At 60.3% G+C, this 93,825-nt stretch carries 89 protein-coding genes and 5 pseudogenes (1 of these 94 only partly in view); 46 read left to right on the forward strand and 48 right to left on the reverse strand.

Annotated features, from left to right (window positions below):
• The 14 genes and pseudogenes from miaB to mutS all read right to left on the reverse strand — a co-directional run.
• A protein-coding gene (gene miaB / locus QD357_RS13865) for a tRNA (N6-isopentenyl adenosine(37)-C2)-methylthiotransferase MiaB (RefSeq protein ID WP_107106822.1) crosses the window boundary here: on the reverse strand, positions 1-202 show its 5' end (the start). 1,211 nt of this gene lie to the left of the window's left edge; only the first 202 of its 1,413 coding nucleotides appear in the window; its start codon is at positions 200-202; the stop codon falls past the left edge of the window.
• 60 nt (positions 203-262) lie between these two features.
• On the reverse strand, positions 263-1,060 hold the full coding sequence (locus QD357_RS13870) for a lysophospholipid acyltransferase family protein (RefSeq protein ID WP_107106821.1): 798 nt from the start codon (positions 1,058-1,060) through the stop codon (positions 263-265).
• A 30-nt stretch (positions 1,061-1,090) separates the two neighbouring features.
• A complete protein-coding gene (locus QD357_RS13875) occupies positions 1,091-1,519 on the reverse strand; it encodes a Fur family transcriptional regulator (protein ID WP_107106820.1) in 429 nt (142 codons plus the stop codon).
• Between the two features lie 38 nt (positions 1,520-1,557).
• Positions 1,558-2,052, reverse strand: coding sequence for a GNAT family N-acetyltransferase (locus QD357_RS13880; protein ID WP_107107040.1), 495 nt, complete (start codon positions 2,050-2,052; stop codon positions 1,558-1,560).
• Positions 2,053-2,054: 2 nt separating this feature from the next.
• Positions 2,055-2,711, reverse strand: a complete 657-nt coding sequence (tsaB, locus tag QD357_RS13885) for a tRNA (adenosine(37)-N6)-threonylcarbamoyltransferase complex dimerization subunit type 1 TsaB (protein WP_107106819.1) — start codon at positions 2,709-2,711, stop codon at positions 2,055-2,057.
• A 118-nt stretch (positions 2,712-2,829) separates the two neighbouring features.
• Positions 2,830-3,402 (reverse strand): NifU family protein, encoded by a 573-nt coding sequence (locus QD357_RS13890; RefSeq protein WP_107107039.1) that lies wholly within the window; start codon positions 3,400-3,402, stop codon positions 2,830-2,832.
• Positions 3,403-3,535: 133 nt separating this feature from the next.
• The gene (locus QD357_RS13895) at positions 3,536-4,027 is read right to left on the reverse strand and encodes a universal stress protein (protein WP_107106818.1); all 492 of its coding nucleotides are present in this window, start codon (positions 4,025-4,027) and stop codon (positions 3,536-3,538) included.
• 76 nt (positions 4,028-4,103) lie between these two features.
• A pseudogene (locus tag QD357_RS13900) lies at positions 4,104-4,936 on the reverse strand (PhzF family phenazine biosynthesis protein).
• Positions 4,937-5,007: 71 nt separating this feature from the next.
• On the reverse strand, positions 5,008-6,072 hold the full coding sequence (gene trpS / locus QD357_RS13905; protein ID WP_414124440.1) for a tryptophan--tRNA ligase: 1,065 nt from the start codon (positions 6,070-6,072) through the stop codon (positions 5,008-5,010).
• A gap of 112 nt (positions 6,073-6,184) precedes the next feature.
• Positions 6,185-6,577 carry a VOC family protein gene (locus tag QD357_RS13910; protein ID WP_107106816.1) on the reverse strand — a complete coding sequence of 131 codons (393 nt, stop codon included), beginning with the start codon at positions 6,575-6,577 and terminating at the stop codon, positions 6,185-6,187.
• Between the two features lie 248 nt (positions 6,578-6,825).
• Positions 6,826-8,427 (reverse strand): murein biosynthesis integral membrane protein MurJ, encoded by a 1,602-nt coding sequence (gene murJ / locus QD357_RS13915; RefSeq protein ID WP_107106815.1) that lies wholly within the window; start codon positions 8,425-8,427, stop codon positions 6,826-6,828.
• Positions 8,424-11,345 (reverse strand): annotated as a pseudogene (locus tag QD357_RS13920) ([protein-PII] uridylyltransferase). Before QD357_RS13920 ends, murJ begins: the two are co-directional and overlap by 4 nt.
• A 156-nt stretch (positions 11,346-11,501) precedes the next feature.
• Positions 11,502-11,795, reverse strand: a complete 294-nt coding sequence (locus tag QD357_RS13925; protein ID WP_107106813.1) for a hypothetical protein — start codon at positions 11,793-11,795, stop codon at positions 11,502-11,504.
• A gap of 27 nt (positions 11,796-11,822) precedes the next feature.
• Positions 11,823-14,480, reverse strand: coding sequence for a DNA mismatch repair protein MutS (mutS, locus tag QD357_RS13930; protein ID WP_414124467.1), 2,658 nt, complete (start codon positions 14,478-14,480; stop codon positions 11,823-11,825).
• Between the two features lie 197 nt (positions 14,481-14,677).
• Between mutS and QD357_RS13935 the strand changes: the two genes are divergently transcribed.
• Both QD357_RS13935 and QD357_RS13940 read left to right on the forward strand, forming a co-directional pair.
• The gene (locus QD357_RS13935; protein ID WP_107106811.1) at positions 14,678-16,963 is read left to right on the forward strand and encodes an NADP-dependent malic enzyme; all 2,286 of its coding nucleotides are present in this window, start codon (positions 14,678-14,680) and stop codon (positions 16,961-16,963) included.
• 246 nt (positions 16,964-17,209) lie between these two features.
• Positions 17,210-18,616: an adenylate/guanylate cyclase domain-containing protein gene (locus tag QD357_RS13940; RefSeq protein ID WP_107106810.1), complete on the forward strand. Its 1,407-nt coding sequence runs from the start codon at positions 17,210-17,212 to the stop codon at positions 18,614-18,616.
• 137 nt (positions 18,617-18,753) lie between these two features.
• On the opposite strand, the gene QD357_RS13945 is transcribed toward QD357_RS13940, so the two are convergent.
• The 5 genes from QD357_RS13945 to QD357_RS13965 form a co-directional block, all read right to left on the reverse strand.
• Positions 18,754-19,632, reverse strand: coding sequence for a GNAT family N-acetyltransferase (locus QD357_RS13945; RefSeq protein ID WP_107106809.1), 879 nt, complete (start codon positions 19,630-19,632; stop codon positions 18,754-18,756).
• Positions 19,633-19,952: 320 nt separating this feature from the next.
• Entirely contained in the window at positions 19,953-22,244 is a 2,292-nt protein-coding gene (locus QD357_RS13950) for a hybrid sensor histidine kinase/response regulator (protein WP_107106808.1), read from the reverse strand.
• A 55-nt stretch (positions 22,245-22,299) separates the two neighbouring features.
• A complete protein-coding gene (gene lspA, locus QD357_RS13955; protein WP_107106807.1) occupies positions 22,300-22,818 on the reverse strand; it encodes a signal peptidase II in 519 nt (172 codons plus the stop codon).
• Complete coding sequence (locus tag QD357_RS13960; RefSeq protein ID WP_107106806.1) at positions 22,815-23,675, reverse strand: TrmH family RNA methyltransferase; 861 nt, start codon at positions 23,673-23,675, stop codon at positions 22,815-22,817. The genes lspA and QD357_RS13960 overlap by 4 nt, the downstream gene beginning before the upstream one ends.
• Positions 23,672-24,826, reverse strand: coding sequence for a class I SAM-dependent methyltransferase (locus QD357_RS13965; protein ID WP_181316001.1), 1,155 nt, complete (start codon positions 24,824-24,826; stop codon positions 23,672-23,674). Before QD357_RS13965 ends, QD357_RS13960 begins: the two co-directional genes overlap by 4 nt.
• Positions 24,827-24,941: 115 nt before the next feature.
• On the opposite strand from QD357_RS13965, the gene QD357_RS13970 reads away from it, so the two are divergent.
• Both QD357_RS13970 and QD357_RS13975 read left to right on the forward strand, forming a co-directional pair.
• Positions 24,942-25,394 (forward strand): SRPBCC family protein, encoded by a 453-nt coding sequence (locus QD357_RS13970; protein WP_107106804.1) that lies wholly within the window; start codon positions 24,942-24,944, stop codon positions 25,392-25,394.
• 34 nt (positions 25,395-25,428) lie between these two features.
• Positions 25,429-25,878, forward strand: a complete 450-nt coding sequence (locus QD357_RS13975) for a GNAT family N-acetyltransferase (protein ID WP_107107038.1) — start codon at positions 25,429-25,431, stop codon at positions 25,876-25,878.
• Between the two features lie 4 nt (positions 25,879-25,882).
• Here QD357_RS13975 and QD357_RS13980 read toward each other — a convergent pair whose 3' ends face one another.
• The 3 genes from QD357_RS13980 to sppA form a co-directional block, all read right to left on the reverse strand.
• Positions 25,883-26,215 carry a LapA family protein gene (locus QD357_RS13980; RefSeq protein WP_414124441.1) on the reverse strand — a complete coding sequence of 111 codons (333 nt, stop codon included), beginning with the start codon at positions 26,213-26,215 and terminating at the stop codon, positions 25,883-25,885.
• 158 nt (positions 26,216-26,373) lie between these two features.
• Positions 26,374-26,679 carry an integration host factor subunit beta gene (locus QD357_RS13985; protein ID WP_004120746.1) on the reverse strand — a complete coding sequence of 102 codons (306 nt, stop codon included), beginning with the start codon at positions 26,677-26,679 and terminating at the stop codon, positions 26,374-26,376.
• Positions 26,680-26,705: 26 nt separating this feature from the next.
• Positions 26,706-27,662 carry a signal peptide peptidase SppA gene (gene sppA / locus QD357_RS13990; RefSeq protein WP_107106803.1) on the reverse strand — a complete coding sequence of 319 codons (957 nt, stop codon included), beginning with the start codon at positions 27,660-27,662 and terminating at the stop codon, positions 26,706-26,708.
• Between the two features lie 327 nt (positions 27,663-27,989).
• Here sppA and lptC point away from each other — a divergent pair, with 327 nt between their 5' ends.
• The 6 genes from lptC (at position 27,990) to ptsN (ending at position 33,281) form a co-directional block, all read left to right on the forward strand.
• Positions 27,990-28,676 (forward strand): LPS export ABC transporter periplasmic protein LptC, encoded by a 687-nt coding sequence (gene lptC, locus QD357_RS13995; RefSeq protein ID WP_107106802.1) that lies wholly within the window; start codon positions 27,990-27,992, stop codon positions 28,674-28,676.
• Positions 28,673-29,335 carry an LptA/OstA family protein gene (locus tag QD357_RS14000; RefSeq protein WP_107106801.1) on the forward strand — a complete coding sequence of 221 codons (663 nt, stop codon included), beginning with the start codon at positions 28,673-28,675 and terminating at the stop codon, positions 29,333-29,335. Before lptC ends, QD357_RS14000 begins: the two co-directional genes overlap by 4 nt.
• 37 nt (positions 29,336-29,372) lie before the next feature.
• Positions 29,373-30,155, forward strand: coding sequence for an LPS export ABC transporter ATP-binding protein (gene lptB / locus QD357_RS14005; protein ID WP_181316000.1), 783 nt, complete (start codon positions 29,373-29,375; stop codon positions 30,153-30,155).
• A 193-nt stretch (positions 30,156-30,348) separates the two neighbouring features.
• Positions 30,349-31,902 (forward strand): RNA polymerase factor sigma-54, encoded by a 1,554-nt coding sequence (gene rpoN, locus QD357_RS14010; protein ID WP_414124442.1) that lies wholly within the window; start codon positions 30,349-30,351, stop codon positions 31,900-31,902.
• A 250-nt stretch (positions 31,903-32,152) separates the two neighbouring features.
• Positions 32,153-32,728, forward strand: a complete 576-nt coding sequence (hpf, locus tag QD357_RS14015; RefSeq protein ID WP_414124443.1) for a ribosome hibernation-promoting factor, HPF/YfiA family — start codon at positions 32,153-32,155, stop codon at positions 32,726-32,728.
• An 88-nt stretch (positions 32,729-32,816) separates the two neighbouring features.
• Complete coding sequence (gene ptsN, locus QD357_RS14020; protein ID WP_107106798.1) at positions 32,817-33,281, forward strand: PTS IIA-like nitrogen regulatory protein PtsN; 465 nt, start codon at positions 32,817-32,819, stop codon at positions 33,279-33,281.
• Positions 33,282-33,372: 91 nt separating this feature from the next.
• On the opposite strand, the gene grpE is transcribed toward ptsN, so the two are convergent.
• The gene (grpE, locus tag QD357_RS14025) at positions 33,373-34,014 is read right to left on the reverse strand and encodes a nucleotide exchange factor GrpE (protein WP_107107036.1); all 642 of its coding nucleotides are present in this window, start codon (positions 34,012-34,014) and stop codon (positions 33,373-33,375) included.
• A gap of 221 nt (positions 34,015-34,235) precedes the next feature.
• Between grpE and QD357_RS14030 the strand changes: the two genes are divergently transcribed.
• Positions 34,236-34,670: a GFA family protein gene (locus QD357_RS14030; RefSeq protein WP_414124444.1), complete on the forward strand. Its 435-nt coding sequence runs from the start codon at positions 34,236-34,238 to the stop codon at positions 34,668-34,670.
• Between the two features lie 47 nt (positions 34,671-34,717).
• Here the strand turns inward: QD357_RS14030 and hrcA are convergent, their stop codons facing one another.
• Positions 34,718-35,806 carry a heat-inducible transcriptional repressor HrcA gene (gene hrcA / locus QD357_RS14035; protein WP_107106796.1) on the reverse strand — a complete coding sequence of 363 codons (1,089 nt, stop codon included), beginning with the start codon at positions 35,804-35,806 and terminating at the stop codon, positions 34,718-34,720.
• A 172-nt stretch (positions 35,807-35,978) separates the two neighbouring features.
• Here hrcA and rph point away from each other — a divergent pair, with 172 nt between their 5' ends.
• From rph to hemW, 4 genes are read left to right on the forward strand one after another with little or no spacing between them, the layout of a single operon-like run.
• Complete coding sequence (rph, locus tag QD357_RS14040) at positions 35,979-36,695, forward strand: ribonuclease PH (protein WP_107106795.1); 717 nt, start codon at positions 35,979-35,981, stop codon at positions 36,693-36,695.
• A gap of 19 nt (positions 36,696-36,714) precedes the next feature.
• Positions 36,715-37,128 carry a VOC family protein gene (locus QD357_RS14045; RefSeq protein WP_107106794.1) on the forward strand — a complete coding sequence of 138 codons (414 nt, stop codon included), beginning with the start codon at positions 36,715-36,717 and terminating at the stop codon, positions 37,126-37,128.
• Between the two features lie 11 nt (positions 37,129-37,139).
• On the forward strand, positions 37,140-37,784 hold the full coding sequence (rdgB, locus tag QD357_RS14050) for an RdgB/HAM1 family non-canonical purine NTP pyrophosphatase (RefSeq protein WP_107107035.1): 645 nt from the start codon (positions 37,140-37,142) through the stop codon (positions 37,782-37,784).
• Between the two features lie 36 nt (positions 37,785-37,820).
• Positions 37,821-38,996, forward strand: coding sequence for a radical SAM family heme chaperone HemW (gene hemW / locus QD357_RS14055; protein WP_414124468.1), 1,176 nt, complete (start codon positions 37,821-37,823; stop codon positions 38,994-38,996).
• A 17-nt stretch (positions 38,997-39,013) separates the two neighbouring features.
• On the opposite strand, the gene QD357_RS14060 is transcribed toward hemW, so the two are convergent.
• Positions 39,014-39,937: a DMT family transporter gene (locus QD357_RS14060; RefSeq protein WP_107106792.1), complete on the reverse strand. Its 924-nt coding sequence runs from the start codon at positions 39,935-39,937 to the stop codon at positions 39,014-39,016.
• Positions 39,938-40,093: 156 nt separating this feature from the next.
• Here QD357_RS14060 and gcvA point away from each other — a divergent pair, with 156 nt between their 5' ends.
• A complete protein-coding gene (gcvA, locus tag QD357_RS14065) occupies positions 40,094-40,990 on the forward strand; it encodes a transcriptional regulator GcvA (RefSeq protein WP_107106791.1) in 897 nt (298 codons plus the stop codon).
• A 6-nt stretch (positions 40,991-40,996) separates the two neighbouring features.
• Here the strand turns inward: gcvA and QD357_RS14070 are convergent, their stop codons facing one another.
• The 5 genes from QD357_RS14070 to mutM form a co-directional block, all read right to left on the reverse strand.
• Entirely contained in the window at positions 40,997-42,079 is a 1,083-nt protein-coding gene (locus tag QD357_RS14070) for a saccharopine dehydrogenase C-terminal domain-containing protein (RefSeq protein ID WP_414124445.1), read from the reverse strand.
• Between the two features lie 144 nt (positions 42,080-42,223).
• Positions 42,224-43,777 (reverse strand): chromosomal replication initiator protein DnaA, encoded by a 1,554-nt coding sequence (gene dnaA / locus QD357_RS14075; protein ID WP_107106789.1) that lies wholly within the window; start codon positions 43,775-43,777, stop codon positions 42,224-42,226.
• An 881-nt stretch (positions 43,778-44,658) separates the two neighbouring features.
• The gene (gene rpsT, locus QD357_RS14080; RefSeq protein WP_107106788.1) at positions 44,659-44,934 is read right to left on the reverse strand and encodes a 30S ribosomal protein S20; all 276 of its coding nucleotides are present in this window, start codon (positions 44,932-44,934) and stop codon (positions 44,659-44,661) included.
• A gap of 191 nt (positions 44,935-45,125) precedes the next feature.
• Positions 45,126-45,899: an enoyl-CoA hydratase gene (locus tag QD357_RS14085; protein WP_107106787.1), complete on the reverse strand. Its 774-nt coding sequence runs from the start codon at positions 45,897-45,899 to the stop codon at positions 45,126-45,128.
• Between the two features lie 17 nt (positions 45,900-45,916).
• Positions 45,917-46,807, reverse strand: coding sequence for a bifunctional DNA-formamidopyrimidine glycosylase/DNA-(apurinic or apyrimidinic site) lyase (gene mutM, locus QD357_RS14090; protein WP_107106786.1), 891 nt, complete (start codon positions 46,805-46,807; stop codon positions 45,917-45,919).
• Positions 46,808-46,949: 142 nt separating this feature from the next.
• Between mutM and ubiE the strand changes: the two genes are divergently transcribed.
• Entirely contained in the window at positions 46,950-47,726 is a 777-nt protein-coding gene (ubiE, locus tag QD357_RS14095; protein WP_414124446.1) for a bifunctional demethylmenaquinone methyltransferase/2-methoxy-6-polyprenyl-1,4-benzoquinol methylase UbiE, read from the forward strand.
• Between the two features lie 62 nt (positions 47,727-47,788).
• On the forward strand, positions 47,789-49,363 hold the full coding sequence (ubiB, locus tag QD357_RS14100) for a 2-polyprenylphenol 6-hydroxylase (RefSeq protein WP_107106784.1): 1,575 nt from the start codon (positions 47,789-47,791) through the stop codon (positions 49,361-49,363).
• A 73-nt stretch (positions 49,364-49,436) separates the two neighbouring features.
• Here the strand turns inward: ubiB and QD357_RS14105 are convergent, their stop codons facing one another.
• Positions 49,437-49,769: a DHCW motif cupin fold protein gene (locus tag QD357_RS14105; RefSeq protein WP_107106783.1), complete on the reverse strand. Its 333-nt coding sequence runs from the start codon at positions 49,767-49,769 to the stop codon at positions 49,437-49,439.
• 204 nt (positions 49,770-49,973) lie between these two features.
• Between QD357_RS14105 and QD357_RS14110 the strand changes: the two genes are divergently transcribed.
• The 7 genes from QD357_RS14110 (at position 49,974) to QD357_RS14140 (ending at position 58,223) form a co-directional block, all read left to right on the forward strand.
• Positions 49,974-51,557 carry an aromatic amino acid lyase gene (locus QD357_RS14110; protein WP_414124447.1) on the forward strand — a complete coding sequence of 528 codons (1,584 nt, stop codon included), beginning with the start codon at positions 49,974-49,976 and terminating at the stop codon, positions 51,555-51,557.
• A gap of 26 nt (positions 51,558-51,583) precedes the next feature.
• Entirely contained in the window at positions 51,584-52,966 is a 1,383-nt protein-coding gene (locus QD357_RS14115) for a dihydroorotase (RefSeq protein WP_414124448.1), read from the forward strand.
• Positions 52,966-54,240 (forward strand): Zn-dependent hydrolase, encoded by a 1,275-nt coding sequence (locus QD357_RS14120; protein WP_107106780.1) that lies wholly within the window; start codon positions 52,966-52,968, stop codon positions 54,238-54,240. The genes QD357_RS14115 and QD357_RS14120 overlap by 1 nt, the downstream gene beginning before the upstream one ends.
• Positions 54,241-54,243: 3 nt before the next feature.
• Positions 54,244-55,344 (forward strand): DUF917 domain-containing protein, encoded by a 1,101-nt coding sequence (locus tag QD357_RS14125; RefSeq protein ID WP_414124449.1) that lies wholly within the window; start codon positions 54,244-54,246, stop codon positions 55,342-55,344.
• An 18-nt stretch (positions 55,345-55,362) separates the two neighbouring features.
• Positions 55,363-55,692: a TfoX/Sxy family protein gene (locus tag QD357_RS14130; protein ID WP_107106778.1), complete on the forward strand. Its 330-nt coding sequence runs from the start codon at positions 55,363-55,365 to the stop codon at positions 55,690-55,692.
• Positions 55,693-55,766: 74 nt separating this feature from the next.
• Complete coding sequence (locus QD357_RS14135; protein WP_414124450.1) at positions 55,767-57,428, forward strand: urocanate hydratase; 1,662 nt, start codon at positions 55,767-55,769, stop codon at positions 57,426-57,428.
• Between the two features lie 126 nt (positions 57,429-57,554).
• Entirely contained in the window at positions 57,555-58,223 is a 669-nt protein-coding gene (locus QD357_RS14140; RefSeq protein ID WP_414124451.1) for a spermidine synthase, read from the forward strand.
• Positions 58,224-58,233: 10 nt separating this feature from the next.
• Here the strand turns inward: QD357_RS14140 and QD357_RS14145 are convergent, their stop codons facing one another.
• The 5 genes from QD357_RS14145 to QD357_RS14165 all read right to left on the reverse strand — a co-directional run bounded on the left by QD357_RS14145 (position 58,234) and on the right by QD357_RS14165 (position 61,228).
• Complete coding sequence (locus QD357_RS14145; RefSeq protein WP_107106775.1) at positions 58,234-58,638, reverse strand: GFA family protein; 405 nt, start codon at positions 58,636-58,638, stop codon at positions 58,234-58,236.
• Positions 58,639-58,643: 5 nt separating this feature from the next.
• Positions 58,644-59,126, reverse strand: a complete 483-nt coding sequence (locus QD357_RS14150) for an SRPBCC family protein (protein WP_107106774.1) — start codon at positions 59,124-59,126, stop codon at positions 58,644-58,646.
• Entirely contained in the window at positions 59,110-59,451 is a 342-nt protein-coding gene (locus QD357_RS14155) for an ArsR/SmtB family transcription factor (protein WP_107106773.1), read from the reverse strand. Before QD357_RS14155 ends, QD357_RS14150 begins: the two co-directional genes overlap by 17 nt.
• 92 nt (positions 59,452-59,543) lie before the next feature.
• On the reverse strand, positions 59,544-59,930 hold the full coding sequence (locus tag QD357_RS14160) for a VOC family protein (protein WP_107106772.1): 387 nt from the start codon (positions 59,928-59,930) through the stop codon (positions 59,544-59,546).
• A 14-nt stretch (positions 59,931-59,944) separates the two neighbouring features.
• Positions 59,945-61,228: an MFS transporter gene (locus QD357_RS14165; protein ID WP_107106771.1), complete on the reverse strand. Its 1,284-nt coding sequence runs from the start codon at positions 61,226-61,228 to the stop codon at positions 59,945-59,947.
• A gap of 96 nt (positions 61,229-61,324) precedes the next feature.
• Between QD357_RS14165 and QD357_RS14170 the strand changes: the two genes are divergently transcribed.
• Positions 61,325-62,200, forward strand: coding sequence for a LysR family transcriptional regulator (locus QD357_RS14170; protein WP_414124452.1), 876 nt, complete (start codon positions 61,325-61,327; stop codon positions 62,198-62,200).
• On the opposite strand, the gene QD357_RS14175 is transcribed toward QD357_RS14170, so the two are convergent.
• Entirely contained in the window at positions 62,201-63,106 is a 906-nt protein-coding gene (locus QD357_RS14175; RefSeq protein ID WP_107106769.1) for a LysR family transcriptional regulator, read from the reverse strand.
• A 119-nt stretch (positions 63,107-63,225) separates the two neighbouring features.
• Here QD357_RS14175 and QD357_RS14180 point away from each other — a divergent pair, with 119 nt between their 5' ends.
• From QD357_RS14180 to coaBC, 3 genes are all read left to right on the forward strand, one after another.
• The gene (locus tag QD357_RS14180) at positions 63,226-63,990 is read left to right on the forward strand and encodes an SDR family oxidoreductase (protein ID WP_107106768.1); all 765 of its coding nucleotides are present in this window, start codon (positions 63,226-63,228) and stop codon (positions 63,988-63,990) included.
• 126 nt (positions 63,991-64,116) lie between these two features.
• Entirely contained in the window at positions 64,117-65,013 is an 897-nt protein-coding gene (locus tag QD357_RS14185; RefSeq protein ID WP_414124453.1) for a LysR family transcriptional regulator, read from the forward strand.
• Positions 65,014-65,087: 74 nt separating this feature from the next.
• Positions 65,088-66,302, forward strand: a complete 1,215-nt coding sequence (gene coaBC / locus QD357_RS14190) for a bifunctional phosphopantothenoylcysteine decarboxylase/phosphopantothenate--cysteine ligase CoaBC (RefSeq protein ID WP_414124454.1) — start codon at positions 65,088-65,090, stop codon at positions 66,300-66,302.
• On the opposite strand, the gene QD357_RS14195 is transcribed toward coaBC, so the two are convergent.
• Positions 66,286-67,101, reverse strand: coding sequence for a class II glutamine amidotransferase (locus QD357_RS14195; protein ID WP_107106765.1), 816 nt, complete (start codon positions 67,099-67,101; stop codon positions 66,286-66,288). The two genes, coaBC and QD357_RS14195, sit on opposite strands and share 17 nt — an antisense overlap.
• Before the next feature lie 908 nt (positions 67,102-68,009).
• Between QD357_RS14195 and otsB the strand changes: the two genes are divergently transcribed.
• Entirely contained in the window at positions 68,010-68,804 is a 795-nt protein-coding gene (gene otsB, locus QD357_RS14200) for a trehalose-phosphatase (protein ID WP_107106764.1), read from the forward strand.
• 54 nt (positions 68,805-68,858) lie between these two features.
• On the forward strand, positions 68,859-70,235 hold the full coding sequence (gene otsA, locus QD357_RS14205) for an alpha,alpha-trehalose-phosphate synthase (UDP-forming) (protein ID WP_107106763.1): 1,377 nt from the start codon (positions 68,859-68,861) through the stop codon (positions 70,233-70,235).
• Positions 70,236-70,245: 10 nt separating this feature from the next.
• Here the strand turns inward: otsA and QD357_RS14210 are convergent, their stop codons facing one another.
• Positions 70,246-71,148: a choline sulfate utilization transcriptional regulator gene (locus QD357_RS14210; RefSeq protein WP_107106762.1), complete on the reverse strand. Its 903-nt coding sequence runs from the start codon at positions 71,146-71,148 to the stop codon at positions 70,246-70,248.
• 99 nt (positions 71,149-71,247) lie between these two features.
• Here QD357_RS14210 and QD357_RS14215 point away from each other — a divergent pair, with 99 nt between their 5' ends.
• The 3 genes from QD357_RS14215 to QD357_RS14225 all read left to right on the forward strand — a co-directional run bounded on the left by QD357_RS14215 (position 71,248) and on the right by QD357_RS14225 (position 74,002).
• Positions 71,248-72,195, forward strand: a complete 948-nt coding sequence (locus tag QD357_RS14215) for a choline ABC transporter substrate-binding protein (RefSeq protein ID WP_181315992.1) — start codon at positions 71,248-71,250, stop codon at positions 72,193-72,195.
• 19 nt (positions 72,196-72,214) lie between these two features.
• On the forward strand, positions 72,215-73,729 hold the full coding sequence (gene betC, locus QD357_RS14220) for a choline-sulfatase (protein ID WP_107106760.1): 1,515 nt from the start codon (positions 72,215-72,217) through the stop codon (positions 73,727-73,729).
• 63 nt (positions 73,730-73,792) lie between these two features.
• Positions 73,793-74,002, forward strand: a complete 210-nt coding sequence (locus QD357_RS14225; RefSeq protein ID WP_107106759.1) for a TOBE domain-containing protein — start codon at positions 73,793-73,795, stop codon at positions 74,000-74,002.
• A gap of 150 nt (positions 74,003-74,152) precedes the next feature.
• On the opposite strand, the gene tsaA is transcribed toward QD357_RS14225, so the two are convergent.
• The gene (tsaA, locus tag QD357_RS14230) at positions 74,153-74,677 is read right to left on the reverse strand and encodes a tRNA (N6-threonylcarbamoyladenosine(37)-N6)-methyltransferase TrmO (RefSeq protein ID WP_107106758.1); all 525 of its coding nucleotides are present in this window, start codon (positions 74,675-74,677) and stop codon (positions 74,153-74,155) included.
• Positions 74,678-75,022: 345 nt separating this feature from the next.
• On the opposite strand from tsaA, the gene QD357_RS14235 reads away from it, so the two are divergent.
• Positions 75,023-76,261: an MFS transporter gene (locus tag QD357_RS14235; protein ID WP_107107034.1), complete on the forward strand. Its 1,239-nt coding sequence runs from the start codon at positions 75,023-75,025 to the stop codon at positions 76,259-76,261.
• 229 nt (positions 76,262-76,490) lie between these two features.
• Entirely contained in the window at positions 76,491-78,968 is a 2,478-nt protein-coding gene (locus QD357_RS14240; protein WP_107106757.1) for a hypothetical protein, read from the forward strand.
• A gap of 30 nt (positions 78,969-78,998) precedes the next feature.
• Here the strand turns inward: QD357_RS14240 and QD357_RS14245 are convergent, their stop codons facing one another.
• On the reverse strand, positions 78,999-80,582 hold the full coding sequence (locus QD357_RS14245; protein ID WP_107106756.1) for a peptide chain release factor 3: 1,584 nt from the start codon (positions 80,580-80,582) through the stop codon (positions 78,999-79,001).
• 92 nt (positions 80,583-80,674) lie between these two features.
• Between QD357_RS14245 and dut the strand changes: the two genes are divergently transcribed.
• Entirely contained in the window at positions 80,675-81,145 is a 471-nt protein-coding gene (gene dut / locus QD357_RS14250; RefSeq protein WP_107106755.1) for a dUTP diphosphatase, read from the forward strand.
• Positions 81,146-81,154: 9 nt separating this feature from the next.
• On the opposite strand, the gene QD357_RS14255 is transcribed toward dut, so the two are convergent.
• A complete protein-coding gene (locus QD357_RS14255) occupies positions 81,155-81,619 on the reverse strand; it encodes an Lrp/AsnC family transcriptional regulator (RefSeq protein WP_107106754.1) in 465 nt (154 codons plus the stop codon).
• A gap of 109 nt (positions 81,620-81,728) precedes the next feature.
• On the opposite strand from QD357_RS14255, the gene QD357_RS14260 reads away from it, so the two are divergent.
• Complete coding sequence (locus QD357_RS14260; RefSeq protein WP_107106753.1) at positions 81,729-82,643, forward strand: DMT family transporter; 915 nt, start codon at positions 81,729-81,731, stop codon at positions 82,641-82,643.
• 26 nt (positions 82,644-82,669) lie between these two features.
• Here the strand turns inward: QD357_RS14260 and QD357_RS14265 are convergent, their stop codons facing one another.
• On the reverse strand, positions 82,670-83,302 hold the full coding sequence (locus tag QD357_RS14265; RefSeq protein ID WP_107106752.1) for a LysE family translocator: 633 nt from the start codon (positions 83,300-83,302) through the stop codon (positions 82,670-82,672).
• Between the two features lie 26 nt (positions 83,303-83,328).
• The gene (locus QD357_RS14270; RefSeq protein WP_107106751.1) at positions 83,329-83,886 is read right to left on the reverse strand and encodes a cysteine hydrolase family protein; all 558 of its coding nucleotides are present in this window, start codon (positions 83,884-83,886) and stop codon (positions 83,329-83,331) included.
• A 129-nt stretch (positions 83,887-84,015) separates the two neighbouring features.
• On the opposite strand from QD357_RS14270, the gene QD357_RS14275 reads away from it, so the two are divergent.
• Positions 84,016-84,633, forward strand: coding sequence for a LysE family translocator (locus tag QD357_RS14275; RefSeq protein ID WP_107106750.1), 618 nt, complete (start codon positions 84,016-84,018; stop codon positions 84,631-84,633).
• Between the two features lie 135 nt (positions 84,634-84,768).
• Positions 84,769-85,737 carry a cysteine synthase A gene (gene cysK / locus QD357_RS14280; protein ID WP_107106749.1) on the forward strand — a complete coding sequence of 323 codons (969 nt, stop codon included), beginning with the start codon at positions 84,769-84,771 and terminating at the stop codon, positions 85,735-85,737.
• A gap of 69 nt (positions 85,738-85,806) precedes the next feature.
• On the opposite strand, the pseudogene QD357_RS14285 reads toward cysK, so the two are convergent.
• Positions 85,807-85,932: pseudogene (locus QD357_RS14285) on the reverse strand (ATP-binding protein); the annotation flags it as partial.
• A gap of 168 nt (positions 85,933-86,100) precedes the next feature.
• Here QD357_RS14285 and QD357_RS14290 point away from each other — a divergent pair.
• Genes QD357_RS14290 through QD357_RS14300 form a run of 3 tightly spaced genes read left to right on the forward strand, consistent with a single transcriptional unit; the run spans position 86,101 to position 87,301 of the window.
• Entirely contained in the window at positions 86,101-86,595 is a 495-nt protein-coding gene (locus tag QD357_RS14290; protein WP_107106748.1) for a hypothetical protein, read from the forward strand.
• A complete protein-coding gene (locus tag QD357_RS14295; protein ID WP_414124455.1) occupies positions 86,579-87,094 on the forward strand; it encodes a hypothetical protein in 516 nt (171 codons plus the stop codon). The genes QD357_RS14290 and QD357_RS14295 overlap by 17 nt, the downstream gene beginning before the upstream one ends.
• Positions 87,095-87,109: 15 nt before the next feature.
• Positions 87,110-87,301 carry a hypothetical protein gene (locus tag QD357_RS14300; protein ID WP_414124457.1) on the forward strand — a complete coding sequence of 64 codons (192 nt, stop codon included), beginning with the start codon at positions 87,110-87,112 and terminating at the stop codon, positions 87,299-87,301.
• A gap of 119 nt (positions 87,302-87,420) precedes the next feature.
• Here QD357_RS14300 and QD357_RS14305 read toward each other — a convergent pair.
• A pseudogene (locus QD357_RS14305) lies at positions 87,421-88,323 on the reverse strand (YifB family Mg chelatase-like AAA ATPase); the annotation flags it as partial.
• Positions 88,324-88,357: 34 nt separating this feature from the next.
• Here QD357_RS14305 and QD357_RS14310 point away from each other — a divergent pair.
• Positions 88,358-90,028, forward strand: a complete 1,671-nt coding sequence (locus tag QD357_RS14310; RefSeq protein WP_414124458.1) for a recombinase family protein — start codon at positions 88,358-88,360, stop codon at positions 90,026-90,028.
• On the opposite strand, the gene QD357_RS14315 is transcribed toward QD357_RS14310, so the two are convergent.
• Complete coding sequence (locus QD357_RS14315) at positions 90,025-90,276, reverse strand: hypothetical protein (RefSeq protein WP_414124459.1); 252 nt, start codon at positions 90,274-90,276, stop codon at positions 90,025-90,027. The genes QD357_RS14310 and QD357_RS14315 overlap by 4 nt on opposite strands.
• Before the next feature lie 532 nt (positions 90,277-90,808).
• On the opposite strand from QD357_RS14315, the gene QD357_RS14320 reads away from it, so the two are divergent.
• Both QD357_RS14320 and QD357_RS14325 read left to right on the forward strand, forming a co-directional pair.
• A complete protein-coding gene (locus QD357_RS14320; protein WP_414124460.1) occupies positions 90,809-92,560 on the forward strand; it encodes a protein rep in 1,752 nt (583 codons plus the stop codon).
• A gap of 169 nt (positions 92,561-92,729) precedes the next feature.
• Positions 92,730-93,626, forward strand: a complete 897-nt coding sequence (locus QD357_RS14325) for a hypothetical protein (protein ID WP_414124461.1) — start codon at positions 92,730-92,732, stop codon at positions 93,624-93,626.
• Between the two features lie 10 nt (positions 93,627-93,636).
• Here QD357_RS14325 and QD357_RS14330 read toward each other — a convergent pair.
• Positions 93,637-93,825 (reverse strand): annotated as a pseudogene (locus tag QD357_RS14330) (AAA family ATPase); the annotation flags it as partial.

Below are 93,825 nucleotides of genomic sequence, written 5' to 3' on the forward strand. Positions count from 1 at the left end.
GGACGAGATCGGCTTCTTCCATGTCTTCGGTCGGCTCGTAGCCATCACGGGCGAGCGCATCGCTCATCCGCGTCGAGTCGTAGACATTCATCTGGCAGCCGTAGGTCTTGATGAAGACCTTACGGCTGTTGGAGCCATCGCGCAGGCCAAGCTCCAAAGCATTGGGCTGCGGGGCATCGAGAAGTGCACTGTCCTTGGTCATGGCCGCTATGTAGTGGCTTTTGCTTCTGGAGAAAATGAAAAAGTTAAAATCGCCGGAATATCAGGCGATCTCGCGGCCAAGCAGCCGGCCCGCCAGCATCGAGCGGATGCGCCGCGCCACCGTGGCGCTCACCTCCTTGCGGTTGGTGTCGGCGCGATAATCCACCGCCTCGCCAAAGCAGACGTCGACATCGATGGCCCCGCAGGCAAAGATGCCCTTCAGGTGCGGCATCAGCTCGATGTCACCCGGCCAAGCCGCAAGGGGACGATAATAGCGGCCCATGGCGACGCCGTGGACACGGGTGTAGGCAACCGCGACCGGCTGGACGTGAACGACGGCATCCGGCGTCTTTGGCAAAGCCGCAGCAGCCGCGCCGAACAACGAGGATTTGACGTCGAGTAGGCGATTGCCATCCGATGTCGTGCCTTCCGGAAACAACACCATGATCTCGCCATTAGCCATCCGCTCGGCGATCTCGCTCACCTGATCGCCGGTCTTGCGCTTCTGCTCACGCTCGATGAACACGCTCTTCTGCCATTGGGCGAAGAGGCCGAAGACCGGCCAGTCCCGCACTTCCGATTTTGCGATAAAGGCGACATCGGCAACGGCGGAAAGCACCAGAATATCGAGCCAGGAAGCGTGGTTCGAGGCCAGCATCAGCGGCCGGCGACGCTCAAGCTCCCCGACGACATGGATGCGGATACCGAGCCAGTAGCAAATAATGCGATGCCAGGAGCGCGGCAGATAGCGCCTGAGCTTCCAGTCGAAGCGCAGGCAGAGGATCTGCAGCGGTAGCAGAACAAGGCTGACAACGCATATGACGAAGACGGCACAGCCGATGCGCAGCCAAGTTATCAAATCATCCGCTCCCGTACGATCGCCGCCACTTCAGCGTTCGTCCTTATTCAGCGGAATACCGTAAAGCTCCAGCCGATGGTCGACGAGCTTGAAACCGTGTTCGCGAGCGATACGCTCCTGCAGCGCCTCGATCTCCGGCGAGTGGAATTCGATCACTTCACCGCTCTTCAGGTCGATCAGGTGATCGTGATGCTCTTCCGGCACGGTCTCGTAACGCGAACGCCCGTCACGGAAGTCATGACGCTCGATGATGCCGGCATCCTCGAACAGCTTTACGGTGCGGTAGACCGTCGAAATCGAGATCTTGGCATCCACCTTGACGGAGCGGCGGTGCAGCTCTTCGACATCGGGATGATCCTCCGAACTCTCGATGATGCGCGCAATGACCCGCCGTTGCTCCGTCATGCGCATGCCGCGCTCGGCGCAAAGCTCCTCAAGGGATTTTACGGGATCGTTCATTGAATACGGTCTTCGGTCTATTCGTCTATGACAACGGACTAGCGAAGAACACGGCGCATGACAAGCGCCGTCGATTTCGCGCCGCTTTCGTCGACATAATAGGCCTTGCGTTCGCCGACCGTTTCGAAACCGAGCTTGCGATAGAGACCGAGAGCCGGCTGATTGACGCCATCGACTTCCAGGAACATGGTTTCGCCGCCGCGGTTACGCGCCTCGCGCAATGCCGCCTGCATCAGCCGCCAGCCGAGGCCGGTGCGGCCCAGCTTGGCATTGACGGCAACCGTCAGGATTTCCGCCTCGCCCGCCGCATGGCGCGCCAGGACGAAGCCGGGAAGCGGCTTTTTCAGGATGGCGTTGGTCTGACGGGCAACAAAGCCAAAGGTCGTGTCCTGCGACAGGAGGCTTTGAAATTCGCTATCGTCCCAAACCCGCGAAAAACGTTCGCCATGCAGTGCCGCCACCTCGGCGCAATCCTGCAACTGCATCGGAACGATCTCGTATTCGGCTTTCAGGGTGAGATAGGATTCCAGCATGGTCATACCCTGGCGACTGCGTACCCTGCCTGCGGTCTGGCGTCGGGTCCGCGAAGATAAAGCGGCTTCGGCTTTTCGCTGACAGGTTTGACAGCGCCCAGCCGGGCGACGGTGGCAATCGGAAAGGCATCAGGCCGTGCCGCCGGCGGAGCGTCGCTTAGCCGGGCAACCGCCGAGCCGGTGACGACGCCATCGAAAGCATCAGCGATCGTACGCGCTTCATCAGTTGTCACGGCGCGCGCCTCATCCAGCGGATGGCCATCGGCATCGAAGGACTGGAGATAGATCTCCTCCCGCTTGGCGTCGATGGCAGCCAGAACCGATTTACCCGGATTCGTTTCCCGTGCGGCAGCGGCCATGACCTCGAGGGTCGTGACGCCGACAGCGGGAATGTTTAGGGAAAGCGCGAAACCGCGGGCCGCTGCAACGCCGATACGGATCCCGGTGAATGAGCCGGGACCGACGGTCACGACCACACGCTCCACGGCCGCGAGCGCTATATCGGCTTTAGCCAGCGCCCGGTCGACAACATCCATCAAATGTTCGGCATGCCCTCGCCCGATCGTTTCCGTGACCTCCCCCATCACAGAATCACTACCGCTATCATACACAGCGGCAGCGCAATCCACACCTGCCGTGTCAAGCGCCAGTACGATCATCACAATTTTTCCGAAAGAGCAGTACGCAAAGCACGGTGACCTATCTTCGAACCGTCACCGCACTTCAATCCGTGTCTTTGCATGCCGTTGTCCAAAAGCCGCCGCGCACTTTCTGGGATCATGCCTGGACGGCTTCGACTTCCTGCACTTCCGGCACGAAATGACGCAGCAGGTTCTGCACGCCATGCTTCAATGTCGCCGTAGACGACGGGCAGCCGGAGCAGGATCCCTTCATGTTGAGGTAGACCTTGCCGTCGCGGAAGCCACGGAAGGTGATGTCGCCGCCATCCTGGGCGACGGCCGGACGAACGCGGGTCTCCAGCAATTCCTTGATGGTGAGCACGATCGCTTCGTCGCCTTCATCGTAGAATTCGCCGCCGGCGTCCTGCGCTTCGGAGAGAACCGAGGATGCACCCATGACCGGCTTGCCGGACATGAAATGCTCCATGATCGAGCCGAGAATGGCGGGCTTCAGGTGCTGCCATTCCTGGTTTTCCTTGGAGACGGAGATGAAGTCGTAGCCGAAATAGACACCGCTGACGCCGGGGATATCGAAGAGGCGGGCAGCAAGCGGCGAAACTTCCGCTTCCTCGGCGCTGCGGAATTCGGCCGTGCCGCTTTCCATCACCACCTTGCCCGGCAGGAACTTAAGGGTTGCCGGGTTCGGCGTCGCTTCGGTCTGAATGAACATCTTGATCTCCATGCGGCGGACCAAAGGCCCATGCCACTTCAGTAGTGTCCGACTTTAGAATATTTCAAAAGAAAATAGGCTTTTTGGCCGCGCTATTCAAGAGACTGATTCTCAAGAATTAGCCCAATGGAACTCAGCTTAGCGCGTCGATTTCCTCGTTCGTCAGCGTATCCGGCAGCACCGTCACGGGGATCGGGAAGGCCGCGGCACGGCCGGCGATCGAAGACACCAGCGGTCCCGGCCCTTCCTTGGCCGAACCGGCAGCAAGAACAAGCAGCGCGATATCCCGGTCTTCCTCGATCACCGCATTGATCTGCTCGGCGGCCGATCCTTCACGAATTACGACCTCGGGATCGATGCCGATATTCTCGCGTACGATCTGCGCCGCCTTGGCCGTTGCCGCCTCGGCCTCCTCACGCGCTTCGGCCCGCATGATCTCCTCGACACCCAGCCATTGCTGGAAATCGCCTTCGGGGATCACAAACAGGAGCACAAGGCCGCCGTTGGAATTCTTGGCGCGCCGGCCGGCATAGTGGACGGCACGCTGGCATTCGGGAGTGCCGTCAATGACCGCCATGAACTTGCGGCGATGACCTTCGAGCCGTGAGAGACGTTTTGATACCATAGACCAAGTCTGACATCGAAATCCGTGCCATGGCAAGCCCCGTTTTGAACCCGGTGACTATTGCCGCTCAGCCGACCTACAGGTCCATCAGCCTCGCTTCGCCCGACACTCGGATGGAGCTGCCAACTGCGGCCGGGATATCGGCATGCAGGCGGGAACGCATACCCATATCCTCACCCTGGATGATGTCGATGGCGCCGCCATGCGGCCAGGCGATATCGCGGAGATATCCGGCGAAGGCTGCGGTCGAAGCGCCGGTCGCCGGGTCTTCATAGACCCCGCCCGAGGCGAAGGCATTGCGGGTCTGGAACAGTCGCGGCGTTTCAGCGTAGGCGAGCAGGATCGTGACCCAGCCTTCGCGGACCATCAAGGAGCGGCCCGCATCGAGATCGTATGCCATGGCGGCAAGCGTCTTGCGGGATTTCAGGGCCAGCATGAAATGATCGGCGCCACCGTGAATAAGCGCTGGCGGAATGGCCGGGTCCAGATCGTCGGTCGAATATCCGAACAATGCCAGCACCTCCGACAACACTTCCGGGGGCGGCGCTTTGCTTCTCGTCGGCGGCGACTGCAGGGCCGCCGAGAGGACGTCGCCATTCCGATGCCCTTCGACGGTGATATCAGCCTGATTGAGCGTCAGCGCAAAAATCCCGTCGCCTTCCCGCAACGCAAGCGCCGCTCCAAGCGCGATCGTCGCGTGACCGCAGAATGGAACTTCCGATTCCGGAGAGAAATAGCGCACTCTCCAGCCCTGCCCTTCCGGGCTGGCAAAGCGGTCTCGGAGAATCCAACCTCGGCTGCGATGCTCTGCATCTCGGCGGCATCGGGTATGACATCGGCAATCAAAACGCCGGCGGGATTGCCGCCAGCTCCGTTTTCCGAAAAGGAAGCAATCCGCAAAATCGTCAAGGTCGGCCATCCGTTCGCTGCTGTTGGCGCGCCGCATCGACAGCGCGCCAAGCGATAAGAGACCAAAAGCCTTAGTAGATAAAGCCGATAATGTCGCGGACTTGCTTCATCGTCACTTCGGCGCGGGCTCTCGCACGGTTGCTGCCATCGCGCAGGATAGCGTCGATATGGCCGGGGTCGGCCATCAGGCGACGCATTTCGCCGGTGATCGGCGAGAGCACATGCACGGCGAGATCGACCAGCGCCGGCTTGAAGACCGAGAATTGCTGGCCGCCGAATTCCGAGAGAATGTCGGCCTTCGACCTGTCGGCAAGGGCCGCATAGATGCCGACAAGATTGTMGGCTTCCGGCCGGCCTGCAAGACCTGCTATTTCGCTCGGCAAGCCGTCCGGATCGGTCTTGGCCTTGCGGATCTTCTTCGAGATGTTCTCTTCGTCGTCGAGCAGATTGATGCGCGACAGATCGGAAGCATCTGATTTCGACATCTTCTTGGTGCCGTCGCGCAGCGACATGACGCGCGGCGCCGGGCCATCGATCAACGGCTCGACCATCGGGAAATAGGCATGCACCGGCTCGTCACCGACGGTGATGTCGATGCCGTAGCCCGAGCGGCGGATATGTTCCATGTAGTCCAGATTGAACTTCATGGCGATGTCGCGCGTCAGTTCGAGGTGCTGCTTCTGGTCGTCGCCGACAGGCACATGCGTGGCGCGGTAGACGAGAATGTCGGCGGCCATCAGGCTCGGATAGGCGTAGAGGCCAAGAGAGGCCTGCTCGCGGTCCTTGCCGGCCTTGTCCTTGAACTGCGTCATACGGTTCATCCAGCCGATGCGGGCAACGCAGTTGAAGATCCAGGCAAGCTCGGCATGTTGCGGCACGGCAGACTGGTTGAAGACGATATGCTTTTGCGGGTCGATGCCGGCGGCGAGGAAGGCGGCCGTGATCGAACGGATCTGGCCCGGCATGTCCTCATGCACGAGCTGAGCCGTCAGCGCATGCATGTCGACGACGCAGTAGATGCAGTCGTTGTTGGCCTGCAGTGCCACGAACTTGCGGATCGCGCCGAGATAGTTGCCGAGATGGAGATTGCCGGTCGGCTGGACGCCGGAGAATACGAGCGGCTTGAATTCGGTCATGTCGTCCTCAAAAGGCTGGTGGAGGGCCTGGGCGAGCTCGCGCTCGACCCTTGGTTTCGAGCGGCTTATGCACGGCGGGCAGGCGGGGATCAAGAGGATATCTGGCGGAGTCTCAGGAAGAATGCTGGATCAGGTCCCAGGTGTTGCCATAGGGATCGGCGAAGACCGCCACCGTGCCATAGACCTCATGGCGGGGCTGCTCCAGAAACCGTACGCCCTTGGCAATCATCGCCGCATGGTCACGGGCGAAATCGTCGGTCTTGAGGAAGAAGCCGACACGGCCGCCGGTCTGGTTGCCGATCGCTGCACACTGCTTGTCGTCGGCTGCTTGCGCGAGCAACAACGCTGCCCCCTCGCCGCCCTTCGGCCTGATGACGACCCAGCGCTTGCCCTCCGGCTGCACCTCGTCCTGCAGGCAATCGAAGCCGAGGCAATCGCAATAGAAGGCCTTGGCGCGATCGTAATTGTCGACGACGAGGGTGATCAGGAAGAGGGATTGGGGCATGGGAGAACTCCGCATTTGCCAAAATCGTCCCCTCGCCCCGCTTGCGGGGAGAGGGTTAGGGTGAGGGGCCATGCACAAAAGTTCGGCGCTGGCAGACTATCTTGGCCAGCCGTTAAAATGGCGGCGCCTGCATACTTTTAACTTTGCGGGGGCATCGGTGAAGGCCCCTCATCCGACTTCTCGCAATCTCACTTCGTTCGATCGCTCCAAGCCACCTTCTCCCCGCATTGCGGGGCGAAGGAACTTGCTTACTCCCCATTCACCGCTTTTGCGTCCGGCGCAGGAGCTGGCGGCTTGCGGTTGATGTTGCGGCGGATCATGCCCAAATCCACGCCGCCGATCAGGAAGGCGACAACGAAATACACCACCATCGCAATCAATATGAGCAAGCCCAGGACGCCGGTCTTGATGAGCAGCGTCGAGCCGGACCCCAAAAGCGGCTCCCAGCGATGCGACAAATATATGATGACGCCGCCCATGACGGCGGAGGAGACGAGCAGCATGACGGTACGGCGTGCCAGCGACCATTCCCAGGCGAGATGTCCGCGGCGATAGAGCACGACGAAGAGCTGCACAGCGTTCAGCCATCCGGCAACCGCCTCGGCGAGCGCAATGCCGCGTTCAGCCAGCACCGGGAAAAGTAGGATGGACAGCGCCGAATTGACGAAGACGGCGACCGCCGTGTAGCGCATCGGCGATTTGGTATCTTCGCGGGCATAAAAGCCGGGTTGCAGCGCCTTGATCAGCACGAAAGCCGGCAGGCCCAGGCCGAAGATGGCGAGGATGGAGCCGACCAGCGTTGTATTGTTCGCGTTAAAGGCGCCACGCTCGTAAAGCACGCGGATGATATCGTCGGAGAGAAGCCAGAGGGCGACAGCGGCCGGCAGGGTCAGGAACAGCACGAATTCGATCGAGCGGTTCTGGATATTGGCGGCTTCCTTGATATGGCCTGACTTCAGCGAACGGGCCAGTTCCGGCAGAAGCACGATTCCGACCGCGACGCCGACGACGCCGAGCGGTAGCTGGTAGATGCGGTCTGCATATTGCAGGGCGGCGATCGCGCCTTCCTTGCCCGAGGCGATCGCCTGGCCGATTACCAGATTGATCTGGGTGACGCCGCCGGTGATGGCCGCAGGGATGGCGAGAAGCAGGAGCCGCTTGACATTGGGCGTGAAGCGCGGAAAGCGCAGGCCGATATTGATGCCGGCATGGCGCACGCCGATATAGACGACGGCCAGTTGCAGCACGCCTGCCACCAGCACCGACCAGGACAGGTACCAGGCGGTGGCCAGCGGATCGGCGCCGAAATAGATCGCGTAGAACAGCGCGCTGATCATCACCAGGTTGAGGAAGATCGGAGCCACGGCGGCGGCGAAGAAATGATGCAGCGAATTCAGCATGCCGCTCATCATCGCCGTCAGCGACATCGACATGAGATAGGGGAACATCACGGCGGCCAGCCGGACCGTCAGGTCGAATTTCTCGGCATCGTCGGCGAAACCAGGCGCGATGACCCAACGCACCAGGAGCGGCATGCCCAGTTCCATGACGATGGTGATCAGCAGCAGGACCGAGAAGAGAACGCCGAAGACTTCTTCGGAAAAGCGCTTGGCACCCTCGATGCCGTTCGCCTCGATCTCCTTGGCGAAGAGCGGCACGAAGGCGGCGTTGAAGGCGCCCTCGGCGAAGAGGCGGCGGAAGAGATTCGGAAAGCGGAAGGCAGCATAGAACACGTCGGCCATTGGCCCCGTGCCGAGGGCGGCGGCCATCAGCGTTTCGCGTGCGAACCCGAAGACGCGGCTGCCGAGCGTCGCGCCGCCGACGGTGATGAATTTCTTGACGAGGCTCATGCGGCTGAACCGGCTTTCTTTTCAGTTTCAGTATCGAGCTTTTCAACGGCGGAGGAACGCGTGGCGGCGGGCGCGATGATGCCGGACGGCATGCGCTCACGCACCTCATCCTCCTAGCCGGCCATCACGGCCTTCAGACGCGCGGTGATATTGGCTCGTTTGTTTTCGTTGGAGATTTTCTGTCCGACGAGATCGGTCACGTAGAAGCTATCGATGACTTTTTCGCCGAAGGTGGTGATGCGCGCCGACTGGATGTCGAGCGACAGGTCCGAAAGGACCGCAGTGATTTCCGACAGGAGGCCGGGGCGGTCGAGGCATTCCACTTCAATGACGGTGAACTTGTTMGACAGGCTGTTGGAGATCGTCACCGATGGCGGGATGACGAAAGCCTTGTTTTTGCGGCGATTCTTGGTGCGGGTGGCGATGACTTCCGGCAGGCGCTTGCGGCCGGCAAGCACGTCCTCGATCATCTTGCCGATGGTGCCGGCACGCCGCAGCTCGTCCGCATCGTCGGGGAATTCGCGGCTGACATGGATCGTGTCGAGCGCACGACCGTCGGACGTCGTGAAAATCTGCGCATCGGCAATATTGGCGCCCGCGGCAGCACAGGCGCCGGCGATAACCGTCAGGAGGCGCGGATGGTCCGGCGAGAGCACGGTGATTTCGGTGATGGCGTGGAAACTGTCGGTGCGCACCATGGTCGCGAGCACCTGGCCGGATTTGTCGGTCTGGCGAATGAATTGCGTATGGCGGATCTGATCTTCTAACGGCACCGAGAGGAGATAGGGCTGGTAGTGCAGCTTGACATAGGCCTTGCGGTCTTTCTGGCTCCAGTCTCCCAGCGCCTTTTCGAGCGCTTTGGCGGCCTCTTCAGCCCGCTCCTTGCGCGACACTTCCGAGAAACCGCCGGCGAGCAGTAGTTCGGTCTCGTAGTAAAGCGTGCGCAGAAGCTGGCCCTTCCAGCCGTTCCATACACCGGGGCCAACGGCGCGAATGTCGCATACCGTCAGGATCAGCAGCATCTTCAGCCGGTCGAGCGACTGCACCCGGTCGGCAAAATCGATGATGGTCTTGCGGTCGGTCAGGTCGCGAGTCTGGGCGACCATCGACATGGTCAGATGCTCCGCAATCAACCAGACGACCAGCTCCGTCTGCTTCGGCGTCAGGCCGAAACGCGGGCAAAGCTTGCGCGCCACCTTGGCGCCGGCCTCGGAGTGATCTTCCTCGCGGCCCTTGGCGATGTCGTGCAGCAGAACGGCGACATAAAGCGCGTCGCGGTCCTCGATATTCGGCATCAGCTTGTTGGTCAGCGGATGGGTATCTTCCGCCTTGCCCTTGTCGATCTCTGAAAGCACGTCGACGGCGCGGATCAGGTGCTCATCGACCGTGTAGTGATGATACATGTTGAACTGCATCATCGAGACGATCTTGCCGAATTCCGGAATGAACCGGCCGAGCACGCCGGCCTCGTTCATACGACGCAGGATCAGCGCCGGATCGCGCTTCGAGGTAAGGATCGCCAGGAAAAGACGGTTCGCCTCCTCGTTTTCGCGCAGGTCGTTGTCGATCAGCCCCAGCGAACGGGTGACGCGCTTCAACGCGTCGGGATGAAACTCCAGCCCATTGATATCGGCAACGAAGAACAGCCGGATCAGGCTTACCGGATCGCGCTTGAAAACATCGGGATTGGCAAGCGCGATGCGGCCGCGATCCTCGACGAATTCGAGCGTCCCAGGAATCTTGCGTGAACGGTGGGTGAAGCGGCTGAGGACGCCGGTCAGGCCCGGCGTCGCCTTGGCCTGCTGGTCCTCAAGCGCTGCGCAGAGGATACGGGTGAGATCGCCGACATCCTTGGCAACGAGGAAGTAGTGCTTCATGAAGCGCTCGACGGCGGAAAGACCGGGACGGGCGTGATAGCCAAGCGCCTCGGCAATCTCGCGCTGGATGTCGAAGGAGAGCCGCTCCTCCGCCTTGCCGGTCAGGAAGTGCATGTGGCAGCGCACCGCCCAGAGGAAATCCTCGGACTTCTGGAAAAGACGGTATTCCTGCTTCGAGAGCACGCCGAGCTTCACCAGATCGGCGGGATCACGGACGTGATAATAATATTTCGAGATCCAGAAGAGCGTATGCAGGTCACGCAGACCGCCCTTGCCTTCCTTGACGTTCGGCTCGACCAGATAGCGGGTATCGCCGGCTTTGCGATGACGTTCGTCGCGCTCGGCAAGCTTGGCGGCGATGAATTCCGGGCCCGTGTTGGTGACGATTTCCTTGTCGAAACGCGTTTCCAGTTCACCCGCCAAGGGTTCGCTGCCGCAGATATAGCGCGTTTCGAGGATGGCGGTGCGCACCGTCATGTCGGACTTTGCCTGGCGCATGCATTCTTCGACGGTGCGGGTGGCGTGGCCGACCTTGAAGCCCATGTCCCAGAGCATATAGAGAATGAATTCGACCGCCTTGTGCGTCTCGTCCTCCGGCTTCGGCTGGAAGAGGAACAGAAGGTCGATGTCCGAGCCGGGCGCCAATGTGTCTCGGCCATAGCCGCCGACAGCGGTGATCGCGAAGTTGCCCTTCTGCTTCGGATGGACGTGGTGGACCGTGAAGTCATAGAGAACGGTGATGATCTGGTCCTGCAGCCAGGAAATGCGGTACGCGCATTCGAGCCCGCTGCCGTCTTCCGAAAGCAGACGGCGCGCCTTTTCGCGGCCCTCCTGGCTCGCCTTCTTCAACAAGGCGAGAAGGGCGGAGCGCTCATCCTTCTTGTCCTCATGACGCTTGGCGAGGGTCTCGCATTCCGCCCTCAGCGCAGAAACGTCGAGAATGACGGAAAAATCGATCTCATGCTTTACCATGCTCGGCCGACCGGGATCCTGTTCATTGACCGCGGCCCATTGCCGGCGCGCCTGTCTTTTCGTCTGCATGCGCTATAGCCTCTTTGCCCGGCGATTGACACAGGCATTCTACGCCCGAATCCGCATAATTCAGCCTAGACCAAATTTCCCGGGTGAGCGGCTCCGGGAGTTCTATCGGTCAACGTTGACGAAGGGCGACGGCTGTCGATGCAGAAATCGGCAGTTTTAGGGCTGCGGCAGCTCAAGCGACCGTCTGAGTTCGTTGATGCTATATAATATATTTCGCGATTGGGCGCCGATCTGCATCAACATTTCCCGCTCGCACTCCCAATAGCCGGCCTTGGCGATCCTCGAGCTGATGTCGGAAATCCGGCTGCAGGACAGGGCTATATTCAGAAGTCCGCGATCGGATTCGCAGTCCGGCGCGTCACCCTCGCCACAGATCTTGCCGCGAGCGGCGATCGGAGAAAAACGTTCGGCGAGAATGCGGACCTCGGCGAGAAGATGTTCGATATGCATCGGATTATCCTTGGAAATCGCCTGTTATCAGCCGGCCTTGTTCAGGGTCTTCTTCAGTTCGTAAAGTGCGTCGAGAGCCGCACGCGGCGTCAAATCGTCAAGATCGAGCGCCTTCAGCGCCTCCTCTACCTTGGACGGCCCGCGCCGGCCAGCCACTTCCTCGCGGCGAACCGCGACCTGGAAGAGCGGCAGGTCGTCGATCAGTTGGCTCGCAGGGTTTTTGCGGTCGGCATCTTCCAGGCGCGTCAGAACGTCGCGGGCGCGCGCCACCACCGAAGCCGGCAGGCCGGCGAGCCGCGCCACCTGGATGCCGTAGGAGCGATCGGCCGCGCCCGGTCCGACCTCGTGCAGGAAGATCACGTCACCATCCCACTCCTTGACACGCATCGTCGCATTCGAGAGCCGGCCAAGCTTTTCCGACAACACCGTCAGCTCATGGAAATGGGTGGCGAAGAGACCCCGGCACCTGTTGGCCTCATGCAGGTGCTCGACCGCCGCCCAGGCGATGGAGAGACCGTCGAAAGTCGCAGTACCACGGCCGATTTCATCGAGGATGACCAACGACCGGTCCGTCGCCTGGTTGAGGATCGCCGCCGTCTCGACCATCTCGACCATGAAGGTGGAGCGGCCGCGCGCCAGATCGTCCGAAGCGCCGACGCGCGAGAACAGCCGGTCGACAATGCCGATATGGGCAGAGGCAGCGGGCACAAACGACCCCATCTGTGCAAGCACGGCAATCAGCGCGTTCTGGCGCAGGAAGGTCGATTTACCGCCCATGTTCGGGCCGGTCAGCAGCCAGATCGCGCCGTCCTTGCCGTCCGCCGTCGGCGACAGGTCGCAATTGTTGGCGACGAAGGGGCCACCCGCCTGCCGGCGCAATGCCTGCTCGACGACGGGATGGCGGCCGCCACCAATCGCAAACATCCTGGAGTCATCGACCAGCGGCCGGCAATAGGCCTGTTCCTCGGCAAGCAATGCCAGCCCGGCCGCGACGTCGATCACCGATAGCGCACGGGCGCCGGCCTTGATCGCCTCCGCCTCGGCGACGACGGCTGCGACCATGCGGTCGAAGGCCGCCAACTCGATCGCGAGCGCCTTGTCGGCGGCATTGGCGATGCGGCTTTCGAKATCGGCAAGCTCTGTCGTGGTGAAGCGCATGGCATTCGCCATGGTCTGGCGGTGGATGAAACGCGCCTTGGCTTCGGCAGTCTCCGTCATCGGCCCGGCATTGCCGGCCGTGACCTCGATGAAGTAGCCGAGCACGTTGTTGTGCTTGATCTTCAGCGATTTGATGCCGGTTTCCTCGGCATATTGCAGTTGCAACCCGGCAATGACCCGGCGCGACTGGTCGCGCAGCGCGCGGACTTCGTCCAGCTCGGCATTCGCCCTTTCCCGCAGGAACCCGCCGTCGCGCTTCAACAGCGGCAATTCGTCGGCGAGCATGCCGGCGAGCAGCGCTTCGAGATCGGCGGGCAATGCGCGGAGCCCGGCAAGGGCCGCTCCCAGTTCGGCGGGAAGCAAGGCGGCCCCAAGCAGATCGGCAACACCGGCGGCGGAACCGAGGCCTTGGCGGATCGCCCAGAGATCGCGCGGGCCACCGCGGTCGAGCGCTAGGCGAGACAGGGCGCGCGGCATATCCGGTACGTGTTTCAGCGCCGTCCTGAGATCGCTGCAAAGCGAGGGCTCTTCKGCAAGGAAGCCKATCGAATCCAGCCGTTCGTTGATACGCCCCGGAGCGGTCAACGGCGACATCAACCGCTCGGCCAGCAGACGCGCACCGCCGCCGGTCACTGTCCTGTCGATCGCTCGCAAGAGCGAGCCGTTGCGATCGCCGGAAAGCGTGCGCACCAGTTCGAGATTGGCGCGGGTGGCGGGATCGATGAACAATGTCGAGGCGCCGCTTTCGCGCTCCGGCAGGCCAAGCGGCGGCCGCTCGGCGATCTGCGTCTTCTCCACATAGGCAATGGCCGCGGCCGCGGCGGCAAGCTCGGCGCGCGTGAACGAACCGAAACCATCGAGTGTCGAGACTTCGAAGTACCGCGTGATACGCCCTTCGGCGCTGGCACTGTCGAAAAGCACGGCCGGCTGCGGCACCGCCGTACGGCCGAGCACGTCGAAGACCGGCTTCAGCTCGGGATCGTGGAATATCGTATCTGGGAGAATCAGCTCGCGCGGATCGATGCGCAGGATATCGGCGAGCAGCCGCGAAGGCTCCGTCTCGGCCAGACGGAAAACGCCGGTCGAAATATCGATCCAGGCAAGCGCCAGTTGCGGCTCAGAGCCGCCGCGAATGCGGGCGAGCGCCATCAGATAGTTGGATTCCGAGGGCGAGAGCAGCTTTTCTTCTGTGATGGTGCCCGGCGTCACCAGGCGGACGACATCGCGCCGAACAACCGACTTGCCGCCGCGCTTCTTCGCCTCCGCCGGGTCTTCCACCTGTTCGCAGACCGCGACGCGGAAACCCAGCGAAATCAGCTTCTGCAGATAGTCGTCGGCGGCATGCACCGGCACGCCGCACATCGGAATATCCTGGCCCATATGCTGGCCGCGCTTGGTGAGCGTAATGCCGAGAGCGCGCGACGCATCGACGGCATCCTCGAAGAACAGCTCGTAGAAATCGCCCATGCGATAGAACAGCAGCGAACCGGGATTGTTCGCCTTGATCTCGATATATTGCTCCATCATCGGCGTGGCCGAAGCGCGGCTTTCCTCCGAGGCAAGCTCGGTAGCCGAGAAAGCGTCGATGCTGGCAATTATTCGTTCGTTCACGGAGGTGCAGTTTTTCCCAAAAAATGAGGTGCCACCCTACCCGCGCGCCGCTATAGAAGACAACAGCTATCGGGCAAGAGGGACCGGTCGCCCACAGGAGGTTTGGAGGAACAATGCCTGACACCAACAGCACGTCGCGTTCGGGAACGGGGATTACCGATCAGGAAGCGCTCGACTTCCACAAGCATGGCCGCCCCGGCAAGCTCGAAATCAATCCGACCAAGCCGATGGCAACACAGCGCGATCTTTCGCTCGCCTATTCGCCCGGCGTCGCCGTTCCTGTGAAGGCGATCGCCGCCGATCCGCAGACGGCTTACGACTATACGTCGCGCGGCAACATGGTGGCGGTCATCTCCAACGGCACGGCCATTCTCGGCCTTGGCAATCTCGGTGCACTGGCCTCGAAGCCGGTCATGGAAGGCAAGTCCGTTCTCTTCAAGCGCTTTGCCGACGTCGATTCGATCGACCTCGAAATCGACACCGAAAATGTCGACGAATTCATCAACTGCGTCCGTTATCTCGGCCCCTCTTTCGGCGGCATCAATCTCGAGGACATCAAGGCGCCCGACTGTTTCATCATCGAGCAGCGCCTGCGCGAGCTGATGGACATCCCCGTCTTCCACGACGACCAGCACGGCACCGCGATCATCGCCGCCGCCGGGCTGATCAATGCGCTGGAATTGACCGGCCGCGACCTCAAGACCGCCAAGCTCGTCTGCAACGGCGCCGGTGCTGCCGCGATCGCCTGCGTCGAGCTGATCAAGGCAATGGGTTTCAATCCTGAGAACATCGTGCTCTGCGACACCAAGGGCGTGATCTACCAGGGCCGCAGCGAAGGCATGAACCAGTGGAAGTCGGCACATGCCGTCAAAACCGACAAGCGCACGCTAGCCGAAGCGATGAAGGGCGCCGACGTGGTTTTCGGCCTCTCGCAGAAGGGCGCCTTCTCCGAAGAGATGATCCGCTCCATGGCGGACAGGCCTATCATCTTCGCCATGGCCAATCCCGATCCGGAAATCACGCCGGAGGAAGTCGCCCGCATCCGCGACGACGCCATCATGGCGACCGGGCGCTCCGACTATCCGAACCAGGTGAACAACGTCCTCGGCTTCCCTTATATCTTCCGCGGCGCGCTCGATGTGCGGGCTTCGACGATCAACGATGAAATGAAGATCGCTGCCGTCAAGGCTCTTGCCAGCCTGGCACGCGAAGACGTGCCGGACGATGTTGTCGCCGCCTATCAGGGCGCGCGGCCGCGCTTCGGGGCGCAATACATCATTCCCGTGCCCTTCGATCCGCGCCTGATCTCGGCGATCCCGGTTGCCGTTGCGCAAGCGGCGATCGAAAGCGGCGTCGCCCGCCGCCCGATCCCGGACATGGCCGCCTATGCCCGCGAACTCTCAGCCCGGCGCGACCCGATCGCCTCTACGCTGGCGCAACTCTACGAACGTGTGCGTCGGCATCCGAAGCGCATCGTCTTTGCCGAAGCCGAGGAAGAGCAGGTCATGCGCGCCGCCTTGTCCTACGCCAACCAGGGACTCGGCACCGCCATCCTGCTTGGCCGCGAGGATCTGCTCCATGCCACGGCCGAACGCGCCGGGATCGACCTCAGCCGGCCGGGCCTCGAGATCGTCAACGCCCGCATTTCCAAGCGTGTCGAGGCCTATATCGACTATCTCTATGCCCGGCTGCAGCGCAAAGGCTATTTGCACCGCGATGTGACCCGCCTGATCCACAACGACCGCAACCATTTCGCCGCCTGCATGGTGGCGCTCGGCGATGCCGATGGTATGGTGACGGGGGTGACGCGCAACTATTCGACCGCGCTCGGCGACGTGCGCCGCTGCATCGACGCCAAGCCGGGGCACCGAGTTATCGGTGCGTCGCTGGTGCTTGCCCGCGGGCGCACCGTCATCGTCGCCGATACCGCCGTTCATGACATGCCGACGTCGGAGGAACTGGCCGATATCGCTGAGGAAGCGGCTGGTTTCGCGCGGCGCATGGGCTATGAACCACGCGTTGCCATGCTCGCCTACTCCACTTTCGGCCATCCCCCGGGCGAACGATCCGAGCGCGTGCGCGAGGCGGTGAACATTCTCGACAAGCGCTATGTCAATTTCGAATTCGACGGCGAAATGGCCGCCGATGTGGCGCTGAACCGCAAGATCATCGAGACCCAGTATCCCTTCTCGCGTCTCTCCGGTCCAGCCAACGTGCTGGTCATGCCCGCCTTCCACTCGGCCTCGATTTCGACGAAAATGCTGCAGGAACTCGGCGGCTCCACCGTTATCGGCCCGCTGCTCGTCGGCCTCGACAAGCCGGTGCAGATCACCTCGATGGGGGCCAAGGATTCTGATATCGTCAACATGGCGGCAATTGCCGCCTATGGAGCCGGTTAAGAGGGGACACTTTGCTGGAGCCCCTCACCCTGCCCTCTCCCCGGGGGGGAGAGAGTGGTTTCAGTGGGGACGGCAAGCTTTCGCTTCATCCAATGCAGTGTTTGAGCGAGAACTACCAGCAAACTCGATCTCACCCTCTCCCCTCAGGGAGAGGGTAGGGTGAGGGGGTGTCCCGTAACCTCGGTGACAAACCGAGGCGACAAGAAGACCAATGGCTGCGGTTTCGATTTGGTGTAAGATGCGCCAATGAGTGAAGCCCAGCTATTTGAAGTGCTGCGCCATTCAGCGCGGCCGGATATCGTCGACGCCATCGAGCGGCTCGTCCTTGACGCGTCCGATCGCAAGCTCAACCGGGTGAACGCGCTTGCCTTTGCAGCCGAGCACGGCTTCGACGAAGAGCAGACCATCAACGCCTTCCTGCATGCATCTCGCCTCGGCCTCTTCGAAATCTCGTGGAATGTTCTGTGCCCCGGTTGCGGTGGAGTGCTGGATGCCAATACCTCGCTGAAGACCGTTCAGAGCGACACCTATAGCTGCGCGCTTTGCGCTGCCGGCTATGAGCCGACCCTCGACGAGATGGTCGAAGTTACCTTCACCGTCAGTCCGCGCGTGCGCCATATCGAGGCTCACAATCCGCATGAATTGCCAGCCCTCGAATATTTTCGCCAGATTTATTGGGGCTCGGGCGTCGACCTTCCCGAAGAGGGGTACGAGGCGACGGTCGACCAATTCATTCTGGAGGCGCTGGAATTGCCTGCCGGGGAAAAGGCTGTCGTATCGCTTCAGTTGCCGGCGGAGTACGTCATCATCTTCGAGCCGGTGACGCATGCGGCACTCTTCCTGGACGTGAAAGGCGAACCATCGAAGGAGCGGCAGACCATCTCGCTCGTGTTCGATCGCATGCACCGGCATAGCGAACCCATGATCTTACGACCCGGCCCCCTGCGTATTCTCATGGAGAACCACACCGAAGTCCGCACATTGCCATCGATCTGCGTGGCCAACGACGTGCTGCACGGCCTGCTGGGGCAACGGCGTCCATTCCTGACCGCCAAGCGACTGCTTTCGAACCAAACCTTCCGCGACATCCACCGCACGGACACGATCGACGTGGACCAGCGGTTGAAGATCACCAGTCTCACCTTCCTGTTCACCGATTTGCGCGGTTCGACGGCCCTATATGAAAGGGTTGGCGACCTTGCCGCTTTCGATCTGGTGAGAACCCATTTCAGCATCCTGCATGAGATCGTCGGCGCAGAGGCGGGTGCGGTCGTCAAAACCATCGGCGATGCGGTAATGGCGACGTTTCCAACGCCGGACCGGGCATTGGTCGCCGCCATGCGGATGCGCGAAGCAATGGTMAGTCTCAACAAGGAGCGCGGCAACGACGATCTTCTTCTCAAGATTGGCATCCACGAGGGACCGTGCATCGCGGTCAGCCTGAACGAGCGCCAGGACTATTTCGGGCAGACCGTCAACATCGCTTCTCGCGTGCAACATCTCGCGAACTCACACGAGATATTCGCCACCGGTTCCGTACTCGACAATCCACGCGCCACGGAATTGCTGACGACACATGGTTTGAAACCGCAAACCCACCACGTCTCGCTTCGCGGCATTACGGATGAGATCGATATTTTTGCGATTCCCTAGAGCGGTTTAGCGTTTCACGGAATCGCTAAACCGCTCTATCCCTTTGTTTTTGCGCATTCCGGACGGAAAAACGCTCCGCACTTTTCCTGGAATTGCTTTGGGGATGGCCGAGGCCGAATCAGTCCGGCTTGCGACGATCAGCTCGCGAACCGACCGGCGTCAGCACCGTAATAATTGACGTAGCGGTCCGAAATGCTGGCGATCGGCAAGACGATCAGGACGTCCGTCGTATTGAAGGCATGATCGACGACGGCGGTGGAGCCGACCATGGCGCCGAGGCGCAGGTAACCCTTGATCAGCGGCGGCAGCGACATCAGCGCCTTCTTGGAATTGACCGCCTCGACGGGCATCAGGTCCATGGTGCGGGCAAGCGACGGCAGCGCGCTAACGGCCCATTCGTCCTTGGCAATGACGTTGTGGTAGAGGAAGGACAGAGCCAGCGCATGTTGCTCCGGACGAATGCCGGGGAAAGAAGCGCAGCCGAACATGGCGTTCATGCCGTGTTTCAGGGAATAGGCCCAATTGCCCTGCCACAGCAGTTCGACCGTGCGCTTGGTGCGGTATTCCGGCAGCACGCAGGAACGACCGAGTTCCATGAAGCGCTTTTCAGGATGACGGGCGAGCAGGGTGTCGATGTCGAATTCCGAAGAGGAATAGAAACCGCCATTCGCCATCGCCACGTCCTGGCGCAGCAGACGATAGGTGCCGACGATCTGGTCTTCCGAATCACCTTCCAGCGAGCGGTCGAGAACCAGCAGATGGTCGCAGATCGAATCCCAGCTATCGATATCGCGCTGGCGACGCATTGCATCGGCCGGCAGTTGCGCATTCATCTCCTCAACGAAGACGCGATAGCGCACCGCCTGGGCAGCATCAATTTCCCGCGCCGTGCGAGCAAGGCGCGTTTCTAGATTTCCGATGCGTCCGAGCACATCGCTGGCAACCGGCTCAACCGTTGCCTTTGAAGACTGAACCATTTCGCCCTGAGCTTCGCGATTCAAAATTTCGATGGACATGGCGACTCCCCCTCTACGGGTTGATATAGCCGCCATAAAGCAAATTCGTGCGACAGGAAAGTGACATGGTGCGTTGCGAAAAGCAAGAAGCGTGCCTGTTCCAATCACCGAATTTGGATGAAGCCCTTGTATCCCAGGGGGTACTCTTAAAAGCTGCGAAGCGGCTTTTCGACACGTTCGTCATCGCGCAGGCGGATGGGACCGAATCACGATTCGGAGGTATGTTTTCAATCTAGAGCGGTTCAGCTTAGAACCGCTCTATCTCTTTGTTTTTTGCAATTCCGGACGGAAAACCGCTGCGGACTTTTCCTGGAATTGCTCTAAGCGCGTCCCAAAGCCTGCTTCGACAGGCCTTGCACCTCTGCGATCAAACGATCGGGATCGACCGGCTTGACGATGACGGCATCGGCGCCGGAAAGCAGGGCCTGGCGTCGAATGGCATCGCGGCTGTCGGCGGTCAGCACGATCACGGGCAGCGGCGAAAGACCGTATCGACGCTCCAGCGCCCTCAGTTGCGCGAGCATCGCTGCCCCTTCGCCGCCGGGCATGGTGAGGTCAGTGACGACGACATCCGGGCGGTTCTCGCTGTTTTCGGCACGGGCGAGCAAGTTCTCGAAATCCTCGACGAGGCGAACCCTGTGGCCGGCTTTGGCGAGCATGGCGCGCACCAGCATGGCATTGACAGGATCGTCCTCGCCCAGGAGAACGTTGAGGGAGGCATCCGCCGCCTCCGGCGTCACGATACCGATTTCGGGCGGGCTACTCAGTACATCCCGCTTCTCCATGCCGCGCATGCGGCCGCTCAGCACGTCGATGAGCGATTGTTCGCGCAGCGGCCGGATGAGCCACGCATCGAAGAGATCGAGCGGATGCGTGTTGCGCTCCTCCGGATTGACCAGAAAGATCTTTCTGAGGCCGGACGCGGCAAGTTCGGTCCCTTCGCGGAAATACCATGGCGCCATACGGTGATCGACGATGAGATCCGTCAGCGACATGCCTCCGTCTTTGGGGACGGACCGCGCCAGGTTTTCCACATCAGTGGGACCGATCAGGCGGCAGCGGCCACCAAGGGTGCGGATAGTGTCGGCAATCGCCGTGCTTGCGGCACCTTCCGGCGCCAGCAGCAGGACGCGGGAGCCTTTGAGCAGCTCGTCGCGCCTAGCCTGTTCGTTCTCTCCAGCGACGACCGAAGCCGGAAAGCGGACCGTGAATTCGCTGCCCTCACCCCGCATGCTGGAAACGCTCAACTTGCCGCCGAACTCGCGCAGGATGCGGGCGGAGATGGCAAGCCCCAGACCCGTGCCGGCGCTTCTGTCCAACATGTTGCCCGCCTGTTCGAACTCGCCGAAGATGCGTGCCTGCTCCTCCTCGGTCATTCCCGGGCCGCTATCCCTGACCGATATCACGAGATCGTCGCCATCGTGGCCGGCGCGGATCAGGACGCCGCCTGTCTGCGTGAACTTCACGGCATTGCCGATGACATTGAACAACACCTGGCGGAGGCGAGCGGGATCGAACTCCATGGTTTCAGGAACATCCGCCGCGACGGTCGCGGCGATCTCGATGCCCTTTTCATGGGCGCGGTGGGCGAGCATCTCGACAACGCCTTCCAGCAGCGGCCTCAGATGTTCGGCGCGCGGCCGGAGCTGGAAGCGGCCGACTTCGATCGTCGAGAAATCCAGTAGGTCTTCGACGAGCTGCACCAGGGCATTGCCGGATTGGCGGATGCCGGTCAGGTAATTGGCCTGCTCCAGGGTCAGCGGCGTCTGGGCAAGCAGGTGGTTCATGCCGAGAATTCCCGACAGAGGCGTGCGGATCTCATGGCTGACGGTGGCGAGCAGCCGTGATTTGGCGGCGCTGTTATATTCCGCCTTCAGCCGTGCCTCCTCGCGGAGACGCGCGGCCTGGCGTTCTTCGGTGACGTCGCGGGCGACGCTCTGGATTCTCAACTGTCCGGTGGCGGGATCGCGGAACATGACATCGTGCCAGGCGAAGATGCGCGGGCCTTCCGGCGTGGAAATCTCGGCGTCTTGACGCTGCGAAGCTGCGACAGCGCGGAAGACGAGACCCGCTTCTTCCAGCGTCAAACCCTCCGGGTTCGACTTGCCGATCAGTTTGCGGAAGGTCGCATTGCCATGGACGATGCGGCGTTCGATGTCGCGTGTCACGGTGATATCGCCAAGCGCATCGTGGATGGTGGCGAGCAGGCTGGTGCTTTCGTTGCTCTCCCAGAGGCGGTCGTGGTCGTTTTCGCTGAGCGTCGGCGTATCCACGATGACCTTGCGGGTAGCATTTCGCCTGCGGAAGACGACGCCGGAAGCAACGATCGCCAGCGCTATCAGGCCCAGCAAAGCAGCAAGCGCCAGCGGGCCGCCGACATAGCCAACCGACAGGAACGCCACGCCGGCAATCAAGCCGCTGCCATTCAACCAATGACGCTGCAACCATTGGGGAAACGCGGGCTGCGGCACCTCCGGAATGTTAGCCGGCGAAATCTCGATGGGATCGGCAGCGATGAGAGACACGTCTTCGACCGGCCGTTCGCGCGGCACGGCATGGTCGTCGTCAATGGCGGCGACAAGCTTTTCCTGCAGGTTTGCCAGAGTGCTCATGTTGTCTTACTAACATGCGCACTCTTCCCGTTGCCTTCAGGGATTTGTTAGAATTTTACGCTTTCGCCTTTTTCGGCAGAAGCAGCTCGTCCAGAATGACGCAGCCCGCCCCGACGGTGATGAAACTGTCGGCGAGATTGAAGACGGCGAACGACCATGTTTCGGTATGGAAGAGAATGTAGTCGATCACATGGCCGTAAAGGAACCGGTCGATCAGGTTGCCGAGCGCGCCGGCGATAATCAACGCGAAGCCGAGATGGGCAAGCCAACGATGATTGGGTGTCCGCCGCCAGAGCCAGAGCACGAAAACGACGATGACGAGCCGCATGCCGACGATGAACCAGCCGTCCATGCCCGACAGCATCGAGAAGGCGACACCGAGATTATAGGTGCGGTAAAGCGCCAGCATCGGAATGACCGGCACCATCTCCTGCAAAGGCAGCCAGTTGTCGACCATGATCTTGACCACCTGGTCGAGGATGACAGCAGCCACAATGAAAATCAGGATCGGCAAAGGCCGTGAAAACAGCGCGGGTTTTACGGGCGCCTGTTCGTTTATCTCGCTGTCGGTCATCGCGTCTCGCTGAGGGTCAGAAGATGACGGCGGGCTTCGAACAGCATCACCGCCGTCGCGACCGCAAGGTTGAGGCTGTCGGCGCGGCCGGCCTGCGGGATGCGGGCAAGCGCATCGGCCTCCTTCGCCAAGGCGTCCGGCAAGCCGGACTGCTCGTTACCCATCAGCAGGACGACGGGCTTTTTCTTGTAATCGATCGTGCGGTAGTCGACGGCGCCGGCCAGATGGGTGGCGACAACAGAAACGCCGGCCGTCTTCTTCCAGGCCAGAAACTCCTCCGGCGTCGCCTTGACGACGGGAACGGCGAAGACCGAGCCCATGGTTGCCCTTACGGTTTCCAGCGAAAACGGGTCCGTCGTCTCGCCGACGAGAATGACGCCTGCGGCACCAGCCGCATCGGCGGTACGGATGATGGTGCCGAGATTGCCGGGGTCACGCACGCGGTCGAGCGCCACCCAGGTGTCGCCGGCCTTCGGCTTGACCTCGCGGAGCTGCCGCCAGCGCTGATCGAATATGCCAACCACCATCTGCGGATTGTCACGGCGGGTGATGGAGGCGATGACCTTTTCGCTKACTTCGAGCACCAGCCCGCCGGCGGCGACGGTCTTGGCGGCCACCTGCTCGACCAACGGCTTGCCCTTGGCGGCCTTGGCGTAGACCAGCGTGCGAATGGTCCAGCCGAGCTCCAGGGCATCGATGACCAGCTTCAAGCCTTCCGCCAGGAAAGCGCCGCTCTCCTCGCGCGACTTCTTGTTGGTCAGCGCCTTGATGTCCTTAATGATCGGATTGGCAAGGGAGGTGACCTCCTTGACATGTCCGACCTTGCGAGGGCCGTCATTGCGGAAATCGTGGTTCATTTCGGCACCCAGCGGCTGAAGAGAGATGTGGAGAGTGCCCGGCCCGGCGTCTTGCCGTCGAGGCCGGCCTCGCGGATCACCAGTTCGCCGGATTCGACGACGCCACCGGCGCCGCGCATGGTTTCACGCATCAGCTCATGGATCGAATAGAAGCTGGCGCGGATGGAATAGGCCGTCAGCACCAGACCAAGCGCCTTGGGCGACAGGATCTCGCGGCAGATATCGAGCATCGACGGCAAGTGTTCGAAGAGATGCCAGACCTCGCCGTTCGGGCCGCGGCCGAATTTCGGCGGGTCGGTCAGGATGATGTCGTATTTATTGCCGCGCCGTTCCTCGCGCAGGATGAATTTCATGGCGTCTTCGCAGATCCAGCGGATCGGTAGCTTTTCCATGCGGCCGAGCGCCTGGTTTTCCCGCGCCCAGCCGATCGCCTTCTTCGAGGCGTCGACATGGGTGACTTCGGCGCCGGCAGCAGCAGCGACCAGGGAGGCAACGCCGGTATAACCGAAGAGGTTCAACACCTTCAGCGGCCGCTTTGCGGCTTCGACCTGCTCCTTCATCCAGGCCCAGTGCACGATCTGCTCCGGGAAGACGCCGACATGGCGAAAAGCGGTAAAGCGGCCAAGAAAATCAACGCCGAGCAATTGTAAGGGCCAGGTCTCGCCGAGCGCTTCGCGCGGAAACCGCCAGCGACCCATGCCATCCTCATCGGTATCTCCGGTGAAGATCGCATCGGCATTGTCCCAGACATGTGCGGCGAGCGATGGCTGCCATAGCGCCTGCGCCTCCGGCCGGACGACGCGATAGGAACCGTATTGCTCGAGCTTCAGCCCGTTACCGCTGTCGATCAGGTGGAAATCGCCTGCGCCCAGCGATTCGAGGATGACGGGCACGCGCTCCATGGGACGTTCGCCGGTTCGCACGATCAACGGGCGTTCGGATGTGACCGCGACAGGCGCCTCGCCGCGCGGCTCCGAAATCCGCTCACCGCGGTCTCGCGCGGCCGGTGCAGACTTCGGGCCGGTATCGCGTGCGGGCTTTGCCGGCGGCTTGCCGGTCTTAAAGGGCGCGTCACGCCTGGCATCCCTTTGGGGCTTTGCGCCGGGGCCGCCCGCGGCTTTCGAACCGGGCCGGCGTTCCTTCTGTTTCACCATGCTTGTCTCAAAATTGATATGTGCGTGCAAATAGCATCTGGCCGCCACTTGGCAAAGCGCTTTCCGATCTGCGATTATCCCTGGATGAAATGCCAGATCGGGAGGGTTGCGCATGGATATGACCGGTGAAGAACGGATTGCCGCCCCTAGGGACGTCGTGTGGGCCGCATTGAACGATCCCGATATTCTCAAGCAGTGCATTCCCGGTTGTCAAAGCCTAGAGAAGATTTCGCCGACCGAACTGACGGCAACGGTGAAATTGAAGATCGGCCCGGTCTCGGCTTCCTTCAACGGTGAAGTGACGCTCTCCAACATCAATGCGCCGGAAAGCTATACAATCTCCGGCGAAGGCAAGGGCGGCATTGCCGGCTTTGCCAAGGGCGGGGCCGATGTCACACTGAAAGAGGAAGGCAGCGCGACGATCCTGCATTACGAGGCCAAGGCCCAGGTCGGCGGCAAGATCGCCCAGCTCGGCTCGCGATTGGTMGATTCTAGCGCCAGGAAACTGGCGCAGCAGTTTTTCGCCGATTTTTCCGCCGCCCTCAATGGCCAAGCCAGCGCTTGATCGCGATCGTCATCAGACCCACCATAGACTGCTCATGACGTCGACATCAGATCTTTGGACCATCCGGCCGGCACAAGCACGGGATACGGACATTCTCGCCGACATCTATCTGCGTGTGCGTCGCACGACGTTTCTCTGGGTGGATCCCGGCAAATTCCACAGTGAGGATTTCGTCGGTCAGACACCCGGCGAACGCGTCTTCGTCTGCGAGGATCGAAACGGAACCATCGCCGGCTTTATGACGCTATGGGAGCCGGATGATTTCATCCATATGCTCTACATCCTGCCCGAATTCCAGGGCCGTGGCGCCGGCAAGGCGCTGCTTGCCGCCCTGCCGGAATGGCCCAACCGACGCTACCGGCTGAAATGCCTGGTGAAGAATACGCGCGCCATCGCCTTTTACCGCAGCCTTGGTTTCGCGATCATCGGCGACGGTTCATCGCCGGAGGGCGATTATAAGGACATGCAGCTCAGCGGGAACTAGATCGTTATTTGGACGGAAGCTGGCCGGCGATCTGTTCGGCGCGATTGCGGTGCTTGTCGGCTTCCGCCTGCCAGCGCACGGCCTCGCGCGATTGGCTGCGGGCTAGCTTGCGGTGTTTGCCCTGATTGAACCAGGTCACCGCAGCGCCAACCAACATGCCGATGATCAGCGCGACAAACAGCAGCACGAACAGCGGCGCGCTCAGCGACAACACTTGGTCCTCGGGCCTGAACGGATTGAGCGCCAGCGTGACGGACTGGCGGTTCGCAACGCAGAAGATGATGAGGATAATGCCGAGCGGCAGCAATATCAGCAGATTGACGATCTTCTTGGTCATTGCGAATGCTCCTTTGTCCAGGCGCATCCGTGCAATGCACTCCTATCGCCTATAGCCGCAGAGAATAAGAAAGACCGGGCCGAGTTCAAGTGCCACCCGGTCGCGGCACATTCATGTCTACGGGGACATTCGCGAAGAGTATCAGCTAAAAACGACGATTAATTGTCGTCTTCTTCGTCGCCGGCGCCGGGATTCAGGCGCTCGCGCAGCTCTTTACCCGTCTTGAAGAAGGGAACCCATTTTTCCTCGACGAACACCGTATCACCCGTTCGCGGGTTGCGACCGGAGCGCGAGGGGCGGTTCTTGACGGAAAATGCGCCGAAACCGCGTAGCTCCACGCGATTTCCCGCAGCGAGCGCATCGGTGATCTCGTCGAGGACTGCGTTGACGATATTTTCGACATCGCGGTGGTAGAGATGCGGGTTACGTGCCGCCACAATCTGCACCAATTCCGACTTAATCACGGTTGCCCCCTTAAATCATTGATTTATCAATTGGCTGCACCCTGCCAAACAGAAAGCAGGCCGTCAAGAAACAACTTCTCTGTCATAATTTTCTGGAGATCCTCTCCCTTCATAAAATCATCATAACCGAGACGATTTAGCAACCAGGAAGCGGCACTCGGCCAAAAGAAGGATGAGGTTTTGTCTTCAGCTTTCCAATCGACGATCGGCAGGTCCTTTTTGACCTTGCGCGTGTCGAGATAGGCGCGGATTTCGTCCTCGCCGCCGAGGGTGTCGACCAGCTTGTTCTGCAATGCCTGCCGGCCGGTGAAGATGCTGCCGTCCGCGAGCTTCAGCACCTCGTCGCGCGGCAATTTGCGGCGGTCGGCAACGAGATCGACGAACCAGGCATAGCTGTCCATGACCATGTTGCGGATCATCGCCTTGGCCTCTTCGCTCGCCGGATGGAAAGGCGACGGCTCGGCCTTCAGCGGCGCCGACTTGATCTCGTCCAGCGACAGGCCGAGCTTGTCGAGCAGCTCTTTCGCCTGCGGATACTGAAAGATGACGCCGATCGAGCCGGTGATCGACGTGTCGCCGGCAACAATGTCGTCACCCGCCGTGGCGATCATATAGCCGGCAGACGCCGCAACGGTGCGGATATCGGAGACCACGGGCTTCTTTGCAGCAACGGCGCGAATGGCTTTGAAGATGCGCTCGCCGCCATAGGTCGTGCCGCCCGTCGATGAAATCGAGACGATCAGCGCCTTGACCTGATCATTGTCCTTGATCTTCTTCAGCCGGTCCAGAAGCTCGGTGTCATCCACGATGAGCCCGGAAATGGTGACGCGGGCGATCTGCGGTCCGCGTATGGAGGGCAAATCGCCTGCGGCAAAACGATAAAGTGCAAAGCCCAGCGCCACCAGGAGAAGAACGGCGATGATGCGCCAGAAGCCAAGCTTGCGGCGCAATTGTCGCCGATCTGCGATTGCAGAACTGTCCATGACGCCTTATCTCTCCCTTTGTCATAAATTGGATACAAAACGGACCGGATATACAACACCTTGAAACGGGCATAATCCTTCGCGAAAATCCACTTCAATTTTCGAGATTGTGTCCAGGCTTTCCATGCGACGTTTCGTCAGATAGGGCGATGACCGATCGGGCGAAACCGCCGCGCATTATATTTTTTTGCTAAAATTGCTTGTGGCAGAAAAAAATCCATATTGGCAAGCCAATGCAATAATGCGAAACGATCTGGCAGGCTTGTTGGCACAGTCTGTGCATGACTCGAACGTGTTTTTCCGGATCAGAGAAGACGGACCTGTTGCATGCTCAATACTATCGAGACCTCCGGCCAGGCGATCGGCTCCGCGCCAGAAAGAAACGCGTATAAAGACGCGATCTTTCATTCCTCGCGCGTGAGAAGACTGAAGATCCTGCTTCCCCTGGCCGCGTTGATCGTCTCGCTGATCTTCATCGCGGTTTCGGTCGTGCGCGCATATCTGCCCGAAAACATTCAGATCGAAGGCGCAAGGATCGAGGATGGCAAGGTTGTGATGGAGCGTCCCGCCATCGCCGGCCGCAACAAGGACGGCATCAATTATTCCATGCTCGCCGAAAAGGCGCTGCAGGACATCAAGAATCCCAATATGATCACGCTCAAGACCATCAAGGCATCTATGCCGGTCAACAACCAGGTGATCGCCCATGTGACGGCTCAGAGCGCGGATTTCGACCGCCAGGCCGACACACTGAAGCTCACCGCCCCCTTTACCATTCTGATGGACAACGGTTTGCGCGCAGAATTCAGAACGGCCTTCCTCGACGTGAAGAAGGGTGACCTCTCCAGCCAGGATCAGGTTGCAATCTACAGAGGAGGCATGTCGGTTGTTGCACAGTCGCTCAAGATGACGGATAAGGGGAGCGTAATCGAATTCGACGGGCAGGTTCAGATGCATATCGAACCAGCCGGACTCCATAATTCAGCTAGCGAGCAACAGCCGGGCGGTTCATGACAAACGATTGGCGACATTCTCTTTTCAACTCTGGCCTGCGTAAGGCAGCCATTCTCTGCGCCTTTAGCGCAGTTGCAATTTTTGCGGCGACGGAAGCGGGCGCCCAGGCAACGACGAGCAGCATGCCTGGCCTGAAGCTTTCCAAGGATCAGCCGATCCAGATCGAAAGCGACAAGCTGGAGATCCATGATGCGGAAAGCCAGGCGGTCTTCACCGGCAACGTCAAGGTCGTCCAGGGCACCACGACGATGCAGGCCGGCAAGATGACGGTCTTCTATAAGAAGAAGCAGCCTGCCGACGCCAATGCCAAGCCGGCAACCGAAAATCCGGTCGCAAACGCCGCCAAGCAGCAAAACCAGTCGCTGGTCTCGGGCGATGCCGATATCGACCACATTCTGGTCACCGACAAGGTCTACCTCGTTTCCGGCACGCAGACAGCKACGGCGGATGACGGTTCCTTCGACATGGCCAACCAGCTTGCCGTTCTCAAGGGCCAGAAGGTCGTGCTGACCGACGGGCCGAACGTATTCACCGGCTGTCAGCTCACCGTACATATGGCGACAGGTGAAGCGCAACTGGATGCCTGCGGGGGTCGCGTCCAGATTCAGCTCGACCCAAAATCGCAGCAAGTGCAGCAGCAACAGCAGAAAAAGAACTGATCCCGGTCTTCTCGTGACGATATCGACTACACCCACCTTGCCCGGCGCGTCCGGATCGAGCACTGCGGCATCCGGCACCGCGGACAAAGCGCGTTATCAGGGAACCCTGATCGCGCGCGGCCTCACCAAAACCTACCGCACGCGGCGCGTCGTCAATGGCGTCTCGCTCGTCGTGCGGCGCGGCGAGGCCGTCGGCCTGCTCGGACCGAACGGTGCCGGCAAGACGACATGCTTCTACATGATCACCGGGCTGGTGCCGGTCGATGAAGGCACGATCGAGATCGACGGCAACAATGTCACCTCGATGCCGATGTATCGCCGCGCTCGCCTGGGCGTCGGCTATCTGCCGCAGGAAGCCTCGATCTTTCGCGGCCTTACGGTGGAAGAGAACATCCGCGCCGTTCTTGAAGTCCATGAAAAGGACAAGAAGAAGCGCGAGCGGAAGCTCGACGAGTTGCTGGAAGAATTCCATATCCGCAATCTCCGCACGGTGCCGGCGATCGCCCTCTCCGGTGGTGAGCGGCGGCGTCTGGAAATTGCCCGCGCATTGGCGACCGACCCGACCTTCATGCTGCTCGACGAGCCCTTTGCGGGCGTCGATCCGATCTCGGTCGCCGACATCCAGAATCTCGTGCATCACCTGACGGCGCGCGGCATCGGCGTTTTGATCACCGACCACAATGTCCGCGAGACGCTCGGCCTGATCGACCGCGCCTACATCATCCATGCCGGCGAAGTGCTGACCCATGGCAGGGCCAACGACATCGTCAGCAATCCGGAAGTGCGTAAGCTCTATCTGGGTGACAATTTCAGCCTTTAAAAAGCTGCGGTTGAACCGGCGCGCGCCCTCCCTTACCAGAGGGCGTAGCGCTCCCGAAATTCACCATCCTGACACAGTTCCGCTTGACCAAACCCAATAAAAAAGCAATTTTTGGGCCAGTTGGAATTTTGCGGATTTTTCATAGCGAAGAACGCGAATTCCCAAAGAGAGGAAGGGGAGTTTCGCGTCCGCCATGGCATTATCGGCCAATCTTTTCCTGCGCCAAAGCCAAAGCCTGGTGATKACACCGCAACTGATGCAATCCATCCAGTTGCTGCAGATGACGCATTTTGAGCTCACCCAATTCATCGCGCAGGAAGTCGAAAAAAATCCGCTGCTCGAATTTACGTCAAATGACGAGGATATAGGCAGCAACGGCGACCGCGAGGCGAAGGACGAAAGGTTCGATGCCGCGGATGACAGCCATGGTGATGATGACCGCAACAGCGGCGATCTCGCCAGCGACTGGTACGAGAGCGAAAATACCGGCCATGCCGACCGGCTGAACGACGAACTCGACACCAATTTCAGCAATGTTTTTCCCGACGATGGCGGCCCGCAGCGCGCGGATGCGCCGGAACTGCTCAGCCAGTGGAAATCCATGCCTGGCGGCGAAGCCGGCGAAAGCTACGATCTCGATGATTTCGTTGCCGGCCAGATTTCGCTGCGCGACCACTTGAACGAACAGATTCCCTTTTCCCTGCCCAGCATGGCCKACCGGCTGATTGCCCAGCATCTCGTCGACCAGCTCGACGATGCCGGCTATCTGCAGGCCGATTTGAACGAAACTGCGGAGCGCCTCGGCGCCAGCGTTGCGGATATCGAGCGCGTGCTTGGCGCATTGCAATTGCTCCACCCTCCCGGCGTGTTTGCTCGTTCTCTCAGCGAATGTTTGGCAATCCAGCTTCGCCAAAAGGATCGTTTCGATCCGGCCATGGAACGGCTGATCCAGAACCTTGAACTTCTCGCCCGGCGCGATTTCGCGACGTTGAAGCGGCTCTGCGGCGTCGACGAGGAAGATCTGCTCGACATGATGGCCGAGATCCGTCAGTTGAACCCGAAACCGGGCAGCGGCTTCGAGACCGGCATATCCGAGGCGATCATGCCCGATATCGTGGTGCGGCCGTCCTCCGACGGAGGCTGGCTGGTGGAGCTCAATCCGGATACGCTGCCGCGCGTCCTGGTCAGCCAGTCCTATTTCGCTTCCGTCTCCAAGACGAGCCAGGATCACGCCTTCCTGTCGGAATGCCTGCAGAATGCCAATTGGCTGACGCGCAGCCTCGATCAGCGCGCCAAGACGATCATGAAGGTGGCGAGCGAGATCGTCCGACAGCAGGATGCCTTCCTCGTGCACGGCGTCGACCATCTGCGGCCGCTCAATCTGAAKACCGTGGCGGACGCGATCAAAATGCATGAGTCGACGGTCAGCCGCGTGACCTCGAACAAATACATGCTGACGCCGCGCGGTCTGTTCGAGCTCAAATATTTCTTCACCGTCTCGATCAGCGCCGTCGAAGGCGGCGACAGCCATTCGGCCGAGGCCGTGCGCCACAAGATTCGTCTTCTGATCTCCCAGGAGAGCCCGGAGGCCGTGCTGTCAGACGACGACATCGTCGATACCCTAAAGAAGGGCGGCATCGAGCTTGCTCGCCGCACGGTTGCAAAATACCGCGAAGCGATGAACATTCCCTCTTCCGTACAGCGCAGGCGGGAGAAGCGCGCGCTGGCAAAAGTGGCCGGCTTTTAGCAATTTTCTCGGCTTCAACCGCAGACTGCGAATCCCCTAACAGTTCCTTAAGATTTAGTTGACTTTCCGATGTGGCGGGGCTAGAAGCCCGCCGCAATCGGTGCAGGACATCACTGCCATGAACTTATCCCCACCATCCCCAGGGCGCCTGACAAACGCAATTTGTCTTTGACCGCGTGAAGTGCTTGGATGAGCTTGAGGCTTGGCGTAAACTGGCGCGCCCAATAACCGCTACAAGAAGGGAAACTCCATGAGTGTGCGTGTCTCCGGGAAACATATGGAAATTGGTGACTCCTTCCGCCAAAGGATTGAAGACCAGATCGGCATGGCTGTGACGAAATACTTCGACGGGGGGTATTCGGGCCAAGTGACGGTACAGAAATCCAGTTCCCGCTTCGCAGCCGATTGCAAACTTCATCTCGACAGTGGCGTTGTCCTGCATGCCGCCGGAGAGGCAATGGACCCGCAATTGGCGTTTGACGCGGCGTCTCAGCGCATCGAAAAGCGCCTGCGCCGCTACAAGCGTAAACTCAAGGATCACCAGGCCGGCAACCACACCAATGGCCTCGCCGAAGTCGCCTATACCGTCATGGACGGTGTTCCGGACGACGAAGACGAGGTCCCGGCCGATTTCGCGCCGGCGATCGTCGCCGAAAGCACGAAACAGCTAAAGACCATGTCGGTCGCGACCGCCGTGATGGCGCTCGACATGACCGACGAGCCGCTGCTGCTTTTCCGCAGCCCCGGCAAGGAACATCTGAATATCGTTTACCGTCGGCAGGACGGCAACATTGGCTGGATCGACGCAGCCAATATCAAGGGCTGAGAAAGGAAGATGAGCGACGGCCCCAGGCTGTAACAGCCGGCCGCCGCTCCTCCGTCATCGGATCTCGGCGACACGAAGGATAAAGAGAATGGCATTGGCAGATTTGCTGCACCAAGATGCGATCATCCCCGCCTTGAGGGCAAATTCCAAAAAACAACTGCTTCAGGAGCTGGCAGCCAAAGCCTCCAAATTGACCGGACTGCCCGAGCGCGAGATTTTCGACGTCGTGCTGCAGCGGGAGCGCCTGGGCTCCACCGGCGTCGGCAATGGCATCGCCATTCCGCACGGCAAGCTCAACAGCATCAAATCCATCATCGGTATTTTCGCGCGCCTGGAAGCGCCTGTCGACTTTGAGGCACTGGACGACCAGCCCGTCGACCTCGTCTTCCTGCTGCTCGCCCCCGAGGGCGCCGGCGCCGACCATCTGAAAGCGCTGTCGCGCATTGCCCGCGTGCTGCGCGATCAGGATCTCGTCGCCAAGCTGCGCGCCACCGAATCCGCCTCGGCGATCTACGCTTTCCTCAATGAAGAGCAGGCGTCTAACGCGGCCTAACGGACTGGATCGCATCGGACCACGGCAAAAGAAAAGAGCCGGATGATCTCACATCATCCGGCTCTTCTCTTTTGCTATTACCTGAAAATGATCAGGCGTCTTTTTCGTCGAACGGGCTGTTGGCGCCCGGTTCGGAAATCTCGGCAACCTTCGGGCCGCCCTTGGCAACGCCGACCATGGCCGGGCGAAGAACACGCTCGCCGATGACGAAGCCGGCTTGCACCACCTGCACGACCGTATTGTTCGGTACTTCGGTGTTCGGCACTTCGAACATCGCCTGATGGAAGTTGGGATCGAACTTCTGGCCGACCGGCTCGATCTGGCGGACGCCGTGGCGCTCCAAGGCCGAGAGCATGGAGCGCTCGGTCATTTCCACGCCTTCGATCAGCGTCTTCAGGCCGGCATCGGCTTCGGCGCGGGCGTCGGCCGGAATGGCTTCCAGCGTGCGGCGCAGATTATCCGCAACGGCAAGCATGTCGCGGGCGAAGCTGGCGACGGAATAGGACTTGGCATCCTTGACGTCACGCTCGGTGCGACGGCGCAAGTTGTCCATTTCGGCGGCAAGGCGCAGATAGCGGTCACGCAGATCGCTATTTTCGGCCTTAAGCAGCTCGACCGGATCCGGCTGCGAAGGCTGGCCCGCATCCGCGGTTTCCGCAGCCTCTTGCGCAAAGTCCGCGGGATTGTCAGTCGCCGTGGCGTCAGGTCCGGTTTTCGTTGTTTCGTCGGTCATGACGGTCTCCGAATTGCTTTGTCTTTTGAATGAGCCCGATATCGAGGTTTGGCCGGAAAAAATCAAGGCTTTGTCGCGAAGAACAGCCATTTCCCGGCAATCCAGCCCTATTTGCCCAAATACCAATCGGGTGAAAATGCCTCCCCCGTTGGGGCTTCTACTATCCAAGACCCTTTCCGGGTATAGTCGGGGCCGTTTCAACACGACATGAGGGATCGTCCATGTCCAGCAGCCAGTCCCATTCGGGCAAATGTTTCTGCGGCGCGGTGGAAATCGCGGTCAGTGGCGAACCGGTGGCGATGGGTTATTGCCATTGCKACTCCTGCCGGGAATGGTCGGCAGAACCAGTCAACGCCTTTTCGCTCTGGCCACCGGAAGCCGTGCATGTCACCAAGGGCGCTGACCACATCGGCAGCTACCAGAGAAGCGAAAAGAGCCTGCGCAAATGGTGCAAGATTTGCGGTGGCCATCTCTTGACCGAGCATCCCTTGTGGGGCGTGACCGATGTCTACGCCGCCATTATCCCAACCCTCGACTTCCAGCCGATGCTTCATGTCAACTACGAGAACACCGTGCTGCATCTGAGAGACGGCCTGCCGAAACAAAAGGACATGCCGGCGGAGATGGGCGGATCGGGAACCCTGCTACCCGACTAAAACGATCTCTGCGCGTTCAATGAAGGCCCGCCCTGCGGAGGCTTTCGTCACATCCCTGGCCGCGACAGCCTGGAAATCAGTTGGGCGGTATAGTCCACCATGGGCACGATGCGGGCATAATTCAGCCGTGTCGGACCGATGACGCCGACGGCGCCGACGATGCGGTCGTCGTCATCACGATAGGGCGCGACGATCAACGAGGAGCCGGAGAGCGAAAAGAGCTTGTTTTCCGAGCCGATGAAGATGCGCACGCCCGGCCCGCTTTCGGCCAGGTTCAGGATCTCGATCAGGCTGTCCTTCTTTTCGAGATCGTCGAACAACAGGCGCAGGCGATCCAGATCTTCAGCACCGCCCACTTCGGCCAACAGATTGGCGCGGCCGCGCACGATGAGCTGCGTCGGCTTGCCCTCATCCCCGTCGCCGGACCAGACGGCGATCCCGCGTTCGACGAGCTCGCGCGACAGAATATCGAGTTCCTGGCGCACACTCTCCTTCAACGTCTGTAACTGACGGCGCAGCTCCGGCAGTGTCTGGCCGGTCATGTGGGCATTGAGGAAATTCGCGGCTTCCGTGAGCTGCGAGGAGGTAACGCCGGCCGGTAATTCGATGATGCGGTTTTCCACCTGATCGTGATCGCCGACGAGCACGGCCAGCGCCTTGGTCGGCTCCAGGCGGATGAATTCGACGTGCTTCAGCACCGGATCGCTCTTCGAGGTGATCACCAATCCGGCGCCGCGCGAGATGCCCGACAGCATGCGGCTTGCCTCGGTCATCACAGATTCCATCGGCTGGTCTCGGTTGCTGCCACGCACCTGACGGTCGATGGTGGCGCGGTCTTCTGCGGAGAGATCGCCGACCTGCATGAAGGCGTCGACGAAAAAACGCAGGCCGATCTGCGTCGGCAGACGGCCAGCGCTGATATGCGGCGAATAGATGAGACCGAGCTCTTCCAGATCGCTCATGACGTTGCGCACGGAGGCCGGCGACAGAGACATGGGCAGCAAGCGCGAGAGATTGCGCGATCCCAGCGGTTCGCCATTTTCAAGATAGCCTTCAACGATACGGCGGAAGATTTCCTTCGAGCGTTCGTCCAGCGCTGCAATGGCATCCGAAACCGACGATGTCGTGAACCCCATTTCGCTGTCAAATCCGTTCTGTTGAGCCTTAGTCAAAATATAATCATTCAGTTAGCAATGGCAAAAGGGAAAAATATCAACGCTAGCACTACAAGGCCCTTCAGCCTGCTTTTCCTTTGCAAAAGCCGCCGGTGGATCGTAGAAGCGGTCAATAAACTTTCAGGAGAGCAGAATGCGGCCTTCAGGCAGAAAAACCGACCAGATGCGCAAAGTGTCATTTGAGCGCAATTTTTCCAAGCACGCGGAAGGCTCTTGCCTGGTCAAATTCGGCGATACGCATGTGCTCTGCACGGCAAGCCTGGAAGAAAAGACGCCGCCATGGCTGCGCAACAGCGGCAAGGGCTGGATCACGGCCGAATACGGCATGTTGCCGCGCGCCACCGGTGAACGCATGAAGCGCGAAGCCGCCGCCGGCAAGCAGGGCGGCCGCACGCAGGAGATCCAGCGCCTCATCGGCCGCTCGCTGCGCGCCGTCGTCGACCTGCAGGCACTGGGCGAACGCCAGATCACGCTCGACTGCGACGTCATCCAGGCCGATGGCGGCACCCGCACGGCCTCGATCACCGGCGCCTGGATCGCGCTCTACGACTGTCTGAAGTGGATGGAAAGCCGCAACATGATCAAGACGGACCGTGTCCTGAAGGATCACATMGCCGCCGTTTCCTGCGGCATCTTCGCCGGCCAGCCGGTGATCGACCTCGACTATCTCGAGGATTCATCCGCCGAGACCGATGCCAATTTCGTCATGACCGGCGCCGGCGGCATTGTCGAGATCCAGGGCACGGCCGAAGGCACGCCCTTCAGCGAAGAAGAATTCACAACCCTGATGCATCTCGCCAAAAACGGCATTGCCGAGCTGGTGGAGCTGCAGAAGCAGGCGATTGCCTGACCGAAGAGGCGGTCAACCGATGAGCCCGTTGATGGAAGGCATTCTGGAAACCGCTCTTTATGCGGACGATCTCGATGCAGCCGAGGCCTTCTATGGCGGCGTTCTCGGACTGCAGAAGATTTCGCGCGGCGGCAACCGTCATGTCTTTTATCGCTGCGGGCCGGGCGTGCTGTTGATCTTCAATAGCGCGGAAACCGTCAAGCCGCACGAACCGGGTGCCCTACCCGTGCCGCCCCATGGCACGAAAGGGCACGGTCACGTCTGCTTTCGTGTCAGCGGCAACGACATCGAAGCCATGGCGCAAAAGCTGAAGGCTGCCGGGGTCGATATCGAAGCCGATTTTCAATGGCCGAGTGGCGGCCGCTCGATCTATTTCCGCGACCCGGCCGGCAACAGCCTGGAATGCGCCGAACCCCGGATCTGGGGCCTATGACAGGACAGGATATGCGCAAGCTCGATACCAAGACCATCGTCGTCGCCAGCCACAATGCCGGCAAGATCCAGGAAATTCGAGACCTGATCGGCCCGCTCGGTTTTGCTGCCAAATCTGCCGCCGATCTCAATTTCATCGAACCGGATGAAACCGGCACCACCTTCGAGGAAAATGCCGCGATCAAGGCGCTGGCCTCCGCGCATGCCTCMGGCCTGCCGGCGCTATCGGACGATTCTGGCCTGGTCATCGATGCGCTGGGTGGCGATCCTGGCGTCTATACGGCCAATTGGGCGGAAAAGCCTGACGGCACCCGTGACTTCGCAATGGCAATGCAGAAGGTCGAGACTGCGTTGGAAAAGGCCGGTGCCGCTTCACCGGAGAGCCGCACGGCGCGCTTCGTCAGCGTGCTTTGCCTCGCCTGGCCGGACGGGCATACCGAGTTTTTCCGCGGCGAGGTCGAGGGCACCGTCGTCTGGCCGCCGCGCGGCACCCAGGGTTTCGGCTACGATCCGATTTTCCAGCCCAAGGGGTATGACACCACCTTCGGCGAGATGAGCGCCGGACAAAAGCATGGCTGGAAGCATGGCGACTCCCAAGCGCTTTCCCATCGCGCCCGCGCCTTCAAGATCTTTGTCGAAACCTGCCTGGAGGCGTAAGCTAACCCCGTGGAAATCGTAGATACGCAGGACCTGATGCGCGGGGCGCAATTGCTACCGGATACCGGCGAACCCGGTTTCGGCGTCTATGTGCATTGGCCCTTTTGCGCGGCCAAGTGTCCCTACTGCGATTTCAACAGCCATGTCCGCCATCAGCCGGTCGATCAGGAGCGTTTCGCTACCGCCTTTCTGAAAGAAATGGCGACGATGCGGATGATCAGCGGGCCGAAGACGGTGACCAGCATCTTCCTCGGCGGCGGCACGCCTTCGCTGATGAAGCCGGAAACTGTCGGTGCGATCCTCGACGGCATTGCCCAGACCTGGCATGTGCCTAACGGTATTGAGATCACCATGGAGGCCAATCCGTCCAGCGTCGAAGCCGAGCGTTTCCGCGGCTATCGTGCGGCGGGGGTCAATCGCGTGTCCATGGGCGTGCAGGCGCTGAACGACCGCGATCTGAAATTCCTGGGCCGGCTCCACGACGTCGCCGATGCGCTGAAGGCGATCAAGCTGGCGCGCGAGATCTTTCCGCGCATGTCCTTCGACCTCATCTATGCCCGCCCCAACCAGACCGTCGAGGAATGGGAGCGCGAGCTGAAGGAGGCGATTTCCTACGCCGTCGACCACCTCTCGCTCTATCAATTGACCATCGAGGAAGGCACGCCCTTCTATGGCCTGCACAAGGCGGGCAAGCTGATCGTACCGGATGGCGACCAGTCGGCGCTGCTCTACGAGGCGACGCAGGAGATTACCGAACGCGAGGGCATGCCGGCCTATGAGGTTTCCAACCATGCGCGCCCCGGCGCCGAGAGCCGCCACAATCTCACCTATTGGCGCTATGGAGACTATGCCGGCATCGGCCCCGGCGCCCACGGCCGGCTGACCCAAGGCCCGAAGAAGCTGGCGACGTCGACCGAGCGGAAGCCGGAAAGCTGGCTGGAGCTGGTCGAGCGCGACGGCCATGGCATCCTCGAGCAGGAGATGCTCGGCTTCGACGAGCAAGCCGATGAGTTGCTGCTGATGGGCCTGCGCCTGAAAGAATGGATCGATCTMGTGCGCTGGCAGCAGCTTTCCGGCAGAGAGCCTGATCCGAAGCGCGAGCAGCTCCTGCTGGAACACGGCTTTATCGAGCGCCTCGGCAATTCCCGCCTGCGCTGCACACCGGCGGGCATGCTGATCCTTGATTCCGTGGTCGCGGATCTGGCGTGCTGAAAAGGCGGCAATCCACCCTACTCTGCCGCCACGCGTCTTCTCCCGAAAGCGAGTAATCGTCCATCGATCGCCGCAAGGCCGACCGCAATCATCGCCATGCCGATAAAGTGCTTCGGCTGCAATTGTTCGCCGAGGATCAGCGCGCCGAGCAGGATGGCGCTGACGGGGATAAGGAAGGTGACCAGCATCAGGTTGGTGGCGCCCGCCGTTGCCAGGATGCGGAAGAACAGGACATAGGCGATTGCGGTCGAGAGGATCGCCAATCCCGCCAGCGCCACCCAGGTCTCTGTCGAAGGCGTGCCGAGCGTCCAAGGATGATCGACAAAAAGGGCAACCGGCAGCAGCAGGATGGTCGAGGCCGTCACCTGTCCGGCCGCGGGAATGATGGGCGCGAGACCCATGCGACGGAAACGGCGGCCGAAAATGCCGGCGAGCGAATAGGAGAAGGCGGCGCCCAGCACGGCGAGCTGGGCCAGCACGTTCGAACCGAAGCTGCTCAGCACCGACGGGCCGATCATCAGCGCGACGCCGGCAAAACCGACGACAACGCCGATCAGGCGATTGCCGGTCATTTTCTCGTCCGTCGTCAGAAAATGCGCCACCACGACGGCGAAGAGCGGCGTCGTTGCGTTGAGGATGGAGGCCAGACCGCTGGCAATATGGGTCTGGCCCCAGACGATCAGCAGGAAGGGAATGACATTGTTGAGGATACCCATGCCGAAGAAGGCGGCCCAGGTCTGACGGTCGCGCGGCATCGCCTGGCCGGTCATCCGGACGATGACGTGCAAGGCTATCGCCGCCAAGGCGACGCGCGAGGCGACGATGGTGAAGGGCGGCAGTTGATGTACCAGGATGCCGTTGAACAGAAACGAGCCGCCCCAGAGGACCGATAATCCAAGCAGCATGCCCCATTCCGCAGCGCCCATAGATTTCTGCGCCATGGCGATATCTCCTGTTTTCCATTCTATGAGTTAAGCTCGATGCTGGTGAAGAAGCACTTTCTTGCCAACATCCGAAACTGATGGAATAATCCCGCTAATAGGAAGCTCTGGCAAACGAGTCTTTTTCGTTCGATCGTTTAGCTGAACTCAATCGTCATGGATCAATTGCCTTCCCTTTCGGCGCTGCGCGCCTTCGAAGCCTCGGCGCGGCATCTGAGCATGACGATTGCCGCCAGGGAGCTGCATGTGACCCCAGGTGCGGTCAGCCTTCAGGTGCGCGATCTCGAAACCGCGCTCGGTGTGCGGCTTTTCGACCGTCGGGCGCGGGGCCTGGCATTGACGGCTGACGGTGCGGATTATTTCGCGACGCTGCGCACCGCCTTTCGCCTGGTGCGAGAGGCGACGGCGGCACTGACGATGCGGGCACGCGATACGGTGCTGACCGTCACCTGCACCGCGGGCTTTGCCACACACTGGCTGGTGCCGCGGCTGATGCGTTTCGAACAGGCGCATCCCGAGATCGATCTCAGGATCAGTGCCTCGCACCGGATGATGGATTTCCAGCGCGACGGCATCGACATCGCCATCCGCCACGGGCTCGGCGGCTATGAAGGCCTGGCGAGCGAGCGGCTGCTCGATGACGAATACGTGCCGGTCTGCACGCCTGAGACCGCCGCTTCGCTTGGCCCCTCACCCACAGCCGACGCGCTGGCTGGCCTGACGCTGATCCATGATGTCTACCGGCGCGATTGGCAGCTCTGGCTGCAGGCAGCGGGCGCAACCGGGGTCGACGCCACGCGCGGGCCGATCTTCACCGACGGCACCGGCGCTTACCATGCCATGAAAGCGGGGCTCGGCATCGCGCTGATGCGGCGCTCCTTCATCGAAAAAGATTTGGCAGAGGGCACGATTGTTGCGCCCTTCCCGATGGGGCTTGCCAGCACGCTGGCCTACCATCTGGTCTATCCGCCCGCCGCGTTGGAACGGCCGGCCATCGCCGCCTTCCGTACCTGGCTGTTTTCCGAGGTCTCGCATACGCCGCCACCGGCATAGGCGGCGTCATCCGTGATGCGTGATGCCACCCTTGAACAGGCTGCCGGTCCGCGTCTCCAGGAAGGTGTMGAGCGGAATATGTTCCTGATGCAGGAAGCCAGTCGACGGCAAACGGCCGGCGCGTACCAGCTCGATAACGGCGACGACGGAGGCCGATGTGGTCCAGGAAATGGCGGTGCGGCTCTCGCCGACGACTTCGATCGGATAATAGGCCCGCACGAATTCCCGCCGGCGCAGATTGCCGTTGATCGTGCCTTCGGCGGAAACATGGACATAGACGACATCGTCATCGACCGGCGGCTTCGCCTCGGTCAGGATCTCACCGGCAAGCTGGCGGCGGTCGCGCATCAGCAACTCATGGAAGAAGAAATTCATCAGCTCCATGTGGCCGGGATATCGCATGGTTTTATAATCGAGGTTTTCCACCCGGCCGAGCATGGTGCTGCACATGGTCCCCAGGCCGCCCGAGGTGGTGAAGGCTTCGAGCTTGACGCCGTTGACATAGAGCGTCTCATGCCATTCCATCGGCGAGACCAGCTTGCGGACACCACCCTCGATGACTTCGCAGTCATTCAGATATTCGTTGACCACGCCCTCCGGCGACCAGTTGAAGGCATAACCCAACAGTCCGGTCGGATTCTGCGGCAGGGCACCGACGCGCATGCGGATCGAGCGGCAGCGATCAAAGACATCGGCAAGGCTCGCACCGACAATGCCGACGAAACCGGGCGCCAGGCCGCATTGCGGCGCCATCAGGCCGCGCGCGCTCTTTGCAAGCTCGATAATGCCGTTTGTGGTCGGCACATCCTCGGTCAGATCGAAGTAATGAATGCCGGCGCCATGGGCAAGGCGCGCCAGATCGGCGTTCAGGTGAAACGGAAGGCAGGAGAGCACGGCATCGACGCGGGAAAAGAGATCGCCGATCAGCGCCGGATCGGAGACATTTCCGACCTCACAGGCGAAAGGCACGGCCTCCGCGGGCAAATGCGCGTCGATGCCGGTGACGGCGAAACCGCTTTCATGCAACAACGTGGCGGCGAGCCGCCCGACCTTTCCAAGACCGAGAACGGCAATCCTGTCAAAACCCATAGACATCCTCCCGTTCGGCGCGCCGGCCTCCTCCGGCCGGGCATCCGATTCAGTATTTCAGACATCTATAGAATAAAAGCCGCATAAATGAAAACGGCCGGCGATGAAGCCGGCCGTGGATAAAATTGCCGATAACGGCGCGTCTTATTCGTTGATCAGACGCTTCAACAGCTCGATTTCATGCGACAGCTTGCTGTCACCGGAAATCAGCTCCTCGATCTTACGCACCGCATGCAGCACGGTCGTGTGGTCACGACCACCAAAACGGCGACCGATCTCTGGGAAGGAGCGCGGCGTCAGCGTCTTCGACAGATACATGGCGATCTGGCGCGGCTTGACGATGACGCGGGTGCGACGGTTGGAAACCAGCTCCTGGCGGGAGACATTGTAATGGCGCGCCACGATACGCTGGATGTCCTCGATGCGGACACGGCGCGGCTCGCCGGAGCCGACCAGATGGGCCAACAACTCGTCAACACGCTCGACCGTCAGGTTCGGCTCGAAAGAACGGCGGAAGATCAGTTGGTTGAAAGCGCCTTCTAGCTCACGGCCGCTCGCGGTCACATTGCGGGCAACATGCGAGAGAAGTTCGGCCGGGATTTCCAGCGACGGATCGTCCATGCGGGCAGCATCCAGGCGGCGCTTGAGGATTTCGAGACGCATCTCGTAGTCCGGCGCCTCGACCTCGATGGCGACACCGCCCTGAAGACGCGAACGTACGCGCGGATCGAGCGATTCAAGCTCCCAGGGCGCGCGGTCGGCGGCAACGACGACCTGCTTGGCGCTGTCGAGCAGCATATTGAGCAGATGGCAGAACTCATGCTGGATCATCTTGCCCTGCAGGAACTGCATGTCGTCGATGATCAGAAGATCGATGTTGCGCAGCGAGTCCTTCAACGTCAGCGCGTCATTGTCGCGAATGGCGGTGGCGAAGCGCCACATGAAATATTCCGCCGTCAGATAGACGACGCGCAGTCCGCGCGGATTCTGCACGGCAGCATTGGCGATCGCCTGCAAAAGGTGCGTCTTGCCGAGGCCGACCGTCGCATGGACGAAGAGCGGATTGAAGCGCACTGCGCCGGAGCCGGCTTCAGCAATCGTCTTGGCGGCAGCAAGGCCGACGCGGTTGGAGCTGCCTTCGACAAAGGTATCGAAGGTAAAGCGGGAGTCGAGCGGCGAGCCGAACAGCGGCGCACCTACGGTCGCCGGTCGGGCGGCGGCTGCCGCGGAGATCGTCTGAGCAACGACCTGGCCGGCAGGCTGGGCAACCGGGCGACGGATCGGCGCCACGGAAGCCGTGTCGGGCACCGCTACATGTTCGTCCACGCAAGGCTTCGCGCCGTGGCGGGTCGCCGTGCGTACGAGAATTTCAACCTTCAGGATTTCAGCATCTTCTGCCTGGAACAGGTTGGTGATCAGATCGAGATAACGATTGTTGATCCAGGACTTCAGAAACGTCGTCGGAACAGTCAGCCGTACGACGCTCTTCGATACCGAATGCAGCTTAAGCCGCGCAAACCAGCTAGCATAAACATCCGGACCGACCTGAGCCTTCAAGCGCGCACTGACACGCTCGAACAATACGTTATGCTGCATATCTCCTTTTTCCCCCGCCGCTTCAAGGCAAACCGCACTGAACGCCTGCTGTGCATTGTCCCCGTTTTCCAACGCACCCGTCGTTCTCGTAATCATTTGCATAATGCCGCCTTCCACAGTCTCTTTTTATAGGGCGGTTTTGGATAATACCGCCGCCCTTAGGTCTACGCCATGGCATAGCGGTCGCGCTCGTGGTTCCGAGCTTCGCCGCATACCGGTTCATCAGCCGGGTCCAAGCCAATAGGACCTTACGCGAAACACCCTGGCGAAAACTGCTCCCCGAGCGGCCTTCGTCTTGGTGTTTGCATCTGAAGCAGTCGCCCGGTCCTCGTATTCCGACCGACTGCCCCAAACGGCTGTCAATTTTTCTCCCCTCCCCGCAGCCACGCTTGGGACTTAGGCTGCAAAGAGCAGACAAGTTTCCTCGTTCCGCAGGCGTTACCGCCAGTGGCCTTAACTCGTCAACTGTTTGAAAAAACGGAACTGAACCGCTCCGTCACAAGGAACAAAAACCACCCCCCGCTGCCGTGACTGGCAGTGTTCGCCGAAGCCGTTTGAGATGATGTCCGCGCCCCTTGTTGAAAGTCATTTAGGCAGGATCGTAGGCTGAGATCAACGATGAATTTTACACAAAATTAAGAGGCGGTCCTTGACTCCGGAGGCCGTTTTTGAGTGTCACAACCCCGTCAAAAAAGAATCGCTTTTGAATCAAGGAGATTCCCGTTCAGCGCGATTCCCACAGCTTTCAAAACAAAAAAATAAAAAAAATCCTTGACTCACCCGGGAGCCCGCGGGCCGTCATGCAGATCACCCAATATCGGGGCATCCTGCTATAACCGCTTGTTTTTAAACGGTTTTTTCTGTCACCTCAGTGACATGGTCAGCCGGCTACATTTTTACCATACAGCCCAATTTTGGCTGAATCCAAAAAGCCCGGCACAAGGGCCGGGCTCAAGTCTAACGATCAAATCGTTAAGGAAAAATTACGCGGTCGGGGCCGAAAGTGCCTTCACACGCTTGGCAAGACGCGAGACCTTGCGGGAAGCGGTGTTGGCATGCAGGACGCCCTTGGTGGCAGCGCGAGCCAGTTCCGGCTGCGCTACGAGGAAGGCTTCCTTCGCACGATCCGCATCACCCGATGCGATGGCTTCTTCGACCTGGCGGACGAAAGTGCGAACGCGCGAGCGACGAGCCTTGTTGACATCGGTGCGGCGGGCGATCTTGCGGGTCGCTTTTTTCGCCGAGCTGGTATTGGCCATGTATGCCTCTCTTAGAATTCGAACATAACTCCGTCAGTGCAGCGCGGGCCTTGCGGCCACTTCATCCAGCAATGCGGGAGCAATTGCGGAAAACCAGATCGGCTTTCCAAACTGTGGCGGGCATATAACCGGAATGAGCGTCGGCGTCAACGCGGATTCTCACGGAACCCGCGCAATTCCGGAATCTCGCTTCACCTGTTCTTGAAGACGGGTTTGCGCTTCTCGATGAAGGCCGCCATGCCTTCCTTCTGATCCTCGGTGGCAAACAGGCTGTGGAACAGCCGGCGCTCGAAGCGCAGGCCCTCTTCCAGCGTCGTCTCCAGCGCCCGGTTGACCGCCTCCTTGGCCATCAGCACCGAGGGGCGCGATAGTGAGGCGATCTTGGCGGCGGCGGTCAGCGCCTCGTCGATCAGCTTGTCGGCCGGCACGATGCGCGACACGAGGCCGGAACGCTCCGCTTCAGCGGCATCCATCATCCGGCCGGTCAGGATCAGATCCATCGCCTTCGCCTTGCCGACGGCGCGCGTCAGGCGCTGCGAACCGCCCATGCCCGGAATGATGCCGAGCGTGATCTCCGGCTGGCCGAACTTTGCCGTATCGGCAGCAATGATGAAGTCGCACATCATGGCAAGCTCGCAGCCGCCGCCGAGCGCAAAGCCGCTGACGGCCGCGATGACGGGCTTGCGCGCCTTGGCGACCTCGTCCCAGCCGCTAATGAAATCGCTCTTATAGACATCGGCGAATTCGAGCGGCTGCATCTCCTTGATGTCGGCGCCGGCGGCGAAGGCCTTTTCCGAGCCCGTCAGCACGATTGCGCCGATCGCCTCGTCCGCATGAAAAGCGCCATACGCCTGCTTCAATTCGGCAAGCACCGTCGAATTCAGCGCATTCAGTGCCTGCGGCCGGTTGATCCTGATGAGACCGACGGCCTCATGCGTTTCGACGATGAGGGTTTCATAGGCCATGTGTCTCTCCCTTCACATTAGCTTTGGCAGAAGGCGCAATAGAAAGAAGAGCGCCCCGCCTGGACGATGCGGGCGACCGTACCGCCGCAGCCGGGCGTCCTGCAAGGCTCCGCCTCGCGATCGTAGACGGAAAAGGAATGCTGGAAATAGCCGAGCGAGCCATCCGTCTGGATATGATCGCGCAATGACGAACCGCCGGCGGCTATGGCATCGGCGATGACCTCGCGGATTGCGACGACCAGCTGAAGCAATTGCTCTTTCGGCTGGCCGGCTTCGGTCACCAATGTCCCGGCGGCGCGCTGCGGCGACAGATGCGAACGCCATAACGCCTCGCACACATATATATTGCCGAGCCCGGCGATATTCTTCTGGTCGAGCAATGCGCTTTTCAGCGGCTGCGCCTTGCCCGAGAAACGTTCGGCCAGATAGTCGGCGCTCAATTCATTGCCGGTCGGCTCCGGGCCGAGATCGCGGAAGGAAGGATGACTCGCAAGATCCGCGCGCCGGACGATGTCCATGAAGCCGAAACGGCGGGGATCGTTGTAAATGACGCGCGCAGGGCCGTTGGCGCCCTTTAAATGGAAGATGACATGATCATGCTTCTCGTCTTTCGAGCGCGGATGATGGAAGTCACCCGGCGTATCGGCAATCGCTCCATTCTCGATGCGAAACGAGCCGGACATGCCGAGATGCGATACGATCGTCATGCCATCATCGAGATCGATCAGCAGATATTTCGCGCGGCGCGACAGCGACGTGATGCCGCGGCCGGACGCGAGGCGCGAAAACTCGGGCGGAAAGGGAAAGCGAAGATCGTTGCGCCGCAGCTCCAGTTCGGCGAGCAGCGCACCTTCCATCGAAGGCGCAAGCCCGCGCCTGACGGTTTCGACCTCTGGTAATTCCGGCATTGCTATCCATCTTTATGTTTCAACCGCTTATGATCTGAGCTATAGCCCAAAGCATTGCGGCTGGTGACCTGGCTCAGGAGATAGCGTGGCAAACGCGATTTCGCTATGGTCCGCCACGAATTTATGTAACGGAGTTGAGCTGATGGCAGAAAGCCGCACCTCCGCCGATGGCGGCATGGAAACATCCTATGGCTTCCGCGAAGTGGCCGATKGCGAGAAGCAAGGTCTCGTCAACGAGGTGTTCCACAAGGTCGCCAAACGCTACGACATCATGAACGACGTCATGTCCATGGGCCTGCACCGGGCCTGGAAGGATGCGATGATCGCCGCGCTCAATCCGCGCAAGGACCCTGCCTATAAGGTCCTCGACGTTGCCGGCGGTACGGGCGACATCGCCTTCCGCATCGTCGAGGCCTCGAACCGGCTGGCGCACGCCACCGTGCTCGATATCAACGGCTCGATGCTGGGTGTGGGCGCAGAGCGCGCTGCGAAGAAGAAGCTTACCGACAACCTCACCTTCGTCGAAGCCAACGCCGAGGAACTGCCCTTCGAGCCGAACTCCTTCGACGCCTATACGATCGCTTTCGGCATCCGCAACGTGCCGCGTATCGATGTGGCATTGAAGGAAGCCTACCGCGTGCTGAAGCGCGGCGGCCGGCTGCTGGTGCTGGAATTTTCCGAAGTCGACCTGCCGCTGCTCGACCGCGTCTACGATGCCTGGTCCTTCAACGCCATTCCACAGTTCGGCAAGGCAATCACCGGCGATGCCGAACCCTATCAGTACCTGGTGGAATCGATCCGCAAATTTCCGAACCAGCAGGATTTCGCGACGATGATCCGCGAGGCAGACTTTTCGCGCGTGAGCTTTACCAACTATACCGGCGGCATCGCCGCCCTGCACTCCGGCTGGAAGCTCTGACGCATGATACCGAAAAATGTGACGCGGTTTTCGGCTGGCATCCAGCGAGACATTGAGACCCGATGAGTGCTTTCACCGCATATTTCGGCCTCATCAGGGTCGGCTGGGTGATGGTGCGCGAAGGCGTGGTCATCGCGCTTCCGTCCGAGGGACTGCCGCCCTCCGTCAGCCTTGCGAAATCCTTCGTCAGCATTTTTGCCCGCAAGCGTGCCAAGACCCAGGCGCGCAGCGATCGTTTGGCCAAGGCGGTCGAGCGTCTCGGACCTTCCTATGTGAAGATCGGCCAGTTCCTGGCGACGCGACCCGATGTCGTCGGCGTCGACATGGCCAACGACCTTTCGCAATTGCAGGACCGCATGGCTTTCTTTCCGAATGCGGCGGCAAAGGCTGCAATCGAGGGTTCGCTCGGTCGCCCGCTCGACGATCTCTACGTAAGCTTTGACGAACCGATTGCCGCCGCGTCGATTGCGCAGGTGCATCCAGCGGAAGTGCAGACCGCGCAAGGCCGCAAGCGCGTTGCCGTCAAGGTCGTCCGGCCGGGCGTCCGCCAGCGCTTCGTCAACGATATCAAGGCGATGTATCTTGTTGCCGGTCTGCAGGAACGCTTCATGCCGTCGAGCCGCCGCTTGCGGCCTGTTGAAGTGACGCGGACACTGGAGCAGACGACCAAGGTCGAGATGGATCTGCGGCTCGAGGCGGCGGCTCTTTCCGAGATCGCCGAAAACACCGAGAAAGATCCAGGCTTCCGCGTCCCCAAGGTCGATTGGGAACGCACCGGCCGCGACGTCATCACCATGGAGTGGATCGACGGCGTCAAGATGTCCGATGTCGAGGGGCTGAAGGCCGCCGGCCACGATCTCAACCTGCTCGCCGACACGCTGATCCAGTCCTTCCTGCGACATACGCTACGCGACGGCTTCTTCCACGCCGACATGCATCCCGGCAATCTCTTCGTCGATGCCGAAGGGGAGATCGTCGCCGTCGACATGGGCATCGTCGGGCGCCTCGGCAAAAAGGAACGCCGCTTCCTGGCCGAAATTCTCTATGGCTTCATCACCCGCGACTATGTCCGTGTCGCCGAGGTGCATTTCGAGGCCGGCTACGTGCCGGCGCATCACAACACAGAGAGTTTCGCGCAGGCGATCCGCGCCATCGGCGAACCGATCCACGGCCAGCCGGCCGAAACGATCTCCATGGGCAAACTGCTGACACTGCTCTTCGAAGTGACCGAGCTTTTCGATATGGAGACGCGGCCGGAACTGGTGATGCTGCAGAAGACCATGGTCGTGGTCGAGGGCGTGTCGCGCATGCTCAATCCGCGCTTCAACATGTGGAAGGCGTCGGAACCCGTCGTCGGCGACTGGATTCGCACCAATCTCGGACCCAAGCGTATCGTAACCGACCTGAAGGACGGTTTGAAAGCGGCCGTGAAACTTGCCGAAGCCGTCCCCGAAATCGCGGCCAAGACCGAGAAATTCCACCACGAACTCCTCGCCATGAGCGAAAACGGTCTGCGCTTCGATCCGCAGACGGCGGAGGCGATCGGCAAGGCCGAGGCGAAGCACAGCCGTTCCGGACGCCTGGCGCTTTGGATCATCGCGCTCGTGCTGATTTATATTGCATGGCTTTTGAGCTGACCTGCTCCCGTGGCCGCGCCGTTGCGGCCAGGGCACTCGTATGCGCTATGTCGCGGTAGCCCCTTGGGCGATTTCAGTCGACGATGAACAACTTAACGCCTGTCTTCGTCGATGACCGGTGCGCGGCGTCGCCGAAATCGGACACTTGATAGCTCATCCCCTGCGTGAGGATCGATACCCGCCCATCCTTCAACTCGGAGATCAATTCGCCTTCGAGCACGTAGATAATGTGGCCTCGATCGCACCAATGATCGGCCACATAGCCGGGCGTATATTCAACAATTCGAACACGGATGTCGCCGATATTCAATGTCCGCCAGAGCGCATAGCCGCTTTCGCCTGTATGCTTGGTCGGCGAAATCTCATCCCAATTCGTTACTGTAAAAGGTAGTTCAGGAATCTTCATCGCCGCGCTTTTCCGAGATTGAGCGGATCGTTCGGCATAGAAACGGCGGCGACGTCCATTCGTCAATCCTGCCGCATTGCAGGGTGATGCAGCAGCCTGCTTTGCATGTACTTCTGCTCGCGCGGTATGGCAGGTGTTCGACATTTGGGATATCCCATTATCAATTATGCTCGCATAACCTCACGGGAAAGGAGAACCGCAAAGATGGAGCGTCAGAAGGCCGGCATCGAACTCACCGGGCAACCCCTGGGGTTCAGCGATCTGGTGCGGATCGGCGCTGGCGTCGTGATCCCCTCGGCATCGGAAAGCGGCCTGGTGCGCGTGCGCGCGGCGCGCGAAGTTCTCGAAAGCACGATCGAATCCGGCATGCCCGTCTATGGCTCGACCACCGGCGTTGGAGCGATGAAGGATGTGGAGTGGTCGCCGGAAGACCTCGACACCTTCAATCTTGGCCTGGTACGCGCCCATCATTTCGGCACCGGGGCACCCTTTTCCTTGTCCGTCGTGCGCAATGCCATGGCGATCCGGGTCAATACCGCGCTTACCGGCCGGGTCGGCTGCTCGCCGGAACTGATCGACGCCTATCTCCAGCTTCTGCATGCGGATGTCATTCCCGTCGTCCGCCGCACCGGCTCGATCGGCTGCGCCGATATTGGCCTGATGGGGCAGATCGGCGCGGTGCTGACCGGGGTCGGCGAAGCGGTCTATCACGGCCGGCGCATGCAGGCGGCGGATGCCTTTGCCGCGGCAGGCATCAAGCCGGTGAGGATGCTGCCGCGCGACAGCCTGGCGTCGCTCAGCGTCAACGCCGTCAGTTTCGCGGCGGCCGCCGAAACGACCCGCAATGCCGCCTCCTCGATCCGCGTATTGCTCGCGACCGGCATGATGGCGGCCGGCGCGCTCGGTGCCTCGCGTGATCCCTGGCACGCGGTACGACACGTCGGCACGGCGCGCGAAGCCCTGATCGGTGCATGGCTTTGCAAAGCCTCCGACGAATGGCCATGGCCCGTCGCGACACATGTGCAGGACCCCTTAAGCTTACGCATGATCGGCCAGGTCTTCGGCGCGGTGATCGAAAATCTTCTGGCCGCCGGTCATAAGATCCTGGCGGCGACGGGCCGCTCCGACGACAATCCCGTCATCGTCGACGGTCGCGTCATGACATCGGGTGGTTCCCTGCCACTCGACGTGACCATCTTGCTCGAGGCTGCGGTCATCTGCATGGCGCATGCGGCGCGCAATGCCTTCAATCGTTGCGTCCTGCTCGGCAATGGCCAACGGCGCGGCCTGCCGGTCAATCTGGTGCCCGAAGGCAAGATCGCCACCGGCTTCGGCCCGATCATCAAGCTTGCCGGCGAGATCTTTTCGCGGGTGCTGTCCATGTCCAATCCGGTCTCGGCGCAGTMACTGGTGGTTGCCGCCGGCATGGAGGATGAAGCCGCCTTCTTGCCGCTGGTGATCGAACGTTTCGAGCGGCAGATGCGGGCGCTGAAGCGTCTTGCGGCACTGGAAGCCCTGCTCTCGGCGCAGGCGATCGACATTCTCGGCGACACGCCGGAAGGTGTGGCGCGCATGCTCTACGACGTCGTGCGCAAACATGCGGACTTCTATGTCGTCGACCGACCGTTATCGGCCGAAGTTGAAGCGATCGAAGAGGAACTGGCCTCAGAAGCCTTCGTGTCCGAGATGATCGCCCATGCGCCGATCCTCGCCTATGATGACTTCTTCGCCCTCGGCTCGCTGGAGCGAGTGGAAGAGCGGCTCTATCACGACACTGTCGCGATCTGATCAACCGGTGAACGGGGAGACTGGATATGGCTGATTTCGATCTCGTTCTGCAGGGCACCGTGGTTCTTCCCGAACGCATCGTGGAAGAGGGTTATGTTGCCGTGCGCGATGGCAAGATCGCAGAGATCGGCATCGGCACCCCACCCGCAGCGCGCKAACGGCATCTGCTCGGCAAAGCAATGATCCTGCCCGGCGCGATCGATGCGCAGGTCCATTCGCTCTCCCAGAAAGACCAGGAGGATTTCATCTGGTCGACGCGCTCGGCAGCCGCCGGCGGCGTTACCACCATAGTCGACATGCCCTATGACGAGGGCAATCTGGTCTGCTCGGCAGCGGCGGTGAAAAAGAAGATCGATCGTGCCGCGCCGCAAGCCCGCGTAGACTTTGCGCTTTACGGCACGGTCGACCCGGAGGAAGGGCCTGCACGCATCCGCGAAATGGTCGAGGCCGGCGTCGCCGCCTTCAAATTCTCCACATTCGGCACGGACCCGAAGCGCTTCCCGCGCATTCCGCCGGCCCTGCTCGACGCCTGCTTCGCGGCGATCGCACCGACGGGGCTGACGGCCGGTGTGCACAATGAGGATGATGAAGCCGTCCGCACCTATATGGAGCAGGTGAAGGCGAGCGGTATCAGCGACTATCGCGCACACGGCCTGTCACGACCGCCGATCACCGAACTGCTTGCCATGCATACGATCTTCGAGACGGGCGCGGACACCGGCTGCCCGGCGCATGTGGTGCATTGCTCGCTCGGCCGCGGCTACGATATTGCCCGCGCCTACCGCCGCGACGGCTTCGAGGCGACGGTGGAGTGCTGCATTCACTACCTGACGCTGGACGAGGAAAACGACGTGAAGCGCCTTGGCGGCAAGGCAAAGATCAATCCGCCGATCCGCCCGCGTGCCGAAGTGGAGACGCTGTGGCGCAAGGTGGCGGAAGGCAATGTCTGGCTTGTCTCGACCGACCATGTCAGTTGGTCGGAAAACCGCAAGACCAATCCGGACATGCTGGCAAACGCATCGGGTGTTCCGGGCCTCGAAGTCATGGTGCCGCTCTTCGTCAAGGGCGCGCTGGAGCGCGGCGTGCCGCTCACCTGGGCGGCGAAGCTGATGGCGGAAAATCCCGCAAGGCACTTCCGCCTCGACCATATCAAGGGGGCGCTAACCCCTGGCAAGGATGCCGATATCGTGGTGCTGGAACCGCGCGAAACCGTCTACGATGCTGCTTCGAGCGGCAACAATGTCGTCGGCTGGAGCCCCTATAACGGCATCCGCCTGCCTTGGACGGTATCCGCCACCTATCTTAGGGGCAAGCAGATTACTGACGGAAACAAAGTATTGGCCGAGCCGGGCAGCGGCAGATTTGTCCACCCGCTTCCTCGCCAGATTATCGCCGGAGAGACTGCCTGATGAACCAACCAAAACGCCACAACCTGCCTGTCAACGCCGATCGCATCGCCGAGGATATCGAGGCGCTGGCTGGCATCACGGAACCCGATCACCCCTGGACACGCCGCGCCTTCTCGCCGCTGTTTCTGAAAGGTCGCACTTACATTGAGGCGCGCATGAAGGCGGCGGGGCTCACGACGCGCATCGATGCCGCCGGCAATCTGATCGGCCGGCGCGCGGGCGCAAAATCCGGTCTCGGCACGATCCTCGTCGGATCGCATTCCGACACCGTACCCGATGGCGGCCGCTTCGACGGCATTGCCGGCACCATTGCTGCGCTCGAAGTTGCGCGCTCCCTTAAAGATCGCGATATCGAGCTGGATCATGATCTGGAGATCGTCGATTTCCTGGCCGAAGAGGTCAGCATCTTCGGCGTATCCTGCATCGGCAGCCGCGGCATGACCGGGCAGATCCCCGAGGCGTGGCTTTCCCGCGTGAGCGGTGACCGCACGCTTTCGCAGGGCATTGCAGAGGTCGGCGGCGACCCGTCGGTGCTGCTCGCCCAGAAGCGCCCGGATCTCGCAGGCTTCCTGGAACTGCATATCGAGCAGGGACCGGTGCTGGAGGCAGAGAACAAGGATATCGGCATCGTCACCGCGATCGCCGGCATCACGCGCATCGAGATCACCGTGGAAGGCCGCGCCGACCATGCCGGCACAACGCCGATGGACCGCCGCGCGGATGCGCTGGTGGCCGCCTCGCAGCTCGTGCTCGATATCCGGAGCCGAGCGGCCGAGCAGGCGAAGACGCCGGGCCATTTCGCCGCCACCGTGGGCGAATTCCGCATCGAGCCGAATGCCGCCAATGTCGTGCCGTCCAAGGTGGTGCTGCTGATCGACGGCCGCGCCGAAATCCGCAGCGACATGGAAGAGTTCCTGGCCTGGATCGACGCTGCAGTGCAACGGATAGCGGAAGCTTACGGAGTGACCATCAAGTCGCCGGTCCGTGTCTCCGATAATTTCCCGACGCCGGGCGCTCCGGTTCTGCTGGAAACGCTGGAGCGCGCCTGCGACACGGTCGGTGCTAAGCATCGCCGCATGGCCTCCGGCGCCGGCCACGACACGGCGTGGATCGCCAAGGTCGCACCGGCAGCGATGATCTTCGTGCCCTGCAAGGAAGGCCGAAGCCATTGCGCCGAGGAATGGGCCGAGAATGATGACATCGCCATGGGCGCGGCCGTTCTGTTCGAAGCGGTGCGCGACATGGACAGGAACCTCAAGCAAAACCGGGAGTAGCCAATGGGACGCGTACTCGTTGCCAAGGATGTGGAAGCGGCCGTCAAGGGTGGCTCCGTTTACGCTGCCGGCGGCGGCGGCTGGGCCGATCACGGCCGCATGCTCGGCTATGCGGCCGTCAACGTCGGCAAGCCGGAGCTGGTGTCGATCGACGAGCTCGACGACAACGACTGGATCGCAACGGCCGCCGCCATTGGCGCGCCTGCCTCCACGACCGCCTGGGAAATGCAGGGCATCGATTACGTGAAAGCCGTGCAACTGCTGCAGGACGAGCTTKGCGAAAAGCTTTCCGGCCTGATCATCGGCCAGAATGGTAAGTCCTCGACGCTGAACGGCTGGCTGCCATCGGCCATCCTCGGAACGAAGGTCGTGGACGCGGTCGGCGACATCCGCGCCCATCCGACGGGCGACATGGGCTCGATCGGCATGGCGGGTTCGCCCGAGCAGATGATCCAGACCGCGGTCGGCGGCAACCGCGCCGAGAACCGCTATATCGAGCTGGTCGTGAAGGGCGCGACGGCGAAGATTTCGCCGATCCTGCGCGCGGCCTCCGACCAGTCCGGCGGTTTCATCGCCTCCTGCCGCAACCCGCTGCGCGCCTCCTATGTCCGCACGCATGCGGCGCTGGGCGGCATCTCCATGGCGCTTTCGCTCGGCGAAGCGATCATCGAGGCAGAGAAGAAGGGCGGCAGCGCCGTCATAGACGCGATCTGCAAGACCACCGGCGGCCATATCCTGGCCGAAGGCACGATCACCAGGAAGGATGTCGTCTACACGAAGGAAGCCTTCGATATCGGCACCGTCACGGTCGGCAGCGGCGAGAAGGCCGTGGTCATGCATGTGATGAACGAATACATGGCGGTCGAAGATGCCGGCGGCAAGCGCCTTGCGACCTTCCCCTCCGTCATCACCACGCTGTCGCCGGAAGGCGAGCCCTTAAGCGTCGGTCACTTGCGCGAAGGCATGCACGTCTTCATCCTGCATGTGCCGATGGATATCATTCCGCTGTCTGCCAGCGTGCTCGATCCGACCGTCTATCCCTCTGTCGAAAAAGCCATGGGGATAGAGATCGCGAAATACGCTCTGGCCGGCAAGAAAGGCTGACAGCACCGGGAGAAGACAATGGCACGCGACGCAGGTCTTGAGGAATTGCTGAAAGAAGAAATCGGGCAACGGCCGGGCCTCAGCGAAAAAACGATGTTCGGGGGTTGGGCCCTTCTGCTCAACGGCAACTTGCTTTGCGGCGCCCGCGACGACGGCATGCTGATCCGCCTCGGCAAGGGCAATGATGCCTGGGCGCTGGAGCAGCGTGATATCAAACCCATGTTGTCAGGCGGCCGCGAAATGCAGGGATGGGTGCGCGCCGGGCCGGAAGCCTATGGCAACGACATGCTACGCAAGCGACTGCTTTTGGCCGCGCTGAATTTCGTTGAAGGCCTGCCGCCGAAATGAATGCCGAGGGGTGCCACCCTCTTCTCCTCATCGGGGAGGAGAAGGAAGACCACCAAACAAGAGGTAAGAGGACCATGCCGAAAGCCAATCCACGTCACCCGAAATTCCCCATTCCGGGCGGCCCGGAGCTGCGTGCCAAAGGCTGGCGGCAGGAGGCCCTGCTGCGCCTGCTCGAAAACGTGCTCTCGGTCGGCGAAGATCCAGACAATCTTGTCGTCTACGCAGCCCTCGGCAAGGCGGCCCGCAATTGGGCAGCACATAAGGGCATCGTGAAGGCGCTGACGGAAATGGATGAGAACCAGACGCTGCTCATTCAATCCGGCAAGCCGATCGGCCTCATCCGCACGCATGACAAGGCGCCGCTCGTCATCATGGCGAACTGCAATATCGTMGGGCAGTGGGCGAAGGCAGAAGTGTTCTACGAACTGCAGCGCAAGGGGCTGATCTGCTGGGGTGGGCTGACGGCCGGCGCCTGGCAATATATCGGCAGCCAGGGCGTGATCCAGGGCACCTACGAAATCTTCATGCGCATCGCCGAGCGCCGCTTCGGCGGCGATCTCTTCGGCCGCTTCGTTTTGACCGCCGGTCTCGGCGGAATGGGCGGCGCGCAGCCTCTCGCCGGCCGCATGGCGGGTGCCGCGATCCTCTGCGTCGACATCGATGCGGAGCGCGCCAGGAAACGCCAGGACATCGGCTATCTGCAGGAGATCGCGCCCGATCTCGATTCCGCGCTGGCGATGATCGACGCCGCGGTCAAGGAAAAGCGGGCGCTTTCCGTCGGCCTCGTCGGCAATGCGGCCGAGATCTACCCTGAGATCGCACGGCGCGGCATCGTGCCCGATATCGTCACCGATCAGACCTCCGCCMACGATCTCGTCTATGGCTATGTGCCAAAGGGCATGAGCCTGCAACAGGTTCGGGATTTGCGCGACGATGGCCAGGGCCAGCTCATGGCAGCCAGCCGCGCCTCCATCGTCGAGCATGTGAAGGCCATGCTGGACTTCCAGAAGAAGGGCTCCGAAGTCTTCGACAACGGCAACCTGATCCGCACCCAGGCGAAGGAAGGCGGCGTTGCCAACGCCTTCGATATCCCGATCTTCACCGAAGCCTATCTGCGGCCGCTCTTCTGCCGCGCCATCGGTCCATTCCGCTGGATGGCGCTTTCGGGCGAGGAAAGCGATATAGCCCGCATCGACGATCTGCTGCTGGAGATGTTCCCGGACAATAAGATCATCACCAACTGGATCCGCCTTGCCCGCCAGCATGTGCCCTTCGAAGGGCTGCCGGCGCGCATCGCTTGGCTTGGCCATGGCGAGCGCACAGCACTTGCCCGCCGCGTCAACGAGCTTGTGGCAAGCGGCGAGCTGAGGGGGCCGATCGCCTTTTCGCGCGACCATCTCGATGCCGGCGCCATGGCGCATCCGAATATCATGACCGAGCGCATGAAGGATGGCTCCGACGCCATCGCCGACTGGCCGCTGATCGACGCCATGATGCTCTGCTCATCCATGGCCGATCTCGTCGTCGTCCATTCCGGCGGCGGCGGCTATGCCGGCTATATGACGAGCTGTGGCGTCACCGTGGTCGCCGATGGCACGCCGGCGGCCGATGAACGGCTCGATCACGCGCTGACCAATGACACGGCGCTTGGTGTCATGCGCTATGCCGACGCCGGCTATGAGGAAGCGCTGGACGAAGTTGCGAAAAAGGATGTGCCCTATATCCGTCTCGGATAAGCACGTCTGTTATTTGCAGCTTTGAAAGACTATGGTCCCGGGCAATTCGAAACGACCTATTTTACATGCAATTCCGGACGGAAAGCGGCTCACGCATTTTTCCTGGAATTGCTTTGGAGAGTGCCCGTGATCCCCTGGACCTTGCTCGACACTGCGAAAATCCCCGGTGGCGGCGAGCTGCGCTTGAAGCAGCGCGGCCAGGAATTCTCCATCATGCTCGGCACCAACGAGCTGATGAACAGCCGCTTGAGCGGCTCGGAGCGGGCACTAGCCACGCTTTCCTACGAAAAGATCAAGGACCGGAAGGCGCCGCACATCCTGATCGGCGGCCTCGGCATGGGCTTTACCTTGCGGGCAGCCCTCGGTGAACTCGGTGCGGACGCCAAGGTCACGGTTGCGGAGCTGGTTCCGGCCGTCGTCACATGGGCACGCGGGCCGATGGCAATAGTCTTCAACGGCTGCCTCGACGACCCGCGCGTCGCCATCCACGAAGGCGATGTGCGTCCGCTCATCCGAGCCCGCAAGGCGACATACGACGCCATCCTGCTCGATGTCGACAACGGCCCGGATGGCATCACATCAGAAGCCAATGACGGTCTTTACGATTATMAGGGATTGAAGGCAGCACGCGATGCGCTGCGGCCCGGTGGCGTGCTCGCGGTCTGGTCTTCGGGACCTGACGATCGCTTCACACGGCGGCTGCGCGACAGCGGTTTTGCCGCCGAGGTGGTCAATACGCGCGCCAATGGCAAAAGCGGCGCCCGTCATGTCATCTGGTTGGCTACCAAAGGCTAGAACCCTTTCGCTAAAGATAACGCGTTTCCTCCGGCGCGCGATCGAAGCGATCATCGCGGCCGTCAAAATATCCGACGGGAAGCGAGGCGAGTTCTTCATCCGTGGCATCGTCCAGGCAGCTAATGCTGATTGCGTAGAATTTGCCGCCGAGTGCGGGATTTTCACCCCAGTTGAAAGAACTGATGCCGCAACTCTTGCAGAAGAGATGATGCAGGATGCGCGGGCCGAATTGATATTCGCCGATGCTGTCCTCGCCCGAGGTCAGGCGGAAATCTGCTGGCGTGGCGACGGCCAGCCAATTGCGCTTTTTCCTGCAGATCGAGCAGTTGCATTTGAAGGTGCCGCCCTGCAGATCGAGATCAGCTTCATAAGCGACGGCGCCGCAATGGCAGCTTCCATGATAGGTCTTTTTCATCACTCTCATCCTTCCCTTGAGGTGGCTTCTGCGTAGGCGACGTATTTGTCGAGGGCCTGCTCCCAGCCGCCGGTCTGCAATCTTAGTTCGGTGTCGTCGGGCAGTTCGACCTTGCGGAAGATGAGGCGTGTCTTCTCGCCAAGCTCTTGAAATTCCACGGTCACCTGCATCGAGTGGCCGGATTTTCCATCCAGATTTTCCCAGGCGAAGGTGAAGACGAGGCGCTCGGGCGGGACGATCTCCAGATAGCGCCCGTGGCTCCAATATTCCCTGCCCTCTGGTGTCAAAATGCAATGCCGCCAGGCGCCGCCTTCGTGAAGGTCGACGGAGACGAATGGCGCCGTCATGTTCTGCGGCCCCCACCAGCGCATCAGATGTTCCGGCTCGGTCCAGATGCGAAACAGCAGGGCGCGCGGCGCGGCAATATCGCGGGTCAGCACGATCTCGCGCGGTGGCCGCATGCTGCCGCCCTCAGTTGCTGGGGTCATTCTTTCCTCCCTTTTGCAATAGTTCCGCGTAAGCTTCCAGGCGATCAAGGTTGTCGTTCCAGAACTGACGGTAGCTCTCCAGCCAGTCATCGACCTGCCGCAGCGGCTTCGGCTCCAGCCGGCAAGGCCGCCATTGCGCTTCCCTCCCCTTCGAGATCAGCCCGGCCTTTTCCAGCACCTTCAGATGCTTGGAGACAGCGACCAGCGACATGTCGAAGGGTTCGGCCAGTTCGGAAACGGATGCCTCGCCAGTCGCCAACCGCGCCAGGATTGCCCGGCGGGTTGGGTCAGCCAAGGCGGAAAGGGTGATGCTCAATGTGTCCATGCGACTTCATAAACCATATAGTTAATTAACTAATAGGTTTATTATAGGCCGCAACAATGCTCTGTCGAGAAGCGCCGGTCGGCGGGGCAATCTCAGGAAATGTTGTTGGATACTTCGATCAGATTCTGATCCGGATCGCGGAAATAGACCGAGAGAATGGGGCCGGTCGCGCCGGTTCGGCGGACGGGACCTTCTTCGATCGCAACGCCCTCGGCATGCAAGTGAGCTGTGATGTCATCGAGCGGAGTGGTGCTGATGAAACAAATGTCGGCCGAGCCCGGTGTCGGCCGATCGGCCTTGGGCTCGAACTCGTGGCCGGCGCGGTGCAGATTGATTTTCTGGTTGCCAAAGGTGAGAGCCTTGCGGCCCTCGCCGAAAGTTTCGACGCCCATGCCGAGAACGCGGACATAGAAATCGCAGCTTTCATCGATGCTCGCAACCGTGAGCACCAGATGATCGAGATGGTCGATGCGGATCATGGCGGCCTCCGGCCTCAACGACGCGCCAGTCTGGCAACGGCAAGGGCGCTAATGACACACATTGCCAGCATGACGAGGATGAAGGCAACCACGGCATTCCAGCCGTCGGCAAGCCAGAAATAGCCGCCGACCGAACCGGCAATGCTGGAGCCAAGATAGTAGGCGAGCAGGTAGAGCGAGGAGGCGTGTCCCTTGAAGTTGCGAGCAAGCCGTCCCACAAGCGCGCTGGCGACGGAATGGGTCATGAAGAAGCCGATCGTCACCAGAACGATGCCGAGGATGATGAGCGGCAGGGAGCTGAAAAGCGTCACCGCCGCACCAAGCGCCGCGATCAATACGCCCGCCGGCAGCACGACGAAATGGCCGATGCGATCGCCGAGTAGACCCGCGACCCATGAGGCGGCGATGCCGAAGAGATAGGCGGTAAAGATCAGGCCGAGCTCGGTCTGGCTGAGGTCATAGGGATCGGCGACGAGGCGGAAACCGGCATAGTTATAGACCGTGACGAAGGAGCCCATGACGAGAAAGCCGATGGCGAACAGCAGCGGCAACGCCGGGTTACGGAAGTGGCCGCTCCAGGCCTTCAGGTGGAAGGCGGCATCAAATCCCTTGCGCGGCGTGAAATTGCGCGACGGCGGCAGAAGATAGAGGAAGCCGATGGAGGCGATCAGGCCAAGAATGCCGACAGCGGCCAGTGCCGGCCGCCAGCTCAGGAATTCAGCAATCGTACCCGTGACCACGCGGCCAGCCATGCCGCCAAAGGCATTGCCGGCGATATAGAGACCCATGGCGCTACCGAGGCCGCGCGGTTCGATCTCTTCAGCCAGGTAGGTCATGGCAACGGCGGGCACACCACCCAGCAGGAAACCCTCGAGCGCGCGGGCGACGAGCAGCATATGCCAGCTCGGCGAGACCGCACAGACGAGCGTACAGATTGCTGCGCCCAACAGCGATATGAACATCAGGCTGCGTCGGCCGAGGCTTTCGGAAACGGCGGCCGCGCCGAAGATCGCGAAGGCCAGGAAGCCGGTCGAAAGCGACAGCGACAGCGAACTTGCAGCCGGCGTGACACCGAAATCCTCGGAGAAAATCGGCATTAGCGGCTGCACGCAATAGAGCAGCGAGAAGGTGGCAAAACCCGAGAGAAACAGGGCAATGGTGGCGCGGCGGAAGGCGGGCGTGCCGCGCGTGAGGAATTGGCGGGACTCGGCCGGCGGCTCATTTCTGACGAGCGTCAGTTCGGGACGGGATGGGACTTCGGAAGCAATGGTTTGCTGCTTGCTGGCGGCGCGGAACATGGGGCACACAACCTTTCTTGCCCCGGAATCTAGTCAGATCCGCTTCATTAGTCCAATATATGGAACAGGCGATCTCAATAGCTTTTGGAGATAGCGATGGAGCTGCGTCATATCCGTTATTTTCTGGCGCTGGCGGAAGCGGGAAATTTCACCCGAGCCGCCGCCAAGCTCGGCATCGGCCAGCCGCCGCTCAGCCAACAGATCCGCGATCTCGAAAACGAGGTGGGCGCGATGCTGTTTCACCGTGTTCCCCATGGGGCAGAGTTGACGGAGGCGGGAGAGGCTTTCCTCAGCGAAGCCAAAGCCGCCGTGGATGAGGCGGAAAAAGCCAAACTTGCCGCCCAGCGCGCCAATCGCGGCGAGATTGGCCGGCTGGCGCTCGGCTTTACCGCCTCTTCCGCCTTCAACACGATCGTCACGGAAACCATCCGCGAGTTTCGAGGCCATTGGCCCGAAGTGAGGCTGTCGCTCACGGAGATGAACACCAACGCGCTGATGGAGCGGCTGATGCGCGGCGAGATCGATGCCGCCTTTATTCGTCCTGGCCTGGAAGACCCACGGGATGTCCGGCTGAAGCGCTTTGCCGACGAGCCGATGCTGATCGCGCTGCCAGCGCATCATCCGCTGGCAGAAAAGGAACGCGTACCGATCGCGGCATTGGCCGGTGAGCCCTTCATTCTCTTTCCGCGCATGGTGGGGCTCAGCCTCTATGACGATATCGTTGGAGCTTGCCGCGAAGCGGGATTTGAGCTGGTGGTGATGCAGGAAGCGCCGCAGATTCCCTCCGTCGTCAATCTCGTCGCCGCCAATCTGGGCGTTTCCATCGTTCCGGCTTCGATCGCACAGATCAAGCTCGACGGCGTGGCCTATCGGCAGATCGATGGGCCGCCGGTCGTGGCACGGCTTGGCCTCGCGAGCCTCAAGGCGCAGCGATCGCCTGTCGTTGCCAATCTCATGAGCCTGATCGCGTAGTCAGCGGTTTCGCTCCCAATAGGGCGGATCGCCGAACGCCTGCTTCAGATGGTCGGCGATGGCTCGGAGCTTTGCCGAGGGATTGCGCCCCTCGGGATGGGCCATGAAGATGAACTCCGGTTCGGGCCGGTAGCCGACGTCGATCTCGACAAGCCGCCCCTCCCCGATCGCCGGGCCTGCGATGAAGACCGGCAACAATGCGATCCCCAAGCCGGCGACGGCGGCATCGTGGATGACATCGCCATTGTTGACGCCGAATGCCAGCTTCCCTCTGATGACGACAGCGCCATCGGGCCCTTGGAAACGCCAGTCGGCCACGCCGCGATTGCTGTAGAAAATACCGCGATGGTTCTCGAGATCGGATAGCGATGTTGGCCTGCCGTGACGGCTGAGATAGTCCGGCGACGCCACKAGAAGGCGGCGGCTGCGGGCAAGCTTCCAGGCAACGAGGCGCGAATCGGCAATCAGGCCATGGCGAATGATGGCGTCATAGCCGTCCGAGGAGGCATCGACACGCCGGTCGTCGAGATCGAGCGTCAATTCAATTTCAGGGTGATCGGCCAGAAAGGGATAGAGCGCCGGACCGAGATGCATGCGGCCGAAGGTGACGGGGGCAGTGATGCGCAAGGGGCCCGCCAATGTGCCACGTCGCCTGGCCAGATCGGCCGCCGCCTCCCGCACATCGTGCACGATCCGAGACGCGCGCTCCAGGAAAGCAGCACCATCCTCCGTCAATGTCAACTTACGGGTCGTGCGATGCAGCAGCGTCGCGCCGAGCGTCTTCTCCATTTCCGCCAACCGCTCGCTGACGACGGATTTCGACAGGCGCAGCCGGCGCGCGGCTTCACTGATCGATCCCGCTTCGGCAACGGCCACAAAAGCAGCGATTCCTTCAATCTTGAGCATCGTTCGGCAATCCCGAATTCGAATTCCATGATTAGAAGACTAATCCGAACGATCGAAAAATACCATTCTCTGCGCATCGGACGGAACAACAGACACGTCCACACACAGGAGATGGAACAATGAACCGCTTGAATGGAAAAGTCGCAATCGTCACCGGCGCCAGCTCCGGCATTGGCCGCGCCACCGCAAAACTCTTCGCTGCCGAAGGTGCCAAAGTTATCGTGGGCGCCCGGCGTGGGGCCGAGTTGGAAAGCCTTGTTGCAGAAATCAAGGCTGCGGGCGGCAAAGCGGCCGCGCTTGCCGGTGACGTGCGTTCGGAAGATTACCACAAGGCATTGGTCGCCCTTGCCGTCGAGCGCTATGGCAAGCTCGACATCGCCTTCAACAATGCCGGCACGCTGGGCGAAGCCGGCCCGAGCACTGAGGTTTCCGAGGCAGGTTTTAGCGATGCGCTCGCAATCAACTTGACCGCTTCCTTCCTCGCCGCAAAGCATCAGATCGGCGAAATGGTCAAGAATGGAGGCGGCTCGGTGATCTTCACGTCGACCTTTGTAGGCTACAGCTTTGCCTTCCCCGGCGTTGCCGCTTATGCCGCCAGCAAGTCCGGCCTGATCGGCCTGACGCAGGCACTCGCGGCCGAATTCGGCCAGCAGAATGTGCGGGTCAATGCCGTGCTGCCGGGCGCCGTCGATACCGACATGTATCGCGAGATGAACGACACTCCCGACAAGCAGGGCTTCATCACCAATCTGCATGCGCTGAAGCGTGTCGCCGGTCCTGACGAACTGGCCCGCTCGGTCCTCTACCTCGCCTCCGATGATGCAAGCTTCGTCACCGGTACTGCATCGCTGGTCGATGGCGGCGCCTCGATCACGCGTACCTAACCACGTACGGAATGACTGAAGAAAGGCCGCGGACCCTCTCCCTCCGCGGCCTCCTCGCATCCAAAAGACTTTGACGGAAATGCATCGTGACTTCATGATTGCTGACGGAAAATCATGGATGGGACAATGTTCGACGGACGATTGCTGAATGGCGTCAGCGTGCTGACGGCCGTGGTCGAGGGTGGCAGCTTCGTGCGGGCGGCGGAAGCGCTTGGCCTTACGCCATCAGGAGTCAGCCGAGCAGTTTCGCGGCTGGAGGCGCGCATCGGCGTGCGCCTGCTCGATCGTACCACGCGAGCATTGCGGCTTACGGATGATGGCGCGCGGTTTTATGAGCAGGTCGTGCCGCTGCTCGGCGGCATCGAGGAGGCCGCGACGACGGTGGCGGGTGTCGCTCAATCCGTACGCGGCCGTCTGCGCATCAATGTCGACCCCTATTTTTCCCGCCTCGTCCTGGCGCCGCGGCTCGGCGCCTTCCTCGACCTCTATCCCGACCTGCAGATCGAGATCCTGACCCGCAACGAGATCGGTGATCTTGTGGCCGACGGCATGGATGTAGCCCTGCGCTTCGGCGAGCCGCCGCAGACCTCGCTGATTGCCCGGTTGCTTCTGGAAACCCGCGTGATGACGGTTGCAGCACCCGCCTATATCGAGCGTTATGGCCGGCCGAAAACGCCGGCCGACGTCGCGAACCATCTCTGCATCCACTATCAGGACCCGAGCACCGGGCGCGCATTCGAATGGGAATTCCGACGCGGGTGCAAGGTCATCCCGGTCGAGACGCGCGGCCGCATCCTGGTCAACGATGCCGGGACGACGCTCGGAACCTGCCTTGCTGGCCTCGGTATCGCTCAGGTCTTCACGCTCGGCATCACGGATTTTCTGGACCGCGGAGAGCTTGTCGACCTTTTTCCGGACTGGAAGGACKAGCTTTACCCGCTTTACGCCTTTTACCCGTCCCGCCACCATGTGCCGGCAAAGGTGCGCGCCTTCATCGACTTCTGCGTCGACATTCTCGGCTGACGCTGCTGCCGATTGCCTATTATGCGCCAAAGGCTTAGGTTCATGGGCACAAAAACAGGCGACGGGTTCGAGCCATGGTTCTCGCGGGAAAACGCATCCTTCTTATCATTTCCGGTGGCATCGCGGCCTATAAGAGCCTCGACCTCATCCGGCGGCTGCGCGAGCGCGGCGCCTCAGTCCGCCCGATCATGACATCGGGGGCACAGCAATTCATCACGCCGCTTGCCGTCGGCGCATTGGCGGCGGATCATGTCTTCACCKACCTGTTTTCCCGACAGGATGAGCAGGATGTCGGCCATATCCGGCTGGCGCGGGACTGCGACCTGGTGCTGATTGCGCCGGCGACTGCCGATCTCCTCGCCAAGATGGCCAATGGCCTGGCCGATGACCTTGCGTCGACCGTGCTGCTCGCGACCGACCGGCCCGTACTCGCAGCACCCGCGATGAATCCGAAGATGTGGGCGCATCCGGCGACGAAGCGCAACATCGAGACATTGAGGGGCGACGGCATCCGCTTCGTCGGGCCTATGGCCGGCGAAATGGCCGAGAGCAAGGAGGCAGGCACCGGCCGCATGGCGGAGCCGCTAGAGATCGTCGCTGCCGCCGAGATGCGGCTGGATGATGGGGCAAGACCGCTCGCCGGCAGAAAGGCCGTCGTCACGTCGGGTCCGACGCATGAGCCGATCGACCCGGTGCGTTACATCGCCAATCGTTCTTCCGGCCGGCAAGGGCATGCTATCGCCTCGGCACTCGCGGCCCTTGGCGCCGATGTCACACTAGTCACCGGGCCTGTTTCGATCCCCGATCCGATGGGCATGCACGTCGTTCATGTCGAGCGGGCAGAAGAGATGCGCGATGCCGTGCTTTCGGCTCTTCCGGCCGATATCGCCGTGATGGTCGCGGCCGTCGCCGACTGGCGCGTCGCCTCTGCCGCCGATCAGAAGATCAAGAAACATCCGGGCGAATCCATTCCGACGCTGGCGCTCACCGAAAATCCCGACATCCTGAAAACCGTCGGCCATCACACGCAGCGGCCGAAGCTCGTCATCGGCTTTGCCGCCGAAACGCAGGATGTCGAGGCGAATGCCAGGGCGAAACTGGAGCGCAAGGGCGCCGACATGATCGTCGCCAACGATGTCTCGCCGGCAACGGGCATCATGGGCGGTATGCGGAACAGCGTAAAACTCATCCGCCATCACGGCGTGGAGCAGTGGCCCGATCTCGACAAGGAAGAAGTGGCAGCGCGTCTGGCGGCTTTGATTGCCGAACAGTTCAAGCCGGGATCGTGACGGGCGCCTGCGGCCCGGCGGACGCGCGCTTTTCCGGCTGGAAGGGCGTGATATGCACGCCCATATCGTCGATCAATACTGCGCTGCCATCCGGAACTTCCGTCCAGGCATCGATATCGTCGTTCAACGGCTCGGATACGAGGCAATAGCCAATGCCGACAGGCGAGGCATAAAGTGTCGGCGCCTTGCGGTCGGTGGCGTAGCGCACCGCATATAGCGACTTTCCATCGGAAAAAGCGGCCGTGAAGCGCACCAGCGCCGAACCGGTCAGATGAACCGACAGGCCCTCGGCAAAACCGATGGCTTCCGAAATCGCGGCAAACGGATTGGATGCAAGACCGAATTGCAAGGCCAGCAGGAACAGAAGCTCGGAATCGGTCGTGCCGCCGCGGGCATGAAAAAGCTGATCGTCGAGCATGGATTCCATCGGCCGACGCAAACGGTCGAAATTGGAAATCTGCCCGTTGTGCTGGAAAGACCAGTTCCCATGCACGAAAGGATGGCAATTGTCCCGACGCGTGCCGCCGCCGGTCGCGGCGCGGACATGGGCGAGAAAGAGTGGCGAACGGATCTGCCGCGCCAAGCTCTTGAGATTGCAATCGGACCAAGCCGGGAGGATATCGCGATAACGGCCGGGCTCTGGCCGGTCGCCATACCAGGCGATACCAAATCCGTCACCGTTGGTTGCCGTCTTGGCGCGTGTGGCGCAGTGGGATTGTTCGATCAGGGAGTGGGCAGGCGAAGACACCAGCTCCTCCAGATAGAGGGGGTCTCCACGATAGGCTGCCCAGCGACACATACGTCTTTCGCTCCAATTCCCGCTCGCTCCCTGTCCCGCGGGAGAATGTCAAAATCAAGGACGATTGTTCGTGCGGAATAGGTAATAAACTCTTAATTTACCAAGAATTGAGGGGTGAAAGTGACAGATTCTTGACACGCCGTCCGATCACGTTTCGGCGTCGCAACATTATTCTTATGTGAACGTGCCGACTTTTAAGCGGCTTTTCGCCCCACGCTGCATAGCTTGATGAAAATGTCGGCTTGGCCTATATTTCCGGAGTGAGGGGCGGGTTGCAGCCCACCCCTCGTTTATTTCGCGATTAGAAAGTCACCCGGACCTCAAGCTGCCAGCTAGTCCGGGTTTTTCTTATGCGAAACGTGACGCTAAATGGAAACCACATAGCTCACCTCCTTGTTGACGGCGAGGCCGATCGCCACGGTCGAGGTTGCACATCTTCCCCGATCCTGTCCGCTGGCACAGACAGGTGCCACTTCCGCTACCAACTGCCACGATGAATATCACGCAAAAGTTGAACGAACCCTTGCGTTTCAATGCGTCACGAAGAGTGAAACATTCCGCCTTTGAACACCCTTGAATTCAGTGAAATTTGAGTTACGTTAGGCATATCGTCAACGTAGCGAAAGGAAGGTGATCCAATGTCTAGTGAGATTTCGGTCCGCGTATCAGGCATGGAAATGGTTGTGAGCGTTGCGAGGCAGCCCTCGCTCTGATCAAGCCTTCCGGAAGCGTCTTGCGCTTCAGGCCAGTTACGGGCCAAAACTCATGGAAGGGTCGCTTCGTGCGGCCCTTTTTTGCATCTATCGGTTGCCTATATTGCGGTACTTAGGGCTGTCATTGCCGGAATAAACCTCCGTCGTGGTCGTTTTTCTCTTGCCGAACGAAAAGTGCGCCATAGCTAAACCTCCATGACTTACAAGGAACAGCCCGAACAGGGTGAAGCCGAGCCAGCGCCGCCGAATGAGCCGGCGCTTACCGCACTCTCATTGTATCCTGACGAATGGGCGCTGTTCCTCGATATAGACGGAACGCTGCTCGATCTCGCGGAGACCCCGGAAGCGATCGCCGTACCTCCGAGCCTGCCCTCTGTACTTGAGACGCTCTCACGCCGGCTCGGCGGCGCGCTGGCGCTGGTGACCGGGCGCGCGGTTGCCTTTGTGGACCCTCTGTTTGCTCCCTTCCACTTCTCTGTCGCCGGCCTGCATGGCGCCGAACGACGCGATGGGGCGGGACGCCTGCGGCGCGCGCTGATACCGCATGCCTTCCATGAGATGAAGCTCATGATCGCGCGGGAGGTCGAGGCCTGGCCCGGCGTTCTCGTCGAGGACAAAGGGGCTGCGGTCGCCGTTCACTACCGGCTGGCGCCCGAGCGCGAAGCTGACGTCGCCGAAGTGATGCAGCGCTATCTGCAGGAAGCCGGCCCGGACTGGATCCTGCAGCACGGCAAGCTTGTKGTCGAAATTTGTCCGGCGCATGCGAGCAAAGGGCATGCCGTCGAGGCCTTTCTCAATGAGCCCCCCTTCAACGGGCGGCGGCCTCTCGCGATCGGTGACGACGTCACCGACGAGACCATGTTCGCCGTCGCGAACCGCCTCGGCGGTCAATCCGTGCGCATCGGCCCGCCCAAGGGCAAGACGCTCGCCCGTGCATCCATTCCCTCGCCCGCGCGTTTAAGAGAGATACTCGCAGCGCTCGCCAAATAATCACTTTTTGGTCATTTCGGCCTACCGCCGCGGCCCTCTCGAAAGGAGCATTCCGTGAGTCGTCTCATCATTGTTTCCAACCGTGTTTCCGTCCCCGACAACCAAGGTGCGGCGGCGGCGGGTGGGCTTGCCGTGGCGTTGCAGGCTGCCCTTGCCGAACGCGGCGGCGTCTGGATGGGCTGGTCCGGCAAATCGAGCGGCGATATCGAACCCGAACCGCTGGTGCTGACCGAAGACGGCAACATCACCTACGCGCTGACCGATCTCACCCAGACCGATGTCGAGGAATATTACCAAGGCTTCGCAAACCGCGTGCTCTGGCCGATCTGCCATTACCGGCTGGACTTGGCCGAATATGGCCGCAAGGAAATGGCCAGCTATTTCCGCGTCAACCGCTTCTTCGCCCACCGGCTAGCGCCGCTCGTCGAGCCCGATGATATCATCTGGGTGCATGACTACCATCTTATTCCGCTGGCGGCAGAACTGAGGCAAATGGGGTTCAAGAACCGCATCGGTTTCTTCCTGCATATTCCCTGGCCGCCGGCCGATGTGCTCTTCACCATGCCCGTGCACGAGGAAATCATGCGGGGTCTCTCCTCCTATGACCTCCTCGGCTTCCAGACCAAATACGATCTCGAAAATTTCGCTGGCTGCCTGAAGCGCGAAGGCATGGGCGTCGAAAACAGCCCAGGCCATTTCAGCGCACACGGCCACAACTTCCGCGGCGGTGCTTACTCGATCGGCATCGAGACCGCGGCCTTCGCCGCTTTCGCCCGCAAGGCCGCAGCCCACAGCATGGTGCGCAAAGCGCGGCAAAGCGTCGAAGGCCGCGACCTGATCATCGGCGTCGACCGGCTCGATTATTCCAAAGGGATCACGCAGCGCATCGACGCGTTCGAACGCTTCATCACCAACAATCCGGCCCATCACCGCCGCGTCACCTATCTGCAGATCACGCCGAAATCGCGCTCCGAAGTGCCGGAATACGAGGCGATGCAGCATGCCGTCGCTGAGCAGGCAGGCCGGGTCAACGGCGCGATCGGCACCGTCGACTGGGTGCCGATCCGCTACATCAACCGCTCGATCAGCCGCCCGGTCCTGGCTGGCCTCTATCGGCTGGCGAAAGTCGGCCTGGTGACGCCCCTGCGCGACGGCATGAACCTCGTCGCCAAGGAATATGTGGCGGCGCAGGACCCGGATGATCCCGGCGTGCTGGTGCTCTCGCGTTTCGCCGGTGCGGCGCGCGAATTGAAAGGTGCGCTGCTGGTCAACCCCTATGACGTCGATGGCACCGCAAATGCCCTGGCGCGCGGCATCAATATGCCGCTGGAAGAACGGCGCGAGCGCTGGCGCGGCATGATGGACCATCTGCTGGAAAACGATGTTTCGCGCTGGTGCGATACCTTCCTGACCGACTTGAGGGCGGAGTAATGAGCAACGGCTACATTGCTGCCGCTTCCCTGACCAGCCATTCCGTCAGCCGCTCGGCATGCATGCTCTGCGACTTCGGCGGCAGAAGCCAATAGCCGCGGTTCGGCCCGTCCAGCACCGGACCGGCGGTCACCAGCATGCGCCCGGCCAACAGTGAATCCACCAGTCCCATCCAACCGAGTGCCAGCCCCTGTTCGCCGATCGCAGCCTGGACGACCAGCGAATAGGTGTTGAACCGCAGGTCGCCATGGCCAGCATAGGTATCCCGAGTGATGCCAAGTGCCGCAAAATAGCTCTTCCAATCGAACCAGGGCGATGGTGTTTCCGTGTCCAGATGCACCAGCGTCGCTTGCGCCAGACGGCTGGGATCGCTGAAAGGACCGTATTTATCGACGAAGCCCTGCGTACAAATCGGCGCTACCTTCTCAGGCAACAACAATGCCACTTCCGGCCCGAACTCTTCCCGCGCGCCAAAGACGACGGCGACATCGCCGCTTTCCGAATGGCTACGCTCCTGCCGTTGCGTGGCGACGATCTGAATATCCAGCTCCGGATGAAGCAGGCGAAACCGATGCATGCGCGGGATCAGCCAGAGCGCCGAGAAGGCATAGTCGGTCTTGAGCCGCACTGCCGGCCGCTGCGCCTCAGCGCGAAAGCTGCGCACCAGCGAATCGATACCACCGACCACCTTCTCCGCGATCTCGAACAGACGGCGGCCTTCCGAGGACAGCTCGACGCCGCGATGCTGGCGCTCGAAGAGCGTGACGCCCATCTGCTCCTCGATCCGCCGGATCTGATAGCTGACTGCAGGCTGGGTCAATCCAAGGTTTGCGGCTGCGGATGACAGGCTGCCCGAGCGCGCCACCTCGACAAAAATTCGCAGCCATCCGAGGTCTACGGGCCGCTCAGCCATAAAAATTCCTTTTGTCACCCATTGAAAAAAGCCTGCTTCACAGGCCGAATGCTACTGATGTTCAATAAAATGAGCAAATAATAAAAGGGAACTGTCGTCATGCGAATTTCTGCCATGGGCCGGCTTGCCGTCGGCGCTTTCTTGTCCGCCTTGTCCTTCGCCGGCGTCGCCAAGGCCGATGGCGATTCCTGCCGCACCATCCATCTGTCCGATCCGGGCTGGACCGACATCACCTCGACCAATGGGGTGACGGGCGTGCTGCTTGGCGCACTCGGCTATGTGCCAGATATCAAGACGCTCTCCGTGCCGATCGGCTATCAATCGATGAAAACAGGCGAGATCGACGTCTTCCTCGGCAATTGGATGCCGGCACAGAAAGCCTTCGTCGATGACCTCAACAAGGCGAAAGCTGTCGAAGTGCTGAACCGCAATCTTCAGGGCGCGAAATTCACCCTAGCCGTTCCGACCTATATCGCCGACAAGGGCATCAAGGATTTTGCCGACCTGCAGAAACATGCCGACGACTTCGACCACAAGATCTATGGCATCGAACCCGGCGCGCCGGCCAATGCTAATATCCAGAAGATGATCGACGCCAACGACTTCGGCCTGAAGGGCTGGGAACTGGTGGAATCGAGCGAGCAGGCAATGCTGTCGCAGGTCGAGCGCGCCGGCAAGGACAAGCACGCCATCGTCTTCCTCGCCTGGGCGCCGCATCCGATGAATGAACGCTTCAAGATTGCCTATCTCTCCGGCGGCGACGCCTATTTCGGCCCGGACTACGGCGGTGCACAAGTCTACACGCTGGCGCGCAGCGGTTGGTCCGCCACCTGCCCAAACGCCGCAAAATTGTTCCACAATCTGACCTTCGACATCGGCATGGAAAATTCGTTGATGGGTTCGATTCTCGGTGGCCAGGATGCTAAGACTGCGGCGACCGCTTGGCTGAAGGCACATCCCGAGGCTCTGACGCCCTGGCTTGCTGGCGTGACGACGATCGACGGCAAGCCCGGCGTCGATGCCGTCAAGGCCGCGGTCGGCCTTTAATCCGTCGAGGACATCCAACATGGCGCGCCCGAATATCCTCATCCTCATGGTCGATCAGTTGAACGGAACATTGTTTCCCGACGGCCCGACCGATTTTCTCCATGCACCCGTGCTGAAGGCACTGGCGAAACGCTCCGTGCGCTTCGCCAACAGCTATACGGCAAGCCCGCTCTGCGCGCCGGCGCGGGCTTCCTTCATGTCGGGACAACTGCCGAGCCGCACCCGCGTTTATGACAATGCCGCCGAATTTGCCTCCGATATCCCGACCTTCGCGCATCATCTGCGGGCAGCCGGCTACCAGACGGCGCTCTCCGGCAAGATGCACTTCGTCGGGCCGGACCAGATGCATGGCTTCGAGGAGCGGCTGACCACCGATATCTACCCCGCCGATTTCGGCTGGACGCCGGACTATACGAAACCGGGCGAACGCATCGACTGGTGGTATCACAATCTCGGTTCGGTGACCGGAGCCGGCGTCGCCGAGATCACCAACCAGATGGAATATGACGACGAAGTCGCCTATCACGCCACCCGCAAACTGCTCGACCTGTCGCGCGGACATGATGAGCGGCCCTGGTGCCTGACCGTCAGCTTCACCCATCCGCACGACCCTTATGTCGCCCGCCGCCGCTTCTGGGATCTCTACGAGGACTGCCCGGCGCTCGACCCCGATGTCGCGGAAATTCCCTTCGACGAACAGGACCCGCATTCGCAGCGGCTGATGAAGGCGAGCGACCATACCGCCTTCGACATCACGCCCGAACAGGTGCGCCAAGCCCGGCGCGGCTATTTCGCCAATATTTCCTATGTCGACGAAAAGATCGGCGAAATCCTCGACGCGCTGGAGCGCGGTCGCATGGCCGACAACACCATCGTGCTCTTCGTTTCCGACCATGGCGATATGCTCGGCGAACGCGGATTGTGGTTCAAGATGAACTTCTTCGAAGGCTCCGCCCGCGTGCCGCTGATGATTGCCGCGCCCGGCTGGAATGCCCGGCGCATCGATCAGCCGGTGTCGACGCTCGATGTAACGCCGACGCTTGCCGGCCTTGCCGGGCTCGATATCGCCTCGCTGCGGCAATGGACGGATGGAGAGGATCTTGCTCCGCTCGTCCATGGCAGGGGAAACCGTGGCCCGGTGCCGATGGAGTATGCAGCGGAAGGATCGGAAGCGCCGCTCGTCGGTCTGCGTGACGGTCGCTACAAGCTGACGCTCTGCGACAAGGACCCGCCCCTACTTTTCGATCTCGACGCCGATCCCAAAGAGCTCACCAATCTTGCGGACGATCCCGCATACGCAGAAATCCTGGCGCGGCTGACCGAGCAAGCCAGGCAGCGCTGGAATCTCGCCACCTTCGACGCCGCCGTGCGCGAAAGCCAGGCGCGGCGATGGGTGGTCTATGCGGCGCTCCGCAACGGTGCCTACTATCCATGGGACTACCAGCCGCTGCAGAAGGCGTCCGAGCGCTATATGCGCAACCATATGGACTTGAACGTGCTGGAGGAGAACCAGCGTTTTCCGCGTGGAGAGTAAGGTTTTTGTGGCCGAGATTTTCGGAAGTCGATATGGTCGCGCCGATATATCGGAGAAATATTCATGAAAATCAGTGCACGCAACCGTCTCAGGGGCAAAGTCGTCGAAGTCACCAAGGGTGCCACGACGGCCCATATCCGCATCGATATCGGCAACGGCTCGATCGTCACCTCCTCGATCACCAATGAGGCGGTCGATGAACTAGGCCTGACGGTCGGCTCCGACGCCTATGCCGTCATCAAGGCCTCCGACGTCATGGTCGCTGTCGACTAGAGCGGTTCAGCGTTTCACGGAATCGCTTTCCCGCTCTATCCCTTTGGTTTGACGCATTCCGGACGGAAAACCGCTACGCACTTTTCCTGGAAGTGCTCTAATACCCAAAATGAGCATGATCTTGTCCGAAAACCGCTTCGGGATCATGGTTCACGCCTTCTGACAAAAATGCGCCGTCTTGCCGTCGCCGGTCTGAAAATCGCCAGGCCGCGGCGGCGCGATCGGTTTGAACAGCGTGCGGTCCGGCTTCAGGTCGAGAAGCGGCGTGCCATCCAGGCAATCAAGACCGCGCACGAGTAAGACGGCGCCTTCGACTGCCTCCAACTTGACGATGGAGGTGCCGATCGGGTTTGGCCGCACCGGCGAGCGCAGCGAAAATGTGCCGTGCACCTTGCTATTGCTGGCCGGGCTTTGCAGCACGAGATCGCGACGCGAGCGGTCCAGCCAATAGAGGATTTCCAGCCGCTCGAAATTCTCCACGCCCTTCAGCGCCGGCACCCAGGGCTCGAAAATCTCGATCCGGCAGAGCGGACCGTCATGCCGTCCCTGGCGCGGCGTCTCCATGCGGGAAGTCCACGGCGTCGAAATGCGGCCGATGAAGACAAGACCGGCGTCTGTCGCCGCCGGCGGCGCAATGGCGACTTCGTTTTCGCGGATTTCGTTTTCACGGACCATGATTTCCCTCCGATGCGTCGGCACCATCATCCAACGGAACAATAGTTCGACGGCACTATGGCATAGCGTTATATCTCAAGGAATATCCCGAGCGCCAAAATGCACGCTGTTTGGTGCAACAGATGGCGCATTGACGATGTGGAAATTTCTGTCTAGCTGTATCGTCATGAAGATCGCAACGGTTCTTATCGTAGTGGTAGAGCGCATGGGCAGGATGGCGTAGCCATCCGGCGAAAGCACCCATGCGCGGAAAGTAGGCTCCTGACGGGGCCTTTTTTTATGCCCGGAAATTGGGCCGCGCCTCGTCAGACTTTCGCTATTTCCCACCATAAGACGGACGAGACCATGACGAGCGATAGTCCCCTACAGACTTCCAGCACGCAGATGACCGCGATCGCTGCCCCTCCCCGCCTGACAACCCTGATCTTGCTTTCGGCTCTTGCGGTGCTGCCGGTKAACATGATCTTGCCCTCACTGCCGCATATAGCCGCGACGTTCCAGGCCGATTTCGCACTCGTGAACCTTTCAGTCGCCGGCTATTCGATTATCACCGCGCTCTTAGAAGTCATCGGCGGCGCGATATCGGATCGGTTTGGACGAAGGCAGGTCGTATTGATCGCTCTCTCCATCTTCATCGTCGCATCCATTGGCTGCGTTTTGGCTCCGAATATCGGCGTTTTCCTGCTGTTTCGCGCGATGCAGGCCTGTATCGCACCCTGCTATTCCGTCGCCCTAGTCGTCATCAAGGAAACGTCGGGCGAACGCGAAGCCGCCAGCAAATTCGGATATCTGGCCATGGGATGGGCACTAGCACCCATGATCGGCCCTCTGTTTGGCGGAGCGCTGGACGAGCTGTTCGGATGGCGGGCATGCTTCGTTGTCCTGGCGATCCTGGGCGTCGGCGCCTTCGCTTTGTCCATGCGCGAACTGAGGCAAACGGCAGTGCCCTCATCGAGGACAAGCGGGGCCTATCTTGCCTCCTATAGGCTGCTGCTCGGCTCGGTACGGTTTTGGGCTTACACCCTCTGCATGGCCTGCTCGATGGGGGTGCTTTATGCGTTCCTGGGCGGTGCGCCATTGGTTGTCGGCGACACACTTGGCGGATCGAGCGCGAAGCTCGGCTTCTACATGGGGCTGGTTCCCGCCGGCTTCATTCTGGGCAGCTATTTGGCCGGCCGTTACGCCTCGAAGATCCCGCTCGCCACCATTCTCGTTCTTGCGCGTCTCCTGACCTGCGTCGGTCTGTCGGTCGGCCTGATCCTTTCGACGCTGGGCATCACCCATAGTCTGGCATTCTTTGGACCCTGCATGTTCATCGGCTTGGGCAATGGGTTGACCATGCCCGCCGCAAATAGCGGCGCACTGTCCGTGCGACCCGATCTTGTCGGCACCGCTGCGGGACTGGCCGCTGCCATGAGAATTGCCGGCGGAGCGCTGATAGGCTCCATCGCCGGTCTATTTCTTGAACGATCGGCGGCAATCCATACACTGTTTGCCTTGATGCTCGTATCGGCATCGCTCGCATTGCTGGCTGCACTTTACGTCGCGCGCGTCGAGCGACGTGTGGTCAAGCGGGTTTCATAGAGGGCGGCGGCATGATCATCGTTAGCCGGCTTTTCAGCCCCTGCGACGACAGTTGTATTACCGATGGATAACCTGTCATAAAAATTGTAGGATCATGTGTCTCTATTGCAAAATGCCATCGCGCCGATCGTGATCGCGATGAAATGCCGTTTGATGCAATCAGTTTCGCGCTCGGCGCATGCTTTCGAAATCCACATCCAAATCACTCTGAAACCTGGTGGGCGGACTCATGGATACTCTCTTCAAAAGCAGCAGCAATTTCGCTTCTCTTTCGCTCAAGGACTTGGTGGAGGCGCGCGATCTCTTCCACTACCATTTGATGAACAAGAAGAATGTGGTGGCGACGGCGCTCGGTCTCTACAGAATTCGCAAGAGCGACCCCTGGCCTTCGAAAGACGAGCAGGCGCTGCGCAAGCGTTCACCGGAGAGCGAACGGCGAACGCTTTTCAACTCGGAAGTACGCCCCTATTCCTGGCCTTGCGTCTATGTGTTCGTCTCCAGTTGGGAATATGAGAAGGATCTGGCGAAACAAGATCCCTCCGATGTCGTTCCTAAGACGCTCTATCTCCCGGACGGGCGGACCGTGCCGGTATGTGTCATCGAAGCGCGCAAACAGCCGCTATCCAAAGACCTGAAGGTCAAGCTCGACACCCGGACGCCGCGCAATCTGCTGGCGCCGGGCTCGGCCATCATCAACGAGGATGGCCAGGGCATGACGCGTCTCGCKACCGCGGGCTGCATCGTGCGCGATAGCGAACGCTATTTCGTGATGACCAATCGGCATGTCGTCGGCGGACCGGGAACGGAGATCAGCGCCTTGCAGACACATCGCCGCCCCAAGATCGGCGTCGCCGCAAAAAAGGGCCTTGGCAGACAGGACTTCCGAACGATCTATCCGAATTTCCCGTCCACGAACCAGCGGCTGCTGATGGATGTCGGATTGGTGGAACTTGACAACATCCTACAATGGAAAACCGAGTTTCCCGGCATCGCGCCCATCGGTTCGGTGCTGGATCTCTATGACAACAGCTTCAGCCTCAAGCTGATCACCATGAAAGTGGTCGGCCAGTCGGCTGTGACCGGCAAAATCAGGGGCGAAATCCACGGCCTGTTCTATCGCTATAAGGCGATGGGTGGATCGGACTATATCAGCGATTTCCTGATCGGGCCGGAAACCTATGGCATCGACAGGGATCGCCTGAAGATCGAGGAAGAAGCTGAAGCGCACGATCGGGCGGAGAATATCAGTCTCGGCGTTCATCATGGCGATTCCGGCACGGTCTTCTTCATCGAACATGCCGAGGAGAGCGACCGCGACCATCCGAAGGATGCCAGGAAGATCACCTATTACCCCTTCGCGCTGTTGTGGGGGAAAGAGGAATTCTTCGAAGGCGGCGAAAGCCTATCCCAGCCCTATGCCCTCGCCACATCCCTCAGCACGGCGCTCGATCACTTGGACCTCGATTTGGTGCGCGACATCAATCTGGATCAGGATTTCATCTGGGGATGGGTCGGGCACTACATCATCGGCCGCTCCCTGCCCTTGTCCGGAGATCTCGTGACGTCACAGACCCTGCAAAGGTTGCTCGACAATAATCTCGATCTGCTGGCGCTCACTCCGGACGACGCGCTCGGCAACGATCCCCGCGTTCTCGAAAAGGATGATACCGAGGTTCATTTCGTGCCGCTGGCCGACGTTCCGGACAATGTCTGGAAAAGCAATGTCAATTTCATCATGGTGGAGGGGCCTGACGGCAAGAAGCAGCGCAAGATCGGACCCGGCAGTCGCGGACAGAATGACAATCCGAACCATTTTGCCGATCTGGACCTTCCCTATCAGAATGGCGAGACGTTTCTCGCCCTCAATCAATCCGCACCGGACACCTACCTCAATCCGGAAGCCTGGATCGACTATTTTGCTTCGATCAAGCCTCAATATGACGCCTGGGCGCAATTGCTCGATCCCAATGCCGATCTGCGCAACAAGCACTGGGGAGCCCTGCCCTTCAGAGTTCATCAGCTATTCGACATCATGGTGAAGGCAGCCAGGGATGGCGACGCGGCGATGTTCCTTTGCGCCGGCGGCGTCCTCATCCACTATATGGGCGATGCCTGCCAACCGCTGCACACCTCCTATCTTTCGCAGGGCGATCCGGCCAAGGTTGTTCCCCGCCCACGGTCACCCAAGATGAAACTGGAAGCCGACGGCGTCCATGTGGGCTACGAAGACGACATGATCGCCTATGGCTATCAGAACAAAAAACTCGGCCAGGAACTCGCACAGCGCATTACAGCTCTCGCAGCCGAGCCGATGCCGGCAATCGCCAATGGCTATGATGCCAGCAAGGCGGTCATTGCTCTGATCGCCGACACGCAAAGGGATATCGCGCCAAGGGATATCGTCGATAAATGGGTTGAGCTTATCGGCCAACCCGCCAAGGAAAAGGCGGCGGCGATGTGGGACGACTTCGGCGACCGCACCATCACCTGCATGGCGCGCGGCACCCGCTATCTGGCGAAGATCTGGCAGGCGGCCTGGGACGCGGGCAATGGCGATGCCGATATCCCGGCAGCGACCGCTGTCACGGAAGCGGCCATCATGGCGCTCTACAACGATCCGGACAAAATGCCGTCGGTAGCGCTCGACCGCTACCCGGCCGATCGGAATGCCGATTGGTCAAAGATAACACGGAACGTGCAGGCATAAGGCGCTGCGACGTTCAGATGAGAACTGAAATCACGCCGCCTTGACGGCGTGATATTCCTTGATGGCGACCATCTTGATAGCCGGATAACGTTCGGATTCGTAGCGCAGCGAAAAGCCGTCCTGGGCGAGGAAGACCGGATCGCCGTCGAGGTCGCGGGCGATGTCGCCACGGCGGGCAGTGACGAATTTGTCGAGGTCGACAGCCTGATCGGCAGATATCCAGCGGCAGACGGAGAAGCGCGACATTTCGAAGGAGACCGGCAGGCCATATTCGGCCATCAGCCGCTCCTTCAGAACGTCGAGCTGCAGTGCGCCGACCACGCCGACGATGGCGGGAGAGCCATCCTCGGGTGAGAAGAGCTGCACCACGCCCTCTTCGGCCATCTGTTGCAGCGCTTCCTTCAGCTTTTTCGCCTTCATCGCGTCTTCAAGGCGGACGCGGCGCAGGATTTCCGGCGAGAAGTTCGGCACACCCTGGAAGACCAGGGATTCGCCTTCCGTCAGCGTGTCGCCGATGCGCAGCGTGCCGTGATTGGGAATGCCGACGACATCGCCAGCATAGGCGGTATCGGCGAGCTGGCGCTGCGAGGCAAAGAAGAATTGCGGTGCGGTCAGGCCAAGCTGCTTGCCGGTGCGCGACAGCCGGGCCTTCATGCCGCGTTCCAGCTTGCCGGAGCAAATGCGCGCGAAGGCGATGCGGTCGCGGTGGTTCGGGTCCATGTTGGCCTGGATCTTGAAGACGAAGGCCGTCATCTTGTCGTCGGTCGCTTGCACGGTCCGGATATCGGCAACCTGATCGCGCGGCGGCGGCGCAAAGTCACCCAATGCGTTGATGAGATCACGAACACCGAAATTGCGAAGAGCCGAGCCGAAGAAAACCGGCGTCATATGGCCTTCCAGGAAGGATTCACGGTCGAAGGGACGGCAGGCTTCGATAGCGAGCTCGGTCTCGTCGATGAAGGCTTGCCGCTCATTTTCCGGCAACCGGTTGGCGATGGCCTGCGGGCCGTTGACCAGGGTCGCCTCTACCTCGGTATCGGAGCCACGGGCGGTATTGTCCGCTAGGTGATAAGAACCGCAGAAGGTCTTCGATCGGCCGATCGGCCAGGTGACCGGAGCGGTGTCCAGCGCCAGCTTTTCTTCCACTTCATCGAGAATTTCAAAGGGATCGCGGCTTTCGCGGTCCATCTTGTTGATGAAGGTGATGATCGGGATGTCGCGCATGCGGCAGACTTCGAACAGCTTCAGCGTCCGCGGCTCGATACCCTTGGCGGCGTCGATGACCATGACGGCGGCATCGACTGCCGTCAGCGTGCGATAGGTATCGTCGGCGAAGTCCTCGTGACCGGGCGTATCGAGAATGTTGAAGACGTTGCCGTCATATTCAAAGGTCATGACCGAGGTCACGACCGAGATGCCGCGCTCGCGCTCGATCTTCATCCAGTCGGACCGCGTCTGCATGCGATCCTTCTTGGCCTTGACCTCGCCGGCAAGCTGAATGGCGCCGCCGAACAGCAGCAGCTTTTCGGTGAGCGTCGTCTTGCCCGCGTCCGGGTGGGCGATAATAGCGAATGTGCGGCGGCGGGAAACCGCCTCGGCGAGACTTTCGGCCATGCTTGTGAAATCCTGTGAATTGCGGCTGTATCTAGCGATTCAAAGGCGCAATTGCAATTGACCTCAGCGGTTCGAGCACAAACTAATGCCGTATGACCATTCACACCGATACGCGCCCGACGCTGAACCTCATCCGCCTGGCCCACGGCCAGAGCCTCGATCTGCCCGCCTACGAGACCAAGGGGGCCGCCGGCATGGACCTGCGCGCGGCCGTCGAGGAAGGTGCGACCCTGACGATCGCACCGGGCAAACGGGCACTGGTGCCGACGGGCTTCATCATGGAGATCCCCGAGGGTTTCGAAGCCCAGATCCGCCCCCGCTCCGGCCTCGCCTTCAAGCACGGTATCACCTGCCTCAACACGCCGGGTACCGTTGACAGCGATTATCGCGGCGAAGTGAAGGTACTGCTCATCAATCTTGGCGAAGAGCCGTTCGACATCACGCGCGGCATGCGCATTGCGCAGATGGTGATTGCGCCGGTCACGCAGGCGCGTGTTGCTGAGATCGCCGAAGTCAGCGAAACCACGCGCGGGGCCGGCGGCTTCGGCTCGACCGGCGTGTGACGGCGGAATTTAACGCGAAAGCGGCGGCAATCGCCGTTTGACCGGGGTCGCCTTGATCATCGATGTATTGGTTTCCGCGCGCTCGGTGATCTTGTCGAGAATGCCGTCAAGCTCACCCATCGAGCGCACCACCAACCGGCCGATGAAACAGTCGTCGCCGGTAACCTTGTCGCATTCGATGAATTCCGGCGTCTCCTGGATAATGCGCTCGACCACATGCAATTGGCCGGGCAGCGGCCGGATGCGCACGATCGCCTGCAGGGGATAACCAACCGCTTCCAGCGCTATATCCACGGTGAAGGCCGCGATGACACCCCGCTCCTCCAGCCGGCGCAGCCGCTCGGCAGCACTCGGCGACGACAGGCCGGCCACTTCGGCCAATTCCTTCAGCGAAATCCGGGCATTGCGCGCCAGGGCGTCCAGCATGCGCTGGTCTATTGTATCGAGCTCCAGAGCTGCATTAGGTATACCCATAACAATGCCTCATATAATTAGGCTGTTTACCCATTAATCTTCATTCAGACTACATCATGCGCTCGCTCGCCGCAATATTATCAGGCTCTGGAAAACGGGAGTCCTGACAATGAACGAGATAAGACGCGGCACAGCGGAAATGACGGCAGCAATGCTGATTTCGGGGACCATCGGCTGGTTCGTGCTGATGTCGGAGCAGCCTGTCACCGGCGTCGTCTTCTGGCGTTGCCTGTTTGGGGCGCTGACTCTTCTTGTCATCTGCGGAGCCATGGGTCTGTTGCGCCCCGGCATTCTCAGCCTGCGGACCTTCGTGATCGCCGTCGGGGGCGGTGTCGCTATCGTCCTCAACTGGCTGCTGCTCTTCGCCGCCTATTCGCATGCCTCGATCTCGATCGCGACGACGGTCTATAATACGCAACCTTTCATGCTGCTCGGCCTCGGCGCACTGTTTCTCGGCGAAAAGATCACGCTCACCAAGCTTTTCTGGCTGGGTCTCGCCTTTGCCGGCATGGCCGTCATCGTCGAAGGCAAGCCGGCGGAAGCAACGGGCGCCGGCAGCTATGCCATCGGCATCCTGTTCTCGCTCGGCGCCGCCTTCTTCTATGCGCTGGCAGCGCTGGCCGCCAAATGGCTGAAGGGCACGCCGCCGCATCTGATTGCACTGATCCAGGTTTCGACGGGCATCCTGATGCTCCTGCCTTTCGCCGACTTTTCCGCCCTGCCGCGCGACGCGGGCGGATGGTCGATCCTCGTCACCATGGGCGTTGTACATACCGGCGTGATGTATGTGCTGCTCTACGGCGCCATCCAGAAGCTGCCGACGCATCTGACCGGGGCGCTGTCTTTCATCTATCCAATCGCCGCCATTGTCGTCGATCGCTTCGCCTTCGGCCATGTGCTCGGCTTGGCACAGATCATCGGTGCCGTGATCATTTTGGCCGCGGCGGCAGGCATGAACCTCGGCTGGACGATCGCCTTGCCGCGTCTTAAAAGCGGTCCTCTTTCAAAGGAAGCCGCTGAATGATCACTTCAGGCAGCCCGTGTTCTGATCTAGCGCTGCGCCTCGAAGGCCATGCGCATGGCAAGCCCCGCAAGCACCGTGCCCATCAGCCAGCGCTGCACCAGCATGAAGGACGGGCGGCTTGAGAAGAACAGCGCGACGGAACCGGCCGTCAGCGCGAAGATGGAGTTGAGCGTCACGCTGACGGCAATGTGGGTGAAGCCGAAAATGACGGACTGGCTGAAGACGCTACCGTTCGCGGGATCGATGAACTGCGGCAGCAGTGAAAGATAGAGGACCGCGACCTTCGGGTTCAGCAGGCTGGTCACCAGGCCCATAGCGAAGAGTTTGCGCGGCCCATCCTTCGGGAGATCGCGGACCTGAAAGGCGGAACGGCCGCCCGGCTTCAACGCATTCCAGGCAAGCCAGGCGAGATAGGCCGCGCCGACGAGACGCAGCGCGTCATAGGCAAAGGGCACGGCGAACAGGAAGGCCGTGATGCCGAGCGCGGCCGAAAGCATGTAGAAGACGAAGCCGAGTGCCACGCCGCCGAGCGAGATCAGCCCGGCCGCCGGCCCCTGCGAGATCGATCGCGACACCAGATAAATCATGTTTGGCCCGGGCGTTACCACCATTCCGACGGCGATCAGGGCAAAGGTGATGATACTGGTCAGATGCGGCATGGAGGTCTCCGGCGGGGGAAATAAATTTAAAAGGCAATTTGGGCGGTCGGGATAAGCTTGATCTCATGCGGGCCGGCATCGAAGCCGTCCAGCAGCATATTGTGATGAGCGATGATCGCCTCGAATGTCAGCTTGCCCATATCGGCGGTCGTATGACCATCCGAGAGCAACGTCACGTCGAAGCCGAGCGAAACGGCACGTCGTGCGGTGGTATCGACACAGAATTGCGTCATGCAGCCGCCGATGACGAGATGGGTGATCCCCTTTGCGCGGAGGCGCGCCTCCAGATCGGTCTCGAAGAAGGAATCGCAGCTCGTCTTATGCACCACGACATCGCCGGCTTCCGGCGCGATTTCGCGGCGCAACTGCCAGCCTTCGCCACGCTTGGCCAGACGATGCGTTCCCTGGCCGTCATGCTGCACGATGAAGGAAGGAATGCCGGCGGCGCGGGCTTTGTGTTTCAGTTCCGCAAGCCGGGCCACGACACCTTCCAGAGCGGCGTCGATCACCGGCTGGCGCTCTGGCGTGCCGAGGCCGGTCAATATGGCATTCTGAAGGTCGATCAGGAGCAATGCGGACGACATGAGAGCCTTATGCAACACGGTTTCGACGGGCCGTTAACTCTTGGTAGTATGTTCGCGCCGTTTGCGCAATCGCTTGAAAAGGCAGGAGCGGTGCGATAGAGCAATGAGCTATCCTGGGAGGAACGGACCATGACGCTCGCAACTCTGCTCGCCTATAGCGGTGCGCTTTTCATTGCGGCAGCAATTCCCGGTCCAGGCATTACGGCGATCGTTGCCCGCGCGCTTGGTTCCGGCTTTCGCGAGACCTTCTTCATGGGCCTCGGCCTCGTGCTCGGCGACACAATCTACCTGACGGCGGTCATTCTCGGCCTCGCTTTCGTGGCGCAGACCTTCACGGAGATCTTCATCGTCATCAAGGTCGCCGGTGCGCTTTATCTCGGCTACATTGCCTGGAAGCTCTGGACGGCCGGGCTGCTCTCCACCGATGTCACGGCAAAAAAATCGACCAGCGTCGGCATGTCCTTCCTGTCCGGACTGCTGGTGACGCTCGGCAATCCAAAGACCATGCTGTTTTACGTGGCACTCGTGCCAACCCTGATCGATATCGGCAGCATTGGGCTTCGCGAATATGCCATTCTGCTCGCGGCGACCTTCGTCGTGCTTCTGGTGGTGCTGATCCCCTATATGCTGCTCGCTTCCCGCGCCCGCACTTTCCTTAAGCGGCCGAAAGCACTGCAGATTTTGAACCGGGTCGCCGCCAGCATTCTCGCCGGCACGGCAGCCTTCATCGCCACCCGGGCCGCCTGAAAAAACCTTTCCCGATAAAACCCTATGCGGAATTCTTTTCTCGCGGTGGGGGATCGGCAAAGTGATCTCATTCTGGTTTCCGGCAGCGTTTGATCTTATTGTGCCTCTACGATTCCAATAAAGGGGGAGCTACCCATGTCCGACACCCGCAAACCAGGCCGCGGCCGCGTCTATGCCTCGATCACCGACACCATCGGTGACACGCCGATCGTACGTCTCGACAAGCTGGCCAAGGAGAAGGGCGTCAAGGCCAACCTTTTGGCGAAGCTCGAGTTCTTCAACCCGATCGCCTCCGTCAAGGACCGTATCGGCGTCGCCATGATCGAGAGCCTGGAAGCGCAGGGCAAGATCACCCCCGGCCGGAGCGTGCTGGTCGAGCCGACCTCCGGCAATACCGGCATCGCACTCGCTTTCGCCGCCGCTGCCAAGGGTTACCGGCTGATCCTCACCATGCCGGAAACGATGTCGATCGAGCGCCGCAAGATGCTGCTCCTGCTCGGCGCCGAGCTGGTGCTGACCGAAGGTCCGAAGGGCATGAAGGGCGCGATCGCCAAGGCGGAGGAACTTGCCGCGACGTTGCCTGACGCCATCATCCCCCAGCAGTTCGAAAACCCGGCCAACCCGGAAATCCATCGCAAGACGACAGCAGAGGAAATCTGGAACGATACGGACGGCCAGGTCGACATCTTCGTATCCGGCATCGGTACCGGCGGCACGATCACCGGTGTCGGCCAGGTGCTGAAAGCCCGCAATCCGAACATCAAGGTCGTTGCCGTCGAGCCAGCCGACTCGCCGATCCTCTCCGGTGGCAATCCCGGTCCGCATAAGATCCAAGGCATCGGCGCCGGCTTCGCCCCGAAGATTCTCGACACGCACATCTATGACGAGATCGTCACCGTCACCAATGACGAGGCGTTCCAGCAGGCACGTCACATCGCCAGGCTCGAAGGCGTGCCGGTCGGCATCTCCTCCGGTGCGGCACTGGCGGCTGCGATCAAGATCGGCCAACGTCCGGAAAACGAAGGCAAAAATATCGTCGTCATCATCCCCTCCTTTGCCGAGCGCTATCTCTCGACGGCGCTGTTCGAGGGTCTGGGCGGCTGATACGGCCTGCTTCGATCGTCAGCTATCGAAAGGGCGCTGCGGCGCCCTTTGTCATTTCAGCCGCTTGATTTACGCCGCCGCGGTCAGCCGTTCGCCGGCAATGCGGTAGGAAATGGCTTCTGCGAGATGGATGCGCCCAACAGTTTGCTTGTCGTCGAGATCGGCGAGCGTGCGGGCCATCTTAAGGATGCGATAATTTCGTACTGGGCTGCTGGAAATGCTCTGGAAGCACTTTCCTCCGTGAGATGTTGGAAGTCTTTATAAAACCTACCAGTGATTAAATCGCCGTCAATTTCGATCTTAGATGGAAACTTGCGATGAAATTACTTAGACTATAGCTTGGCTTCTGAATGTGGGGGACAAATGATTAGCGCGAAAATTCGTATTAAAGTCGGCTCGATGGAACTCGAATATGAAGGCGATCCTGCGTTTCTGACAGGCGGCATCGAGGCTCTGCTGACGACCATGGGTGATTTGGCGGGACGTATACCGAACGAGCCCGCTCAAGCGGCGGGTATAGCAATCGCGAATAGCCCGCCAAGCGAACTAGCTGGGTTTCATTTCTCAACTAACACCATCGCCGCCCATCTCGATGCTAAGACCGGCCCTGAACTTGTCATATGCGCGATGGCACAACTCGAACTCGTTCAAGGAAAATCTTCATCCAGTCGGAGCGAAATACTTGCGGAGATGAAAAGCGCGACAACTTACTTCAACACGAACATTGCTAGTAATTTGAGTAAGAGCCTAAGCAATCTGACGAAAGCTAAGCGCATCAATCAAGTAGGAGCAGGGTCGTATTCTCTTAGCGCCTCTGAAAAGAAAAAGGTTGAGGTCAAGGTTGCTGAAATCGACTGAACTTAAAGACTGGCTCCATAAAAACCTTGACCGGCTAGACAAGCTCCTTTTGGTCCTTGCAACTCAGGACACTCCCATCAGCGTTTCAAAATTGATCGAAGTAGCGGAAAGCGCGGGTTTTCGAGAACCCAAAAAATGGAACGTGTCGGCAATACTTACTGGTTCCAAAGGCAAGGCCATTAGAACTAGTGGTTGGGAGCTCACGTCCGAAGGTAAGATGCATCTCCGTGCTCTGGGCGTGGCTTCGATCAGCCCCGCCGCCATGCAAGTTGCAACCGATCTTCGGCACCATCTATCCAAGGTCGTGGACGCTCAGACGCGAAACTTTGTTGAGGAAGCGATTAAGTGCCACGAGGCAGAACTCTATCGCTCGGCCATAGTCATGTCGTGGCTCGGTGCCATGGATGTACTTCAGAAACATGTTCTCCTCAATCACCTTGCAGGTTTCAACACCGAAGCGACACGCGTCAATAGCAAATGGAAGATGGCGCTAACCTAAGATGATATCGGAAGAATGGGCGAGAGCGATTTTCTCGATCGGATTGAGGCCCTTTCGATTATCGGCAAGAATGTTAAGGCACAATTGAAAGGCTGCCTTGATTTACGCAACGGATGCGGCCATCCGAACAGCTTGAAAGTTTCTGTAAACAAGTCTGCGGCCCATATCGAGACCCTGTTGCAAAACGTCTTCGAGAAATTTTCGTAGTTGCAGCAAAAAATTTGAAAGAATGTGAAGCCGTCGCCTCAAATCAATGAGCGGTCTGCACGTTGCCGGAGATTGTAGGAAGGGTACCACAGCGCCCTTTGTCATTTCAGCCGCTTGATTTACGCCGCCGCGGTCAGCCGTTCGCCGGCAATGCGGTAGGAAATGGCTTCTGCGAGATGGATGCGCCCAACAGTTTGCTTGTCGTCGAGATCGGCGAGCGTGCGGGCCACTTTCAGCACGCGATGATAGCCGCGGGCGGAAAACTTCATCTTCTCCGCCGCGTCGCGCAGCAATTGCAAGCCGGCGGCGTCGGGCTCGGCGATCGTCTCGATCATCGATGTCGAGCAGCGGGCATTCGTGGATATTCCCTTCATGCCGGCAGCCTCGAAACGTTCGCGCTGCCGTTCGCGGGCGCGAGCAACACGAAGCGCGACATCGGCGCTCTTTTCGGCCGTCGTCGGCCGAATGAGATCGGCCGCGGAAACGGCGGGCACGTCGAGACGAATATCGATACGATCCAGCAGTGGTCCGGATATGCGGCCCTGATAATCCGCGACGCAACGCGGGCCACGGGCGCAGGTGTGACCCGGCTCGCCGGCCATGCCGCAACGGCAGGGATTCATCGCCGCAACCAATTGGATGCTGGCGGGATAGGAAACGCGATGATTGGCCCTGGCGATGACGCATTCGCCAGATTCCAGCGGCTGGCGTAGCGCGTCCAGCGCCTGCGGCGAAAACTCGGGAAGCTCGTCGAGAAACAAGACGCCATGGTGCGCCAGCGAAACCTCGCCGGGGCGGGCACGCATACCGCCGCCGACCAGCGCCGCCATGGTGGCGGAATGATGCGGCGTGCGATAGGGCCGGCGGTCGGAGAGCTTTCCGCCCGAGAGTTGACCGGCAACGGAATGGATCATCGACACTTCCAGCAGCTCCGCCGTAGACAATGGCGGCAGAATGGACGGCAGGCGCGACGCCAGCATCGACTTGCCGGAACCGGGCGGACCAACAAAAAGCATCCTATGTTGCATGTAACCACTTGTAATGATAGTGAAGCTTATGGTCAAAGCATTTTCCTACATACGCTTCTCTACCCCTGAGCAAGCTAAGGGCGACAGCCTGCGGCGACAGTTGGACAATGCCCGAAAGTTTGCGGAATCCCATAATTTGATTCTCGATGACTCACTGCGTGACGAGGGTGTGTCAGCATTTCGAGGAAGGAATAGAAATAACGGCAGTCTTGGCGCTTTCCTCAAGAAAGTCGAAGATGGTACGGTTCCATCTGGCTCCTACCTGATTGTTGAAAATCTCGACCGCCTTTCGCGACAAGAGGTGCACGTAGCGTTGCGCCTCTTTTTGATGCTGATCGAACATGGGATTGTTCTCGCTACGCTCTCGGATGGTAAGATTTATTCAGGTACCACGATTGCAACTAATCCAACCGATTTGATTGTCAGCATCGCGCTGATGATGCGTTCGCATGACGAATCCGCGACCAAATCCATGCGCCTTAAGGAAATTTGGGAGAAAAAGCGATCACGAGCGAGTGCAAGCGGTACTGCGATGACGAAAGTCTGCCCCGGGTGGTTGGAAAAGACCGGAAATAGTTATGTCGCCATCAAGGGGCGCGACCTCGTGGTAAGGCGAATATTCGATTTGGCAATCGAAGGCGTAGGTACGCGTTCAATCGCGAAACAACTAAACTCCTCCCGCGAGCCGACCTGGAGCGTTAAGAAAGGTAAGAAATCCATCTGGTATGATTCTTACATCAAAAAAATCTTGGAAAATCCTGCCGTCTATGGAGAGTATACTCCAAGAAGCAAAAGGGCTGGAGGTTCCGATGCAACGGCGGGCGAACCGATTCAAGGCTACTTTCCGGCGGTTGTTGACCGGGAGACATTTTTCCGAGCAAAGGCGGCTTTGACTACGCGAGTGACCAGCAACGTTCGGTCGCCTGTTGGCAAGCACCGCAACATATTGACCGGGCTTATCAAATGTTCGGAGTGCGGTTCTGGCCTGCACTACATCGACAAAGGGAAACGCGGGGGTAGACCATATCTTCGCTGCACCAAGTCATTGCTTAGTAACGCCTGCAGTCACAGTGAGAAATATGATTACCAGACTATCGAGGCACAGGCTGTTCTGCTTACATCAACCCATCAGCATCTAGGTAGCGGTAGCGAGGCCGAGCATCATACGGTGCTCAAGCTTGAGATTGAAGAGACAAGGACGCGCATAGAAAAACTGGTCGATGCCGTCGAGCGTGGTGGAATGAGCCAAGCTTTGCAGCGAAGGCTGACCTCTGCCGAAGGTCATTTGAAAGACCTGGAGACGCGGCTCGGGGCTGTCGAGGTTCGGGCACAACGCGAATCGCTCGGTAACAGATTGCGTCAAGGAAGACGCGAGGTTGCCACGTTGACGATCCAGTTGAGGCAACAGCCGGACGATCTTGAACTGCGCAAGCGAGCCACAACGATGGTTCGGGGGATCATCAAGGAAATAAAACTATCGCCGCGCACTTATGAGTGCACTTGGGTCCTCGGGGGTGGATTTGCGACCGGAATTTACCAATCCGAACACGTGGAAGCAGAGATTCAGCGTTACCTTAATGGACCTGAACCAGCGCTCAATCCAACCAAACGACAAGTTATATCGCCAACTTTCTATGCTGCGGAGCACTTTGCACTCGTCGACGCAGAAATTGAAGCTGCGAAACAAAATCAGGGCTAGGTAGCGACGACCTCTCCAGTAAGTTCGCGGAACGCGCGGATGCCGTTCCTCTGAATTTCAACTTTCAATGCCGCTGCCGCACCGGGCAGCCGCGACTTGCGAACCAGGCGCTTTTCCGTGGTTCCATGCATCTGCACATAGACCGCTGCTACGTAGCACAAGATGCCGCCGTTTTGGTCCATTTGGCAGACCTCTACGATCTCAATGTTAACCGTCAAACCCCGGATTTTTGTGATCGTTTGCTTCATCTAAAATCTTCCTTTCCATTTGATTTCATTGAAGATTTTATAGCAGAAATCGAGACTATTGAGAATCCTTGCGGGAAGAAAGATGTCGGTTATGGGATGGTATTCGTGAACAGGTTCGGTCGAATTTTAATGGATTTTGAAAGGGGCGCTCACCCAGTTTGGAACGCCAAAGAGCGGGAGGCGGGTCACGAAAAATCGACGCGAGTAGTGCGGGAGCGAAGCGACACGGTCGTGTCTATTTTTCTTGACGCGACGGAGCGACCTAATCCTTGCGCCTGGAAGCAGGAGGAAAAGGCCGAAGGCCGCCCCTTCCCTGCTTCCCGAGCTCGGGCGGACCAGCGGGGGTAGCAGAGCCGAAGGCGACGCGAGGGGCCGCGCCCCTTAGCCGAAGATGGCTTGACGCCGATTCGATTTCCTCTGACCATTGAAAAAGACGCCATCACAGGGCGGGAACCCTCCGGCGTCTCTTATGTTGCTGTTTAATAAAGATGAACGATTTTATGTTTATTGTAAAGCTCCCATTGACGACTGAGTGACCGCCGGGCTGGCACATAGCCCAGCCCAAAAAAACCAGCCTCCTCATTTTCCGAATTTCAATGTTGACATTATTTCGGAGCCGCTCGGCTCCAGCCGCCGCACATCAAAAACCAATTCCACTCTCAAGCTCTTTGACGATCAGGCAAACGACCCGCACGTAGGCGGTGAGCGGGCCGTCCGTGCTGCCGTTTCAGCTCGCCTTAAGACCGAGATAGCAAGGCCGCAGGCCGCGCAGTCGACAGCCGCAGGCCGGTCGCTCGATAAAGGAGACGCTACGTTGACACCGGCAGGTGTCGACTTAGGGGCGACGTCACAGGAAAAAGAATCCCAACAAATCAAACGATGGCGGCTGAAGCATACGGTCGCCAATGTTCTGCGCGCAGCAACACCAACAGGCGGAAAAACTCCGGGGGTCTGCAAATGCGGGACAGCGAAACGCACGGCTGACGGGGAAACGCCATTCGTGACGTTTTACAATCAGGACGGAAAACCCGGAATCAAGGGAGTTTATTACTGCGACTCTCCTTGGCTGTGCCCGACTTGCGCGCCGAGGTGCGCCGCTGAGCGGGCGGAGAGTGTGCAGCGCGTCTTCGACGCGACCGAAAGGAAAGGCGGGCAAGTCGTCTTTGTCACCCTAACCGTTCGCCACGGCCCGGAAGATAGTTTGAAGGACCTCAAGAAGCTAGTAACTGAGGCTTGCCGGAAGGCAAGGCAGGGCAAGCCGTGGGCGCTTGCTGTGAAGCGCCACGATATTCAAGGGGTCATGGTCGGTCCGGAAGTAACATGGAGCAAAAAGGCCGGTTGGCATTTTCATCTCCATCTTGCTGTGCCGATGGTCGAAAAAGCCAATGGTGAAAAAACCGCTGAGGAACGGGCTAAGGAAGCGGGTGAATGGATCATCAACCGCTATCTCTCTTACATTCGAAACGAGGGCGGCAAGGTCAAACGGCGCTATTGCAAGTCAAAAGAGGGCGAGCCTGCGGCCCTGCGGGAAGCGCAAGACGTGCAAGTGGTTTGGCGGCGGGAAGACCTTGGCGATTACCTTGCAAAGGGTTCCGGGGCTTGGGAAGTGGCTGCGGCTGGCGCGACCAAGACCCGCACGAAAAACCGTCGGATCGGCGGAATGACACCTTGGGACATCGCAGCGCTTGCCGGTAAGGGTGACGCGCAAGCCGCAGCACGGTTTGTTGAATATGCTAGGGTCATGCCCGGCACGAAGTCGTGCGTGATCACAAAAGGGCTCGCCGACAAGCTCGGCATTGTGTCGAACGAGGATAACACAGAATCTGACCAGCAGGCCGAAGAGGACGACGGCAAAATTGTCGTCGGCAGCTTGGAAACACGGCGATGGCATAAAGTTCTGAGGAACGGATATGCAGCCGACGTTTTGAGGGCGGTCGGCGATCTCCGACCATGGTCGCAGATTGACAGTATGGTGCGGCTTTGCTTGGGCGAGGAGGACAGTCCGTCCGTTGAGCCAGTGGGGCAGCCGTACGATGACACAATCTGGGACGAGCTGTGTGTGAAGTTACCGGCGGTGCGGATTGTCAAGCCACCAAGCACTTACGCGCCGGGCTTGGATGATCTCGTCGACGAGATCAACCGCACTGCGGTGTTGCAATTCCACGGCAACAAAGGTCGGGCGATGCAGTCCGCCTTCGACGCGCACCGGGCGGCAGCGGATGCAGCCAAGCTGCCATGCGTATTTCCGCAGTTCTCGGAAATCTGGCAGGCGCTTGCGGCTTAAGGATCGCCTCCCCGGCGATGGAGGGGCCCTCGGCGAGGTCTCCCCGGCAGGGGTCCCCAGACGGGGCAGACGTCAATAACCGCAGCGCATTGGCTTAGTCTGTCACTAATACAATGCGGTTTCTTGCATCTCGGGCGTCCATGATTTGAGCAAAACGGAGGCCTCTTTTGTGGGTTTTCAATTCGTTCATTTTGGCGCTTTTTCTCGTAAGGGCAATAAACAAGGCCAGTCTACTGACTTCGTTTTTGGTGAGGCTGAACGACGGCCAAACGCCAGTCTTCATGTTTCCAACCCCGCGCCGCCTGAAGTCGTTTTCGGTCTGGCTGTTTCAGAAGTCAGGGCGCTTCACGATGAACGTGCGGCGGACGCGAAGGACATAATGAAGAACGGCAGGAGCCGTGCGATTCGCTCGACACAAATGACTCTCGCCACCGTTATCGCAAGTCATCCTCTCACGGTTGAGGAGGTCCGTGCCGATCCGGCCAAAGCTGCGGAAGTCAAAGAATGGGAGCGTCGGACTGTTGAGTGGTTGCAAAGTCAATTCGGCGATCAGCTTGTTTCAGTCGTCCGACACGTAGACGAACGACATTGTCACCTTCATAGCTACATTTTGCCTGCGAACGGCATGATGAAGGCAGTTGAAATTCATCCGGGCCATGTGGCAAAGGCCGCCGTGATGGCTGAGGGGCCACGGTTCGGAGAGGATGATAAAGCTCTAAATAAGCGCGGCGATAAGGCCTATCGTGCCGTCATGCGTCAGTGGCAGGACGACTATTATCAGAATGTCGGCGCTCCGTGCGGTTTGACCAGAATAGGCCCGCAAGTTCGGCGGTTGAAGCGGGCGGAATGGCAAGCAGAAACGCAGGCGGCGCAGGCGCTGAAAAACTCATTGGCTGAGGCTGCGACTGTTGATGCGAAGCGCGACGAATTTGTCAAAAAGACAAAACAGGATGCCGGAAAGTTTGTTGAGCAGACGAAAATAAAAGCTGCGGCGATTCATGCCGCCGCCGATCTAGAAAAACAAGTGTCAATGCCGGATGAAATTTCCCCAGAAGTGCCGAAGTAAAATTCCCCAATTATGCCGCCCCGGACGACGAGGAGAATTGGGTATTTTTCGGCGGTCTGCCGCGAGGTCGTGATGGTGGGGCAAAGGACGGAGGCGTTATCAATGCTTTCGAGCGAACATGTTCAGGCATCAATTCGGCATGTTGGCGCAGCCTGTAACTTGATCCTTCGATCTGAACGACGACGGCATGATGCAAAAG

It is taken from the genome of Rhizobium sp. BR 317 (assembly GCF_047445835.1).
In the GTDB taxonomy this organism is placed as follows: domain Bacteria; phylum Pseudomonadota; class Alphaproteobacteria; order Rhizobiales; family Rhizobiaceae; genus Rhizobium; species Rhizobium paranaense.

What these genes read in the sequence shown, in the direction of transcription:
- QD357_RS13875 (WP_107106820.1), bottom strand. Translation starts at nt 1,519, where the DNA reads ATGAACGATCCCGTAAAATCCCTTGAGGAGCTTTGCGCCGAGCGCGGC.
- QD357_RS13880 (WP_107107040.1), bottom strand. Translation starts at nt 2,052, where the DNA reads ATGCTGGAATCCTATCTCACCCTGAAAGCCGAATACGAGATCGTTCCG.
- tsaB (WP_107106819.1), bottom strand. Translation starts at nt 2,711, where the DNA reads ATGATCGTACTGGCGCTTGACACGGCAGGTGTGGATTGCGCTGCCGCT.
- QD357_RS13890 (WP_107107039.1), bottom strand. Translation starts at nt 3,402, where the DNA reads ATGTTCATTCAGACCGAAGCGACGCCGAACCCGGCAACCCTTAAGTTC.
- QD357_RS13895 (WP_107106818.1), bottom strand. Translation starts at nt 4,027, where the DNA reads ATGGTATCAAAACGTCTCTCACGGCTCGAAGGTCATCGCCGCAAGTTC.
- QD357_RS13910 (WP_107106816.1), bottom strand. Translation starts at nt 6,577, where the DNA reads ATGCCCCAATCCCTCTTCCTGATCACCCTCGTCGTCGACAATTACGAT.
- murJ (WP_107106815.1), bottom strand. Translation starts at nt 8,427, where the DNA reads ATGAGCCTCGTCAAGAAATTCATCACCGTCGGCGGCGCGACGCTCGGC.
- QD357_RS13925 (WP_107106813.1), bottom strand. Translation starts at nt 11,795, where the DNA reads ATGCATATCGAACATCTTCTCGCCGAGGTCCGCATTCTCGCCGAACGT.
- QD357_RS13935 (WP_107106811.1), top strand. Translation starts at nt 14,678, where the DNA reads ATGCCTGACACCAACAGCACGTCGCGTTCGGGAACGGGGATTACCGAT.
- QD357_RS13945 (WP_107106809.1), bottom strand. Translation starts at nt 19,632, where the DNA reads ATGTCCATCGAAATTTTGAATCGCGAAGCTCAGGGCGAAATGGTTCAG.
- QD357_RS13950 (WP_107106808.1), bottom strand. Translation starts at nt 22,244, where the DNA reads ATGAGCACTCTGGCAAACCTGCAGGAAAAGCTTGTCGCCGCCATTGAC.
- lspA (WP_107106807.1), bottom strand. Translation starts at nt 22,818, where the DNA reads ATGACCGACAGCGAGATAAACGAACAGGCGCCCGTAAAACCCGCGCTG.
- QD357_RS13975 (WP_107107038.1), top strand. Translation starts at nt 25,429, where the DNA reads ATGACGTCGACATCAGATCTTTGGACCATCCGGCCGGCACAAGCACGG.
- QD357_RS13980 (WP_414124441.1), bottom strand. Translation starts at nt 26,215, where the DNA reads ATGACCAAGAAGATCGTCAATCTGCTGATATTGCTGCCGCTCGGCATT.
- sppA (WP_107106803.1), bottom strand. Translation starts at nt 27,662, where the DNA reads ATGGACAGTTCTGCAATCGCAGATCGGCGACAATTGCGCCGCAAGCTT.
- lptC (WP_107106802.1), top strand. Translation starts at nt 27,990, where the DNA reads ATGCTCAATACTATCGAGACCTCCGGCCAGGCGATCGGCTCCGCGCCA.
- hpf (WP_414124443.1), top strand. Translation starts at nt 32,153, where the DNA reads ATGAGTGTGCGTGTCTCCGGGAAACATATGGAAATTGGTGACTCCTTC.
- ptsN (WP_107106798.1), top strand. Translation starts at nt 32,817, where the DNA reads ATGGCATTGGCAGATTTGCTGCACCAAGATGCGATCATCCCCGCCTTG.
- grpE (WP_107107036.1), bottom strand. Translation starts at nt 34,014, where the DNA reads ATGACCGACGAAACAACGAAAACCGGACCTGACGCCACGGCGACTGAC.
- hrcA (WP_107106796.1), bottom strand. Translation starts at nt 35,806, where the DNA reads ATGGGGTTCACGACATCGTCGGTTTCGGATGCCATTGCAGCGCTGGAC.
- QD357_RS14045 (WP_107106794.1), top strand. Translation starts at nt 36,715, where the DNA reads ATGAGCCCGTTGATGGAAGGCATTCTGGAAACCGCTCTTTATGCGGAC.
- QD357_RS14060 (WP_107106792.1), bottom strand. Translation starts at nt 39,937, where the DNA reads ATGGCGCAGAAATCTATGGGCGCTGCGGAATGGGGCATGCTGCTTGGA.
- gcvA (WP_107106791.1), top strand. Translation starts at nt 40,094, where the DNA reads ATGGATCAATTGCCTTCCCTTTCGGCGCTGCGCGCCTTCGAAGCCTCG.
- dnaA (WP_107106789.1), bottom strand. Translation starts at nt 43,777, where the DNA reads ATGCAAATGATTACGAGAACGACGGGTGCGTTGGAAAACGGGGACAAT.
- rpsT (WP_107106788.1), bottom strand. Translation starts at nt 44,934, where the DNA reads ATGGCCAATACCAGCTCGGCGAAAAAAGCGACCCGCAAGATCGCCCGC.
- QD357_RS14085 (WP_107106787.1), bottom strand. Translation starts at nt 45,899, where the DNA reads ATGGCCTATGAAACCCTCATCGTCGAAACGCATGAGGCCGTCGGTCTC.
- mutM (WP_107106786.1), bottom strand. Translation starts at nt 46,807, where the DNA reads ATGCCGGAATTACCAGAGGTCGAAACCGTCAGGCGCGGGCTTGCGCCT.
- ubiB (WP_107106784.1), top strand. Translation starts at nt 47,789, where the DNA reads ATGAGTGCTTTCACCGCATATTTCGGCCTCATCAGGGTCGGCTGGGTG.
- QD357_RS14105 (WP_107106783.1), bottom strand. Translation starts at nt 49,769, where the DNA reads ATGAAGATTCCTGAACTACCTTTTACAGTAACGAATTGGGATGAGATT.
- QD357_RS14120 (WP_107106780.1), top strand. Translation starts at nt 52,966, where the DNA reads ATGAACCAACCAAAACGCCACAACCTGCCTGTCAACGCCGATCGCATC.
- QD357_RS14130 (WP_107106778.1), top strand. Translation starts at nt 55,363, where the DNA reads ATGGCACGCGACGCAGGTCTTGAGGAATTGCTGAAAGAAGAAATCGGG.
- QD357_RS14145 (WP_107106775.1), bottom strand. Translation starts at nt 58,638, where the DNA reads ATGAAAAAGACCTATCATGGAAGCTGCCATTGCGGCGCCGTCGCTTAT.
- QD357_RS14150 (WP_107106774.1), bottom strand. Translation starts at nt 59,126, where the DNA reads ATGACCCCAGCAACTGAGGGCGGCAGCATGCGGCCACCGCGCGAGATC.
- QD357_RS14155 (WP_107106773.1), bottom strand. Translation starts at nt 59,451, where the DNA reads ATGGACACATTGAGCATCACCCTTTCCGCCTTGGCTGACCCAACCCGC.
- QD357_RS14160 (WP_107106772.1), bottom strand. Translation starts at nt 59,930, where the DNA reads ATGATCCGCATCGACCATCTCGATCATCTGGTGCTCACGGTTGCGAGC.
- QD357_RS14165 (WP_107106771.1), bottom strand. Translation starts at nt 61,228, where the DNA reads ATGTTCCGCGCCGCCAGCAAGCAGCAAACCATTGCTTCCGAAGTCCCA.
- QD357_RS14170 (WP_414124452.1), top strand. Translation starts at nt 61,325, where the DNA reads ATGGAGCTGCGTCATATCCGTTATTTTCTGGCGCTGGCGGAAGCGGGA.
- QD357_RS14180 (WP_107106768.1), top strand. Translation starts at nt 63,226, where the DNA reads ATGAACCGCTTGAATGGAAAAGTCGCAATCGTCACCGGCGCCAGCTCC.
- QD357_RS14195 (WP_107106765.1), bottom strand. Translation starts at nt 67,101, where the DNA reads ATGTGTCGCTGGGCAGCCTATCGTGGAGACCCCCTCTATCTGGAGGAG.
- QD357_RS14210 (WP_107106762.1), bottom strand. Translation starts at nt 71,148, where the DNA reads ATGGCTGAGCGGCCCGTAGACCTCGGATGGCTGCGAATTTTTGTCGAG.
- QD357_RS14215 (WP_181315992.1), top strand. Translation starts at nt 71,248, where the DNA reads ATGCGAATTTCTGCCATGGGCCGGCTTGCCGTCGGCGCTTTCTTGTCC.
- betC (WP_107106760.1), top strand. Translation starts at nt 72,215, where the DNA reads ATGGCGCGCCCGAATATCCTCATCCTCATGGTCGATCAGTTGAACGGA.
- QD357_RS14225 (WP_107106759.1), top strand. Translation starts at nt 73,793, where the DNA reads ATGAAAATCAGTGCACGCAACCGTCTCAGGGGCAAAGTCGTCGAAGTC.
- tsaA (WP_107106758.1), bottom strand. Translation starts at nt 74,677, where the DNA reads ATGGTCCGTGAAAACGAAATCCGCGAAAACGAAGTCGCCATTGCGCCG.
- QD357_RS14245 (WP_107106756.1), bottom strand. Translation starts at nt 80,582, where the DNA reads ATGGCCGAAAGTCTCGCCGAGGCGGTTTCCCGCCGCCGCACATTCGCT.
- dut (WP_107106755.1), top strand. Translation starts at nt 80,675, where the DNA reads ATGACCATTCACACCGATACGCGCCCGACGCTGAACCTCATCCGCCTG.
- QD357_RS14255 (WP_107106754.1), bottom strand. Translation starts at nt 81,619, where the DNA reads ATGGGTATACCTAATGCAGCTCTGGAGCTCGATACAATAGACCAGCGC.
- QD357_RS14260 (WP_107106753.1), top strand. Translation starts at nt 81,729, where the DNA reads ATGAACGAGATAAGACGCGGCACAGCGGAAATGACGGCAGCAATGCTG.
- QD357_RS14265 (WP_107106752.1), bottom strand. Translation starts at nt 83,302, where the DNA reads ATGCCGCATCTGACCAGTATCATCACCTTTGCCCTGATCGCCGTCGGA.
- QD357_RS14270 (WP_107106751.1), bottom strand. Translation starts at nt 83,886, where the DNA reads ATGTCGTCCGCATTGCTCCTGATCGACCTTCAGAATGCCATATTGACC.
- QD357_RS14275 (WP_107106750.1), top strand. Translation starts at nt 84,016, where the DNA reads ATGACGCTCGCAACTCTGCTCGCCTATAGCGGTGCGCTTTTCATTGCG.
- cysK (WP_107106749.1), top strand. Translation starts at nt 84,769, where the DNA reads ATGTCCGACACCCGCAAACCAGGCCGCGGCCGCGTCTATGCCTCGATC.
- QD357_RS14290 (WP_107106748.1), top strand. Translation starts at nt 86,101, where the DNA reads ATGATTAGCGCGAAAATTCGTATTAAAGTCGGCTCGATGGAACTCGAA.
- QD357_RS14300 (WP_414124457.1), top strand. Translation starts at nt 87,110, where the DNA reads ATGGGCGAGAGCGATTTTCTCGATCGGATTGAGGCCCTTTCGATTATC.
- QD357_RS14310 (WP_414124458.1), top strand. Translation starts at nt 88,358, where the DNA reads ATGGTCAAAGCATTTTCCTACATACGCTTCTCTACCCCTGAGCAAGCT.
- QD357_RS14315 (WP_414124459.1), bottom strand. Translation starts at nt 90,276, where the DNA reads ATGAAGCAAACGATCACAAAAATCCGGGGTTTGACGGTTAACATTGAG.